Genomic DNA, 115,343 nt, shown 5'->3' on the forward strand with positions numbered 1-115,343 from the left:
GCGCGCCGCCCTGGACTGATCGGGAGCGGCCGGGCGCCGGGTCGCGGAACCCCCACGGAGAGCGGTCCGCGACCCGGCGCCGTGCCGTCGGACGGTCGCTCAGCAGCCGATCACCCAGTTGCCGGGGGCGGTCTGCCGGAGTTCGGTGGTGAGGAAGATGTTGTACAGGCCCATCAGCTGGCCGGAGCCCGCCGCGTAGGCGTAGCCGAGGGACTGGTACGCCCGGCCGGCCTGGACGTGTGCGTAGTTGCTCGCGGTGACACAGACCGGGTCCTCGCCCGGGTCACCCGGATCACCGGGGTCGCCGGGGTCACCCGGGTCACCTGGGGTGCCGCCGGAGTCGAGGCCGAAGAAGAGCGCGTCGCGGTACGCCGAGCAGATGGTGTCCAGGAAGTACGCCGCCGTACTGCCGCACTGGTCGGCGCCGGAGCCCGGGTCGACCGGCGTACCGTGGCCCATCCCGGCAACCCGGTACACCCGTACCTGGTCGGCGCCGTACGTCTGCAGGGTGGTGCCGCCGGGCAGGCTGGTGGTGCCGGTCGGGGTCGCTGAGACACCGAGCACATTGGTCCACTGGTCCCGGGACTCGTCCGCGTTCGCCGTCGCCACCGTGTAGTCGGCGGTGCCGTGCCAGATCGCGACCCTCGGCCGGGCCCCGGTGTAGCCCGGGTAGGCGTTGCGGACCAGGTCCCCCCACTGGGCGGGGGTACGGTTCACGCCCGGGTTCATGCAGCTGAACGCGTTGACCATGGTGGTGGCGCAGCGGTACGGGATGCCGGCCACGACGGAACCGCCGGCGAAGGTGTCCGGATAGGTGGCCAGCATCGCGGCGGCCATCGCACCGCCGCCGGAGAGTCCGCTGACGTAGACCCGGTCGGCGGCGACACCGAAGTTTCCTCGGGCGTGGTCGACCATCTGCCGGATCGACAGTGCCTCGCCCTGACCCCGGCTGGTGTCACCGGTCTCGAACCAGTTGAAGCAGGACGTGGAGTTGTTCGCCGTCTTCTGCTCCGGCACGATCAGCGCGAATCCCCACTGGTCGGCGTACTTGCGCCAGCCGGAGTTGCTGAAGTAGCCGTTGGCGTTCTGCGCGCAGCCGTGCAGCAGTACGACGGCCGGGGCGCCACTGCCCAGGCCGTCGGGGCGGTAGGCGTACATGGTGAGGTTTCCGGGGTTGGAGCCGAAGCCGGTGACCTGGGTGAGGGTGGCGGCGTGTGCGGGCGCGGCGACGGTGAGCACGGTCGCGGCGGCCAGGACGGGGACGAGGGCAGCCCGCGCGAGGCGGGCCAGGAGGGCGGGGTTGCGGCGCATGGTCGGTGCCTCCGGACGGGGTGTGGGCTTGGCTGGCCGGTCGGCCGGCAGCCCGGGCGGGCACTCCAAAGTTGCCGAGACGCTACGACCGAACGACGAACCGGCGACATGGCGCGGAGTCACACATTTGCCGGTATCGAGGTGATGTCGGGCACCATGGACCCGGCGGGCCGGCCGGCCCGCCCCCCAGGCCGCACGGGCCAGGGTGCACAGGCCGGGCCGGGACGAAGCGCACGGAGCGGGACGAGAGCGCACCAGGCCGGGTCGGGCCGAGGCGCACCAGGTCGGGGCGGGCCGCACCAGGCCGGGCCGAGGCGGGGGCGCACCGGCTGCCCCGAAAGGGCGGTATTCCGTTCGTTGGCCCACCGGCGACCGGCGGGTGTCACGAGGATGGGTTCATGTTTCGTCCCGGACGGAAGCCAGACCGGAACCGCGGCCGTGAGGACCGGATCCCCGGCCACCTTGCACGAGCAGGCGGTCGTGATGCTGCCCGCAACCGCAGTTGTGCTGTTCGGAGCCGCGGTGGTGGCCGCCGGGCGCTGGTCGCCGGCGTCGGTGGGCGTGTCCGGGGCCGTTGGGCCAGCCGCCGGACTGCCGGCGGTGTCCTGGTCGGAGTGTTGCTCGGTGCGCTGCTGACGGCGATCGTGGTCACCGATTCGGCGACCGCGTCGGGCGACCGGCCGTACGCGCGACCCGGTCCGCTGCCCATCGCCGCGCCCGCCTCGCAGGATCCCGGCACGGTGACCTTCGAGGTGCTGCCGCGTCCGACCGCACCGCCGACCGCGCCACCGACCCCCGGGCCCACTCCGACCGGCCACCTGCCGGTCACCGAGGGCGCTCCGCCGCCGGGGTGGCTGCCCCTGCTCGGTCTCGCGCTGCTGCTGACCGGCACGGTGGCCCTACTCGTCGCCCGGCGCCGGCCACGCCGGGACTGAGGCGCCGACCAGGCCGGGGTGGAGGGCCAGGGCGGGCCGGACGGGCCCCTTCCGGCGGCCGGAAGAGGCCCGTCGCCGCTCAGCAGTCGCGCAGTTCCGGCGACTGGTTGCGCAGCTGGGCCAGCGGGGAGACGAACCGCCGGTACGTCTCCCCGCCCACCGCGGCGGGCCTGAACGCGGCCACCCGGTGGCAGTTCTGGAACGCGAGCCGGACACCGAAGTGCCGTTCCAGGCCACCCCGGATGGCGTCGCTGGCCAGCGCCCTGAGCAGCTGTCCACGCTCGGCCTCGCTCGGCGGCGGCACCGCGTGGTCGGCGTAGTCGGCCGTGGTGGTGTGCACCCGGGCGGCCACGTCGGAGACCACCGTCCAGGCGTACGGGAGGGACTGCCGGACGCAGTCGACGAACTCGTCGTCGTCGACCTGACCGGCTTCGGCCCGCTCCAGCAGAGCGGTGGGTACGTCGAGGGACATGTTGACTCCTTCTGTGTGTGGGTGTGCGGGTCCGGTCCGGCCGTACCGGCGACGATCGGGACGGGCCGGTGCGGCCGTGCCCGGACCGACGCCGGTACGGGTCAGTGGACCGGGAGTTGCGGCCCGGGGACGTACTCCGGGTCGACCTGGCCGGCGAGGTCCTCGCCGACCCGTTCGTTGGCCCAGGCGACGGCGTTGCGCAGGTGGAACTCGACGGCGTGCCGGTGGTACGTCGTCCAGTCCCTGACCTGGGCGTCGACGGTCGCCCGGAGCAGTTCCAGTGCCGCCCGGTTGGCCGGCTCCAGGGTGTCCAGCGGCTCCGGGGCGCCCCGTTCCGCGCCCTTCACGTGACGCGACCGGGTCAGCCAGGTGAGCAGGTCGGCCCCGACGTGCTGGCGCAGGAAGTCGACGTCGTCGTCGTCCTCGACCTTGTTGCCGACGACGTGCACCCGGATGCCGAAGGAGCGGGCGTGGCCGACGTACTGCCGGTAGACGGCGACGCTGCGCACTGTCGGCTCGCAGACCAGGAAGGTGGCGTCGAACCGGGTGAAGAGCCCGGAGGCGAAGGAGTCGGCGCCGGCTGTCATGTCCACCACGACGTACTCGCCCGGGCCGTCGACGAGGTGGTTGAGCAGCAGTTCCACCGCGCCGACCTTGGCGTGGTAACAGGCGACACCGAGGTCCTCCGTGCCGAACGGGCCGGTCACCGCGAGTCGTACCCCGCCGACGTCACGGACCAGGCGGTCGTAGATCGGGTTGACGCCGTCGACGGTGAGCAGCCGCGAACCACGCCCGGGCGGGGTGGTCTTGACCATCGCCGCTGCCGAGGTGATCCGGGGGTTGTCGCCGCGCAGGTACTCCTTGATCTCGGCCAGATGGTCACCGAGCGCGGGCAGCCGGGCGGCCTCGGGTTCGGTCGCGCCGAGTGCGACCGCGAGGTGCTGGTTGATGTCCGCGTCGATGGCGAGCAGTGGCGGCCGCCCGGTCGCACCGACCGGACCGCCCGGATCTCGCGCGCCGGTCGCGGCGGGCGGGTCGGCCACCGCGAGGTGCCGGGTGAAGAGCGCCGCGAGGGTGGTCTTGCCGCTACCACCCTTGCCGACGAAGGAAACTTTCACGTTCGGCGTCCTTTCGTCCACCATGCGTCATTAATACAATTGGAAATCATTTCCATTGGTGCCGTCAAGCGGACCGGCTTCCTCGGCGTGTCGGCTCCAGGTTGGTAACCTCCGGCCCGTGCCGCTCTCCCCGCCCGCGCTCGCCGGGCCGACCCCGCAGCCCTCACCCGCCGCCGCTTCCGACCGACCGGGACGGCGCCGGGCGGACCTGATCGCCGTGGTGATCGCGGTCGCCGGAGCACTCTGGGTGACGAGTGGCCTCTGGCTCGACCCGAACGGACGGGCGATCACCGTCAACGCCAGCGACCAGGCACTCTTCGAGTGGCTGCTGGCGTACGGCGGCCACGCGCTCAGCCACGGCCAGAACCCGTTCTTCACCGACCTGATGAACGTGCCGGACGGGGTCAACCTCGCGGTCAACACCTCGATCACCGTGTACGCGGTGGTCTTCGCCCCGCTGACCTGGCTGGTCGGGCCGCCGGCGACCTTCCTGGTGATCCTCACCCTCAACCTCGCCGGCAGCGTCCTCGCCTGGTACTGGCTGCTCTCCCGACACCTGGTCCGGAGCACCCCGGCCGCCCTGCTCGGCGGGGTGTTCATCGGCTTCGCGCCCGGTATCGTCGCGCACGCCAACGCCCACCTGAACTGGAGTGCCGGCTGGATCGCCCCGGTGCTGGTCTGGGGAGTGCTCCGGCTGCGCCGCCCCGGCCACTGGCTGCCGGGCGGCATCCTGCTCGGGGTGCTGGTGGCGGTCGCCTTCTCCATCGCCGCCGAGGGACTCTTCTTCACCGCTCTCGCCTGCGGCGTCTTCCTCGGCACCTGGACGGCACACCGGTCCCGCCGGGCCGAGGCCCGCGCCGCGCTGCCGGACTTCCTGCGCGGCCTCGGGGTCACCGCCGTGGTGGCGTTCGCGCTGCTGGCGTACCCGTTGTGGCTGCACTTCATGGGGCCGCAGGGATTCCACGGCACCGGCTTCGACCCGGTCATCCACGCCGAGGACATCGCCGCTTACGGCGCATACCCGCAGCGGACGCTGGCCGGGGAGGCCGGCCTCGGCACGTCGCTGGCACCGAACCCGACCGAGGAGAACTCCTTCCTCGGGCTTCCGCTGCTGATCCTGACGGTGGTCTGCTTCACCGTGCTGTGGCGGCGCGCCGATCCGGCCCGCCGGGCCACCCTGCGGGCGCTCGGGGTGACCGCACTCGTCTTCACCGTGCTCTCCTGGGGCCCTCGGGTGAAGATCTTCGAGGTACGCACCGACGTGCCGCTGCCGTACGCGCTGCTCGGGCACCTGCCGGTGTTCAACGCCGCGCTGCCGTCCCGGCTCGCCCTGGTGGTGGCCCCGCTGGTCGGGCTGCTGCTGGCGCACACCGTCGACGCGCTACGGACCCGGCCACTGTCCCGGCGGGCCCGGTACGGCTGGTTCGCCGGCTTCGCGGTGGCGCTGCTGCCGCTCGTCCCGATCCCCCTGCTGACCGTGCAGCGGGAGCCGCTGCCCGAGTTCATCACCTCCGGCACCTGGCGGCAGTACGTCTCCCCCGGCGGCGTGCTCACCCCGGTACCGCTCACCATCGACCTGACCCCGGACGGACAGCGTTGGCAGGCGTACGCGTTGGCGCACCGGCAGGGCGAGTTCGCCATCCCGTCCGGGTTCTTCCTCGGGCCGGGCGGTCCGGACGGCCGCGGCCGGATCGGGCCGGTGCCGCGCCCCACCGACGCACTGCTCGCCGAGGTGGCCAAGACCGGGAACGTGCCGACCATCACCGACGCCGACCGGGCCGCCGCCCGGGCCGACCTGCGGTACTGGCGGGCCGAGGTGGTGGTGCTCGACCCGCAGATGCACGGCACGAAGTTCCGGCTGCACCCGGAGGCGGTCCTCGACGCCACCACCCAACTGCTCGGCCCACCCGAAAAGGTCTCCGACGTCTGGCTCTGGCGGGTGCCGACCACCTGACACTCCTGGCGCACGGCACGGCTGACGGGGCCACCGCGCAGGGCTGACGGAGGCACCGCGCACGGCTGACAGGCCACCGCGCACGGCTGACGGGGACGCGCACCCGACGGAGGCCACCGCGCACGGCTGACGGGGACACACCCCCTGCACCGGACGCGCGCCGCCGGTGACCCCGGCCACGTACCGGCCCGACCGGTCAGTAGCGAACTAAGCTGGGCTGGTGAGCAGCACAATTGCCGAGCTGACCAGCATCCGCCTCGGGACGGTCGACTATCTGGCCGCCTGGGACGAGCAGCGCCGGGTGCACGAGGCGGTCGTCAACGGTGAACGACCGGACACCGTCCTCCTGCTCGAACACCCGAACGTCTACACCGCGGGCAAGCGCACCGAGCCGTGGGACCGGCCGATGGACGGCACCCCGGTGATCGACGTCGACCGCGGCGGCAAGATCACCTGGCACGGTCCCGGGCAACTGGTCGGCTATCCGATCATCAAGCTCCCCGGCGCGGACACCGGGCTGCCCGTGGACGTCGTCGCGTTCGTCCGGCGTACCGAGCAGATGATGGTCGACGTCTGCCACGAGCTGGGACTGACCACCGCGCAGCGGATCGACATCAAGGGCCGCAGCGGTGTCTGGGTGCCGGCCGACGAGCGTGGCCCGGACCGCAAGGTCGCCGCCCTGGGCCTGCGGGTCTCCCGGGGCGTGACCCAGCACGGTTTCTCGATCAACTGCGACTGTGACCTCTCCGCCTACGACCGGATCGTGCCGTGCGGCATCCGGGACGCCGGCACCACCTCGCTCAGCGCCGAACTGGGCCGCCAGGTGACCGTCGCCGAGGTACTGCCCGTCGTCGAGCGACACCTACCGACCCTGCTCGCCTGACCTGTCAGGAAGGGCCCCCTCCTATCGTTTCTTGGATAGGAGGGGGCCCTTCCTTTCACGGGGTGAGGCGGTGCAGGTCGCGGGGGAAGGCGGCGACCTCGCGGACGTTGCCGGCGCCGACCAGCCGGGCCACCATCCGTTCCAGGCCTATCGCGAAACCGCCGTGCGGCGGCATGCCGTGCCGGAAGGTGTCCAGGTAGGAGGCGTACGGCGTCGGGTCCTCCCGGCGGGCGGCGAGCGCGGCCAGATAGTCGGCGTGCCGGTGCAGCCGCTGGCCGCCGGTGACCAGTTCGACACCCCGGAAGAGCAGGTCAAAACCGTTCGAGTACGCCTCGCGCGGCCCGCCGCCCGGCGCGTCCGTGGTCGCCGGGTGGGTGTAGAAGGGGCGCTTGGCCATCGGGTAGCCGGTGACGAAGAGGAAGTCGGAGCCGTGTTCGGCCTGCGCCCACTCCCCCAGCGCCCGCTCGTGCGCCGGCGCGAGGTCCGGTTCGTCGGCCGGTGCCCCGGCGATCGCCAGCGCCTCGGCGAAGTGCACCGCCGGGATCTCGGCCGGCACCTTCGGCACCGTGACCCCGAGGGTCGCGAGCGCGCCCGCGGCCCGGTCCGGCAGGCCGTCGAGCATGCCGGCCAGTACCTCGCGCAGCATCCGCATCACGTCCCGGTGGTCGGCCACGAAGCCGAACTCGACGTCGAGCGAGGTGTACTGGGCCAGGTGCCGGGTGGTGTCGTGCGGCTCGGCCCGGAACACCGGCCCGACCTCGTAGACCCGTTCCAGCACCCCGACCAGCATCTGCTTGTAGAACTGGGGTGACTGGGCCAGGTAGCCGGGCCGGCCGAAGTAGTCGATGGCGAAGACGTTCGCCCCGCTCTCCGTGGCCGAGGCCACGATCTTGGGGGTGTGCACCTCGACGAAGCCGTGCCCCTCCAGGGTGGACCGGAAGCCGGCCACCAGGGCGGCGGAGATTCGCAGCGCGGCGGAGCGGGTGGGATGGCGCAACGCCACCGCCGCGTGGTCGAGCTGGGTGGGCAGGGACGCGGTCAGCTCCGGGCGGTAGACGTCGAACGGCGGCGGTACGGCGGGCACGCCGAGCGGGCGTACCGTCGGCGCGACCAGCTCGACCCCGGCCGGCGCGGCGGGGTTGCCGACCACCTCGCCGGTGACCTCGACCACCGACTCCTCGGTCAGTTCGGCCAGCCGGGCCCGCAGGTCGGCGTCGGCGACCACCACCTGGGCCAGCCCGGCGGCGTCCCGCACGATCAGGAACGTCACGGATTTCAGTTGCCGGCGGCGGTGCACCCAGCCGGCGATGGTCACGGTCGCACCGACCCGCTCGGGCAGGGTCGTGGAGAGGACACGTGGCACGGGGACTCCTCGAATCTTCGCGACGTCCCACGAACGGCCCTCCGTGCGCGGTACGTCGACCGGACCCCGGGGGGTGTGGGCGAGCGGGAACTCGCGGTGCCACCACACCTTCGCCGTCGGACCGACGGCCTCGTTCACGGCCCGTGACGTGGGCCGTACGGCGGATTCTACTGGACGCCGTGGCGTCGTTCTTCCCGCAGCTCAGGAGGGTCTTCCCAGCCCCGGCCGGAGATCACCTCACAGCGACTGGTGACTCTCTCGACTCCGGTGTACGAGGTGGTACTCGGCTCCGTCATCGCTCTGTGCAGGAGGGTAGCCCAGCCTGTCGGAGCACCGGCAACCGATTTCCGGTGACCGCGTGAGTGGCATCACCCGGTTCGGTACGTGAGTCCGGTCGCCTCTGGTCGATCGGCCGACCCGGTACGCGTACGCTCGGATTCGTGACCATCGAGTACTCCGCGCCTCCCGCCGCCACCGCTGCCGGTCGGGGAAGCGTCGCCACCGCACCGGAGAACCGCGCCAGCTCGCCCGTCGCGCCCGAGGGGCGTCGACTGCTCCGGGTGGAGGCGCGCAACGCCGCCACGCCGATCGAGCGCAAGCCGTCGTGGATCAAGGTCAAGGCGAAGATGGGCCCGGAGTACACCGATCTGCGGGGCCTGGTCTCCCGGGAGGGGCTGCACACGGTCTGTCAGGAGGCCGGCTGCCCGAACATCTACGAGTGCTGGGAAGACCGCGAGGCGACCTTCCTGATCGGCGGCGACCAGTGCACCCGCCGGTGCGACTTCTGCCAGATCGACACCGGCAAGCCGGCCGACTTCGACGCGGACGAGCCGCGCCGGGTCGCCGAGTCGGTGGCCACGATGGGGCTGCGCTACGCCACGATCACCGGTGTCGCCCGCGACGACCTGCCTGACGGGGGCGCCTGGCTGTACGCCGAGACGGTCCGGCAGATCCACGCCCTGACCCGGCGTGACGGCGACGCCCCGACCGACGGCGGTGCGCTGGAGCAGTTGCCGAGCTGCGGGGTGGAGCTGCTGATCCCCGACTTCAACGGCAACCCGGCTCAGCTGGCCGAGGTCTTCGGGTCCCGCCCGGAGGTGCTCGCGCACAACGTCGAGACGGTGCCCCGGATCTTCAAGCGGATCCGGCCCGGCTTCCGCTACGAGCGTTCGCTGGACGTGCTGACCCAGGCCCGCAACGCCGGCCTGGTGACCAAGTCGAACCTGATCCTCGGGCTCGGCGAGGAACGTGCCGAGGTCTCGCAGGCCCTGCGCGACCTGCACGCCGCCGGCTGCGAACTCGTCACCATCACCCAGTACCTGCGCCCGACGCCCCGACACCACCCGGTCGAGCGCTGGGTCCGGCCGGAGGAGTTCGTCGAGCTGCGCGAGGAGGCCGAGCAGATCGGCTTCGCCGGGGTGATGAGCGGGCCGCTGGTCCGGTCGTCGTACCGGGCGGGGCGGCTCTACCAGCAGGCCGTCGAGGCCCGCGCGGTGCCGGCCCCGACCGCCGGGTAACCACCCGCCGACCCGGGCCCGCACACTCCACCCGGCGGGCCCGGCCTCACACACTTCATCCGGCGGATCGTTCCGCCGCGCCGACCGGTCACCACCTCGCCGCGCGACTCGTCGCCGGCCAGCCGCTCACCCAGCGCGACGCGTGATTCACCCGGCGTGTCGGATACGCCGGGCCAGCCAGCTCCGCACCCGGTGTGCCGGGCTCGGCGACGCGCCCGGTCCTACGCCTTCGACCGTGCTAGATTCCGGCCGTCTTCTGCCGGATACTTGTCGGCAACACGTCGAAGGTGATGAATAGAAGCATGACGGCGCCCCACACCATAATCATCGGAGCCGGCCCGGCGGGCCTGACCGCAGCGTACGAGCTGACCAAGCGCAACGCCACGGTCGAGGTGGTCGAGGCCGACGAGGTGGTAGGCGGGATCAGCCGCACGGTCGAGCGTGACGGTTGGCGCTTCGACATCGGCGGCCATCGCTTCTTCACGAAGGTGCCACAGGTCGAGGCGCTGTGGCACGAGATCCTGGCCGACGAGGACTTCCTGCTCCGGCCCCGGATGAGCCGGATCTACTACCGGGGCAAGCTCTACGACTATCCGCTGAAGGCGAGCAACGCGCTACGCAACCTGGGGCTGCTCGAGGCGGTCCGCTGCGTCGGTTCGTACCTCTGGGCCAAGGTCTCCCCGCCGAGGGACCAGTCCCACCTCGCCGGCTGGGTCACCGCCCGGTTCGGCCGACGGCTCTTCAACCACTTCTTCAAGACGTACAACGAGAAGCTCTGGGGGGTTCCCGCGACGGAACTCTCCGCCGACTGGGCCGCACAGCGGATCAAGAACCTCTCGCTCTCCAGCGCGGTGCTGAACGCCCTGCTGCCCAAGCGCAACCAGAAGGACATCACCAGCCTGATCGAGGAGTTCAACTACCCGAAGTACGGCCCCGGGATGATGTGGGAGCACTGCGCCGCACACGTGGAGAAGCGCGGCGGCACAGTCAGCCTGAACACCCGGGTCGGCACCGTGCACCGGACGGCGGGCCGGGCGGTCGCTGTCACCGTCGTCGGGCCGGACGGCGAACGGCGGGTCGAGGCCGACCACATCATCTCCTCGATGCCGATCTCACACCTGGTGCTGGCGATGGACCCGCCCGCCCCTGCACCGGTGGTCGCCGCCGCCGAGGGCCTCTACTACCGGGACTTCCTGACCGTCGCACTGGTGGTCCCCGAGGAGTTCAGCTTCCCGGACAACTGGATCTACATCCACGCGCCGGAGGTCAAGGTCGGCCGGATCCAGAACTTCGGCTCCTGGTCGCCGTACCTGGTGAAGAACGGTCGTACCTGTCTGGGGCTGGAGTACTTCCTCAGCATCGGCGACGAACTGTGGAACAGCCCGGACGACAAACTGGTCGCCCTCGGCACCGCCGAACTCGAACGACTCGGCCTGGTCCGGCCCGGCTCGGTCGAGACCGGGTACGTGGTCCGGATGCCCCGGGCCTACCCGTTCTACGACTTCGCCTACCGGGACAACGTCGCCACCATCCGGGACTGGCTGGCGGCCGAGGTGCCGAACGTGCACCCGGTCGGCCGCAACGGCATGCACCGCTACAACAACGCCGACCATTCCATGATGACCGCGCTGCTGTCGGTGTCGAACATCCTCGACGGCACCACGCACGACGTGTGGGAGGTCAACGTCGAGGAGGAGTACCACGAGGAGAAGACCCCCGGTGACCACGGCACCGGCCGGGCCGCTCCGGTACTGCCCCGCGCCTCCGGGCCGGCCGGCGCGACCTCCGTCTCACCCGCCGGTGAGCGACTGTCCTGACTGGTCCTCCAGCAGCCCGAGGCGGTGCGCGACCGCCGCCGCCTCGATCCGGTTCGCGACGTCCAGTTTGGCGATGATCCGCGAGACGTGCACACTCGCGGTCTTCGGGGAGATGTAGAGCAGCTGGGCGATCCGGCTGTTGCTGTGGCCCTCCGCGACCAGCCGCAGCACCTCCCGCTCGCGCGCGGTGAGCAGTTCCGGGCCGGGCACCGTCCCGGCTCCGGCCCGCAGCCCCAGCCGCCGGCCCAGCGTCGCCACCTGCTCCGCCAGCGGTACGGCGGCCAGCTCCGCCGCGATCCGGGCCGCCTCCTCCAGTGCGCCGGCGGCCTGGCCCCGGTCCCCCGCCCCGGCCGCCTCCTCGGCCAGCCCGACCAACGCCCGGGCCAACGGGTACGGCTGCCCGTCCGCCCGCCAGGCCGCCACCGCCTCCTGCCAACGGGTCAACGCGGTGCCCGCCCCGGCCGCCCCGCCCCGGGCGGCGGCCTCGGCGAAGCCGGCGACAGTGGCGGTCACCTCGGCGGCGCAGGCCAGCTCGGCGGGATAGCGGGCGGTGAGCCGGTGCGCCGCCGCGGGTATCCGCTCCCGGAGTTCCGGGTCGTCGGTGGCCCGGGCGACCCGGACGGCGGCAGCCAGGGCCGGCCAGCCGTACCGGGGATAGCTGTCGAGCGGACGGTCGAGCAGCACGTGCGCGGCGGCCACCGCCGACGGCAGGTCACCGGAGCGCAGTGCCGCCTCGACCCGCAGCTCGTACAGCGGCAACTCCAGGGCGAAGTACGGCCGACGCAGGAACGCCAGCGCCCGGTCGACCAGTTCCTCGGCGTCCGCCTGCCCCCGGGCCAGGTGCAGCCAGGCCCGCAGCTGCAGCCAGTGGTGACCGGTGATGCCGGGCAGGTCGAGTCGGGCGGCCTCGCCGCAGAGGTCGTCGGCCTCGTCCCAGCGGCCCAGCGCGATCAGCGCCTCGGCCTGGTTGGAGAGCAGGAACGCCCCGGTCGAGCGGCTGATCCCCACCCGCCGCGCCTCGACGAAACCGGTCGCCGCCGCCTCCGCCGCCTCGGCGTACCGGCCGATCTCGCAGAGCCCGTCGGAGAGGGCCACCAGGGCGGTGACCAGTGTCTGCGAGTCGCCCGTCGCCCGGGCGAGCTGTTCGGCCCGACGCAGGTCGGCCAGCGACTCCTCGGCGGAGACCCGCAGGCTGCAGGCCCAACCGGTGGCGAGGATGGCGGCGGTCACCGCGTCGTCCCGCCCCGAGGCCCTGGCCGCCGCCATCGCCTCCTCGGCGATCCGGGCCGCCTCGTTCCGGTCCACCTTGGCCACCTGGAAGGCGATGTCGGCGAGCAGCCGGGCCTGGCCCGGATCGTCGGACACCTCCGCCGCCAGGACGTACGCCTGCCGCAGGTCGTCGACGCCGTCCGCCTTGCCGAGGGTGCGCAACAGCCGACCCCGGAGCAGCAGTACCCGGGCGGCCCGCATCGGTTCCGCCGTCTGGTCCAGTTCGGCGAGGGTGGCCCGGGTCAGGGTCAGCGCCCGGCTGTAGTCACCGGCGGTCGAGGTCGCCGCCAGAGTCGCCTCCAGCACGGTGACGTGGTCCATACCCAACCGTCGGGCGGCGTCCGGGACCTGCTCCCAGAGTTCGAGCACCCGCTCGAGCAGCCGCCCCTGCTCCGCGTACGCGTACCGGGAGCCGGCTGCCTCGGCGGCGGCCCAGGTGGCGGTCAACGCCCGGGGGAAGTCGTGTGCCGCGTACCAGTGGTGGGCCAGCTCGGCCGGGGCCCGACCGTCGGCGACCAGCTGCGGCTGCGCCTCGATGGCGGCCGCGTACCGGGCGTGCAGCCGGGCGTGCTCACCGGGCAGCAGGTCCTCGTGCACGGCCTCCCGGACGAGTGCGTGCCGGAACTCGTAGCCGCCGTCCGGGTCGGCGACGACAAGCTGCGCGGCGACCGCGGCCCGCAGCGCCGCCTCCAGTTCCACCTCGGGCACTCCGGCGACCTCGGCGAGCAGCGTGTGGGCGATCCGGGTGCCGCCGGCACCGGCGATCCGCAGCACCCGCTGGGCCGGCTCGGGCAGCCGGTCCACCCGGGCGAGCAACAGGTCGCGCAGGGTGTCCGGCAGGTCGGCGCAGCCGTGCGGGTCGCCGGCGGCGGCGAGTTCCTCGATGAAGAATGGGTTGCCCTGGGTCCGGTCGTGGATGGTGTCGACGGCCCGGACGGTGGGTTCGGCACCGAGCAGGTCGGCCAGGATCTGGCCGGTACCCTCCCGGTCCAGCCGGTTCAGTTCGAACCGTTCGACGCCCCGGGCCCGGTCGAGTTCGGCGAGGAACGGCCGCAGCGGGTGCCCCCGGTGCAGCTCGTCGGAGCGGTAGGTGCAGATCAGCAGCACCTGGGCCGGTCGCACCACCCGGGACAGGAAGGCGATCAGGTCCCGCGTGGACCGGTCGGCCCAGTGCAGGTCCTCGATCACCAGGACCAGCGGCCGCTCGGCGGCGAGCCGGGTGAAGAGCCCGGCGACCAACTCGAACAGGTAGCCCCGGTGCGAGTCCAGCGCCAGGCCCGGGCCGGCCTGGCCCGGCCGGTCACCGTCGACCGGCCCGGTCGTGGCCAGTCGCCCCAGCTCCGGAAGGAGTCGGGCGAACTCCCGCTCGTAGCCGTCGAACGCGGCCGGCCCGTCGTCACGCAGCACCTGCCGCAGCGCGGCGGCGAACGGCGCGAAGGGCAGCCCCTCCTCGCCGAGTTCCAGGCACTGGCCGAGCAGGAGACTGCTCCCCTCGGCGACCGCGTGCCGGCCGAACTCCTCGATCAGCCGGGTCTTGCCGACCCCGGCCTCCCCGCCGACCAGCACGGCCGCCGGCTCGTCGGCCCGGACCCGCTTGAGGGCGTCCCGCAGCAGGGCGAGTTCGGGCTGACGGCCGACGAGGACGGTGCTGGCGGCGCGGAGGGTCACGAGGTCGAGCATGCCACGGCGTTGCGACGCCGCCCCGCCCGGAAGCCGACCCGGTCCGGCCATCGCGGACGACGCACGGACCGGGCCAACCGGTCGGCGGCGACATCGGCCCGCAGGTCCCTGGCGTGGTCGTGGTGCAGGGTGAGGAGGAAGTGGGGGTCGGTGCTGAACATCGTGGTCTCCGTTCCGGTGGTTGCCGCTTCCTGATGACTTCGACTCTCCGGTGGAAGGTGGGGTCGGCACATTGGCGTACCGCCCCATCTCGGAGCGCCGGGCCGCCTTAGTCCGGCGTCTGCGGCGGCGTCGTCGGCCGTAAGGTCCTTACGGCGCCCTGGTGGGGCCGGTCCGGCCGGCCGACCCGAGCGGACCCGGCGGCCGGGGGCCAGCCGCCGTGGACCGGGCCACTAGACTCCTTCGCATGGCAAAGGCGCAGGAGAAGGTGTCGTTCGGCCAGCGGCTGAAGCAGATCGGGATGGTGTTCTCGTTCACCGCCAAACGCGACAAGTGGTTCGTGCCGCTCGCCGCCGTCGCGGTGCTCGTCCCGATCGCGCTCACCGTGGTCGCGGTACTGCAGTGGGGTTGGCTGTGGTTGCCGATCGGCATCCTGCTCGCCCTGCTCGCCCTGCTGATCGTGCTGAACCTGCGCTCCAACTCGGCGATGATGAACGCCGCCGAGGGGCAGCCGGGCGCGGCGGCGTCGATCCTGGAGAACATGCGCGGCGGCTGGCGGGTGACGCCCGCCATCAGCTCGACCACCCAGATGGACATGGTGCACCTGGTCATCGGACGTCCCGGCGTGATCCTGCTGGCCGAGGGGAACCCGCAGCGCACCCGCACCATGCTGGGCCAGGAGAAGCGCCGGCTGGCCAAGGTGATCGGGAACGCCCCGCTCTTCGACTACGTCGTCGGCCAGGGCGAGAACGAGCTGTCGATCCGCAAGATGCGGATGACGCTGATGCGGTTGCCCCGCAACCTCAGCCCGAAGGACGTGAACGCACTCGATCGGCGCCTCAAGGCGCTCTCCGCCGCCCGGCCGCAGCTGCCGAAGGGTGCGATCCCCAAGAACATGCGTCCGCCGAAGGGTGCCTTCCGGCAGATGCGGGGCCGGTAGCCGGATCCGGGGCCGCCGGATCCGGGCCTACCGGGACCCGGCGGTCAGGTTCTGCCGCACCGGCGCGTCCGGAACAGGCGGCGAGCAGGTGCCGTTCGGTCGCCCCCACCGCGAGGTGGGGGCTCCGGTGACCGTGGTCTTTCCCGTACGACGTGGGCCGTCGCCCGGTGCAACCGGGTTCAGCGCGCCGGCCTCGCCGTGGGTACCGCCACCACGACCGAACCCACCAGCCGGTCGTGCAGGCCACGACGGCGCTCGTCCATCAGCAGCGGCGGCACCACCAGACAGAGCAGGATCCCCCGGAGCAGGGCACGGGGCACACCGATCCGCCCGCCGTCGTCGTACGCGACACACCGCAGCCGGGACACCCACATCCCCGGGGTCTGCGCGAAGAGGCCGAGGAATACGGCGTACTCGAGGATCAGGACCAGGACCGGTGGCCAGCCGTCGGTGACCGGGTCGGCGAAGAACGAGGCGATCATCGCGCAGAGCGCCCAGTCGACGAGCAGCGCGCCGAACCGACGGGCCAGGCTCGGCGGGAGGAAGTTCCGGTCGGCCGCCGGGGCGACCGGGGCAGTTGGATCGTCGGTCATCGCCACGGGAAACCAGGGTATCCGCACCCGGTGGGGCGGCCGAGGGCAGTGCCACCGACCGCCGAAAGCGCCACAAGACGCGGTGAAGCTGACCAATCGTCCCTTATCAGGTAGCATTTCCCACAGAACCGGGCAGACACCAGGTATGATCACGCTCCGCAGATGACGTAACACGGCGGAAACAACAGAGACATGCTCGGGCAACCGCATGGCCATAGCGTCGCCAGCAGCCTAGCCACCAGTGGACGTGCCAGGAGGACGTGTGTTCGCCAATCCCGAGGAACTCCTGCGATACCTCAAGAATGAGGACGTGAAGTTCGTCGACGTACGTTTTTGTGACCTGCCCGGCGTGATGCAGCACTTCAACCTGCCGGTCGAGTCCTTCGACGAGTCGGTCTTCACCGATGGTCTGGCCTTCGACGGATCGTCGATCCGCGGGTTCCAGGCGATCCACGAGTCGGACATGCTGCTGCTGCCCGACGTCGCGACGGCCTTCGTCGACCCGTTCCGCGCCGAGAAGACGGTCGCGCTGAACTTCTTCATCCACGACCCGTTCACCCGCGAGGCCTACTCCCGGGACCCGCGCAACGTGGCGAAGAAGGCCGAGGCCTACCTGGCGGCCAGCGGCATCGCCGACACGGCGTACTTCGGCGCGGAGGCGGAGTTCTACATCTTCGACTCCATCCGGCACGAGACCTCGGCGCACCAGGCCTTCTACTACATCGACTCGATCGAGGGCGCCTGGAACACCGGCCGCGAGGAAGAGGGCGGCAACCGGGGCTACAAGACGGCGTACAAGGGTGGCTACTTCCCGGTGCCGCCGGTCGACCACTACGCCGACCTGCGTGACCGGATCGTCCGCAAGCTGATCGACACCGGCTTCACCGTGGAACGTTCGCACCACGAGGTGGGCACCGCCGGCCAGGCTGAGATCAACTACAAGTTCTCCACCCTGCTGCACGCCGGCGACCAGCTGCAGCTCTTCAAGTACATCGTCAAGAACACCGCCTGGTCGGCCGGCAAGACCGCGACCTTCATGCCGAAGCCGCTCTTCGGCGACAACGGCTCCGGTATGCACACCCACCAGAGCCTCTGGCTGAACGGCGAGCCGCTGTTCTACGACGAGACCGGCTACGCCGGCCTGTCCGACACCGCCCGCTGGTACATCGGCGGCCTGCTGCACCACGCCCCGTCGCTGCTGGCCTTCACCAACCCGACGGTCAACTCGTACCGCCGGCTGGTGCCGGGCTTCGAGGCGCCGGTCAACCTGGTCTACTCGCAGCGGAACCGGTCGGCCTGCACCCGTATCCCGGTGACCGGCAGCAACGCCAAGGCGAAGCGGGTCGAGTTCCGGGTGCCGGACCCGTCGGCCAACGTCTACCTCGCCTTCTCGGCGATGATGATGGCCGGCCTCGACGGCATCAAGAGCAAGATCGAGCCGCCGGAGCCGATCGACAAGGACCTCTACGACCTCCCGCCGGAGGAGTGGGGCTCGGTCAAGCAGGTCCCCGGCTCGCTGCCGGCGGTGCTCGACTCGCTGGAGGCCGACCACGACTTCCTGCTCGAGGGTGGCGTCTTCACCCCCGACCTGATCTCCACCTGGGTCGACTGGAAGCGCACCAACGAGGTGGACCCGGTCCGGCTGCGGCCGACCCCACACGAGTTCGCGATGTACTTCGACTGCTGACCCCGGTCACGACCACCGGCGAGGGCCGGTCCGCCACGGCGGGCCGGCCCTCGCCGTCTGTGCTGTCCACCAGCCCCGCCGGGTACCGGGCCGGACGCGGCGACGAGATCGTCGGCACGTACCTCGAACTGGTCGACCCGGGACAGCGCGCCGTGCCTCCTCCGGCCCCTGCCCGACGTGCGGGCACCACCCGACGCCAGGCTCACCGACCTGAAGCGCCATCCGACGCCGGGCTCACCGACCTGAAGCGCCATCCGACGCCGGGCTCACCGACCTGAGGCGTCATCCGACGCCGGGCTCACCGGGCTGAGGCACCGGCCGACGGCGGGGCTGGCGCGAGCCGGGCGACGAGTTCGCGTACCACGTCGACCAGCAGATCGATGTCGGCCTCGGTGGTCCGCCAGTTCACGATCGCCGGGCGGAGCGCCACCCGGCCGTCGTAGACGGTGGTGCCGACGTACACCCGGCCGTCGTCGAGCAGGGCCGCGCCGAGCCGCCGGTTGAGTTCGTCGAGTTCGTCGGCGGGAACGTGCCGGGGAGCGGCCCGGAAACAGACGATGCAGAGCGGTACCTCGGCCAGCCGTTCCAGGTCGGGCGCCTCGTCCACCAGGCGGGCGAGCCGCTGGGCGAGGTCGAGTTGCCGCTCCACCATCAACCGGTGGCCGTCCCGCCCGTACGCGGCCAGGGTGGCCCAGATCGGCATCGCCCGGGCCCGGCGGGACGACTCCGGCCCGTACAGGGCGTAGTCCACCGGCCCGTCCGGCAGTGGCGGTTGGACGGAGCGGGCCGAGCCCGGGCGGGCGGCACCCGGACCCGAGCCGAGTGGACTGCCCGGCCCGGGCAGGTACGCCGTACCGGGCATGCCGAACGTCGCCGGCAGCCGGGTCGGTTCACGGAGGAAGGCGAAGCCGCTCTCGTACGGAACGTTGAGCCACTTGTGGGCGTCACCGGCGATTGAGTCGGCCCGGTCGATCCCCTCGACCAGCCCGGCGGTACGCGGCGACACGGCGGCGAAGAGCCCGAACGCCCCGTCCACGTGCAGCCAGGCGCCGTACCGCTCGGCGAGATCGGCGAGGACCGCGATCCGGTCGAAGTCACCGGCGTTGACCTCGCCGGCGTTGCCGATCAGGACGGCCGGGCCGGACAGCTCCGCCAGCCGGCGCTCGATCGCCGGCAGGTCCGCCCGGCCGACCCGGTCGGCGGCGTACACCTCGACGGTGTCCCGGCCGTGGCCGAGCATCTGGAGTGCCTTGCGGGCGCTGGCGTGGACGTACCCGCCGGACAGGACGGGCATCCGGGGCAGCGCGGCCAGGCCGTCGGCGGCGACGTCCACGTCGTGCTGCTCCGCCCACCAGTGGGTCGCCACGGCCAGGGAGGTGAAGTTCGCGAAGGTGGCGCTCGGGACCAGGGTGGCGCCGTACACCTCGGGCAGCCCGAACAGCTGCCGCAGCCAGCGCAGCGCGATCCGTTCCAGTTCGGCGGCGAGCGGGGAGGAGGCCCGGAAGGCGGCGTTCTGGTCCAGCAGCGCCGCGGTCCAGTCGGCGGCAAGGGCGGCCGGGGTGACCCCGCCGATCACGAAGTGGAAGAACCGGGGTCCGGCGGAGTGGGTGGCGGCGGCGGTGCCGATCCGCAGCAGGCGCTCCGTGACCGCGTCGGCCCCGTCGCCGTGTTCCGGCAACCCGCCGTCACTCGGCCGCGGCGACACGCCAGGGCCGCCGGACAGCTCGGCGAGCAGTGCCGCGGTGTCCGGGTCGTACACCGGTCGGTCGGCGAGCGAGTCGAGGTACGGCCGCGCCGCCTCGTACACCCGCCGCAGCGCGGCGTCTGCCATGTCCCGGTCCCACAGCGGATCCGTCACCGTACGCCTCCCCGGTCCGGTCGGAGATCGGTCCCGTCCGGGACCACGACCACCTAACCACCGACTTCCGGCGCTGGCAGTGACCAATCCGACGCCACTGGCTGCTGGACACGCCACAACGCGACAACCTCGACCAAGCCCCCGAACACGTCACAGGATCCCTCGTAGCCCTGGCGTGGAAAGGCCTGATGGCTCGTCCGCTGTCGGAGTTACTCACGACCGATCACCGCCTGCGGCAATCCGTACCCGGCACCGGGTCCGTCCGGATCGCGACCCGCCGGCGGGGGCGGACGGCGTACCGGGTCAGGCCGGGCAGCGCGGGCCGGCACCGGTCAGGTCACCGGTGATCCGGTAACGGCCCGGTTCGGCCACCCGGAGCAGGGTCCAGTCGTCGTACGGCAGCAGGCACGCCTGCGGGCCGGTCACCCGCAGCCAGCGGGACCAGCGGAGCCGCACCAGGATCTCCCCGGCCGCCGGTACGTCCACGACCAGCTCCGCCGAGGTGGCCCGGACGAGGTCGACCCGGCCCCCGGCGGCCGGCGCCGCACCGGGAGCGTCCACCGCGTCCGGCGGGTCACCACCGCCGTACGACGTCGTGACCGCGTCCACGATGGAGGGCGCGCCCGAGACGGCGTACAGGGTCCAGTCGGGGTGCTGCCAGACCGGTGTCAGGTACGGCAGGCCGGCCCGGATCAGCTCCGCCTCCCGGCGACCGACCCAGGACGGTTTCGCGTCCGACAGGGCGACGTACGCCACGCCGTTGTCCCGCAGCCAGCGCTCGTACGACGCTCCGTCGACACTGCCGTCGAGGAAGAGCCGGTTGTGCGCCTGGTCGACCTGTCGCAGCCAGCCCCGGGCCAGCGGCGCGCCCGCCGGGACGTACGCCGCCTCCCAGTAGTTGGCGGTGGCCACCACCTCGACCCGACCCGGCGGTCGGCGGGTCAACTCGGCCAGCAGGGGCTGGAAGTAGCTCCGCGACGCGGTCCGGTCGCCCGCCGCCCGCAGGTCGCCGACCAGCACCGGCGGCTCCACCACGGCAACCAGCGCCACCACGCCGGCCAACGCGACAGCGGCACGCCGAGATGCCCGCCGCGACCCGCTGTCCCCCGGCCACCGGTCCGCCCAACCCGACCCGCTGTCTCCCGGCGACCGGTCCGGGCGGCTCGCGCCCGTCCCACCCGCTGGCTCGGCTCCGCCGGCCGGGCCAGCTGAGCCGCCACGCACACCCGGCAGCCATCCTAGGATCCTGGTTGGCATGACGCCGTAGCCGACCAGCAGCGGTACGGCGAACATCGCCGCGAGCCGGGTGGCGTTCAGCCCGACCGGCGTACGGAGCGCGAACGCCGCCAGCACACCCAGGGTGGCCAGTACGGCGCCCACCCGGACCACCCGGTTCGGCACCAGCAGTGCGACGACCGTACCGGCCACCGCGGCGGTCACCGTGTCGGAGAGGCTGATGTTCATCCAGCCGCCGCTGCCGAAGACCAACCCGAGCCCGGCCACCGGCACGGCGGCGGCCAGGGCCAGCACGGCGCCGTCGACAAGGTGTGAACAGGGGGCCCTTCCTCTACCGAAAGCGATAACAGGTGGCCCTTCCTTGCACGCCAGGGCGACGCCGGCGAGGCCGACGAAGAGGCCGGCGACCGGGCTGGCGGCACCGGCGAGCAGCGCGGCGACCCCGGCGGCGACCCGCCGGACCGCGGGCCGGGTCGGTGCGGTCAGGGCCAGCAGGGCGAGCAGACCGAACGCGACGCCGACGGCGTAGGTGATCCGTCCGGAGACGAGGTTGCCGGCGACACAGGCCGCGCCGAGCAGCCCGCCGAGCAGTGGCCGGCGGGCACCGGTACGCACCAGCAGCAGCGCCAGTGCCGCCGCCGAGACGAGCAGCGCGAGAGCGCCCACCAGCCGGGGACCGAGCAGGTCACCGCCGAGCCAGCTCATCAGGGGTGGGGTGAGCAGGCTGTAGCCGTACGGCGAGATGCCGGCGTACCAGCCGAGGTCGAGCGGGACGAACCCGTGGCGGGTGAAGAAGTCGGCTCGGGCGACCTGCGCGGACAGGTCGGTGCCGAGCGGCGGGGCGAGCAGGAACCCCACGGCGAGCAGGACGGCCAGGCCGACCGTGCCGAGCAGGGTGCGCCGGTCACGCATCGAGCACACGTTCCGCCGCCGCCCGGCACCGCCGCGCCGTCCGCAGGTAGTGGTCGAGGAACTCGCCCGGATCGTCGCCGCCGATCAGGCGCACCACACCGGCCAGCTCCACGCCGTGCCGGGGCAGCTGGTCACCGGCCCGCCCCCGGACCAGCATCAGCGCGTTGCGGACCTGGGCGGCCAGCGTCCAGCCTGCGGCCAGCGCGGCGGCGTCGGCCGCCTCGACCAGCCCGGCCTCCCGGGCGGCGGCCAGCGCGTCGAGGGTACGGGTGCGGCGCAGTTCCGGGATCGCGCCGGCGTGCCGGAGCTGGAGCAGTTGCACGGCCCACTCCACGTCGGCCAGGCCACCCCGACCGAGCTTGGTGTTCGTGGCCGGGTCGGCACCCCGGGGCAGCCGTTCGGTCTCCACCCGGGCCTTGATTCGGCGGATCTCCACCACCTGTTCCCGGGTCAGTCCCCGCTCCGGGTAGCGGACCGGATCGGCGACGGCCTCGAACTCGGCGCCCAGGTCGGCGTCGCCACAGACGTACCGGGCCCGGAGCAGGGCCTGCGCCTCCCACACCTTCGACCAGCGGGCGTAGTACTGCGCGTACGCGCCCAGGCTGCGTACCAGCGGTCCCTGCCGCCCCTCGGGGCGCAGGTCGGCGTCGACCCCGAGCGGCGGGTCGGGAGCCGGCATGCCCAGCAGCCGGCGTACCTCCTCGGCGATCAACCGGGCGGCGCCGCTCGCCTCGTCCTCGGCCACCCCGGGTGGCGGGTCGTAGACGAAGAGCACGTCGGCGTCGGAGAGGTAGTTCATCTCGTAGCCGCCGAGCCGGCCCATGCCGATGATCGCGAACCGGAGCCCGGGCATCCCGGGCTGGGTCGCCCGGGCGGCCCGCAGCGCGGCGCCGAGGGTGGCGTCGGTGACCGCGGACAACCCCGCCCCGACAACCAGTGGCGGCGAAAGGAAGGGCCCCTTCTTGTCGCTTTCGGTTGTAGAAGGGCCCCTTCCCAACGTCGGGGGTGTCGGGGTCAGCGAGCCGGCCTGGTGCAGGACGTCGGCGCAGGCGATCCGGATCAGTTCCCGGCCGCGCAGCGCTCGCACGGCCCGGATCGCCTCCTTCGGGTCGGCCGGCCGTGGTCCCGGGCCGCCGAGGTGCCGGTCGGCGGCGGCGCCGAAGCCGTCCCGCAGCACCTCGGCGTCCCGGGGCGTCAGTTCGGTGTCCTCGGCGAGCAGCCGCAGCGCCTCCGGGTCCCGGGCCAGCAGATCGGCGACGTACCGGGAGACGGCCAGGGTACGGGCCAGTCGCCGGGCCACCGGTCCCTCGTCGCGCAGCAGCCGCAGGTACCAGGGGGTGCTGCCGAGCTTGTCCGAGACCTGCCGGTAGTTGAGCAGGCCCCGGTCCGGTTCCGGGGCGTCGGCGAACTCCTGCAGCAGCACGGGGAGCAGGGTGCGTTGGATCGCCGCCGTCCGGGTCACCCCGCCGGTGAGGGCCTGGATGTGCCGCAGCGCCCCGGCCGGGTCGGCGAAGCCGAGGATCTCCAGCCGCTTCCGGGCCGCCTCCGGGGTCAGCCGCAGGCCGTCCGCCGGTACCCGGGCGACCGACTCCAACAGCGGCCGGTAGAGCAGCTTGGCGTGCAGTCGACGTACCTCGGTGGCGTGCCCGACCCAGTCGGCGCGGAACGCCTCGACGGCGTCCCTGCCGGGCAGCGCGGTGTAGCCGAGCGCGTGCGCCAGCCAGCGCAGCGCCGGCCGCTCCGCCGGCACGGTGTGGGTACGACGCAGGTGCTGCAGTTGGAGCCGGTGCTCGACGGCGCGCAGGAAGCGGTAGCCGCGCAGCAGCGCCTCGCCGTCGGCCCGGCCCACGTAACCGCCGGCGACCAGCGCGCGCAGCGCCGGCAGGGTGCCCCGGCCCCGCAGCGACTCGTCGACCCTTCCGTGCACGAGTTGGAGCAGTTGGACGGCGAACTCGATGTCCCGCAGCCCGCCCGAACCGCGCTTGATCTCGCGCTCCAGCTCCTTGGCCGGAATGTTGTCGATGATCTTCCGGCGCATCGCCCGGACGTCCTCGACCGCCTCCGGCCGTTCCGCGGCCCGCCAGACCAGCGGGGCGAGCGCCTCGATCCACTCCCTGGCCAGCGCGGTGTCCCCGGCCGCCGGCCGGGCCTTGAGCAGCGCCTGGAACTCCCAGGTCCGGGCCCAGCGCCGGTAGTAGGCGAGGTGGCTGGCGAGGGTACGCACCAACGGCCCGCGGCTGCCCTCGGGGCGGAGCGCGGCGTCGACCGGCCAGGCGACCAGCCCGCAGATGTTGATCAGCCTGCTGGCGACCTGGGTCGCGGCGGGCAGGTCCTCGTCGCTCGCGGCCACGAAGATCACGTCGACGTCCGAGACGTAGTTCAGCTCTCCACCGCCGCACTTGCCCATCGCCACCACCGCGAGCCGGGGCGGCGGGGTGCCGGCAGGCAGTTCACCGACGGCGATGTCGTAGGCGGCGGTCAGGGTGGCGTCGGCCAGCGCGGAGAGCGACACCATGGTCTGTTCCAGGCCGCGCCCGCCGGTCAGGTCGGCCGCCGCGATCCGCAGCAGGGCCAGCCGGTACGCGTGCCGCAGCACCGCCACCGGCGGCAACCCGTCCGGTACGCCCGGCAGCCCCTCCGGTACGCCCGGCAGCCCCTCCGGTACGCCCGGCAGCAGCCCGGTCCCGTCGGTCGCCTGCTCCTCGGCAGGCACCTGCTCCTCGGCAGGCGCCCGCTCCTCGACGTCGACCCGGGCATTGCCGGCGGCAGCCGCCTTGCCCTCGGCGTCACGCGCCGCGACACCGGCGGACGGAGCTCCTCCAGACCTCGGGTGCAGGTCCCCTTCAGCCCGGGGCGGCAGCCCGTCCGCTCCGGTGCACAACACCCGCCACTGCTCCGGGTTGGCCGCCAGGTGATCACCCAGCGCCGAGGAGGCGCCGAGTACGGCGAACAGCCGACGGCGCAGCCCCGGGTCGTCGCAGAGCGTGGCGAGCAGCGCGGAGCCGTCGGTGCGGGCGGCGGGTGCGGGCGGTGCCGAGCGCTGTTCCGCCTCCACGATCCGGTGCAGTTGGCGCAGCGCCAGGTCGGGGTCGGCGGCCCGGGACAGCGCGGTGAGCAGTTCGGCGGCCCGGTCGTCGGCCGGCTCCTGCCCGCCGACGTCCCAGAGTCCGAGCCCGTCCGGCCCGAGCAGGTCGGCGGCCCGGGCCGGGCCGCCCTCGTCGGCCAACCCGAAGCCGTACCGGGCGAGTCGGCCGGAGGCACTACTCGGTCTGCTCACGCCGTCTCCTCGTCACGCCGGTCGTTGCCACGACCGTGGTCGGCACACCCGTCGTTGCCACCATCGTGGTCGGCACAGCCCTCGTCGGCACGACCGGCGCCGGCGCCCCGTCGTCGGCAGGACCGGCACCGGCATGCCCCTCGTCGGCACGATCACCGTCGGCACGACCCGGACCGCCGGGTCGACCGACGACCCCACCCGGCCCGGTCATGCCGCCGTCCTACTGTCCGAGCAGCGGCAGCGTGCGCCGGGGTTCCGCGCCGGCGAGCCGGCCCTGGGCCAACATCGCGAACCGGGCGGCGAAGGGCTGCCACACCTCCTCGATGTCGCTGAGCACCTCCGCACAGGCGGCCACCACCAGTTCGGGGTCGTAGTCCAGCTCGGCGAGAACCGCCGAGTCGGCCGCCCAGGCGGCGACCATGTCGACGTCGCACTCGATGTGGAACTGCAGGCCCCAGGCCCGCTCGCCGAGCCGGAACGCCTGGTGGGGGTAGCGGGTCGAGGTGGCCAGCAGGGTCGCCCCCTGCGGCAGTTCGGTGATCTCGTCGGCGTGCCACTGCAGGACGTCGGGAATCATCGGAACGTACCGGAAGATCGGGTCGGTGTCGGCGGCGTCCCGCTTGCCGACCACACTCGGACCGACCTCCGGGCCGGACGGACTCCGCTCGACGGTGCCGGCGTGCGCGGTGGCCAGCAACTGCGCGCCGAGACAGACCGCCAGGGTCGGCACCTGGTGGCGGACCGCCTTGCGCAGCAGCCCTTCGAGCTTCGGGAACCAGGGTGCCCCGGGGGTGCCGTCGGGGGCCGGAAAGGCCGACTGCGCGCCGCCGAGCACCACCAGTGCGGCGTACCCGGTCAGGTCGTCGGGGAGGTCGTCCCCGGCGTACGGCCGGAGCACCCGGAGTACGAGACCCGCCTCGGTGAGCCACTCCCCCAGCCGGCGGGCGTCGTCGGTCGGGTCGTTCTCGATCACCAGGGCGGTCGCGGTATCGGCGGTGGTTGTCACGACGTCGAGGCTAGTCGGTGGCTGTGGGAGCCACCGATAGGCTCAGGCCGGACGGCCGGCGGATCATGGCGGGTCGGTGACGGGACGAGGAGACGCGGTGTCCGACGATCAGGCGGTACGGCCGGCGGCACTGCGCCCCGGAGACACGGTCCTGCTGGTCTCGCCGTCGGGGCCGACCCGACCGGAGCGGGTGGCCCGGGGTGTGGAACTGCTCACCTCCTGGGGACTGCGCCCGGTGCTCGCGCCGAACGCGTACGCCCGGCGCGGCTACCTCGCCGGCGACGACGTGCTGCGGGCCGCCGACCTGAACACCGCCTTCGCCGACCCGACGGTCCGCGGCGTGCTCTGCACCCGGGGCGGGTACGGCGCGCAACGCGTGGTCGACCTGATCGACATGGCAGCGGTCCGACAGGATCCGAAGGTGGTGGCCGGCTTCTCCGACATCACCGCGCTGCAGTTCGCGCTCTGGCGCGGCGCCCGGCTCGCCACCGTGCACGGCCCGGGTGCCGCCTGGCTGGACGAACGCACGCCGGCGACGTCGGCCGAGTCCCTGCGGACCGCGTTGATGAGTCCGGAGCCGGTGGTGGTGCCCCGGATTCCCACCGAGGAGACGGCGAGCGTGGTCGTCCCCGGTACGGCGACCGGCCCGCTGCTCGGTGGGAACCTGTGCCTGCTCGCCTCCTCGCTCGGCACCCCGGACATGCCGGACCTGACCGGGGCGGTCCTGCTGATCGAGGACGTCGCGGAGCCGCCGTACAAGGTCGACCGGATGCTCACCCACCTGCGCCGGGCCGGGGTGCTGGCGAGGCTGGCCGGGGTGGCGGTGGGACAGTTCACCGACTGCGCGGACAGCTGGGCGGTCAGCGTCGCGGACGTGATCGCCGAACGACTCGGCGACCTCGGCGTACCGGTGCTGGGCGGGCTGCCGGTCGGACACGGGGTCGGGCAGCTCACCGTGCCGGTCGGCGTACCGGCGACACTCGACGCCACCGCCGGCACCCTGACCGTCTCCCCCGCCGTACGCTGAGCCGCGCCGCCCGCGTCTGCCCCTGAGACGCCAGCCGCCGCACCGGTCTCGACCTCGCTTCCTCGAAGCGCACGGCCACCACCCCGTCCGGCCGCCCGGACAGGAAGCGATCCGCCTCCCTGGGCGGTACGCCTAGTCGGCGGCAACCGCTGTGTCGTCCCGGGCGCCCCGTGGGCCGGGTCGGCGCCGGGGCAGCCAGCCCAGTTCGCCGAGCCGGCTGATCACCTCGGCCAACAGGTGCCGGTTCGCGGGCGCGAGGGCGCTGCCGTGCGCCAGGTTCGACAGCACGGGCGCGATGATCCGGTCGGCCTCCGGGTCACGGCCGAGGAACAGCAGCCCACACTGGAGCACCGCGATGATCAGCCGGGAGGGTACGACGCCGTCCAGCCAGGCGGCATTCACTGCCACGCCGTCGCGTACGGCGGCACCGGTGATCAGTTCCGCCGCCAGGATCGCCGGCATCTCCGGGTCGACGGCCAGCCGGTTGAGCAGGAGGGTCCGGAACTGGTGCTGCTCGGCCACGCTGTCCAGTCCGTCCAGCATCGAGTGGCAGCGCAGGTAGGCGGCCTGCCGTCGTCCTGACCCGTCCGGCGACGACGAGATCGTGACGAGTCGCGCCAGGGCGTGCGCGACCGACGTCCCGGAGTCGAGCGAGATGGTGTTGACCGCCGACGGCAGTACGTCGGCGAGCGGCTCCAGGGCGTGCAGCAGCAGGTCGTCGCCGAGACCGCACCGGAGGTACGCCTCACGGCGCAGGTGTGCGAAGGAGTGCGCCGGGTTCTGGACCGTCCGGACCGAACCCGGCCTGACGGCGTACGTCCACCGCGGGTCGACCGGCGACGCCTCGACGGGATCGGTGACGATGCGCAGCGTGATGTCCCGCTCGCCGTCCTCGGTCCGGAGGCGGTCGAGGGCGAGCGTCGCCACCAGGCTGGTCCAGTCCTCCGAGCTGAGCTGGGACTGCCAGAGCAGGGTCTCCCGGTGCCAGACCGGCACCACGTTGCGGTCCGGATAGAGCCGACCGCCGTGCAGGGTTCCGGCGGCGCAGACCGCGAGCAGCAGCAGGTTGACGCTGTACGCGGCGTGCCGGGTCGGCACCGGCAGCCCACGCGGCTGGTAGGCGTCGAACCGGCGGGCGGGACGGGTGTGGTGCGCGGCCCGGAACAGCCGGACCAGCAACTCGGTCAGGTCCGCCCGCAGTTCGTCGGCCGCGCCCGCCATCAGCGCCTGCAGGAACCCGAGGATCGGCGCCCGGCCGCTCAGTGCCGCGTACGACAGCAGGGCGTGCAGCAGGTCGTCGTCGACCGAACCGCCGCCGAGCGACATCGAGGCGGCCGCCTCCCGGGCCGCGATGTCGGTCAGCACCTGCCAGGTGAACCGGGCGACCAGGAACTCGCCGAAGGTGGCGTGCAGGAACTCGTACGTCTCCAGCCGCTCGTCGTCGCGCAACGCCCGGGAGCGGTGCACGAAGAAGAACCGGCCGAGCACGATCTCGGCGTGCCGCAGCGACGCCCGCAGCTCCGTGCCGGTCCCGGGCACCGGGGTCGAGCCGAAGAGGGCAGCCAGGTCGACGTCGAGTTCGGCTTCGGTGACCCACTGCGTGCTGCGGTTGAACATCGCGAAGGCGACCACCGAGAGCCGACGGAGCTCCTGCTCGACCGCGCGGTCCAGTTCCCGGTCGGGCAGCCCGGGCCGGTGCTTCTCCACCTCACGGCCGGCGAACCGGCGTAGCAGCCGCTCGTAGAGCTGGTCCTGGCGCAGCGCCCCGGCCGAACGCAGGGCGTTGTCGTCGGCGTCGTAGAGCGCCAACATCAGCAGCAGCAGTGGCTGCCCGGCCAGTTCCCGGTAGGCGAGCACGGTCGGCAGGTCGAGCGGGGTCACGCCCCGGGCGGTGAACTCGTCGGCGTTCACCGCGTTCCAGATGGCCAGCCAGACCGCGATCCGCGCCTCGTCGAACGGCTCCAGCCGGATCGCGACGGTGCCCTCCGGGGCCCGGGCCCGGTCGGCCACACTCGTCCGGCTGGTCACCACGACCACCACCGGGCGCCCCTGCGCCGCCTCACGACGCTGGAACCTCGCGACCTTCAGCAGGTAGTCGGTCTGGCTGACGCCGGTCGCCTGGAGCAGTTCGTCGAAGCCGTCGAGCAGTACCACCGGCAGCGCGTCGCCCGCCGAACGGACCAGCGCCGGCCAGTCCAGCCGCTCGCCGGTCGTCGCCCGGACCGCGTACTCGAGCTGGTCCTGCAGTTCGGCGGCGGCCGGTACGTCGCGGAGCACGACCCGGACCGGCAGGAAGTCGTCCTGCGGCAGCCGGGCGGCGAGAACCCGGGTGAGCACGGACTTTCCGGAGCCCGGCTGGCCGAGCACCAGCAGCGGCGCCTCGACCGCGGCCGGGTTGGTGAGATAACCGGTGAGGAACTCCGACAGGTCGTCCCGGACCTGCCGGCCGGCCCACCAGGACTCCTCGCTGGGTCGGGCCGCCGGGCCCAGCTCGGCCACCCGGCACAGCGGCGGTACGTAACCGGTGCCGAGGCTCGGCATCCGGATCCCGGCCGGCACGTCACCCGACTCGACGACGGACCCGTCCAGCTCCACCGCGTACGCCCGGGCCAGCCCGGACCGGTGCTGGTCCGAAATCCGCCCGGCGGACGCCTCCCGGAGAAACTGTTCGAGGTCCGCCAACGCGGTGGCCACCCGGCGTACCTCGGCCCGGGTGCCGGCGTGTTCCCGCAGCCCGGTCCAGAACGCCACTTCCGGGAACTCGTCGGCGAGCCGCCCGAACAGCTCCTGGTGTCGCCGCACGGCGCGGGCCGGTACCCCGTGCAGGGCCGCCGCGCCACTGGCCCGGCGGAAACCGTCGAGCCGCTCCCACACGCTGAGCCCGGTGACGAACGTCGTCAGTCCTTCCGTGACCGCGGTGTAGTACTCGTCGAGCGAGGCGCGGAACGACTCGTACGGCTGCTGCGGCCCGGGTGTCGGCACTCCCTCGGCGAACAGGCTGGCCAGCAGGGACTGGTCGGGGTGGCCGGCGCCGGTGAGCGTGACCTGTTCCCGCTCGGTCAGCTCCAGGTCGGTGAAGCGGAACGGCAGGTCGGCTTCGGCCAGCGCCTCGAAGTAGGCGGTGACCACCAGCACCCGGTGTGCCGCCGCCAGCCGTTCGGTACGCCCGTACCGGGACAGCCCGGCGCGACGTTCGGCGAGTTTGCCGACGAGTTCGTGGCTGAGCCGGATGAACTCGGCCTTGGCGTCGAAGAGTCCGAGTACGGCCGGCGCCGCCACCGCCGCCCCGAGCAGTACCCCGCCGGTGAGGTTGTCCAGCGCCGTCACCAGCGGACTGCGTCCCCCGTCGAGCAACCGGGCAGCGTCGGCATAGGTCAGCGTCCGGGACACCAGGTGTCTCCTCTCGGGTGTGACGGCGGTCCACCCGATCGGGACGGCCGGGCCCAAGCATGCCCGTACCGGACAGCCGGGGGGAAGCGGGCTCAGCAGCGTGTCAGGACATCAGCACAGGTACGAAAACTGTCGGTTCAACCCGGATTCCCAGCAATCTGCCAGCTCGTTCGCGGCCTCGGCCCAGGGTGCTGCCGCAAGGTGGCGGGGTTGGTTCCACAGCGCCTCGTCGGCGTACGTACCGAAGGAGGAACACCCAGGTGGGGAAGCTGCTCTCCCGAAAGAAGGTCATCGGCGGTCTGGTCGGCGCGGGTGTGCTCAGCGCGGCTCTCGCGGCCCCGGCCGTCGCGTTCGCCGACGACAGCGCCAACCCGGCACCGTCGCCGAGCGCCTCCGCCCCGGCCACCTCCACGTCGCCGGACAGCGGCAAGCCGGGCCAGGGCCACAACTGGCAGGGGCACGACCAGCGCTGGGCGGACCGGCGCGGTGACCTGGCCAAGGAGCTCGCGACCGAACTCGGCGTACCGCAGGACAAGGTCGAGGCGGCGCTGGCGAAGATCCGGCAGAAGGCCCAGGAGCACCGTCAGGACTGGCAGAAGGAGCACGGCAAGCCGGCCGGCACGTCCGCTGCCGACCGTGCGGCCCGGCTCAAGACCCGGCTCGACAAGGCCGTGTCGGACGGCAGGCTGACCCGGGAGCAGGCCGACGCCATTGTCGCGGCGGTCAAGGCCGGCGTGCTGCCGGGCGGCTTCGGGCACGGCCCTGCTGGCAAGGACGGCCAGACCGGCGACCAGTCGCCGGCCCCGACCACCAGGTGACCCGGTCCGGGCAGGGCCGACCCTTCGGCCCGCCCGGCGCGGTCACCGCTCGACGGCCCGACCGCGGCGTTTCCTCCAGCGCGCGGCCGGGGAGCGTGCCGCCGGCTTTCCGGACCGGCTCGGCGGCACGGGTACGAGGTGGGGCGGCAGTCCGGCACTCACTGTCGCCCCACCTCTGCCGGCCGTCCACGGGCGGCCCACCCCCGGAGGAACGACCACGCCGGAGAGGTCGGAAATTGCCGGGCGCGGTCAGGCGATACAGGCGCAGACGATCAGGGCCGCCCCGAAGTGGGTGGCGGCGCTGACCCGGGCGGCCGGGTGGGGCTCCTCGGAGCAGATCACCTCGCCGAGCTTGCCGGGGGTGAGCCAGTCCAGCACCAGGAAGGCGAGCGCCATGATGCCGAGCCCGATCAGTCCGAACAGGACGGTCGAGGCCAGGCCCTTGGCGAAGTCGGTGTAGCTGGTCAGGATCGCGGTGAAGACGATGCCCGCGATACCGAGCTGGTTGGCGAGCAGCAGCCACGACGCGTTCGCGTTGCGTCGTACCCAGATCAGCTCGCGCAGCTTGCCCGGAGTGAGGGCGTCGACCAGCACGAACCCGGCGGCCATCAACGCTATGCCGACCGCGCCGAACACGATGCTCTGCCAGGCTCCCTCAAGCAGATCCTCGACCACCGGTTGTCTCCCTAGGATGTGGCGGCCATCGGAGGGGGGCCGCGTCGTCAGGGACGATAACGTGAGCCGGCAACCCCGAACGGCCCGCGCACGGCTCCGGGGCGCTTCCCGGGACAGCCGACGACAACGAAGACCGCCGGCCCCGGTGACGTACCCGGGACCGACGGTTCAGCCGGTCGACGATTGGAGTCAGGCGATCAGAGCAGGCCGAGGTAACGCTGCCGCTCGTACGGGGTGACCTCGCGGCGGTACTGCTCCCACTCGGCGCGCTTGTTGCGCAGGAAGAAGTCGAAGACGTGCTCGCCGAGGACCTCGGCGACCAGTTCGGAACCGGACATCACGTCGATCGCCTCGGCGAGGTTCTCCGGCAGGGACTCGTACCCCATCGCCTTGCGCTCGGCGTTGGACAGCGACCAGACGTCGTCCTCGGCGCCCGGCGGCAGTTCGTAGCCCTCCTCGATGCCCTTCAGGCCGGCACCGAGCAGCACCGCGAAGGCGAGGTACGGGTTGGTCGCCGAGTCCGGCGAGCGGACCTCGACCCGGGCCGAGTTCGGCTTGCCGTACGCCGGAACCCGGACCAGGGCGGACCGGTTCAGGTGCCCCCAGCAGACGTACGCCGGGGACTCGGTGATCCGGTCCGGCAGCGCCAGCGGGAAGAGCCGCTTGTACGAGTTGACCCACTGGTTGGTGACCGCGGTGTACTCGCGGGCGTGCACCAGCAGCCCGGCGATGAACGCCTTGCCGACCTTGGAGAGTTTCATCGGGTCGCTGGCGTCGTGGAACGCGTTCCGCTCGCCCTCGAAGAGGGAGAGGTGGGTGTGCATGCCACTGCCGGGCTGGTCGGTGAAGGGCTTGGGCATGAAGCTGGCCCGTACGCCGGTGGAGAGCGCGACCTCCTTGACCATGTGCCGGAAGGTCATGATGTTGTCGGCGGTGGTCAGCGCGTCGGCGTAGCGCAGGTCGATCTCCTGCTGGCCGGGGGCGACCTCGTGGTGGCTGAACTCGACCGAGATGCCGATCCGCTCCAGCGCCAGCACCGCCTGCCGGCGGAAGTCCCGGGCGACCGCGTGGGTGGTGTGCTCGAAGTAGCCGCCGGAGTCGACCGGGATCGGCAGCGAGCCGTCGTTGGGGCCGTTCTCCAGCAGGAAGAACTCGATCTCGGGGTGGGTGTAGAAGGTGAAGCCCTTCTCCGCCGCCTTGGACAGCGCCCGGCGCAGCACGTGCCGGGGGTCGGCCCAGGACGGGCTGCCGTCCGGGAGCAGGATGTCGCAGAACATCCGGGCGCTCTCCCCGCTCACCCCGCCCTCGAAGGGGAAGACCTGGAACGTCGTCGGGTCGGGCATCGCCACCATGTCGGACTCGAAGACCCGGGCGAAGCCCTCGATCGCGGAGCCGTCGAACCCGATCCCCTCGTCGAACGCCGCTTCCAACTCCGCGGGCGCCACCGAGACACTCTTCAGCGTGCCGAGTACGTCGGTGAACCACAACCGGACGAAACGGATGTCACGCTCTTCCAGCGTACGGAGCACGAACTCCTGCTGACGGTCCACCTCAGTACCCCTCGCACACTCTGTTCGGACCGGCCCAGCCGGCGCACGGCCTAGCGGTCCAGTCTTCACCGGTTCCGTTACACCGACGTTACGTGAGCTAGATCGGGGCCGATGCGTCGGCTGCCCCGGCGTGCCGGTTTCCGGGTCGTCCGTAGCAACATATCCGAGTCCGGGCCGCCGCGTACCGGCGCTCCGCCCGGCCGGGCAGCCGCGACGGGCGGGCCCGGTGCCCGGCCGTCGACGGACACCGGTCGGGGCCCGACACCGGTGGTGGGCCGGGAGTGATCAGGACTACCCGGCCGGCCCCGGGTTGAGCCGGGCCGACCGGCGCCGGCTGCGGCAAGATGAGGACATGCCGACCTTGCGTATCGCTCTCGCCCAGGTCAATCCCACCGTCGGCGACGTCTCCGGCAACGCCGCGATCGTCCGGCAACGGTCCCGGGCCGCCGCCGACGCCGGCGCGCAGCTGGTGGCGTTCCCGGAGATGATGCTGACCGGCTATCCGGTGGAGGACCTGGTCTTCCGGAACAGCTTCGTCACCGCGTCGCGGGCCGCCCTGGACCAGCTCGCCGCCGACCTCGTCACCGACGGGCTCGGCGACCTGCCGGTACTGGTCGGCTACCTCGACTCGGACGGACCGGCCAGCGCCAACGCCGAGGCGAGTCCGACCCACGGGCCACGCAACGCGCTCGCCGTCCTGCACGGCGGCCGGGTGGCGGCCCGGTACTTCAAGCACCACCTGCCCAACTACGGCGTCTTCGACGAGGACCGCTACTTCGTACCCGGCGACGTCCTGCCGGTGGTCCGGATCGGCGGGGTCGACGTCGCGCTCACCATCTGCGAGGACCTGTGGCAGGCCGGGGGCCCGTTCGCGGTCGCCCGCCGCGCCGAGGTCGGGCTGGTCGTCAACATCAACGGCTCGCCGTACGAGTTGAACAAGGACGACGTACGGCTGCCGCTGGTCCGGCGCCGGGCCGCCGAGGCCGGCGCGACGATCGCGTACGTCAACATGGTCGGCGGCCAGGACGAGCTGGTCTTCGACGGTGACTCGATGATCGTCTCGCCGGACGGCACCCTGCTCAGCCGCGCCCCGCAGTTCGTCGAGCACCTGCTCCTGCACGACCTGGAGCTGCCCGCCGCGAGCACCCGGACGCCGGCCGGCACCGAACCCGCACACCCGGCCCCGGCCGACGGCCCCGACGGGATGTCCGTCACCCGGGTGCACCTCAGCGACCCGCTGCCGGCCCCGGTCGGGGCGCCGGTCACCGGCGGGATCACCGAACCGGTGGTCGACGAGGGTGAGGTCTGGCAGGCGCTGGTGCTGGGACTGCGCGACTACGTCGACAAGAACGGCTTCCGGTCGGTGGTGCTCGGGCTCTCCGGCGGCATCGACTCGGCCGTGGTCGCGGCGATCGCGGTGGACGCGCTCGGACCGCAGCGGGTGGTCGGCGTCTCGATGCCCAGCCAGCACTCCTCCGAGCACTCCCGGGAGGACGCCGCCGAGCTGGCCAAGCGGACCGGGTTGGACTTCCGGGTCGAACCGATCCAGCCGATGGTCGACAGCTACCTGGCCAACCTGTCGCTGTCCGGGATGTCCGTGGAGAACCTGCAGGCACGGGTACGCGGGGTGCTGCTGATGGCGTTGTCGAACCAGGAGGGGCACCTCGTCCTCACCACCGGCAACAAGAGCGAACTGGCGGTCGGCTACTCCACCCTCTACGGCGACTCGGTCGGCGGTTTCAACCCGCTCAAGGACGTCTGGAAGAGCCTGGTCTGGAAGCTGGCGAACTGGCGCAACGCGGAGGCGGTCCGCAGCGGCGGAACCCCGCCGATCCCGGAGAACTCGATCCGCAAGCCGCCGAGCGCCGAACTGAGCCCGGGACAGCTGGACAGCGACACCCTGCCCGACTACTCCGTACTCGACGCGATCCTGGTCGGCTACGTCGACGGCGACCAGGGCCGGGACGACCTGGTCGGCGCCGGACACGACCCGGAGGTGGTGGACCGGGTGCTGCGGATGGTGGACGTCGCCGAGTACAAACGCCGGCAGTCCGCGCCGGGCCCGAAAATCTCCATCAAGGCGTTCGGCCGGGACCGCCGGCTGCCGATCACCAACCGGTGGCGCGAGCGGAGGTGACCGGAGGGCCCGCCCGGGTATGCGCCGGGCGGGCCACCCGTGGTGTGACAACCTGCACTCCGCTCTGCCGACGGCACCCGGATCGATGCGACGATCGGCGGTGACCCGGGGACCGCGGACGCGGCCTCGAGGCGAGAGGAGACAAGGATGTCCGAGCAAGGGATGCAGTCCGCCCCGGCCGAGGTGACCGCGCTCTACGGCGGCCCGGCGACCCGGCGGGTACGTACCCGCGACCTGCTCGCCGCCAAGGAGCGTGGCGAGCGGTGGCCGATGCTCACCTCGTACGACCAGTACACCGCCGCCATCTTCGAACAGGCGGGCATTCCGGTGCTGCTGGTCGGCGACTCGGCCGCGAACAACGTCTTCGGTTACGAGACCACTGTTCCGGTCACCGCCGACGACCTGCTGCCACTGGTCCGGGCGGTGGTCCGGGCGACGAACTACGCGCTGGTCGTCGCCGACCTGCCGTTCGGCTCGTACGAGGAGGGGCCGACCCAGGCGCTGCGCACCGCCGTACGGTTCATGAAGGAGGGCGGCTGCCACGCGGTGAAGCTGGAGGGCGGCCGGCGCGTGGCCGAGCAGATCCGGGCGATAACCGGGGCCGGGATCCCGGTGATGGGGCACGTCGGGTTCACCCCGCAGTCGGAGCACACGATCGGCGGCTACCGGGTGCAGGGGCGGGGCGACGCCGCCGAGGACGTGGTGGCGGACGCGGTCGCGGTGGCCGAGGCCGGCGCGTTCTCGGTGGTGCTGGAGATGGTCCCGGGCGAGGTCGCCAAGCGGATCACCCACGAGGTGTCGATCCCCACCGTCGGGATCGGCGCCGGGCCGGACTGCGACGCCCAGGTGCTGGTCTGGCAGGACATGGCGGGGATGCGGTCGGGCCGGATGCCGCGCTTCGTCAAGCGCTACGCCGACCTGAACGGGGTACTGACCGAGGCGACCCGACGGTTCGCCACCGAGGTGCGCGGCGGGGATTTCCCCACCCTCGACCACACCTTCTGAGCCGTGACCGGCCCGGTCCGCGGGACACGCCCGGTGCGTCGCGCGGACCGGGCCGGTCCGCGCGGCCATCTTGCAAACCGTGCCCCCGGGGAACGTCACCGCCCGGTCAGACGTCGGTGACCCGGATCCCCGCGTGCGCCTTGTAACGCTTGTTGATCGCGATCAGGTTGGCGGTGAACGCCTCGATCTGGTGCGCGTTACGCAGCCGTCCCGCGTAGATGCCCCGCATGCCGGGGATCCGCGCGGCGAGCGCCGCCACGATCCCGACGAGTTCCCGCTCCTCCGTGCAGATCAGCACGTCGAGGTCGATCCGGTCGATCGCCGGATCGGCCAGCAGCGGCGCGCTGACGTGGTTGAACGCCGCGCAGACCCGGGACTCCGGCAGCAGCGCCGCCGCCTGCTGCACGGCGCTGCCCTCCTCGACCGGCAGCGGGTACGGCCCCTGCTTGTCGAAGCCCAGCGGATTGACGCAGTCGACAACCACCTTGCCGGCGAGCGGCTCCCGCAGCTCGGCGAGCGTGTCCCGGTGCCCGGCCCACGGCACCGCGACGACAACCACGTCGCTCCGGGTCGCCACCTCGACGTTGTCGGCGCCGGAGACCGAGACGTCGGTCGGTAGCCCGGGCATGCCACGAAGTTCCTCCGCGGCGTGCACCGCGCGTTCGGCCGACCGTGAACCGAGCAGTACGGTCTGCCCCGCCCGCGCCAGCCGGTAGGCCAGACCCCGCCCCTGGTCTCCGGTGCCGCCGATGATGCCGACGGTCAGTCCGGACACGTCGGGGAGGGTACTCGCGTCATATCCCATGCCGGCATCCTCGCAAATCCGACCGAACGTCGGAGCGATCCGCCGCCATGCGCATGGTCACACCATTCCGCCGGTCGGATCGCCGGACACCGGGCCCGCCCGCCGGTGTGCGCCCACCGGAACGCCCCCGCTCCGAGGCGTTCCGGTGGTGACCTGGCTCAACCCAACATCTTCCGGGCGGTCGGTCGGGCCGTCTTGCGACCCGGTGCCTTCGCCGCCGTCTTTCGGGCGGCGGCCTGCTTCGCCGGTGCCTTCCGGGCGGTGATCTTCTTGGCCGGTGCCGCGGTCGCCCCGGTGGTGCCGGTCGTCCGCTTCGCCGCCGTGGTGCGCTTGGTTCCCGCCGTCGTCCGCTTCGTCAGCGAGGTGGTCCGCTTCGCCGCCGCCTTCTTGGCCGGCGCCTTCTTCGCGGGTGCCTTCACCGCCGTCGTGCGCTTGGCGGGTGCCTTCTTCGCCGGGGCCTTCTTGGCCACCTTCTTGGCCGCCGCCGTGGTCCGCTTGGCCGCCGCGGTGGTCTTCCGCGCCGCCGTCGTGGTGCCGCGCTTGGCCGCCGCCGTGGTCCGCTTCGTCGCCGCCGTGGTCCGCTTCGTCGCTGCGGTGGTCTTCCGCGCCGCCGACGTACCCTTCGCCGCGGTGGTGCGCTTGGCGCCCGTACGGCTGGCGGTGCTGGTCTTCTTCGCCGTCGCCTTCTTCGCCGGCGCCCGCTTGGCCGTCGCCTTCTTCGCCGGCGCCGTGGTCGCCGCCGTCTTCTTGGCCGCTGTCGCGCGCTTGGCCGGGGCCTTCTTCGCCGGCGCCTTGGTCGCCGCCGACGTGCTCGCGGTCCCCCGGGCGGAGGTGCTCTTGGCGGCACCCACCGTCCGACTCCGCGCCATCGTCTTCTTCCCGGCAGCACTTCTCGCCACCGGGCGGGTGGCCCTGGTTGCTTCGGCCATCTGTGTTTCCTCCTTGCGGGACATGCTCTCGGGGGTCTCCTCACGGAGCACCACGGAGTTCCTCGACACGGGCTCTCGCCGTGCCGGTCTAGCGCTCCTCCCCGGCCCAGCGGGCATCCTCGGCCTCCCACGTTTCGTTGCGCTCTCGCACCCGCTCAAGCGCCTGCTCCGCGTCGGCGGCCGAGGTGTACGGCCCGAGCACGTACCTCGCCGGGCACACGTCCGCATCGGTCTCGACCCGATGGTGACGGATGCACCAGAAGTACTGCGCGCCACTCCCGCTGTCGCTCATGGCATCACTGTGCACGGCAAACCGACGAGGCGCTACCGTTTCACACAAAAAGGCGGGGCGACTTCCACAGTAGACCCGATCCGAAATGCCCGGGCGCCTAATCGGCAAAGAGTCGCCGTACGAGGGAAAGCCTTTTTACGACAAGGGATTCATCGCTGTGATCGTCGTCCGGAACGACTCGACAGGCGACCCACGGCCCCGGGAAGAAAGTTTGCGCGCCCGCCGCCCGCCGGGCCTCCCGGGGGGCGCAGGACAGGTCACCCCGGCCTGGTCCATCGCCCTGACCTGGGCACTTGCCGGCGAGAAATGGAGCACAATTCGCGGTGTGGGTGCGATACGACAGGCGGGTCACAGACGACGGCTCCCCCGGGTGCCGCCAATGGTCGTGTTCGCCATTCTGCTGCTGCTCGTCGGCGCCGCCGGGCACACCGTGCTCACCATGACCACCGCGCCGACCATCGAGGAAAGGGCCCACGCGGAAGCGGTACGCCGTGCCGCTCTGATCGGTCGCACGCTCGTGAACGGCAACGCCGTCGACGCCACCGCACTCGGGCAGGACGTCGCCCGGAACGACCGGGTCGACGTGATGCGGGTCGACGGGACCGACCGGCGCCACTCCCCCGGCGTCCGGCTGCTCTTCCGGGTGCACGTCGAGATGTCCCGGCCCGGCATGGCCGGCCTGACCCGTACCGAGCTGGCGGTCTGCTTCCGTCAGACCCTCGACGAGGAACGCGGCGACTTCTCCCAACTCGAGGTGCCCTGCCCACCCACCGCGAGCCCCACCCCGCCCTCCTCCCCCGTCCCCCGGTAAGGAAGGGCCCCCTGTTATCGCTTTCGGTAGAGAAAGGGCCCCTTCCTAACACCGTCGGCGCGGCCCGGGGCGTCCTCGTCAGCGTCGACGCCGGCCGACCCGCCGAGGACGTGGTGGCCGAGCTGATCCGTCGGTGGGAGAGCCCTGAGCAGGCGGGTCACCGGGTGGCGGCGTCGTCGAGGATCGCCCGGAGCCGTGCCTGACATTCGGCGACGAAGGCCGGATAGGTGGACCAGTAGTAGGCGAGGCCACTGATGCCGACCGCGATGGCCCAGGCGCGGGCCCGGGTCCAGGTCAGGTCGTCGAGGTCGAGGCTGTCCCAGTACGCCTGTCGGGCCTGCGCCGGCAGGTCCCAGACGGTGGCGTGCTCCGCGTCGGGAAAGCCGACCGAGAGGCCGCCGAAATCGATGACCGCGTGCAGCCGGCCGTCCTGCACCAGCAGGTTGGTGGGCTTGAGGTCGCTGTGCAGCCACACGTGGGGTCCGGACGGCCCGGGCAGGGTGAGCGCGTCCCGCCACAGCCGCTCCAGGGTCTGCACGTCGAGGGTCGCACCGACAGTGCCCCGGCAGTCCTCGAAGTATCCGCTGACCGACTGGTCACATGGCCGCAGGTCGCCGCCCCGGTAACCGCTGAGGTCGCCGGTACGGGTCGCGCCCAGCAGATCAGTGCTGTGCAGATCCCGCACGAACGCCGCCAGGTCCGTGCCGAAGGCGGCCCACTCGCGGACGGTGTCCGGGCCGGGTTCGACACCGTCGATCCAGCGGTAGACCGACCAGGTCAGCGGGAAGGCCGGAGTGGGCGTGCCGGCGTAGACGGGCTCGGGAACGGCGACGGTCAGGCGCGGCGCCAGGCGGGGAAGCCACTCCCGCTCCTTCCGCACCGACAGCTCCTTGTCGGGGGTGCGCGGCAGTCGCACGAGCAGGTCGTCGCCGAGCCGGAACATGGTGTTGTCGGTGCCCGAGCCCGCGACCGACAACGGCAGGTCTGCCCACTCCGGGCGCTGCGCCTTCAACAGGGTCCGGACAAGCGACTCGTCGACCGGGATCTCGTCATGGTGCAGCGTCACGCCGGGAGTCTTTCCCCGACGGGCCGGGAAAGCCAGCGACTTTCCGGCAATCTCCTGCGTACCGGCATCGGGACGGTCGGTACCGCCGCCGCTCGCCGTCGGGCGGACCGCCGGCTGGGTCAACCGGCTCCACCCATCCGCGCCGTCACCGCCACGGTCTCCGGGGACCGGCGGGACTCGGTCAGGTCGGTGGTCGCCGTGCCCGGAAGAGGGCGTGTCCGCTGCCGCCTTCCGGAACGAAGCCCTCGGCGGTGACCGTCAGTCCCGCCCGGTGCGGCCAGGGTCGGTAGGTGGCGGCGTCGGCGTGGGCCCACCACATCACGGCCGGGCCGCCGAGCCAGTTGTCCTCGGTGCCGCGCCGGTGCTGGTGTCGGCAGGAAACCGTTCGCCGAGCCGCTCGCCCGGAGGCCGACGGCGCAGCGGGTCCGGCTGCCGCCCGCCGTACCAGTCCCCACCCCGGGCCGGCCTGGGTCACAGGGGGCGGACGTCGACCGCCGTCGGCACGTACCATCCCCGCCGTGAAGTACGCGGTGGCCCCGTCGAGGTGGCTGATCAGGTTGAGGTCCGGTACGCAGCTGGAGGTGTGGGCGAACGGCTACAGCGTGGACGAGGACCACTACGTCTTCGGCGCCCTGATGGACGGGTCGCCGGAGGAACTGGAGGGGGCGCCGCTCGCCGTCTGGCCGCCACTGCAACCCGGCTGCTTCCAGATCCTCGTCGCGAGGATCCCCGAGGCCGAGGTCGCCGAGGTCAACGCCAGTACCGACGTGGAGAGCCCCGGAGACGTGCCGGACCCCAGCGATCCAGGCCAGTGACACCGGAGAGACGAGAGGCCGTGGGGCCGGTCGGGGTTCCGCGGCCGGTTGCACGATCCTGGTGACCGGTCGGACGATGATGTTCCGCAGCTCGTTGGTGCCGTTGAGCTGTGTCCAGGGGTTCGGGCAGGTGCGGTACGTCAATGACGCCGAGCTGCCGGGAGCGACCAAGAGCCCGGTGCACCTGGCGCTACCCTGACGTGCGGCCAGTGGCAGACCAACTGATTCGGCAGGACGACGCGGCACGAGCCCACCAGCGCCAACGCCACCGGCACGCCGCCCACAAGACAAGCCCACAGACCGCTCAGAGGTGACGGGCGTGCGGCGGGGTTGTCGATCACCGGGCCGGCGCGGTCGAGGCCGGCGAGGGGCAGCGGCGGCGGACTGGGGGTGTCTGGGTGAAGGGGCGGGCCGCTCTGCGCCGGGCCGCCAGCAGACGGGGTGGGCTCTCCAACAGCGGGGAGGCCCGGTGGGCAGGCCACGTGGAGAGCGGCGCTTGCGGCCGGGTCGCCGTTTACCGCATCCACCCAGGCCATCCTCGTCGTCCAGAGCAGCCCGGAACGGCCCCGTCCCACCTGCGATCTGCGCTCACATGGCCTTGTAGCTGTCCATCATGGCGTCGAGTACCTGCTGTTGGGTGGTGATGGTGTCGCCGAAGCGATCCGGACGGAGCTGATCGAACTCGTCGACGTCGTCTCGGCGTCCGGTGATGAGTTCGGCGAGGGCTTTGGCGTAGCCGGGTCCGTAGGTGATGCCCGACTCGTTGTCGCCAGCGAGGAGGTACCCGCCGCTGACCCCGGGGATCGGGCCGACCAGCGCGCGCATGTCGGGGGTGTAGCACGGTGTGCCGTGCCTGACCATGAGCCGTTCGCGGCCTGCCAGCGACGGGATCACCTCGGCGCCGCGGTCGGCGACTCGAAGGATCTCCAGAACGCCGTCGACCGGTAGCTCGTCCAGCCGGTCGGGCACCGGCGCGTCGACGAAGATGTGGCGTGGGTGGACTTCGTAGGTGCCGCCCCAGACCAGGCCGCCGTGATGCCCGCGCACCCACAACATCGTCCCGCCTCCCGGTTCGTCCGGAACCAGGCCGGAGAAGAAGAGCGTCGGCAGTGTCACCGGCACCTGCCTCGCCCCCGTCGTGATCCTCGATGTCACCTGGGGCACCACGGGAAGAAAGAAACCCAACTGGCGGCAGAGGTCGCTGCTCCACGCGCCGGCGGCCACCACGACGGCGTCGCATGCCACCGGACCGTGAGCCGTCTGCACCGCTTCGACCCGGCCGCCCCGAGTGGTGATCTCGGTGACGGGACGCCGGGTGTCGATGATGCCGCCGGCGGCGCGGACCCGAGCGGCCAGGGCTGCCACGACCTTCGGGGCATGCACCTGCGCGCCGTCGCGGTCGTGCAGACCACCACGGATCGCGGCCGCACGGACGATGCCGCCGGTCAGGTCTTCGATCTCCTGCGGGCTGACGACCCGGGTCGATTGGTCCCCGTTGCACGCGAGGTCTTCCCAAGCGGACTCGCTGGCCGCGACGTACAGCATGGAATTCTCGCGATAGTCAATATCGACACCGTCCGCGTGAAGGCCGGAATAGAACTTCCGGCCGTAGCGGTAGGCGACCGCTTCAGGACCATGCGGGGCCCAGTTTCCGAGAAAACCGCCACCCGCCGCGGTGGTTCCGCCGCCGACGTCGTCTCGCTCCAGCAGCCGAACACGGGGTACGCCAGCCGCCAGCAGCTGCAACGCCGTCGCGCAACCGAGGATTCCGCCACCGATCACCACGACATCGGACCGATCCACTTTGTTCACCCTCATTCTTCTCCGGCCTGCAGGGCACCACAACCACGCGTGATACCTGATGATTGAGGCGAGGAACTGCTGTTCCGAGATATCGGAATCCCGAATTCCTGAACCGACGCTAGCGGGTCGACGACCGTATGCGCATATTGGAAATCGGCCTATAGGACAGTGACCTGCGTCACGAGCTCGATGGCGGTGTGGCCGAGGTGAGCCAGGGAGCCAAGGGCCTGCCGTCCGGCGTCGAGACGCCACCATCGGCAACCTAGTACTCCAGCAGGAGATCCGTTCTGGCCTGCGGTGAGGGTGTGGTCTTGTCCGTGGGCGGCAAGCAGCCACCGTCGAGCCTGAGGTTGTGTGGACCAAACAGGATGCGGCGGTGGCTGCCGCCTACAGGGTAGACGCTCAGCGATGGGCCGGGGTGTTCGACGAGCTGATGGACACGATCGGAGCACGGTTCGCCCGGCCCGAGCCGCGGCCTCGGGTCCGGGAGTTCGTGAGCGGGCTGCTGGCACCGCTACCGACCAAGAACTGCTGGACGATCGCCGAACACGCGGGCGACGACGGTCCGGGCGGTATGCAGGACTGTCCTGACCGCCGCCTACCAGCGCCACCCCGAACGATTCGTCCGTAAACACCCCGAACCAGCAGTCCTGCCCGCAGCGGCATGGATCAACCCACCCCGCTCAGGAGCAGGACGACCAGCAGATTCACTCAAAGAATCCCTGATCAACCCGCCTCAAAAAGGGGTTCGAGGGGCCCGATCTACGCTTCGGCCGTCAGTCCGAGGTCCGGATCTGCTCCAGGTGCGTCAGAGGTTGCCGGAGGTACTCCATGAGCTCCCGCAGCGCGTCCTTCTCCGCCGTGGTGATCACGACGTCCTCCTCCGACAGGGCGCCGACGAGCGTCGTGATCGCCAGGTCCCAGGCCCCGGCGCCTCCGGATTCCAAGACGATCGGCCGGTACTTCGGGCTGATCTTGGGTGCGAGCTGGTCGGTGATTTGGCGGCTGTACCAGTAGTAATCGTTGATTTCCATGGGTCTCCCGTGGGTTCGGTGGCTAGGCCGGTGGGTTGGTGGTGACGCCCTCGCCGCTGACGGGGAAGCCGCCGGAGATGCTGTCGTCCTTGTCCAGGGTAACGACGCAGGTGATGCCGTCGCGGGTGCCGCTGACGACCCAGCCGTCGCCGTGGGGACGCGCCTGAGGGCGGCTGTCGGGGTTGGCGGCGATGCTCTTGAACCAGCCCTCGACCTGCGCACCGATCACATCGCCGCCGGCTGCCCCGCCACGCCTGGCAGCGGATCTCCGCCGGTGCGGGGGCGAAGGGCCACCGCTACTACGACTGGGCATTCATCACCCTGCCCCACGCCGCCGACCAGCACGGCGGGCACCACTGGCTGCTGATCCGCCGCAACCGCACCACCGGTGAGCTGGCGTTCTACCGCTGCTGGGCACCCGAAACCGTCCCGCTGCACCACCTGGCCGCCGTGGCCGGCCGCCGCTGGAGCATCGAGGAATCCTTCCAAGCCACCAAGACCGGGCTCGGCCTGGACCAGCACCAGCACCGCCGCTGGAAAGCCTGGTACCGCTGGACCACCCTGGTCATCGCCACTCACGCATTCCTCGCCGCAGCAACAGCGGCCAGCACCACCAGCCCAAACGATCTGACCACGATCACCGTCAACGAACTACGCCGACTATTCCACGCCCTGATCATCAACCCCGTCCGACGCGTCCCCGACGTCATCGCCTGGTCCATCTACCGACGCAGACACCAACACCAAGCCAAGACAAGCCACTACGCCCGACAAGCCCTCACCGAACCCTAAAACCGTGCTGGAGTACTAGCTTTTCGGCGGCGTTGACGTGGACGAGGTCGACCAGGTTGGTTCACGGTGCGGCCGGACAGGGTGATCGTGGACGGGCAGGAAGCGGGCCCCGGCGTCCTCGCCATCGATGAACCGGGGGTGTCTCGCCGTTGCTACCGTCAAACCGCGTCCTGCTCACGGATCCGGCAGCCGACAAGGGAGAGCACATGACGACCTACCGGGATCGAGACCCGGTCGCGGCCGGCTGCTCGCCGACGGAAACGTCGCGGTGACTCCCGACGAGGCGCTGGCGCTGCTTCGCGCGGACCGGGCGGCGCACGACCACTCCGCGCTGTTCACCGTGTACGTGGAGGCCGACGACGAGGGGCAGCGCCAACTCCGGGACGCCGCTGAGCAACTGGTCGTCAAGAAGGGCGACCGCTGTCCCGTCGGCGCCGTCTGCACCCTGTCCTGGTCCCAGTGGGGCAGCTACGAACGGGACCGCCTCAGCCGGCTCGTCAACCGCTACCTCCAGCGGGGTCCCCTGCAACAACTTGGCCGGGTGCTGCAGGCACAGGCCGGTTGTCTCAATCCGATCCAGGTAAAGGCCCTGGAGGCCGTCGCGGCAGGCGACCCGCTGCGGCACCTGCCGGTGTGCGCGGCAGTCCTTTGCAACGACGCTTCGACAGGGGCGGTGTGGGAGGCGCTGGTCGCCATCCTGCGGAACTCCACCGATCCGGACGCTCTGGCCGGCGCCTATGACGCCACCGAGCATGCCGGGGTGCACGCGGACTCCCTCGAGATCATCCGGTCTCGCAAGCTTTCGCGAGCCGAACTAAAAGCCATCGGCGACCGGACCCGGAACCGCGGTTCGTTCACCTAGGGCGTCACCTCCGGCGGGCAGGGCCTCCTGCCGCACAACCAGGCATGGCCTCCGGGCCGCCAAGGCAACCGCACTCCGCTGGGGGGGCCGGCCGGCGGCGAACGCCCGCGCCTTCGACGCCGGGTCGGGAAGCCACCGACGGCCGCCGGCCGCCGCCGGCGAACCTGCGAATCCAGGAGGCAGCACGATGACGGCCAGGCGGTACGGGAGCCGGACGGGTCGAGCGACACCGCCGGTCAACCGTCTCGGCCACGTCCGGAAAGGTGCACAGGTCGGCAACGCATTACAGGCGGCGTCGCGGTCGTCGGTCCGTCCGGAGTCTGTATTCCGCTCGTGGCCGGCCTGAGAGTGACTGAGAAGCTTCTCAGCCAGGGAATTGCCAGGATCATTTCGACCATCTACGGTCAGCGATGCCGGAGTGAGAGGCGCTGCGACGGACCAGGTCCGCCACGCTCATCCGGAAAACGGATCCAAGCGCGCCTACCCCGCTGAGGGAGCCGTGATGAATGCATCCGTGACCACGTGGGCCGCCGGCGACTATCCGGCCATGGCGCGACAGCTGATGCCGGTCGCCGAAGCGGTGGTGGCAGCCGCCGCGATACGGCCGGATGACCGGGTGGTCGATCTGGCCACCGGTACGGGCAACGCGGCCATACTGGCGGCACAGCGTGGCGCCCGTACCGTCGGGGTGGATCTGGAGCCCGCGCTGTTGGAGTTGGCCCGACGGCGCGCCGCGGATGACGGCCTGGCGGTCGATTGGCGGCTCGGCGACGTATGCCGGTTGCCCCTGGCCGACGACTCGGCCGAAGTGGTCCTCTCCGTGTTCGGCGTCATGTACGCGAACGACCACGATGCGGCGGCCCGGGAGCTGAGCCGGGTCTGTGTTTCCTCAGGCCGGGTTCTGCTGGCTGCCTGGACACCGGGCAGTCTGATGCCGGCCATGGGACAGGTCCTCGCCGGCTATCTACCGCCGCCTCCGGCCGCAAGCGCCCCGCCGAGCCGCTGGGGTGACCGCACGCTGGTCGACCGGATCCTGGCGGCCGCCGACCTCCGGACCACATCGGCGGACGTTCACCGGTTGGATCTGAGCTTCACCGACGCCGAGGCGGCGACCAACCTGCTCATCGACACCGCCGGGCACGTCGTCGCCGAACGGGATCGGCTCGTGGCCCAGTGCCGGTGGGAGGCGTTGCGCGCGGACCTGCGCTCGTTTGTTGGCGACCGTGGCGTGTCCGAGGGCGGTCGCTTCCGGTTGGGACTCGAGTACCTGCTCGTGACCGCCACGCCGTCGTCAACGAGGACAGCATGACGCGGGCAGGTCTGGACAAGCAGCCGCCGGCGGTCGCCGCGATGTTCGACGGCGTCGCCGAACGGTACGACCTTGCCAACAGGATCATCTCCTTCGGCCAGGACACCAGGTGGCGGCAAGCGACCAGAGCGGCGCTGAACCTGCGCCCAGGCGAACGCGTGCTCGACGTGGGCGCCGGCACCGGCGTTTCCACCGAGGAACTGGCCCGTTCCGGGGCGTTCGCAGTGGGAGTGGATCTTTCCACCGGCATGCTGGAGGTCGGCCGACGCGTCCGGCCCGCCGTGCCGCTGGTGGCAGGCGACGCGCTGTGCCTGCCGTTTCCGGATGGTGCTTTCGACGCGGTTACCATCTCTTTCGCCCTGCGCAACGTGGTCGATCTCGATGCCGCCTTCCGCGAGTTCGCCCGGGTCGTCAGACCGGGCGGGCGGCTTGTGGTCTGCGAGTGCAGCCATCCGACGAACCCGGCGTTCCGCACGTTCTACCTCGCGCACCTGCTTCGGGCCATACCCGTGGTGACCCGACGGGTGTCCAGCAACCCCGACGCCTACGTCTACCTGATCGAATCCATCCGTGCCTGGCCGAACCAGCCGGACCTGACGAAGCGGATCGCCGCATCGGGCTGGCAGCGGGTCAGTTGGCGCAACCTCAGCGGCGGTGTCGTCGCGCTGCACCGCGCCATCCGTACGCCGGATGAACCCGACGCCCCACTGACCAGGAGCTGAGTGCGGAGACAACCGCTCTGGGCCGTCGCCGGGCCGTCAGAGCCTTTCCCCCGGGGGCCGAACCGACCTTCGACCGCCCGTCCGGATGGGGCCCCACGGAGGACGCAAGATCAATCGTCGAACTCGAAACCGTCCGCCTCGGCCGACGCGATCAACTGCCGCACGTGCGCAGGGTCGTTCGCGACCACAGCCATCCGAAGGGCAAGACTCTCCAGCTCGCTCCGGTCAGCCCCGTAGGCGCAGAACATGCCGCCTTCGGGATCGAAGGAGAACCGGCCCTCCAACGCCGGAGCCTCGGTCTTGATAAGCCACTGCGCGACCCCTTCCCAGAAGTAGCCGTTGGGCACATGACCAAGTTCCTCGACCACGTCGTCAACCGAGGTAGTCCCCGCATCCAGCGACAAGCAGAACTCTCCCGGCGTCAACTCGATGAGTTCAAGCGGATTCATCGTGACAGCTTGGCATCCCGGCGACCTCCGAAGATCAGGCACCACCGCTACGCCGCCTCATCGGGATCGTCGTTCTCCTCATCGAACAGATGATCTATGGCACGCCGGGTACGTTCCTCGCTGGTCGGCATCAGGTGCGTGTACACCCGGACGTGCCGCGCGATCGCCATGGCGCCGGAAGCACCGGGCGTCCTGGCTGGACGTGTCGCCACCCTCCGCGCCAAGGGCTGGCAGGCCGACCTCATCTGCCCGGCGGCGCCGGTGCGGGTGGAGGGCCGGCTGCCGGACGGGCAGCCCTTCAACTTCCGGGCCCGGCACGGCGAGGTCTCGCTGGGCGTCGGCGGTGCCGACCCGGCCGACGTGCCGGCGTGGACGCGGAGCCGTGTCCTGGTTGGACCCTCGCCGATCGCATGACGTTGACGTTTGTCGATCATACGACGCACGCATGTTACCATTCGTGCGCCGAGCCACCGACACGGGGGGTCGGCTTGTTGCTGTCGGGAGCCGAGTCGGAACGGGCGGATCCGCGTCCCCGGCACCGGCCCATCCGGCGGCTGTATCCGGCTGAGCCCGATGTCGGTGGCGTCCGGCCTGGCCGTCCATCGATCAGAGGAGAAGCACATGCTGTCACTTGCGCGCCGGGCCGCCGACAAGGCGATCGGCCTGTTCCTTCCCGAGGCCGAGGCGAACGCGGACTACTGGGGCCGCTACTGCTACTGCTTCAACAACTACCGCTACTACGAGCTGTGGACGTGGGTGAACGGCGCTCCGGTCAACCAGGGCTGCCAGGCGCGGTACGCGGGCTGCTGATCCGTGGTGGACGGGCCGGCGCCAGTGCCGGGACCGGCCCGTTCACCACCGCGTCGCTTCGTCTGTCGACCCGGACCGGGCTCATGGTCCGTTGGAGGTGCTGTCCGCCGTGCTCGTCGCCGTCGTCGTCCTGCTGTCAATGGTCACCGGTCTGAACCTGCTGCTGACCTTCGGGATGATCCGCAGACTCCGTGTGCACAGCGAGATCCTCCGCGCCGGTCGGTCCGGGGCCGCCAGCAACGCGGACATCATGCTCCCCGCCGGTGCGTGGCCCGCACCGTTCGCTGGGGCCACCACCACCGCCGGTGAACCGCTGACCCGCGACGACCTGCGCGGCGTGCTCGTCGGATTCTTCGCGCACGACTGCGACGGGTGCCGGCGGCAACTGCCGGAGTTCGTGACGCTGGTCCGGTCGCTCGGACGCGAGCGGGTGGTGGCCGTGGTGGTCGACGGTGACGCCGACGCCAACCGGGCGACCCTCGCCGCGCTGGAGCCGGTCGCCCGGGTGGTCACCGAGCCGCACGACGGCCCGCTGCAACGGGCGTTCGCGGTCCGGGGCTTCCCCGCGATGGGCGTGCTCGACGCCGACGGTCGGGTGACGGGGGCGACCATGGCGGTCACGCATCTGCCCGCCTTCCTGCCCGACCGCCTTCCGAGCTGATGGCCGGTTCGACCGACGGTCCCGGTGTCGACCGGGCCACGGTCCGGCTGGGCGTCACCGGCACGGCGCGACACCTGGCCGCGGCCATGCGGCTGTGCTGGTCCGCCGCCCCGGGCGTGCTGCTGACCCAGCTGCTGCTCACCGTGCTGGCCGGCGTCTGGGGCTGGGTGGCGGCCCTGCTGACCAGGGCGATCGTCGACCGCCTGACGGCCGCACCGGCCGCCCCCGACGCGTCCCTGATGCTGCTCGCGGTCGGGCTCGGGGCCCTCGGGATCGCCGTCGGCGCCGAGGCGGCCGTCTCCCGCTACCTCGACGCGGCCCTGGAACGCGCGCTCCGCGTCGTCGTCACGACCCGGCTGTACGGAGCCGTGAACCGGATGTCCGGCCTGGCCCGGCTGGAGCAACCGCAGTTCCAGGACCGGATCCAGCTCGCCATGAACGCCGGCCGCGCCGGCCCCGGCCAGATCGTCACCGGGGCGTTCGGCATCGTCCAGGGTGTCCTGACGTTCGCCGGGTTCGTCGGCGCCCTCTTGGCTGTCGCGCCCGTGATGGTGGCGGTGGTGTGCGCCGCCGTCGTTCCGACCCTGTGGGTGGAGGTGGCGCTGGGCCGCCGCCGGGCGGCGATGACCTGGCGGATCAGCCACGCCGAGCGGCGCGAGGCCTTCTACAGCACCTTGCTGTCCAGCCTGGAGGCGGCCAAAGAGCTCCGGTTGTTCCGCCTCGGGGACTTCTTCGCCGGCCGGTTGCTGCGCGAACTGACCCACATCAACCGCGAACAGCGGGCCGTGGACCGGCGCGCGTTCGCCGGGCACATGACGCTCGCCGTCCTCGGCTCGGTGATCGCGGCGGCCGGGCTGGTGTGGGCCATCGGGCTGGCTGGCCGGGGCCGGCTGACGGCGGGCGACGTCACACTCTTCATCGCGGCCGTCGCCGGTACCCAGGCTGCGCTGACCGGGACGGTGACGCAGTACGGGCTGGTGCAGCAGGCGCTGCTGTTGTTCGACCACTACCGCGCGGTCGTGGCGGAACCGGCCGACCTCCCAGTGCGCGCCGCGCCGCTGCCATGCCCGTCCCTGCGGGTCGGCCTCGAACTGCGTGACGTCTGGTTCCGGTACGCCGACGACCAGCCGTGGATCCTGCGCGGGGTGACGCTCACCATCCCGGCGGGCAAGTCGGTCGCCCTGGTCGGGCTCAACGGCGCGGGCAAGAGCACGCTGGTGAAGCTGCTGTGCCGGTTCTACGACCCGGTGCGCGGCAGCATCCACTGGGACGGCGTGGACCTGCGCGACCTCGACCCGGGCGAGCTGCGCGACCGGCTCGGCGTCGTGTTCCAGGACTTCATGAGCTACGACCTGACGGCCGCGGAGAACATCGGCGTCGGCGACGTGGCGCGGATCGACGACCCGGCCGCGATCGAACACGCGGCCCGGCTGGCGGGCTGCCACGACCCGATCGCGCGCCTGCCGCGCGGGTACGACACGTTCCTGTCCCGGCTGTTCTTCGCCGACCCGGCCGAACCGGAGACCGGCACGGTGCTCTCCGGTGGGCAGTGGCAGCGGGTCGCGGTGGCCCGGGCGCTACTGCGTGCGGGCCGCGACGTGCTGATCCTGGACGAACCGAGTTCCGGGTTGGACGCGGAGGCCGAGTACACGCTGCACGCCCACCTGCGGGACCTCCGGCAGGGGCGGACCAGCATCCTGATTTCCCACCGCCTGTCCACGGTGCGCGAGGCCGACCGCATCGTGGTCCTGGAATCTGGAAACGTCGTGGAGTGCGGCCGGCACGCCGACCTGATGGCGGCCGGTGGCCGGTACGCCACCCTGTTCGGTCTGCAGGCCAGGGGGTACCGGGACGGCGACGGCGACGGGACCGCCCCGTCGCCGGTGGGCGGGCTCGCATGGTGACGGCGGTCGCGGTCGCGGCGGCGTTGGTGCTCGCCGGATGCGTCGCCACGGCCGTCCGGCGCCGGTTCGTCGTGGTGACCGTGCGTGGGGAGAGCATGCTGCCCACGTTCACCGACGGGCAGCGGGTGCTGGTCCGGCGGTGCGCCGTGGCCGCAGTGGCGCCGGGCGACGTGGTGGTGTTCGCCGATCCCCGCGACGCCGACCGGGACCGGCTGGAGGCCGAGCGGGAACGGCTGGTTGCGGCCGGGGTGCCGGCGCTTCCGCCGCCGCCCTGGCGCGGGTCGGAGTGGCTGGTGAAGCGGGCCGCGGCGGTGCCCGGCGATCCGGTTCCACGGGCGGCCGTACCGGCGTTGGCCGAGGTCGACCACGATGTCGTGCCGGCCGGTGCCCTCGTCGTGCTCGGCGACAACGCGGCCCGCAGCGACGACTCACGCCGCTACGGCTACGTGGCCGCGAACCGGCTGGTGGGTAGGGTTCTGCGCACGCTGTCCTGACTCGGACATGGTCCGGCGGGCCGGCGCAGGGCGCAGACGAACAGCCCCAGAGCCGACACCGTCCTCGGCCGGCCGGTGTCGCGCCGGCCCGCCAGGCGGCGAGGTAGCCGCCGGCGCGGGCGCCAACGACAGGCTGGTGCGGCGGGGGGGGGAGGGCGACGGACGAGTCGACCTGTACGCCGGATTCTGTCCCGGCACGCACCGTTGCCGGTGGTGCCGGCGGCGGTCATCCATCTCGGCCTGCCGTTGCCGACAGGCTCCAGCGGCCTACCCGCAGACATCGGGCGGGCAGCCCTCGAACGCCTGCGCGAGCCGTCACCCTGCGGCGATGGCCCTTTCTTGGCCTTGCTCCGGGTGGGGTTTACCGAGCCATCCCGGTCACCCGGGATGCTGGTGGGCTCTTACCCCACCGTTTCACCCTTACCGAACCGGTCGATCCACGCCCGAAGGCACGAACCGCCCGATCGGCGGTCTGTTTTCTGTGGCACTTTCCCGCGGGTCACCCCGGGTTGCCGTTAGCAACCACCCTGCCCTGTGGAGTCCGGACGTTCCTCGGCGGCGGGCTCAGAGGCTCGCCGACGCGACCGCCCGGTCGACTCGTCCGTCGCGTAGCCAATCGTAACGAAGATCCTGAAGAGCGATCCACACCGCCCCGTCCCGGCGTGGGATCCGGACAGGCACCCCGAACGGACACAGATAGAACCGGCAAGGCACCTGGTGAGCGGCGACACCACCTGTCCAGCGGATGGGAGGTTGGGCGAGCGCCGCCTGAGGGCCCGGCTAACCTCACGGGCGATGGAACTACCCGAGGTGCTGCTGGTACTCGCCGCCGGGCTCGCCGCGGGCACGGTCAACGCGGTGGCCGGCGGCGGGTCTTTGATCACGTTTCCGGCGCTGATCGCGGTCGGTCTGCCACCGGTGGCGGCCAACGTGAGCAACTCGATCGCCGTCTGTCCGGGCTACCTGGCGAGCGTGGCGGCCAGTCGCGCCGACCTGCCGGAACGACGCTGGCTGCTGCGGCTGATTCCGGGGGCCGTACTGGGCACCGCCGCGGGTGGTTTCCTGCTGCTCTCCACCCCGGCCCGGGCCTTCGAGCTGGTGGTGCCGTTCCTGGTGTTGGGCGCGACCGGCGTACTTGCCTTCCAGGACCGGCTGCGGCGCCTGGTCAGCCGGCCCGAGCCCGTCCAGGCGGACCCCGGCCCGAGGAACTGGCCGCCGACAACCCCGGCCAGCGCGCCGTCCCTCAGCAGGCTGGGCGGGACCGAAGGGGCACGGTCGACCACGGCCGCCGTACCCGGGGATGCCCGGCGGATGACGACGGTGCAGGTGATGGTCGCGATCGGCGCGGTGTACGGCGGCTACTTCGGTGCCGCGCTCGGGGTCATGCTGGTCGCGGGCTTGGCGCTGGTGTTGGACGAGACACTGGCCCGGATCAGCGCGATCAAGAACCTGCTCTCCGCGGTGGTCGGGTTGACCACCACGGTGGTCTTCGCCGTGTTCGGCCCGGTCGACTGGGCGGCTGTCGCGGTGGTCGCGCCGACGACCATCGTCGGCGGGTACGTCGGCGCGTGGCTGGTCCGTCGCCTGCCGGCGACCGTGCTGAAGAGTGTGATCGTGGTCTTCGGTACGGCGATCGGTCTGCTGCTGCTCTACCGGGCGATCGGTTGACCGGCGCTCAAACGGTCCAGCACACCTGGTTCAGGGCCGGCCGAGCACCTGGTTCGACTCTGGCCGAGGTCAGCCGATCGGGACGTACCGTCGATCGGACCTGTCGGCTGTCGCAAAGGTGGATCCCCGTGACCAGGGCGGCTCGGACGCGGGCGCGGCGAGCGGGGACGGGGTGCCTGGTCACGGGGATCCGGAGGGGTGGCGGGTGGTGGTCGGTCAGACCTTGGGGGCGGGTTCGGTGGCCGCCGCGGCGATCTCGGCCTCCTCGCGGGGTGCCGGGATGACGCGCGGGTCGCCCTCGTCGGCGAAGTAGTCGTCGGTCCTGGTGCCGTCGGCTCCCTCGGTGACCTTCGCGGCGCGCAGGATCAGCGTGACGATCGCCGCGACCAGCAGGTTGACCGCGACCGCGACCAACCCGACGTAGATGGTCCTGGGCGTGTCGAAGCCGAACTTCTCCAGCGGGAAGGCCGAGCCGCCGAAGTGCGCCCGCTTGGTGGCCGGGTTCGGGATCTGGTAGAGCATCCACGTTCCCAGCCCCATCCCGGCGGCCCAGCCGGCGATCAGCGCACCCCGGTGGAACCAGCGGGTGTAGAGGCCGAGGGCGACCGCCGGCAGGGTCTGCAGGATGATGACGCCGCCGATGAGCTGCAGGTCGATGGAGAACTGCGGGTCGAGGAAGACGATGCAGGCGACCGCGCCGACCTTCACCACCAGCGAGGTGATCTTGGAGACGTTCGCCTCCTGGGCTGGTGAGGCGTCCTTGCGCAGGTACTCCTTGTAGATGTTGCGGGTGAAGAGGTTGGCCGCGGCGATCGACATGATCGCGGCCGGCACCAGGGCACCGATGCCGATCGCGGCGAACGCCACGCCGGCGAACCAGCTCGGGAACTGCTGCTCGAACAGCAGCGGCACCACGGTGTTGTTGTCGACCGTGCCCTCCGAGGCACCGGGTAGCGGGGTCACCCCGGCCGCGATCGCCATGTAGCCGAGCAGGGCGATCAGCCCGAGCAGCAGGCTGTACGCCGGCAGCGCGGACATGTTGCGCTTGATCACGTCCCGGTTCTTGGCGGCCAGCACGCCGGTGAGGCTGTGCGGGTAGAGGAACAGCGCCAGTGCCGAACCGAGGGCCAGGGTGATGTACTGCAGCTGGTTGTTCGGGTTCAGCAGGACGCCGTCCCCGGGTGCCGGGCTGGCGTCGAACTTGGCGTCCGCCGCGTCGAAGATCTCCCCCCAGCCACCCAGCTTGTACGGCAGGTAGAGGACCGCCACCAGAATCACGATGTAGATCAGCGTGTCCTTGACGAAGGCGATCAGCGCCGGTGCCCGCAGCCCGGACTGGTAGGTGTAGGCGGCCAGGATGGCGAAGGCGATGATGATCGGCAGGTGCCGGGCCAGCGTGCTCTCCCCGGTCACGCCCATCGTCTTGAGCACCGCCTCGATGCCCACCAGCTGCAGCGCGATGTACGGCATCGTCGCCATGATGCCGGTGATCGCGATGATCAGCGCCAGGGTCGGTGAGTCGAACCGCTTGCGGACGAAGTCGGCCGGGGTGACGAAGCCGTGCCGGTGTGACACCGACCAGAGCCGGACCAGCACCAGGAAGACCAGCGGGTAGATGATGACCGTGTACGGCACCGCGAAGAACCCGGCCGCACCTGCCCCGAACATCAGGGCCGGTACGGCGACGAAGGTGTAGGCGGTGTAGAGGTCGCCGCCGACCAGGAACCAGGTGATCCAGCCCCCGAAGCTGCGGCCGCCCAGCCCCCACTCGTCCAGGTGCGCCATGTCCTTGGGGGCCCGCCACCGCGCGGCGACGAAGCCCATCGCGCTGACCAGTAGGAACAGCAGCGTGAAGACGATGATCTCAGTGAGATGGTCCCGCCACACGGTGCGTCACCCCCGCTTCTTCGTCATCTGGTAGACCAGCGTCGTGGTCGCCACACCGAGCAGGACGAAGGCCAGTTGCAGCCAGTAGAAGACCGGGAAGCCGAACAGCCGCGGCGAGTCGGTGTTGAACAGCGGGGTGACCAGCGGCACCACGATCGGGATGAAGAGGAGCCAGTTCCAGGGACTGTGGTCCTTGGCTCGGGACACCGCCGTGGTCGGCGCCGGCTCCGGATCAGCTTCGCTCATGCCGCCCCCTCGGGAGGACCGTCGGATCTGCGTGTGACGCCGGAGGTTAGGACAGCGTGTCGGCTGTCACGTTCGGGAAACGTTATCGATGCGCCCAGCGGTGATCCCGGTGCGCCGAACGGCCGTCGGGTCGGCCGACCGGGCGGCTGACAAGGTATCTGATATCGGATGTTCCGCACGTGAGAATATCGAAGTTCGGCGATTCATCTTGATCGGCGTACGACGGTTGCGCCATCCTGGCCGGGTGCCGCGATTCTCCTCGTACGACACCACCGAACTGACGTACCACGTCGTCGGATCCGGGCCGCCGCTGGTCTGTCTGCCCGGCGGGCCGGGGCGGGCGTCGAGCTACCTCGGGGACCTGGGCGGGCTGGCCCGGGAGCGCACCCTGCTCCTGCTCGACCTGCGCGGCAGCGGTGGGTCCGCCGTCCCGGAGGACCCGACGACGTACCGCTGCGACCGGTTGGTGGACGACGTCGAGGCGTTTCGACAGCACCTCGGACTGGACCGGATGGACCTGCTCGCCCACTCCGCCGCCGGCAACCTGGCCCAGTTGTACGCGGCCCGGTTCTCCGACCGGTTGGCCCGGCTCGTCCTGGTCACCCCCGGGCTGCGCGCCGTCGGCGTGAAGCCGGTCGGCTTCGCCGAGGCGGTCGACGCCCGCTCCGGCGAGTGGTGGTATTCGTCGGCCCGGACAGCGATGGACGCCTGGCAGGAGGCGGCGGCCCGGGGTGCCGGCCCGGAGGAGGTCGCCCCGCTGCGCGCCGCCGCCGCGCCGTTCGCCTACGGCCGGTGGGACGAGCGGACCCGGGCGCACGCCGAGGCCGAACAGTGGGAGCGGTCGCCGGCCGCCGCGGCCGGCTACTACGACGGGTTCAGCCCCGACGTCGACGCCGTCCGGGCCGCCCTGGCCGGACTCGACGCCCCGGTGCTGATCGTGGCCGGCGAGTTGGACCCCGCGCCGACCCCGGAGGCGGCCCAGCAGCTCGCCGCGCTCTTCCCCCGGGCCGAGGTCGCGGTCCAGGACGGCGCCAGCCACTCGCCGTGGGTCGACGACCCGGCCCGGTTCGTCAAGACCGTCCTCACCTTCCTCTGCACCGGCTGACCACCGCCGGCCGCCGGCCGGCGGTGGGACTCACCGGCCAGGCGCCGACGGCGGCGGTGACGACGTCGACCAGGTGACCGGCGGGCCGGCCACGGGGCGGGTCAGAGCCCGGCGAGGTGGGCGGTGTCGTTGACCGACCGGACCGCCATTCCGCCGTCCGGCCAGATGTCCAGCACGGAGAGCCCGGCCGGGTCGAGATAGAGCCGGTGCAGGAAGGCGTCGCTGGCGGCGAGGGCGTCCCGCAGCGCGATCTTCAACGGCGAGACGTGCGAGACCACCACCACGGTCTCCCCCGGGTACGCGGACAGCAGCCCGGCCATCGCCCGACGTACCCGGGCACCGACCTCGACAAAGGACTCCCCGCCCGGCGGCGCCACGTCCGTCGAGGCGAGCCAGGCGTCCATCTCGGCGGACCACCGCTCGCGTACCTCGCCGAAGGTCTTCCCCTCCCACTCGCCGAAGTCGCACTCGATCAGGTCCGGCTCGACCTTCAACGGCACCCCGCCGAGCCCTCCGGCGATGATGCCGCCGGTCGCCGTACACCGGGACAGCGGGGAACTGACCACGGCCGCGACCGACGGGGCCAGCCCGGCCACCCGGCGGGCCGCCGCACCGGCCTGGGCCAGGCCCCGACTGGACAGTGGCACGTCGCCCCGGCCGGAGTACCGGCGCTGCTCGGTGTACTCGGTCTCGCCGTGCCGCACCAGCAGCAGCCGGGTCGCGGTCTCCGCCGGGCGCGGCTCCCAGGAACTGCGTGCGGTGGAACCCTGCGCGGCGACCTCGGTGGCCCGGGCCCGGCCGGTCGGCGCGGAGTCCGTCGTGTCGGCGGCGGCCGACGCCGGCCCGCGCTCCGTCGCGGCCTTCGGCACCTTGCCGGCGGCGAGGTCCATCGCCGCGTTGGCCAACGCGTCCGCGTGCCGGTTCCGCTCGCGGGGGATCCAGGTGTACGTCACCGCGTCGAACCGGCGGACCAGGCCGGCCGCCTGCGCGGCGAGCGGCCGCAGCCCGGCGTTCTTGATCTGCCACCGTCCGGCCATCTGCTCGACGACGAGCTTGGAGTCCATCCGCACCTCGACCCCGGTCGCCCCCGCCTCGCGGGCGGCCTCCAGACCGGCGATCAGGCCCTGGTATTCCGCGACGTTGTTGGTGGCGACCCCGATCGACTCGGAGCGCTCCGCCAGCACCTCGCCGGTGTCGGCGTCCCGGACCACCGCGCCGTAACCGGCCGGGCCGGGGTTGCCCCGCGCTCCGCCGTCCGCCTCCACCACGACCCTACGACCGCCCACCGACACGCTCCCTGTCCGACTGACCATTGCGCTCCGTCACAGCCCCGACTCGGCGGTACGGACCATGATCCGCCGGCACTCCTCGCAGCGCACCACCTCGTCCGGTGCCGCGGCCCTGATCCGGGCCCGGTCCGCCCCGGAGAGTTCCAGCCGGCAGCCACCGCACCGGCCACCGGTGAGCAGTGCCGCGCCGAGCCCGCCGGACGCCTCCCGGATCCGGTCGTAGAGGGCCAGCAGGTCGCTCGGCAGGTCCGCGGCCAGCGGCTGCCGCGCCCCGGTCTTGAACTCCTCGTCCTTGGTGATCTCGGCCAGCGCCTCGTCCCGGCGTCCCTCGACGTCGGTACGCCGCTGCCGGGTCGCGGTGAGCCGCTCCTGGATCCCGTCGAGCACGCCCTGCGCGGTCTCCCGCTGCTCCATCAGTTCCAGCTGGGCGTCCTCCAGCTCGGTCTGCCGCCGGTTGAGCGAGACCAGCTCGTGCTGCAACGCCTCCAGCTCCCGGGCCGGGCCGCTGCCCATGGTCAACCGGGACTCGTCCCGGCTCTTGCGGGTCCGGACCTGGTCGACGTCGCGCTCCAACCGGTCGATGTCGCGGTCCAGGTCGTCGACCGCGACCTGGGCCCGGATCCGCTCGTCCTCCAGCGCCGAGAGCTCCCGGGCCAGGGTCTCCAGTTCGGCGTGCTCCGGCAGCGTACGGCGCCGGTGGGCGAGCTGGGCGAGACCGGTGTCGATGGACTGCAGGTCGAGCAGACGACGCTGCTCTTTCGGGTCGGCCTTCATGAGCGGGACTCCTTGTCCACGGCGGAGGCGGGGGGTGCGGCGTGCACCGTCCACGGGTCGGTGTCCAGCTCGGACACCACGGTCTCGACGGGCAGGTGGGTACGGAGGTAGCCGGCGACGTCGTCCAGCCAGGGACGTTCCGTCGCCCAGTGCGCGGCGTCCAGCAGGGCCGGGCCGCCCTCGGCGACGTACTCGCTGACCGGATGGTGCCGCAGGTCGGCGGTGAGGAAGGCGTCGGCTCTGGCCCGTCGGGCGTCCTCGAGGTAGGAGTCGCCGGCACCGCCGCTGACCGCGACGGTGCGGATCACCCGTGCGGGGTCGCCGGCCGCGCGGATCCCCCACGCGGTCGGCGGCAGCGTCTCGGCGGCGTACCCGGTCAGTTCGGCCAGCGTCATCGGGGACGGCAGCTGCCCGACCCGGCCGATGCCCCGCCCCTGGCCACCGGCCGGGCTGTCCGGCGCGGTCGGACGCAGCGGGCGCAGCCCGGTCAGTCCGAGCCGGGCCGCCAACGCGTCGGAGACGCCGGGGTTGGCGACGTCGGCGTTGGTGTGCGCGACGTAGAGGGCGACGTCGTTCTTGATCAGCTGGTGCACGATCCGCCCCTTGTACGTCGTCGCCGCCACCGACGACACGCCACGGAGCAGCAGTGGGTGGTGCGCGACGATCAGCTCGGCGCCGTGGTCGAGCGCCTCGGCGACGGTCTCCGGCACCACGTCGACCACACAGCAGATCCGGCGTACCGGTGCGGAGGGCTCGCCCACCACCAGACCGACCCGGTCCCACGCTTCGGCCCAGGACGGCGGATAACGCCCGTCCAGTACGGCCACGACATCGGCCAGTCTGGCCGTCGGAGATCCGGATACACCCACGGCGGCCCAGCTTACCGGCGACGAGCCGCGATCCGCGCCGCCGGCTCCGGCCGGCCGGCTCCGGGCGGTACGCTCCCGGTCCGGCCGGCCGCCCGGCCCTGGTGCGGACAGCCGGCACGGCCCTGGTGCGGACAGCCGGCACGGCCCCGGTCCGGCCGGGCCGACGGTGCCGGTTCCGCCACCGTCGGCCGGCCTGGCCGGTTGCCGCCGCTGGGCAGCGGTACGCGGATCAGCCCAGCTGACCGCTGACCGACAACCGGGTCCGCAACGCCGCCATCGCCATCTCCCAGGGAAAACGCTCAAGGTGCCGTTCCCCGGTACCCGGCGGGTGCAACGGGACGACGTGATCACCGAAGAGCACCGTGACGTCCCAGTCCCGCAGCCGGGCGATGCTCTCCACGAACGCCGGATGGGCCGCCATCGCCGAGTTCGTGAACGGCATCGCCACGATCGGCAGTCCCTTGCCCAGCCCCTCCACCAGGAGACCGAGGGCGAGCGTGTCCGCGATGCCGGCCGCCCACTTGTTCACGGTGTTCACCGTCGCGGGAGAGACGATCATCGCGTCAGCCTCGGGCAGCACGTCCGGATCAGCCGGGTGCTTGTACGTCGATCGCACCGGATGGCCGGTCTGTCGTGCCAGCGCCGGTACGTCGACGAACTTCGTCCCGTCCGGGGTCAGCACCACGCACACGTCCCAGCCGTCCCGCTGGGCGTGCGTCACCAGTCGTCCGACGTTGCGGGTCAGGGGCGAGCCGCAGGCGATGACGTACAGCACCCGTGTACCGGTCGATTCCACCATCACCAGGCGCACCTCCACCGTGCGGTCATATTCCTACTCCCATGTGTTCAGCCAACTCCGCAATCGGCGCCGGCGGCGCACCCCTTGTGCGACGTAGCACGTTCGACATCACCTCGTGGGCGATCGGCCGGCAGCGGATCTCGGACGCGGCGAGCCTGTCCCCCTCGACCAACGCCTCGCCGGCCCGGTCCAACTCGCCGACCTGTGCGAAGCCTCGGGCCAGATCCAGCATGTGGTGGGCGCGCCGCTCCGGCAGCAGTGCCTTGAAGCCCTCCCGCCGCATGATCTGCCGCTCGTGGGTCTCCACCGCCTGCCGGCCCTCGCCCAGTTCCACCGCCGCCGCCGCCCGGTGCAACTCCAGGTTGGTCGGGCCGAAGCTGGTCCAGTACCGGTTGTCGTCACCGCCGAGCCGGTCAGCCGCCTCGCTCGCCCCGTTGACCAGGTCCCGGACCGTGTTGTTGTCACCCATCCGGGCCGCCGCCATCGCACCCTGGAGCAGCAGCATGCCGTACACCGAGAGCCGGTCGGGGGTGGCGTCACGACCGCCGCTCGGGGCGATCCGGTTGGCGAAACTGACGTTGACCTCCAACGCCGCCCGGGCCCGACCCAGGGCGAGCAACGCGTTGCCGACCCGGTAGGTCGCCACGCCGGCCAGCAGCGGATCGTCGGCGCGTTGTGCCACCGCCATCGAACGGTCGGCGGCGAGCCAGGCCAGCTCGTACTCGCCGAGTTTGCGCAGCGCGGAGGAGGCGATCTGGTAGACCTGCCCGAGCAGGTGGGCGGCCCTACGGGCGTCGTCACCACCGGCCGTGCTGTCCAGCGCCTGCGCGTCACGCAGCAGCTTCGGCAGGGCGCGGGTCAGTACGCCGTACCGGGCGTACTGGTAGGTGAGCCAGGCGTGGCTGACCGACTTGGCCATCTCGGCCAGCGACGGTGGCTCGGGAGTGGCGGTGAAGAAGGACGTCATCGAGTCGTACCGCTCCAGGGCTGACCGGATCTCCTCCACCTCCACCTCGTCGATGCAGGTCAGGCCGTCGGTTCGCCGTTCCGGCGCCTTGCCGAGCAGCAACTGGGCGTCGAGTTGCAAGATGTCGGCGATCTCGTAGAGCACGGAGAACTTGTCGAGCCGCCGTACCCCTCGCTCGACCTTGTCGACCCAGCTCTTGGACTTCCCGAGCCGATCGGCGAAGACCTGCTGGGACATCTTGCGGCGACCGCGCCAGTAGGCGACGCGGCGGCCGATCGGCAGTTCGTCCACCTCGCCCCTCCTCTCCACCTCGTCGGACAGTTCCATCCGGCCCGCAGCCGCCGGTCAAACCGTGCTCTCACATCTGCGCAGGTCGCACAGCATGTACGTCGTACGGTGGGCGGCCGCTCGTAGTTTTCGATGCGACGATCGGCTGCTTGTCCGGAGAAACGACCACGTTCGTCGCCAGTGACGGGTTTCGACCCCCCAACACTGGCCGAGATCGATAAATTAGGGGGTTCACCGCGATGTGGAGGAAAGTCCGCCCGCCCTCCGTCCGCCTCGACCAGCTCGAACGCTTCCGACTGCGCCGGATCGCCGTCCGGTACGCCAGCCACGGCTGGACCGTCACACCCGGCGCCTGCCTGGCCCGCCACCGGTTCATCTGTGGCCGGGCGGGCTGCCCCACCACCGGCTGCCATCCCGCCCTCGAACACTGGGAACAGCAGGCGAGTGCCGACCCGGCACGGGTGGCCACCTGGTGGCAACTCCGGCCGCATTCGATCCTGCTGGCGACCGGACGGGCCTTCGACGTCCTGGAGGTGCCCGCCTACCTCGGTCGGTACGCGCTCGAACAGGTCCGGTCCCGGGTGGGTCGTGGCGTCGCCGAGCGGGTACGGGGCCCGGTCGCGGCCACTCCCGGTGGCCGGTGGATGCTCCTCGTCGGTCCCGGTGAGGCGCTGCGCCCGGAACTGGACCAGTCCCTGTACGTCATCCAGCACGGCGCCGGCTCGTGGATCCCGGCGCCGCCGACCCGGTTGCCGGAGGGCACGGTCCGCTGGGTGCGGTCGCCGGAGGAGACCCGTTGGCGGCTGCCCGACCCGTACAGCGTCCAGGAGCTGCTGCTGGAGGCATTGCACGCGGTCACCCCGACGCTTCCCGAGCCGCTGTTCCCGGCTCACCTGCCGTCCCCCCGGCGCAGCTACTGACCGCTGGCGGTCGCTGGTCGCCGCCGATCCGCCGCTGACGTGCGGTCGCCGGTCACCCCGGTACGCGTCCCGGCCGGGCTCCCCCCACCCGGTCGCGGACGGGTGTCGTTCCCGTCCCGGTGCCCGGTCTGCCGGGAATCCGACCCGTCGGCGGGTCCGATCGATGTCGGTGGCCCTGGGCGGACGGGACCGTACCGTCCGGGCTGGCACGATCGTCCGGTGGCCTGGGTGGTAGCGGGAGCGGCAGGAGCGTGAGAGCCGCCCGGGACCGGGTACTCCGGCGTCGGACTGGTTGACGCCTGAGGAAAGGGCCCGTGCCATGCTCAGCAAAGAGGATCAGCGCCGCTTTGACGAGATCACGCACCACCTTCGCGTAACCGATCCCGAGTTCGTCGCCCGGTTGGGCGACCGGGCCAGAGTCCGCCGTGCCCGACTGATACTCGTCCTGACCTTCGTCCTGTGGGCGACGGTGCCGGCTCTGGTCGTCCTCGGTGGCTGGTTGGCCGTCGCGATCGCCCCGGCTGTCCTGGTCGCGGCGACACTGCTCATGTGGCAGGCCCGACGCCACCGGTTCTGAAACGCCTCGGCCGCCGCACCACCGACGGGACCGCACCCGCCGACGGTTCAGTCCTCGGTCGCGTCGAACCGGGTGTAGGCCCGGGCCAGCCGTTCGGCGAGACCAGGTCCGCCGATGGCCGCGCCGGGCGGGCCGAGCTGCCGCAGCACCAGCCCCGGACCGGTCGCCAGCACGGGCGCCCGGGACGGCAGCGGGACCGGGCTGACCCAGAACCGGTCCGCCACCTCGGCCAGCGACGTGGCGGGCAGGTCCGCCAGCGCCATTCCGGTGCCGACCGGCGACGCCGTCGCGGTGTCGGCGGAGGACGGGTCGGTGGTCGCGGCCACCTCGACGCCCGGGTCCGAGACCTCGGCACCGGTACGCCGGGACCGCCGGTTCGTCCGGCGTCCCTCCCGCCCCGTCGAGGGGTCGGCCGCCCCGGTCGGGTCGGCGCCGTCCCCGGTCGGGTCCGCTGTGGACTCGCCGGTACGGAGCGTGCGGAGCCGGGCGAGCAGTCGCCGCCGGTCCCGACCCCGCCAGTGCAGCAACTGGAACGGGTCCGCGTCGAACGCCTCGGCCAGCAGATAGAAGGTCGCGGCCAGGTGTTTGCAGGGCACCGCGAAGTCGGGACAGTTGCACCGCTGTTCGAGTTCGTCGACGGCGCCCGGGAACAGCGGCGCGCCCGCGTCGGCGAAGACCTGCTCCAGTTCCGGCGGCACGTCACCGGCGAGCAGCCGGGCACTGAACAACGCCTGCGCGGCGAGCAGCGTCTCGACCCGGGTCCAGAGCGGTTCCGGGAACGGCCGGAGCCGGATCGACACCGCGTACGGCTGCGGACGGGAGCCCTGGACCACGGCGGTCACCTCGCCCGGCGCCACTTCGAGCGAGAGCACCTGCCCGGAGCGGGCGTACGACCGTCCCCGGGTGAGCCGGGTGCCGAGCGCGAACGACTCGAGTACGTCGACGAACCGCCGGGACCACCAGGACTGTCCGATCGTGCCCCGGGTGCTGCGGGCGCGCAGCCCACCGGAGACCCGCCGCCGTGGACCGTAGTCGGCGAAGTCGGCCCGGCCGGTGGGCCCGCTCACTCCACCACCGCCCCGGACTCGAGGGCGAAGAGCTGACGCAGCTGCGAGGTGGACAGCTCGGTGAGCCACTGTTCACCACTGCCGACGATCTTCGCGGCGAGCCCCCGCTTCTCGTTGATCATCGCGGCCACCTTCTCCTCCACCGTCCCGGCGCAGACGAACTTGCGTACCTGCACCGCCCGGCGCTGGCCGATCCGGAACGCCCGGTCGGTCGCCTGGTCCTCGACCGCCGGATTCCACCACCGGTCGACGTGCACCACGTGGTTGGCGGCGGTCAGGGTGAGCCCGGTGCCGCCGGCCTTGAGGGAGAGCACGAACAGGCTCGGGCCGGTCTCGTCCTGGAAGCGGGCCACCATGGCGTCCCGGTCCGCCTTGCCGACCCCGCCGTGCAGGAAGAGCATCTCACGGCCGAACCGGGCCGCCAGGTGGGCCCGGAGCATCCCGCCGAACTCGGCGTACTGGGTGAACAGCAGGGCCCGCTCGCCGGCGGCGAGGATCTCCTCGGCGATCTCCTCCAGCCGGGCGAGTTTGCCGGACCGGCCGGGCAGCGCCGAACCGTCCCGGAGCAGCTGCGCCGGATGGTTGCAGACCTGCTTGAGCTTGGTCATCGTGGCCAGGACCAGCCCACGCCGCTCGATCCCCTCACTGCTCTCGATCTTCGCCAGCATGTCGTCCACCACCGCCCGGTAGATGGAGGCCTGTTCCCGGGTGAGGTTGCAGAGCACCTCCATCTCCAACTTCTCCGGCAGGTCGGAGATGATCGAGGAGTCGGTCTTCACCCGACGGAGCACAAACGGACCGGTGATCCGGCGCAGCCGGGCCGCGGCCTCGTCGTCGCCGTGCCGTTCGACCGGTTCGGCGTACCGCTTCTTGAAGGTCGCCGCGCCGCCCAGCAGTCCCGGGTTCGCGAACTCCATGATCGACCAGAGGTCGGCCAGCCGGTTCTCCACCGGCGTACCGGTGACCGCCACCCGGTGCCGGGCGGGCAGCGAGCGGACCGCGACCGCCTGCCGGGTCGCCGCGTTCTTGATCGACTGCGCCTCGTCCACCACGATACGGTGCCAGTCGACCTCGGCCAGCGCGGCGGCGTCCCGGGCCGCCAGCGAGTACGTGGTGACCACCAGGTTTGCGCGCCGCACCGCCGCGACGAACTCCGGCCCGCGCACCCGCTCGGCACCGTGGTGTACGTGCACCCGCAGCTCCGGGACGAACCGGGCCGCCTCCCGCTGCCAGTTGCCGACCAGCGACATCGGACAGACCAGCAGGGTCGGCCCGCTGGCCGGTGGATCCCCGGCGAGCAGGGCGAGCAGTTGCACGGTCTTGCCCAGCCCCATGTCGTCGGCGAGGATGCCGCCCAGACCGAGCGACTGGAGGAAGGCCAGCCAGGCCAGCCCACGACGCTGGTACGGCCGCAGCGTGCCCCGGAAACCCTCCGGCGCGTCCCGTTCGGCGAGGTGTCGCTCGACCTGCCCGGCGAGCAGGTCGCCGAGCGGGCCGTCGGCCTCGACGGCGAGCACCGGCAACGCCGCCGGATCGTCCTGGTCGGCCAGGCCGAGCCGGAGCAGGTCACCGACGGTCAGCTCACCTCTGGTCCGGAGCAGCCGGAGCCCGGCGGCGAGGCGTTTCGGATCCAGCTCGACCCACTGCCCGCGCAGCCGTACCAGGGGTGTCTTGAGGGTGGCCAGCTCGGTGAGTTCGGCAGCGGACAGCGGCTGGTCGCCGAGGGCCAACTCCCAGCGGTAGTCGACCAACGCTTCCATGCCGAGCGCGCTGCGGCTGGCCACGGTGCCGGGCGCGGTACGGGTACGGGCCCGCAGCCGGGCACCGAGCCGCGCGCCGGGCCGCTGCCACCAGGAGGGCAGCAGTACGCCGAAGCCGGCCGCGTGCAGCACCGGCGCCCCGTGCCGCAGGAACCGGTGCGCACCCTCGGTGTCCAGTTCCATCATCTCCGGGGCGGCGGTACGCAGCGCGTCCTCCAGCTCCGGCCAGAGCCGGCTGGCCCGGCCGAGTTCGGTCAGCAGCGTCTCCTGCGGCGCGGCCAACTGTCGGGCGAGCGCCGGCAGTTCCGCCGGGGACGCCCAGATCCGGTCCGCCCCGACGACCAGGCTCGGCTCGTCGGCCGCCTGCAGGGCGAACTCGACCCGCCAGCGCGCATCCGGCTCGGCGGACACCACAGGCGCCGGGCCGCCCGGGTCGACGGCATCCGGGTCGGCGGACACGACGGACCCCGGGTCACCCGGGTCGACGGCATCCGGGGCGGCGGAGACGGGTATCCGCGCGTCGCCCGGGTCGACGTCCGGCAGTGGCACGGCGGGTTCCACGAGCCGGAAGCAGGCCCGGACCGGTCCGCCGGCCGCGTCACGCTGCCAGGCCCGCAGTTCCGCGTCGAGCACCCCGAGCGCGTCGGGCCGGGCGGTGAAATCGCGCTGCCGACCGGTCAGGGCCCGCAGCCAGGCCCGCACGGCGGTGTCCGTGCCGGTGGTGCGGCCAGCCCCGATCAGGCGTACGCCGTCCAGGGCGCTCCGGGCGGCGGCGTCGGTGAGGGTGTCGAGTGCGTCGGCGACCGTCGCCGCCGCCGAGTCGACTACCAGCGGCGCCGGGCCGACCGCCAGCGGTGTGGCCGCCCCTGCTGACCGGGCAGGCGTCGCGGTCTGCTCGGCTGACCGGGCCGCCGGAGGTAACGCCATGGTCAGGGCCCGGGCCCAGCCGGCGTCCGCCCCGGTCAGCAGGGGCCACCAGACCGCCTCGGCCGTCTCACCGGCCGCCGCACCGCCACCGGTCGCCGTGCTGGTCCCGCCACCACCGGTCGCTCCGCTCGTCCCGCCGGTGCCGGTCGCCGTGCTGGTCCCGCCACCACCGGTCGCTCCGCTCGTCCCGCCGGTGCCGGTCGCCGTGCTGGTCCTGCCGGTGCCGAGAGTGGCGGCCACGGACGGGCGGCGGAGACCGGGCAGGGTCCGGCCGCGTCGTACCAGCTCGACGGCGAACTCCGCGAGCCGCGCGAGATGGCGCAGGGACGCTCCGGGGACCGGCCGGTCGACCTCGACCGACTCCCGCTCGCCGAACATCAGCAGGACGGGGAGCGCGTGGTCGGCGTCGTACTCCAGGGTCGGCACCCGCCAACCGGCGAGGGTGACCGGACCACGGCCGCCGGCCGCCTCGACCGGCTCGGTACGCACCAGTTCCGGTGAATCGGCCGGCCCGCCGCCCCGGGTCGGCAGGGTGAGCAGGACGGTGCCGGTCGCCGCCTTGGCGGCGAGTTCACCGAGCGCCTCGGCCAACCCGGGGTGCCCGACCGCGAACGGGTGCGGCCTCTCCCGAGGTGCCCGGCCGGGTCGGCGGGGTGGCCGGGCCGGCCGGGAGGAGTCCTCGGCCCACAGCGCGAGCCGGCCACCACCCCGCCACACCCCGTGCACGACCAGCACGAACAGGTCCTCTCTCCGCAGCCCCAGCCAACCGGCGGTCCCCTTTCTAGCACCTCGGTGGGACGGGCCGCCCGGCCGCCGACGACAACGGACACCCCGTCCGGCGCAGTCTTCTTTCGTCCGATCCAGTCGCGAATCGAACAGTTTCGCCCCGCGAGCCGTACTACCGGACAAGATGACGATAGTTATGGATGCGTCGCATCCCGACGCGAGGCGGTGACCATGGACTTCCCCATCGTGCAGCGGGCCACGCCAGGGCGCTATCTACTCCGCGGGCTACTCTGCTGCGGTCCCTGCGACGAGTTGCTGATCCCGTCGTTCTCGTCGAGCGGACGCCGCTACTACGGCTGTCCGAAACGGCGCTGCCCACGCCCCTGGATACCGGCCGAGCAGACCGAACAACTGGTCTGGGCACACGTCACGGCACGGTACGGGGAGGCGGCCCGGGACGTGCCGAACGATCAGCGGCCGGCGATCCTGGTCGCCGTCCTCACCCGGGTGAGCATCGGACTGCGCGTCGCCGACCTGGAATACCACTGGCGCTGAACAACCCGGCACCGCCGGCGCGCGGTGTTCCGACACCAGCGGCACGGAACGACCTGACGCCAGCACCCGAAGTGGTCCGTGCCGGTCGCGACCGGCGGGTGGGACGGGACGATCGGCTGCGCCGGGGCGCCGGCGACGGCAGGATGACCCCATGGAGGCCAGCACGGAGATCCCACTGGTCGGCGGGGTGGCCGACGGCGGCACGGTGATAGTTGATCTCGACGTACACGGCCGGCCGCCGCTCACCCACCACCACCTGGTCGACGGCGGGCTGGCCCGGGCGGAGATCTACGAGTTGGAGGCGGCCCCGGACGAGGGGCCGCCCTGGGTCTACCGGTGGCGCGGACCGGCCTCCTGACCGGAGGCGGTGCCACCTGGCACGGCCCAGGGGCGGGACCACCTGCCCACCCCTGGGACCACTGGCCCACCTACCTGCGCCGGACCACCCGGACCGTGGCGACGCTGCCGAGGGTCAACGCGCCGAGCAGCACCGCCCAGATGACGGTGGAGCTCAGCCCGGTGCCGAACTCCGCGTTGGCCTTGGCCGCCGCGATGAGTCCCTCGTCCTGCGGCGCCGGCAGGGCGACCGGCGGCAGCTCCGCGTAACGCACCAGGCCGGTGCTCTCCAGCAGGGTCATGTGGGTCATGACAAATCCGTTGGCCTGCTCGGCGAGCTTGCGGACCACGTCGTTGCGGGTACTGGAGCGGACCGCGCCGATCACCGGGAAGATCGCACCGTGCGCGGCCCGCAACCGGTCCACGAAGATCCGGTCGAACCGGGCGCCGGTGGCGCTCTTCATCTCGTCGAGCCAGCCCTTCTGCTGGGCGCTCGGCTCGCCCGGCAGTTGGACCCCGAGTTTGTTGGCCGCCTCGACCACCAGCTGGTCGAGTTGGTCGTGCTGGGCGGCGATCTCCGCGCCGACCTTCCGGACCTCTTCCTTGCTGCCCTTCTCCGCCGCCATGGTGCCGGCCGGCATCTCCCAGAGTCCGGCCAGCCGTACGCCGTTGAGCAGTGTCATGTCGGCCGCGCCGAGCTGGGTCGGCCCGGCCGGGGCGGCCAGCCCCACCGCCGGCAGTGTGAGCAGACCAGCAACCAGGCCAACCAGTACGGCGGCCGTCCAACGCGTTGCCTTCACTGCAGATCGGGCCGTGGCCACGTCCTCATCCTCCCCGGGTGACGCGCGTGTGACAGGTGACGATTTCGGCCCGAACCGTATTGCCGAATGCCTTTCTGAGTCAATCTGGGATGGCGGGAAATAGCGAAGCTTAGGCCACATTTAAAGGAAACCTATGCCGACGGCCGGCCCGCCTCCACGGCGGGCCGGCCGCGCCACCGGGCCGGGGCGCCACGTCAGGGCCAGACCCGCTCCTCGCCGAAGTGCACCGACCCGAACTCCGGTCTCGCTGGCATCGACGTCACCAGCCGGTCCGAGGCGTCGTACACCCTGATCGTCCTGACCTTCTCTTCGCCGGGTTCCAGGCGGCCGACACCGTCCTTGAGCGGCCCCTCGGCGACCACCCGGTTCCCGTCGCCGACCAGTTCGACCCGGGTCGCCGAGTCCGGGCCGACGACCAGCACACCGTCCGGGTCGGTCGGGATCGGGGCGACCACCAGGTCGGGCCGACCCACTGCGGTCAACCAGCGCGAATAGCGGACGGTCTGCGCCTCGTCGGCTGGCGACGGGGGCTCGAACCGTCCCATACCCACCTGCAGCAGCGCCGCGCAACCGCCGCCGGAACCGCACGACGTGACGAGCAGGACCGGCGGGGTGTCGGCGGGTGCACCGGGGATCCGGCCGTGCCACCTCAGCCGTACAGATCCGACCGCCAACCCGTTCCTGTCGAGTGCGTCGGTCAACCAGCGGGCGGCGTTCGCGGCGGCGGTCGGATCGACGCTGTCCGGCGTACCCGGCGGCACGGCCGTGGCATCCGGACGGCCGGACGCGCTGCCGAACGAAACGTCGTACCGGGGGACGCCGTCGCAGCTGAACCGCCATCGCTCGGCGGCCTGCTCGGGACCCGTCACCGCGTACCCGTCGCCGCCGATCGGCCGCCAATCGCGGCGCACCGTCCCGTCCGCGGTCAGCTGGCCGTTCGAGGACGCTTCCACGACGCAGCCGCTCGGCCCGAGCGCCAGCCTGACGTCGTCCGGCGAGGTTCCCGCTGCGGGCATCCGGGAGATCGAAAAGATCGGACCGAACCCAAGCGCGTCGACCGGCGTGCCGGTCTTGTCGAGCAGACCCCGTACCGACGCGCCGGGATCGGCGATCGCCTCGCGGAGCACCGCCTGGCTGTCGTCGTCGGTGAAGGCCACCACCACCAGCCGCGCGTTCGGCAGGTCGTGCGCGAAAAGCACCCGGACGGCGTCCAGCGCCGGGTCGACCAGTAGCTCCGCCCGGGCGGCGCGGTAGCCGCGCGCGATGTTGTCGATCAGTTCATGGTCGCCGGCCAGGTTGCCGCGGGGCGGCGAGTCGAGCAGTTGCCGCTCGAGCGGGGTGTCGATCTGGCCCGGCGGCTGGAGTTCCACCGGGCCGGCCGGCTCGGCGTCGAACCCCCGGACCGTTCCGCCGAGCAGCGGGACCGCCGCGACGACCACCGCCACGGCCGCCGCACCGGCGGTCAGCGCCCGTCGTCGGCGCTGGCGCCGGAGCCGCTCGAGCAACCGGCGGTACGGCTCGGGCCGCGACACGACGGGTTCGGCCAGCCGGGCCAGTCCGTCCCTGAGATCGTGGGCCATCATCCATTCCTTCCGAAGATCGTGTCGGCCGGCAAACAGTTGTCCCCGACTCCCTGGACCGCCGACGGCGGGCGAGTTGTCCTCGGGGTGACCTCCAACGTGGCGAGGTCCGTCGAGGGCGTCGGCAGTACGGTCCGCAGCCGGGCCAGTCCCCGGGACGCCTGACTCTTGACCGTGCCGACCGAGCATCCGAGCAGGTCCGCGATCTGGGCTTCGGACAGGTCCTCCCAGTAGCGCAGCACCAGGACGGCGCGCATCCGGGCCGGCAGGCCGTTCAGTGCGCCGAGCAGTTCGTCGCGGACCACCACGCCGTCGGCGACGTCCCGGGCGTGCGGCTCACGACCGCGTCCCCAGTCGCCGATCACCCCGGCGAGCAGTTCCCGTGAACCGATCCGGCGCCACCGGCTCAACCGATCGTTGACCATGATCCGGCGGACGTACGCCATCGGCTCCTCTACGTCGCGCCATCGGCGCATCGCCCGGATCAGGGCATTCTGCACCAGGTCCTCGGCGGCGTGCTCCGACCCGGTGAGCAGGTATGCGGTCCGTAACAGGTCGGTATATCGGACCTCCACGAACTCGCGGAATCCGTCTTCCGCCACATGCTCCTCCAGGACCGGTAGGCGTTGTTCGACAGAAAACAGATCCCGTGGCGGGTCAAAAGGTTGAGAGGTCGGGCCGGGGAATCGCGGCACCCGCGTCGGCCGCGCGACGCGCCGTCGGCGAGGGCGGCACCGGCCGGGCGGATGAGTCCGCTGTCGGGTGGTTGGGGGCCGCCAGTACCCGGTCGGCGTCCGGCGGCCGTCCGCGAGCCGGGCCTAGACGAGCTCGTAGCCGGCTTCCTCGACGGCGGCGCGCACCTCGGCGATGTCGAGAGGTCGGTCGCTGGTCACCGTGACGCTGTCATGTTCGAGGTCCACGGCGACGGCGGTGACGCCAGGGATCCGTTTGATCTCCTCGGTGACGAAGCCTTCGCAGTGTCCGCAGGCCATTCCGATCACGCGGTAGGTGTGTACGGTCATGCCGGCATCTGCCTGTGGTCGGGCACCTCCGGCGCCGGCTGTGCCGAGCCGACCTGGCCGCCGGCTTCGGCGTCGGCGGTACGCGGGGCCTTGCTCGGAACACTTCGGGTGAGCATGTGTGCCCGGCGCATCCGCCCGTCGGCGGCGAACTGCCCGAAGAAGTACACCTCGACGCTGCCCTCCCGCTTGCTGTTCTGGAAGTGCAGGGTGTAGCGGGCGGCGATCCGGTCGCTGTCGGCTACCGCCTCGTGCACCTCCCATCGGGCGCTGGGTTGGTGCCGCTGTGCCGGACGGACGTGCGCGATGAGCTTGGCGCGGTCCATCCGGCTGCCGTCGGCGATCTGCACGATGTCCGGCGTGTGGTAGCGGTCGACGACCACCGTCGGATCCTCCTCGCCGCGCACCAGGTCGCTCATGAAAGAGGTGAAGAAGTCGGTTATGAACTGCTTCGGGTCGGTGCCGTCGAGCGCGCGCATACTGCCTCCGCCAACTGATGGTCCTCCGGATAAACTTTACAGGCTGTAATATATGAGCTTCCGAGAAAACTTGGCAAGGTGTAAAAGATGACTTCGTCAGCGCGTACCCCCCGTGCCGACGCCCGCCGCAACCGGACCGGCATCCTCGACGCGGCGGTCCGGTTGCTCGACGCGCAGCCAGAGGCCAGCGTCGACGCCATCGCCGTCGCGGCCGGGGTGACCCGACAGACCGTCTACGCCCATTTCCCGTCACGCGAGCACCTGATGACGGCCGTCGTCGACCGGATCACCGACGAGGCCGTCGCCGCGATGGACGCCGCCGATCCGGACAGCGGACCGGCCGCCGACGCGCTGATCCGCGTCCTCCAAGCCGGCGCGCAGACTGCAGGGCGCTATCCCGGACTCGTTCAACAGATCAGTTCGCTTCCGGTGAGCCCACAGCTCGACCAGGACCGCCACGCGCCCGTCGCCGACCGCATCAACCGGGTTGTCCGGCGCGGCCAGCAGAGCGGGGAGTTCGACAGCAACCTTCCGTCCGACTGGCTCGCCTCGGTCATCATCAGGATCGGCCACGCCGCGGGCGAAGAGGTCGACGCCGGCCGCATGACCAGTGCCCAGGCCACCGACGCGCTGCGTACCGTCCTGCTCCGGGTGCTCGCCCCCGACCGAGCGGAACGGTGACGGCCGGAGACCGTGCCTCCGGCACGCGGGTTCAGGCGAGGGGTTTCCACTTTCGCGCCCGTCACGGCCGCGTCAGCCACCGCGGGTGTTACGCGGTCGGAGCGGCGTCAGCGGAGCGACGGCGCAGGGGGCCAGGCGCGGCGCGCGGCCGTTTCGGGGCGTGCCGACGGACGACTGTCATGCCGTCCGTCGCTGTCACCGCAGCCGCCGACCAGGGTGATCCTGATCTTTGGGTCGGTGCTGGTCGACCATGGTGGGCGCGGCAGGTTTCGAACCTGCGACCCCTCGCTTGTAAGGCGAGTGCTCTCCCACTGAGCTACGCGCCCGGAACGCCCGTACGGGCTACCGGCGGCGGCAAGCTTACCCTGCCGGGCCGACCCGTGGTCGAACCAGTTCTCGGATCGCGGTGCCGGCCGGGGTGTCCCACCCCCGGTGGACCGTCCGGGGCGACCCCGGCACCGTCATGTCACCGCGTGGCGGGACCGCCCGGTCAGGCCACCGCGGCGGCCAGCGCCTTGCGCCAGCCCGTCTGGTCGCGGCGACCACCGGGCTCGTTCAGCTCGGCGAAGCGGACCGTGCCGGCCTTGTCGATCACGAAGGTGCCCCGCTTGGCGACGCCGGTGGTCTCGTCGAAGACCCCGTACGCCTGGGCCACCGCCCCGTGCGGCCAGAAGTCGGCCAGCAGCGGGAACCCGAAACCCTCCCGGTCGGCCCACACCTTGTGCGAGAAGACCGAGTCGACGCTGACGGTCAGCACCTGCACCTCGTCGTTCTGGTACTCGTCGAGGTTGTCGCGCACCTCGGTCAGCTCGCCCTGACAGGTGCCGGTGAAGGCCAGCGGATAGAAGACGAGCAGCACGGTGCGGCGGTCCCGGAAGTCGGCGAGCCGGACCTCCTGGTTGTTCTGGTCCTTCAGCACGAAGTCCGGCGCCTGGGCCCCCACCTCGATCGGCATCTCCGCTCCTCCTGGTCGTGACCCCGGCCCGCCGGGTCGTGGGCGCCGGCCGGTCGTGGCCGTACCGGCGCGATGGTCAGCCGGCCGCTCGCTCCGCCGGCTCGATGATATGTCCGCCCTGGTCCGGTCGGACCGCGGCGTACCGCCTCCCCAGGAGCCGCTACCGGCACCACCGGCGGGGAGGGCGGCACCCGTTGCCGTGGCCCGCGCTACTTCTTGGCCTTGGCGCCACGGCGGAGGACCAGCCGAGCGGCGCTCCAGTCCTTGCCGGCGTTGACCGTGGACGTCTGCTGCAGGCCGGCGGTGGGCGCCGACTCACTGATCTCGCTCGGCTCGACGTGTCCGTCCCGCCCGGCCTTCGGCGTCAGCAGCCACACCACCCCGTTGTCCGCCAGCGGCCCCAGGGCGTCGGTGAGCAGCTCGAACAGATCACCGTCGCCGTCCCGGTACCAGAGCAGCACCGCGTCGACGACCTCGTCGGTGTCCTCGTCCACCAGCTCTCCGCAGCGATCGGTCAGGGCGTCGCGGAGGTCGTGGTCGACGTCGTCGTCGTATCCCATCTCCATGACGACCATCCCCGGCTCGATGCCGAACCGGTCCGCCAGACTCCGTACTCCGTCGGCGGCCTGACCAGCGGTCGCGCTCACTGTCACGTGCCTCCTCATCTCCCTGCCAGCGGCATCCCTGCGACGCCGATGACGCAAAGTCCACACAGTTGTCCGGCCGCGCGCAAGTGGCGCACCGGGTCGAAGGGAATTTACCGTGCCAGCAGCGTGCGGGCACCCTGGGTAATGGCCTCCTCGGAGACGAGAACCCGACGGGCCGCCGGCCCTAACGGGACGAACGTGTCAATAGCGGCGATTCTACGAGCCGACCCGACAAAACCGGCATCAACCAGTGCCGCCACCACGCCCTCGCCGACCCCGCCGGACCGGCGCGTCTCATCCACGACCAGCACCCGGCCGGTCGCCTGGGCCTCCCGGATGATGTCCGCCACCGGCAGCGGGGCGAGCCAGCGCAGATCCAGGACCCGGGTGCCGATCTCCTCCTCGGCCAGCTTCGCCGCCGCCCGGAGCGACATCCGAACACCATTACCGAAAGTGATGATGGTGATGTCCTCGGCCGAGCCGACCCCGTAGACCCGGCCCCGGCCGATCGGGACGTGGCCGGCCGACCAGCCGCCCGGTCCGGCGTACGGGGCGAGCCACTCGCCGTCGCCCTCGGCGTACAGGTCACGGGTGTGGTAGAGCGCGATCGGCTCCAGGAAGACGCAGACACTGCCGTCAACCGCCGCGCTGGCCAGGCAGGAACGCAGCATCGGCGCGGCGTCGTCGGCCCGGGCCGGCACCGCCAGCACCAGCCCGGGAACATCCCGGAGTACGGCCAGCGAGTTGTCGTTGTGAAAGTGCCCGCCGAACCCCTCCTGGTACGCCAGACCGGCGATCCGTACCACCATCGGGTTGCGGTAGGCGCCCCGGGAGAAGTACTGCATCGTCGCCGCCTCGCCGCGCAACTGGTCCTCGGCGTTGTGCAGGTACGCCAGGTACTGGATCTCCGGCACCGGCAGCATGCCGCCCAGCCCGGCACCGAGCCCGAGGCCGAGGATCGAGGTCTCGTCCAGCAGCGTGTCGAAGACCCGGGGGGCGCCGAACCGTTCCCGCAGCCCCTTGGTCACCCCGTACACCCCGCCCTTGACCGCCACGTCCTCGCCGAAGACGGTCATCTGCGGATAGTCGAGCAGCCCGTCGGCCAGCGCCGCGTTGATGGTCTGCGCGAGGGTGAGCGGACCCTCGTCCTCCGGGAGCTTGTTGTTGAAGGCGGCGCCCCGGGCGGCGGCGGCCGGCCCGGCGGCCCGGCCGGCGGCCTCGGTGACCGCCCGGGCGACCCGGACCGGGCGGCGCGGGGCGAGCGGCGCCACGATGTCGGCGGCGTTGTCCAGCTTCGGTTCGCCGATCACCTCCTCGGCGACCTTGCGCACCTGCCAGCCGATCTCGTCGTACCGGGCGATCAGCTCCTCCGGGGTGGCGAGGCCGGACTCGACGAGCAGTCGGGCGGTGGTCACCACCGGGTCCCGCGCCAGGTCCCGGTTGATCTCGGCACTGGTCCGGTACGCGACCTCCGCGTCCGCCCCCGCGTGCCCCATCAACCGCACGGTCGACAGGTGCAGTACGGCGGGCCGCCGGTGCCGACGCACCCAGGCCGCCGCCTCGACCGCCACCTCGTACGCCTCGGCCAGGTCACACCCGTCGGCGGCGAAGTACCGGATCCCCGGCTTGGCCCGCAGCGTGTTCGCCACCCAGCCGTCCGGCGACTTCACGCTGATGCCGAGCCCGTTGTCCTCACAGACGAAGAGCACCGGGATCCGCAGTCCGGTGTGGTCGCACCAGCCGGCGGTGTTGAACGCGGCGGCCGCCGTCGCGTGGTTGACCGACGCGTCGCCGAACGAGCAGACCACGATCGCGTCGGCCGGCCAGGGGACCTCGAGGTCGCCCCGGCCCGGGCCGCCGGCCGGTCGGCGCGCGGCGAGCTGCCCCCTGCCGTCGCCCCGGCGACGCTGCCGTTCGATGGCGAACCCGAGCCCGACCGCCCGGGGCAGGTGGGAGGCGATGGTGGAGGTGGTCGGCACGATCGCGAGCGCGGAGTTCCCGAAGACCTTGTGTCGGCCACCGGCCACCGGTTCGTCGGCGGAGGCGACCACGCCGCGTAGCACGTCCCGGGCGGCGCCCAGCAGGGCGTCCGGCGGGCCGTCCGGGTCGCCGGCACCGTCGTCGGCCCGGCGCGGGCCGGTGCCGCCGGCGCTGTCCTGCCCCCGCATCGCCTCGGCGACCCGTTCGGCGATGCCGACCCGGTGGGCGAGACCCCCGCCGTCCGTTCCGGCTCCGGCGGGGTCGCGCAGCGCGTCGGCCTGACCGGCCCGGGCGCAGTAGAACGCGCCGGAGCGGTAGTGCAGCAGTGCCGGGTCGGTCGACCGGACGGCGAGCGCCACCGCCGCGTTCCCCTCGTGGCCGGAGGAGCCGATCGTGTAGTAGCCCTCGCCGAAGCTGCGTAGCCACCGCGCGGCGAGATCCAGGTGCCGGCTGACCAGCTGGGCGTCGAACAGTCCCAGGGCCCGGGCACCGTCGAGGGTGCCACCGTCGCGGACCGGCTCCTCCGGCGCCCGTCGGGTCGCCGACGCCACGAGGGCGCCGACCGCCTCCCGGAACCGTTCGTCGAGATCTTGGGGGGTGGTCACGTCGCACAGCATTACCGACCACGGCCACCCCTGACCACTCGACACGGCGCCAGGGTCGGCACGTCGACCCCGTACAGTCCATGATCGACTGCGGAGCGTCGCCACGGCCCGGCACCGGAGCGCCACCGCCCGGAGCGGTCACCTTTCCGACGACCCGGACCCACCGGGTACGGCACGATCGCGAGCCCGGCGACCCTGCCGGCCCCGCCGAGCCGCGCCGGCTGCTGCACGGGTCGGCGGCCGGCACCGGACCGTCCTGACCGACCGTCGCCACTGGACCGGCCGACCGTCGCCATGCTCCGGATCGGTCAGCGCCTGCTCCTGGTCGGTCAGCGTCGTGGTTCCGGCCGACTGTCGCCACTGTCCTGACCGACCGGACGACCGTCCCTTCACCGGTTGTTCGGCAGCCGGCTATCGCCCTGCCCCATTCCCGGCACCGGTGCCGACGAACCTGCTTGCCAGTCTGTCCACCGGATCTTGGGAGATCTCGATGGCCCTGTCCCGCCGTACCCTCCTGGTCACCAGCGCCGCGGTCGGCACCGCCGGCGCGCTGACCACGCTGCCCGCCGCGGCCTCCGCCGCCCGACCGCTGCGCACCGACCCCTTCACGCTCGGCGTCGCCTCCGGCGACCCGGACGCCGACGGTTTTGTGCTCTGGACCCGTCTCGCCGTCGAACCGCTGGCCGAGGACGGCATGGGCGGCATGCCGGACCGCGCCGTGCCGGTGCGCTGGGAGGTCGCCACCGACGAGCGGTTCCGGCACGTGGTCCGACGGGGCACCGTGCTGGCCCGCCCGCAGACGGGGCACAGCGTGCACGTCGAGCTTGACGGGCTGGCACCGGGGCGCGAGTACTTCTACCGGTTCCACGCCGAGCGGCACAGCTCGCCGGTCGGCCGGACCCGCACCACCCCGGCGCCGTGGATGCTCGGCGGCACCCTCACCATGGCCTTCGCCTCCTGCTCCCAGTACGAGCACGGCTACTTCACCGCCTACCGGCGGCTCGCCGAGGAGGAGCCGGACCTCGTCCTGCACCTCGGCGACTACCAGTACGAGTACACGAAGGACAGCTACACGATCCCCGGCGGGAACATCCGTGACCACGAGGGTCCGGAGACCGTGACGCTGGCCAACTACCGGCAGCGGCACGCGCAGTACAAGTCCGACGCCGACCTGCAGGCCGCGCACGCCGCCGCGCCCTGGCTGGTGGTCTGGGACGACCACGAGGTGGACAACAACTGGGCCGACGAGGTGTACGAGCGCCCCGACATCCCGCAGCCGGACTTCCTGGCCCGGCGGAAGGCGGCGTTCCAGGCGTACTACGAGAACATGCCGCTGCGTCGTACCTCGGTGCCGCGCGGCATCGACATGCAGCTCTACCGGCGGATCCGGTGGGGCCGGCTGGCGAACTTCCACATGCTCGACACCCGGCAGTACCGCGACGACCAGGCCTGCGGCGACGGCTACCAGGACTGCCCGGCCGCGCTGGACCCGGCCCGCTCGATCACCGGCCCGGAGCAGGAGCGCTGGCTGCTGGACGGTTTCCACCGCTCGGACGCCCGCTGGGACATCCTCGGCCAGCAGGTGTTCTTCGCCCAGCGGGACAACAACGCCGGCCCGGCGACGGTCACCAGCATGGACTCCTGGGACGGCTACGTCGCCTCCCGGGACCGGATCACCCGGGGCTGGCTGAACGCCGGCGTCCGCAACCCGGTGGTCCTCACCGGCGACGTGCACGCGCACTGGGCCAGTGAACTGAAGCTCGACTACGCCGACCCGACCTCGCGGACGGTCGGTACCGAGCTGGTCTGCTCCTCGATCTCCACCACCGGCAACGGTGCCGACTCGAACCCGGCCGACCACTCGTTCCTGAAGATCAACCCGCACCTGAAGTTCTACAACAACCAGCGCGGCTACGTCCTGACGAAGATCAGGGCCGACGAGCTCGCGGTCGACTTCAAGGTGCTGCCGTACGTCACCACGCCGGACGCGCCGGTGCACACCCGGGCCTCGTTCGTGGTCGAGGACCGGGCTCCGGGGCTGCACCAGACGTACGACCGCCCGCTCGACCCGCCCGCGCCCGCCGCCAACCGGTCCCGGCTGGACTCGGCGACCGAGACGAGCACCCAGGAGACCGTCCGGCCCTGACGCCGGCCTGCCCGGTTCCGGCGGTGTGCCCGCCGGAACCGATCCCTCGGTGCCGGGGGCCCCCGGGGGGGGGGGGGGGGGGGGGCCGCCCCCCCCCCCCGGGCGGGGGGGGGGGGGGGCCCCCCCCGAGCCCGGGGGGGGGGCCCCCGGGGTGGGGGGGGGGGCCGCCCGGCACCGGTCAGTCAGTCGCGGGCCGGCGGGGGCGCCCGGCCACTCCGGTCACTCCCGCCAGCCGGTCAGCTCGACCCCCTTGGCCAGTTCCACCCGCAGGCCGAGCAGGATCTCCCGGGACGCGCCCGGTGGCAGCTCCAGCCGCCAACGCAGCTCGCCCAGGTCACCCCGCTCGGTCGGGGCCGGGTCGAGCCGCAGCTCGCGGACGGTGATCCCCTCGCCGCGCGAGACCGGCACCTGGTCGAGCACGGTGATCCGGGCCGGCCGGGGCGTGTGGTTGGCCAGGGTGGTCCGGTACTCCGCCTCCCGACGCCGGGTCGAGCCCAGCGTGGCCTTCGTGTCGCTCCGTCGGACCAGCTCACGCTTGACCCGGATCCGGTCGTCGAGGCCGAGCGCCAGCTCGACCTCCTCCCCCGGCGCCCAGGTGGGCAGCTTCGTGGCGCCGACGAAGTCGCCGCCGTGGAACACCGAGGCCGCGCCGGGCAGCAGGGTGTGCGCGGAACTGTTGGTCACCGTGGCCCGCAGGTGCACGTCCGGGGTACGCACCGGCGCGGTGACGTAGTCGAGGGTGGATCCGAGTTCGAGCACCGCGACGACCGCCCGGTGCGTACCGCCGTCGGCCGGCACCGCCACCGGCCGGGCCGGCTGGTAGGTGGCCGCCGCGACGCCCTGTTCCAGGGTGGCGGCCGGCTGGGCGACCGGTGCCGGCGGTCGGGGCGGGCCTCCGGCCCGCATCGGCGCCCCGGGGGCGCCGGCCGGCGCGGCCGCGGCGCGCGCGCGTACCGGCCCGCCGCCCCAGACGGCCTCCTGGGGCACCCGGTCCGCCTGGTCCAGGTACCACGGGGTCAGCTCCGGCAGGGCCGCGCCGGTGGTCGGACGGGCGGTGGAAAGCAGCAGCTCACATTCCGGCCAGTCCTCACCGGTACGCTGACTGACCAGCCCGAACCAGGTGAGGTTCAGGGTCTCGTCGACCAGGCGCAGGTCGTACGAGGAGGTCCAACCCGCCCCTTCCACCACGTACGACAGTTCGAGCCGGACCTCGACGGCGGCTCCCGGGTCGGATTCGTCGGTCTCGGCGGGCTCGACCCGGACGACCACCTCGGCGACGAGCCGGTCCGGCTGGCGCTTGCCGGGCAGCGCGGCGAGTTCCCGCTCGACGGCGGCCAGCCGCTCCTGGACCTCGTCCCGCCGCCGGGACAGCTCCCGCCGCCGGGCCTGGCTCGCGGCGGTCTGTTCGGCCACCGCGTCGGTGAAGCCGAGTACGTCACCCGGCGTCGCGTCGCCGCCGGCCAGTGCCCGGGCGTAGGTGCCGCCGGCCCGCTGGGCGAGCTGGGCCAGGAACTCCCCTCGTCGGGTCTCCACGGTCTCCGCGTCGGCCAGTTCGGCGAGTTCGGCGGTCAGCTCGCGACGCCGCTGCTCCAACTCGACCGCGCCCGGTTCGGAGGTGCGGGGGTGTACCTCGGTCGCCACGTCCACGCCGAGCACGCTGGCCGGCCCTCGGCCGCCGACCCGCAGCGAGTCCCGCCGCAGGCCGAGGGGGAGCGGCCCGATCCGCACCCGGTGCTCGCCGGTGGACAGTTGGAGATCGGCCCGGCGGGTGACCCGGGCCCGGTCCGGAAAGACCGTGACCGCGACGATCGGCGCGTCAATGCGGGATGGTGTCATCGCGCGAGGCTAGCGAACCCTCGCCAGCGTCGACCGGCCCCGGTCGGGACAGCCCCCCGCGTGCGGCCCACGGCCGATCCCCCGGTGCGGACAGCCCCCGCGTTTGGACTGCCGATCCCGGTGCGGACAGCCCCCGGGTCGGGCCGGGTGCGGTACCCGGAAAACCGCCGGCGGCACGCCGGTCAGCCGGCGAGGAAGGAGAAGCGGACCTGGCGGGTGGAGTTGTCGCCGTTCGGGTCGACGAGGCAGATCGACTGCCAGGTGCCGAGGGCCAGCCGTCCGCCGAGCACCGGCAGTGTCGCGTACGGCGCCACGAAGGCGGGCAGCACGTGGTCGCGGCCGTGTCCGGGTGAGCCGTGCCGGTGCCGCCAGCGGTCGTCGGCGGGCAGCACGTCGTCGAGGGCGGTCAGCAGGTCGTCGTCGGAACCGGCGCCGGTCTCGATGATCGCCAGACCGGCGGTCGCGTGCGGCACGAAGACGTGCAGCAGCCCGTCGCCCCTGCCGGCGAGGAACCGCTCGGCCTCCTGGGTGATGTCCCGGACCACCGGACGGGAACCGGTCCGGATGGTGATCACCTCACTGTCCATCCGCCCAGTCTGCCCCAACCGTCGCAACTGCCGCAGCCGCCCACCGCAGCCCGCCGGCCAGGACCGGACAGGGGTCCGGCGCGACCCTCGCCGACGCGGCGCCGGTGGCCGTCGCCGGCCGTCCCGCCCACCCGTCCGATAGATCATCGCTTGCGCGGTTCCTGTCCGGGAACGGCGTGTTGCCGGAAAGTTACCCCCTGGTACCTGTGTCGAGCATCGCCTCTGCCGGGTCTAGACGTGACGGGCATAGGCAGAAGGAGGCAGGATGGCGCTAGAGACCTATCCCACACACAACCTAGGGAACGCCTGTGGCCACGGAACGCAAGCGCCCGGTGATCAGCGACGGCCTGCCGAGCCAGCTTCCGGACATCGACCCCGAAGAAACCAGCGAATGGGTCGAGTCACTCGACGGTGTCATCGACGAACGCGGCGCCAAACGCGCACGGTACGTCATGCTGCGCCTGCTGGAGCGGGCCAGGGAACGCCAGGTCGGGGTGCCGCCCCTGACCACCACCGACTACATCAACACCATCCCCCCGGAGCGGGAACCCTGGTTCCCCGGGGACGAGCACATCGAGCGGCGGATCCGGGCGTACATCCGGTGGAACGCGGCGATGCTCGTGCACCGGGCCCAGCGCCCGGAGATCGGCGTCGGCGGCCACATCTCCACCTACGCCAGCTCGGCCTCGCTCTACGAGGTGGGGTTCAACCACTTCTTCCGGGGCAAGAACCACCCCGGCGGCGGCGACCAGATCTTCTACCAGGGCCACGGCTCCCCCGGCATGTACGCCCGGGCCTTCATGGAGGGGCGCCTGACCGAGGACCAGCTCGACGGTTTCCGGCAGGAGCTCTCGCATCCCGGCGGCGGGCTGCCGTCGTACCCGCACCCGCGGCTGATGCCGGACTTCTGGGAGTTCCCGACGGTCTCGATGGGCCTCGGCGGGATCAACGCGATCTACCAGGCCCGGTTCAACCGCTACCTGCACCACCGGGGCATCAAGGACACCTCGCAGCAGCACGTGTGGGCGTTCCTCGGCGACGGTGAGATGGACGAGCCGGAGTCGCTCGGCGCGATCGGCGCGGCGGCCCGCGAGGAGCTGGACAACCTCACCTTCGTGATCAACTGCAACCTGCAGCGGCTGGACGGCCCGGTCCGGGGCAACGGCAAGGTGATGCAGGAGCTGGAGGCGTTCTTCCGGGGCGCCGGCTGGAACGTGATCAAGGTCGTCTGGGGCCGGGAGTGGGACCCGCTGCTCGCCGCGGACACCGACGGCGCGCTGGTCAACCTGATGAACACCACGCCGGACGGCGACTACCAGACCTACAAGGCGGAGTCCGGGGCGTACGTCCGGGAGCACTTCTTCGGTCGCGACCCGCGCACCCGCAAGCTCGTCGAGGGCATGAGCGACGACGAGATCTGGAACCTCAAGCGGGGTGGCCACGACTACCGCAAGCTGTACGCGGCGTACAAGGCCGCGATGGAGCACACCGGCCAGCCGACCGTCATCCTGGCGAAGACGATCAAGGGCTGGACGCTCGGGTCGAGCTTCGAGGGCCGCAACGCCACACACCAGATGAAGAAGCTCACGCTCAGCGACCTGAAGAGCTTCCGTGACCGGCTCTACCTCGACATCCCGGACTCGGCGCTGGAGGACAACCCCTACCTGCCGCCGTACTACCACCCGGGCGAGAAGTCCGAGGAGGCGGAGTACCTGCGCGAGCGGCGCCAGCAGCTCGGCGGCTACCTGCCGTCGCGGCGCACCGAGTGGGCGCCGCTGCCGGTGCCGGGCAAGGAGCGCTTCGCCGACGTCAAGAAGGGCTCCGGCAAGCAGAAGATCGCCACCACGATGGCCTTCGTCCGGCTGCTCAAGGACGTGATGAAGGACCGGGAGTTCGGCAAGCGGTTCGTGCCGATCATCCCGGACGAGGCGCGCACCTTCGGCATGGACTCGCTCTTCCCGACCCAGAAGATCTACTCGCCGCACGGCCAGCGGTACACCTCGGTCGACCGGGAGCTGTTCCTGTCGTACAAGGAGTCCACCACCGGGCAGATCCTGCACGAGGGGATCAACGAGGCCGGTTCGGTGGCCTCGTTCACCGCCGCCGGTACGTCGTACGCGACGCACGGCGAGCCGATGATCCCGCTGTACATCTTCTACTCGATGTTCGGCTTCCAGCGCACCGGTGACGCGTTCTGGGCGGCCGCCGACCAGATGGCCCGGGGCTTCGTGCTCGGCGCCACCGCCGGCCGTACCACCCTGAACGGCGAGGGCCTGCAGCACGAGGACGGCCACTCGCACCTGATCGCCGCGACCAACCCGGCCGTGGTGGCGTACGACCCGGCGTTCGCCTTCGAGATCGCGCACATCTTCGAGAACGGCCTGCACCGGATGTACGGCGAGCAGCCGGAGAACATCTTCTACTACCTCACCGTCTACAACGAGCCGATCCTGCAACCGGCCGAGCCGACGGACGTGGACGTGGAGGGGCTGCTGAAGGGGATCTACCGGTACTCGCCGGCCCCCTCGGTCTCCGGCGGCAAGGGCGGCTCCGCGCCGCGTGCCAACATCCTCGCCTCCGGCACTGGCATGCAGTGGGCGCTGAAGGCGCAGCAGCTGCTGGCCGAGGAGTGGGGCGTGGCGGCGGACGTCTGGTCGGTCACCTCCTGGACCGAACTGCGGCGGGACGCGGTGGAGTGCGAGGAGTACAACCTCCTGCACCCCGGCGACGAGCCCCGGGTGCCGTACGTCCAGCGCAAGCTGGCCGGGTCGGACGGCCCGGTGATCGCGGTCAGCGACTGGATGCGGGCGGTGCCCGACCTGATCGCACGCTGGATCCCCGGCGGCTACACCTCGCTGGGTACCGACGGCTTCGGCCTGTCGGACACCCGGCACGCCCTGCGCCGGCACTTCCACGTCGACGCGGAGTCGGTGACCGTGGCGACGCTGCGTCAGCTCGCGCTGGGCGGGGTCGTACCCCCGTCGGTGCCGGCCGAGGCGGCGAAGAAGTACGCGATCGACGACGTGTCGGCGGCGCCGGTGGGCGAGACCGGCGGGGACTCCTGACCGGGTAGCCAGCGACAGCACGAGGGGGCGGGGGCCACCGGCGCCGCCGGCAGGCGGGACGGTGTCCGCACGCGGGCTGCTGCCGGCACGCGGGACGGCGGTGGCGCGGCGTCCGCTGGCCGGGCGGCTCAGCCGACCGTGGCGAGGCCGGTGAGCCGGGCGAGGGAGCCTTCAAGGTCGGCACCCACCCGACGCATCCCCCACCGCAGCAGCGCGCCGCTGACCGGACCGGCGGGCCAACGCACCATGATCAGCCGTACCGTCGTGCCGTCCTCCTCCGGGGACAGCTCGACGTAGATCTCGGTCCGCGCCTCGGCTCGGGCACCCGACCCCTCGGCCCGCTCACGCCAGGCGATCAGCGTCGGTTGCTGGAACGCGATCACTTCCGCGTCCAGCGCCCGTCCGTCGGCGTGCACCTTCTGCCGCCGACCGATGCCCTCACCGGAGAGCACCTCCGCCTGACGCACCCCGGCCAGCCATTCCGGCAGGTGCTCCGCCCGCTGGACCAGGTCCCACACCGCCTCGATCGGCGCCGCCACCCGCGTGCTGCGTTCGATGAGCATCATCCTTAAGTCGCCTCCATTGCGGACAACCTGGTAACCATCGGCAGCTTATTGAGGATTACGCCTCAAAACGGACGTCTTGCCCACGACACGCCGAAATGAACTACCCCGGTGTGGTTTCGACTGCTTCGCGCCGATTCAGGGGGTCGGCACCGCGTCCGCCCGACGGGCGCCGGGCCCCACGGGACACCGTCCCGGGACCCGGTACGGAAACCTGGTGGCGGGCGGCCCCGGGTGGCTGCGTAGGCTTGGGCCGTGACGGTACGCGTACGCTTTGCCCCTTCCCCGACTGGAATGTTCCACGTCGGCGGTGCCCGCTCGGCCCTGCAGAATTGGATCTTCGCCAAGCAGCAGGGGGGTGTCTTCGTACTGCGGATCGAGGACACCGACGCGGCCCGCAACCGACCCGAGTGGACCGAGGGGATCCTCTCCGCGCTGGACTGGATCGGGATCGCACGCGGCACGTACGAGGGGCCGTACTTCCAGTCGGCGAACGCCGACGAGCACCGGAACGCGGCCAGCCGCCTGCACGCCGAGGGGCGGGCGTACTACTGCGACTGCACCCGGGAGTCCGTCCAGGCCCGGACCGGCTCGCAGTACCAGGGCTACGACGGCTTCTGCCGGGACCGTGGGCTGGGCCCGGGCGAGGGTCGCGCGCTGCGGTTCCGTACCCCGGACGAGGGCGAGACCGTGGTGGTCGACCTGATCCGCGGCGAGCCGACCTTCGAGAACAAGCTGATCGAGGACTTCGTGATCGCCCGTGGCGACGGCTCGGCGGTCTTCCTTCTGGCGAACGTGGTCGACGATCTGACCATGGGCATCACCCACGTGATCCGGGCCGAGGAGCACCTGCCGAACACGCCCAAGCAGCAACTGCTCTGGGACGCGCTCGGGGTCAAGCCGCCGGTCTGGGCGCACGTGCCGGTGGTGGTCAACGAGAAGCGCCAGAAGCTCTCCAAGCGCCGCGACAAGGTCGCCCTGGAGGCGTACCGCGACGAGGGCTACCTGGCCGACGCGATGCGCAACTACCTGATGCTGCTCGGCTGGGCGCCCTCCGGCGACCGGGAGATCGTGCCCTGGTCCGTGATCGAGTCGGAGTTCCGGCTGACCGAGGTGAACCCGTCACCGGCGTTCTTCGACGAGAAGAAGCTGCGGGCCTTCAACGGCGAGTACATCCGGGCCCTGTCGGTCGAGGAGTTCGCCGCCGCCTGTCAGCCGTGGCTCACCGGCACGGACACCATCGCCCCGCCGCCCTGGCAGCCGGCGGAGTTCGACCCGGCGGCGTTCGCCGCGGTGGCGCCGCTGGCCCAGACCCGGATCGCGGTGCTCAGCGAGATCGTGCCGAACGTCGACTTCCTCTTCCTGGAGTCGCCTCTGGTCGACGAGGCCGCGTGGGCGAAGGCCATGAAGGAGGGCGCGGCCGACCTGTTGGACGACGCGATCACCGCGTTCGAGGCGCTCGCCGACTGGTCGGCCGAGCCGATCAAGGCAGCGCTGGAGGAGGTCGGCACCCGGCGGGGGCTCAAGCTCGGCAAGGCACAGGCGCCGGTCCGGGTGGCGATCACCGGACGCGGCGTCGGACTGCCGTTGTTCGAGTCGATGGCCGTACTCGGCCGGGACCGGTCACTGACCCGACTGCGGGCCGCCCGTACCCGGCTCATCTGACCTCCCCCGGCGCGCCTCCGCCCGTCGGGGCACGCGGGCGTCCCGTCGCCTCCGACACGCCGGTCGGCAGCGCACGCGGTGGCGAGGCGACCGCCCGCCGGTCAGGTCCGTAGACCCGTGGGCACGTCAGAGCCGGCCGGCCCCGGGATGCCCTCGGGCGCCGCGGCCAGCTCCCCGCCACCCAGCCGGCGGAGTACGACACCCAGCAGGCGATCCACCGGCACCGGACCAAACTGACGGGAGTCCCGACTGAGCCGGGCGTTGTCTCCCAGCAGCACCAACCGGTCGGGCGGCACGATCCCGTCCGCCGGTCGGGCCCAGTCTGGCAGGAAGGCGGGACCGGGATCACCCGGGACCGCCGCCACCCGCTTGACGAGCCACCGGGCGTGCGGCGGGGTGCCTTCACGCCCGGGCCGACATGGGCCCGGCTCACCCACCACCACCACGTCACCCACGGCCGGCAACCCCCGCCGGACCCGCCGCACCACGACCCGGTCGCCATCGGCCAGGGTCGGCACCATGCTGTGGCCGGTCACCGACACCACGACGGTCGACCGGCGGATCAGCAGCACGGCCCCGGCCACCGCGACCACGACCAGGGCCGAGGCGGCGCCCAACACGAACGTCATACCGACTCCTCGATCCGCCGCTGGTAACCCGAAGCCTGGAGCGCGAACAGTCGCGCGTACTCGCCGCCGACCAGCACCAGCTCGTCATGTCGTCCCTGTTCGGTAACCCGGCCGTCGGCGAGTACGACGATCTGGTCGGCCTCACGCAACACTCCGAGACGGTGGGACACGAGCAGGCTGGTCCGGCCGGCACGGAGCTCACGCAGCCGCGAGTGGACCTCGTACTCGGCCTGTGCGTCCAACGCGGAACTCGGCTCGTCCAGGATGAGCAGGTCCGGGTGCACCGCCACCAGACCACGGGCGAGCGCCAGGCGCTGCCACTGGCCACCGGACAGGACCGTACCGGTGCTCGGGTCATTCCGGTCGGCCTCGGAGAAGAACACTCTGGTCAGCGGAGTCTCGTACCCGTTCGGCAGTCCGTCCAGCAGGTCGTGCATCCCGGCGGCCCGGGCCGCGGCCACCACCCGCGCGGAATCGTCGAGCGCGGTGAGATCGCCCAGCGCGATGTTCTCCCGTGCGGTGAGGTCGTACCGCACCGCGTCCTGGAACACCGCGCGAATGCGCCGGCGCAGCTCGCCGGGGTCCAGGTCACGCAGGTCCACACCATCCCACAGAATCCGCCCACGGCTCGGGTCGTAGAGGCGGCACAAGAGCTTGACCAGCGTCGTCTTGCCGGCCCCGTTGAGCCCGACGACGGCGGTGGCCGCGCCGACCGGGAGGAACAGGTCGACTCCCCGCAACACCCAGGGCTGATCGTCGGCGTACCGGAACCAGACGTCGTCGAAGGTGATCCCGTCCAGCAGTGGCGGCGTCGGGGCCGGATCGGGCCGGACCGGCAGGTCCGGCCCGGCGTCCACCACTGCCAGGTAGTGGTCGAACAGCAGGACGGCCTGGTGGACGGAGACGGCTTCGGACACCAGACCGGCCAACGCGTTCTGCACCGCCGCGACCGCGGCCACCACCAGTGCCACGTCACCGACGGTGAGGGTGCCGAGGGTCGCCGCGCGGACCGCCCACAGCAGTAGTGCACCCGTCGTGAGCGCCGCGAAAGCGGCCAGCCCCGTCTGGGTCACCATCTCCCGTCGGTCGATGTCGCGGTGCCCCCTGTTGATCGCACGCAGCTCGACCGCCATCCGGCCCCAGAGAAAGGGACCCGCCCCGAACAGCCGGAGTTCCTTGGCCGCCTGAGGGTCGGTGAGCAGGCCCGCGTAGAACATCTCCTTCCGCTCCGACTGCCCGATCGCGGCGACCATCGCGACCCGGCGACGACTCAGGGCGAGTTCGGCGAAGAACGCCGGCACCGCACTGAGCAGAACCGCGAACGCGATCCACGGTCCGAGCGAGAAGAGGGTCCCGGCGAAGCCACCGACGACGATCAGGGCCTGCCCGCACCCCAGCGTGCCGTCGACCAACATGCCCGGGCCGTTGACACCGCTGGAGCGCGCGACCTGGAGTCGGTCCAGGAACGCCGGATCCTCGAAACGACGTAGCCCGACGAACCGGTCGACCGCCGCGTACAGGTCCTCGTTGGCGCCCAACATGACCTTCCGGTCAAGCTCGGCCCGTAGGTAGCGGGTGATGTGCGGCAACAGGGCGACGACGAGACCCACACCGGCGAGCGCCACGGCCAGGTTGACGAGATCGGTCCACCGGGCCCCGTCGCTGGCGACCGCGTCGATCACCAGCTTCGTCAGCCAGGCCACCGCCAACGGGCCGAGGCCGGCCAGCGCCGTGAGGAGGACGTACCACAGGACGTGTGCTGGCGCGGCACGCCGGGCGAGCGCCAGCGCCCGCCCGGCGGCACGGATCCGCACGGTCAGCCCACGACCGCGAGGACGGCCGCGTCCCGGTCCGCGACCGCGGTCAGGTCGAAGTTGGCGGCGGCCACCGCCCCGTTCTCGACCAGGATGAACGCGGGGTAGCCGGTGACGCCGAACGCCTTCTGGACCGGGCCCTGATCCGGCTCCCTGACCACCGTCGCGACCTCGGCCAGTTGGGCGACGAGATCGGCGGTCTCGTCCGGCTGGCCGACCGCTACCGCCAGGATCTCGCCGCGGCCGCCCGGCCGGGCGGCCGCGAACTCCAGGAAACCTGGCAGGCGTTCCTTGCAGGGGCCGCAGTTGGGCGAGAGGAAGGCGACGAAGGGGCGGGCGCCGAGGGTGGTCAGATCCACCGCACGACCGTCCACGTCGGTGGCGGCGAAGGGGGCGACGGCCGCGCCGACGGGCAGGGCGATGTCGGTGCCGTCCTCCGGTGCGGGGCCGCGGCCACGCAGGCGCGCCATCTCCGCGGTCTGCTCACGCAACCGTCGGACAACGCCGAAGGTGAAGAGCAGGTTGGCGGCGGCGAGCAGGCCGACCAGTACGACGGCGGCAGTCAGGTAGGTCATGAGGTCTCCTTCCTCTGTGGGGCGATCGGAGCGAACAGCTGTACGATTTCGTCGAGTTCGGCGACGAGCAGCCCGACCAGCGCGCCGGCGGCGCCCGCCACGAGCGACCCGGCGAGCGCCGGTTGCCCGGTCTGCGCCAGCAGGCCGACCAGGACAACGCCGACCAGCAGGACGTTCCGGATGAGATGCCGGCGGCCGAGGGGTACCGGCGAGGAGCCGAAGCACCGACACGGGGCCGCCTCGCCGCGGCGGAGCACGAGCGCGACGCCGCCGGTCAGGAGAGAGAGCAGGGCACCGGCGGCCAGGAAACCGACGGCTCGCAGGGGCGGGACCGCGAGCAGGGCGACCACGACCGCCTCCGCACCGGCCACCGAGACCGCGACCAGGCCGGCGTGGCGGACGCCGACGAGGCGCATGGTGGACAGGGACGAGGCGAACTCCCGCAACGACCGTCCGCTACGGAGTTTGCTTGTCGCCGACCAGAGGAAGACGACCAGCAGGAGCCCTCGACAGGCCGGATCCAGATATCGCATTCAGCACCCACAAACGACCGACCGGGCGGTGACCCGGTGTGCGGCAACCTGCGTCAGGTACAGGCGCCACGGAATGTCAGGAAGCGCCGCGCCCGCGGGTGGGTGGACGTCGTTGCCGGCAGACGGAGCAGTCGCCCGACGTGACGCGACCCGCCGACACCGGCGGCATCCCGGTCGTCGTTCGACCGGGATGCCGAGGGTCCGGCCGCCCACCACCCGGGCCGACGCCGCTGTGGCAGGGACACACGGCCGGGTGACGGGCGGGTCCGGACCCGCGGTCTAGCGGCTCAGGCGCACTCGTTGCCGACGAACTTGCACGCGCCGCACCAGGTCGGGTTGCAGTTGCCGTTGGCGTAGGTGCACTGCTTGGAGTACAGCCGGATGCCGGAGCAGTAGCAGGCCACCCAGTCCGTGCCGGAGCAGCCGGCCTGGGCGGTCGCCTTGGGGGCAAAGGCACCGACCATCCGGTCGGCGACGGCGCCGAGCAAGCGGGTCATCACAACCTCCTCTTCCTCGACCTCGGGGGGAGGTCGATGCCATGATCGAAGCGGCGATGGAGGTAATGGACCAGGATGTCCGACCGGACACTTTATCGGACGTCCAGTCGGAATCCGGTTATACTTCCGCCTCATTTGTCAACGGGGAGACAAAGATTGTCATGTTCAACTTCGGTAGTTTGCTCAGGCAACATCGCACCCAACAACGGATGACGCAGGAAACTCTCGCGGAACGATCCGGGCTCAGCAGCCGCTCGATCGGAGAAACGGAACGCGGCCGCCGCATTCCACGACAGCAGACCGTGGAGCAACTCGCCGACGCGCTCGGCCTGACCGGCGACACTCGGGCAACGTTCCTCGAGTCGGTGCAGATCCAACGCTGGTCCACCCAACTCGCGCCGACACGTCACGCGCCAGCGCCGGTAGCCCGGACCTCCGGCCCGGTGCCGGAACCACCGGACCTGTCGTCCGGGCCGAGCGTCCCACGCCAGCTGCCCGGGGACCTGCCCGACTTCGTCGGTCGCACGGAGGAGCTGCAAAGACTCGTCTCGGCACTGGATCCGGCGAACGGCGGCAACCACATGGTGTCGATCTCCGGTGCGACCGGGATGGGTAAGACCGCGCTGGCCGTCCACCTCGCCCACCGGATCGCCGCCTGGTACCCCGACGGCCAGCTCTACGTGCCACTCGGCGGCTCCGGGCCCGGCCCCCTGGCCCCCGCCGACGTCCTCGCCCACCTGCTCCGCAGCGTGACCGCCGCGGACTATCCGGGGTACGCCGACCCCGCCCTGCGGGGAACGGCGTTCCGGGCCGCCCTCGCCGACAAGCAGGTCCTGCTGGTGCTCGACGACGCCGCCGGGTACACGCACCTCGCGCCGCTGTTGGCCACCGGCCGGTCCGCCGTCGTCATCACCAGCCGACTGCCGCTGACCGGACTGCCCGTCGCGGCGACGGTCAACCTCCGATCACTGCCGGTGACCGATTCGCTCCGGCTACTGAGCCGGATCGCGGACGAGCGCCGAATTCTCGAGGAGGGTGCGGCAGCCACCGAGTTGGTCCACATGTGCGGCGGACATCCGCTGGCCATCCGCATTCTCGGGGCACGCCTGGCGGCACGCCCCGACTGGACGGTCGGGGGCCTGCGAGGTCAACTGGCGGACGAGCAGCACCGCCTGGACGAGTTGCGTCACGGCGACCTCGCCGTACGACCCGCACTGGAGCAGGTCTACCGGAGGCTGACACCGGCAGCCGCTCGGGCGTTCGCCCTGCTGGGCGGGCTACCCGTCCACCCGTTCCCGGAGTGGGTGTCGACCGTGCTGCTCGGCCTGGACCGACCGGCCGGGTCCGCCGTCCTGCAGGAACTACTCGACACACGCCTGCTGGAACCAGCAGGATTGGATGGCGTGGCCCTGCCCCGCTACCGGTTCCACGAGGTCGTGCGGCTCCTGGCCCGGGAGCGCCACGCCGGTCTCACGCCGCACGAGCGGCGGGCCGCGTTCAGCCGCCTGGTGGAGGCCGGCACCCTCCTCGCACGCGTGGCTCACGAGCACCTCCGTCAGGCGGGCACCGGTGGTCGGGACAGCTCCGACGAGCCCCGCTGTGCGGAGCGGATGTCCGAGCTGGTCGCGCGCCGACCACGTGCCTGGTTCGCCGCCGACCGGGAGGTCCTCAGCGGCCTCGTGGAGATCTGCGACGCCACCGAACTGCGAGAGTCTGCCGGGGTTCTGCACGCCAAGGTGGTCGAGCTACAGCACCTGCTCGACGGGTGACACACCATCGGTGGGGCGGGTCGGCCGGTCCTCTCCGTCGGCCTGCCCCACCGAACCGGTCCGGCACCGTCACACCAGCCTAGCGGCGGGCACGGCGCCCCGCAGGGGTACGCACAGCGTCGCCACCGCGACGCTCAGCACCAGTGTCCCGATACGGGTGACCCGGCACCTCGTGGTCGCCTCCGTCCGCTACGATTCGCCCTACCGATCAATGGCTCGCCTCCTTAGTCGACCCTAGATCGCAGATAGTTCCAATTACTGCTCGTTCAGGTGCAACCGAGCGGCGTTCTGCGGAGTCTTTGTAGGAAGACGGCAGGTCCAACCCGGACACCGTCATCCCACCGACCAACCAGCGCGTGACCTGCATCATGGCCACCATCGAGACGGGGCGAGGAGGTCAGCGATGGCCGGACGGGTGAATCGTCGGCTCATCGGGGTTGTCACGCTGCTGCTGGCGACAGGCGGCTGGTTGGGTGCCGGCGGTGCCGCACAGGCCAAGCCGGCGGCGAAGCCCACCTCGATCGTCATCACCAGCAAGGACCTGCCGAATCCGCTGACCGTACGGGCGGACGCCAGTCCCGACCTGTTCGCGGCGGTGCTCGACCAGGTCAGCTGGCTCAAGGGCGACGGGCAGACCACCGCGCCGAAGGCTGCCGACCTGGGTCCGAAATACACCCTCGTGGTGCACGTCAACGACGCCGCCAAGCAGACCTACGATCTCTACCCGCTGGCCAAGGGCGGCCCGCGTGCCTTCCGGCCGGACAAGCAGCCGGACAAGAGCCGGCCCGGCCCGGCCTGGTTCTTCGGCCGGCTGACCATGACCGAGACGCTGCTGGCGGCCGGCGCACCGCTCCCCGAGCCGGAGGTCAGCGTCGCCGGTGGCGGCGTCGGGGGCGGCGAGCGGGTGATCCCGGACGAGGCGATCGGCACCGACAAGGACGTCACCCAGCTACTCGGCGATCTCCGTCATCTGATGCTGCTCAACGGCGCCGTACTGCTGTCGATCACGGTCGGACTGGCTGGCATCGCGCTGCTGGTGCGCCGCCGTACCCGCTGACCCCGCCCCACCGCCGACGGTCCGCACGGCCGCCGAGGTCGTACCGGCCGGGGTGCGGGCGACCGGCCCGGGGCTGTCACATCCGCCGGCTCCGCTGACGCTGGTCCGATGACGGCAGCTCAGCACCACCGGTGCGGGGGCCGGTCGCGGCGTACCCGCCGTCGAGAGGGACGCACCGCGCCGTGCCGGTGGGCCCCCGCCCACCCCGGCCGGTCCGTCTGACAGCCGGACCGGCGGTGCTCGTCCGACTCCGGTACGTCGTCCGCAGGGTCAGCCGTGGCGCCCTGGACCCCACCGGCCCCGTCGCCCGTGCCCGAGACCTCGGCGGCGTCACCGCAGTCCCGCTCCCCGGAACGGGGGCGGGGAATCAGCCTCGACCTCTCCGGCACCTGTTCGGCCGCGCCGACCGGCGCCGGTGACCCGGCCGCCTCGGCCTGGTCGACGTCGGTCCCGGCCGGCTCCGTCGCGGGCCGGACCGGTGTGCCGTCCAGTGGAGCCGCCGGCAGCCCGGCACTGGCACCGCACACCCAGCGGAGCCGGCCGACCGGACCCACCGGCGACTCGTCCCCACCCAGCAGCGAGTTCGGCTCCTCCTCGGCACAGCCGTGTCCGGCGTCCTGCGCCATCCAAGCCTCCTCACGCTCGCCGCTGCTCGGGCGGTTCGCCCGGCTCGGCGATGGACGCCGATGCCCCGACCGGGGACCGGGCGGCGCGTCCACGTCACCGGGACCATGTCACCGTACTGGTCGGAGACGACGGACTCGACGCCACCGTCAACAGAACCTGAGCAATCCAACCCGAATGGGCGCAGGTGAGGGTCCGCACGCCGGATCCGTACATCCTTCGGCGGATCCGGTCCCGGCACCGGTTCGTCGTCTGGGCCGAGGGGCCGGCCCGGATGATGTGGTGGGATCGGAACGTGACGGCCTGGCGAATCTTGGCACGCGGGACGCTGTCCCGGGACATCGTACTGGCGTCCATCTCCTACCTGGGCGCGCTGCTCCTGCTGGCCGCGTACCTGCCGCTCAACCCCGGGCTGTTCGACCCGCCGTCCGGGGTCTCCCTCGGCCTGCTCACGGTCACCTGTGTGGCGGTCGCGCTGCGCCGGGTGGCGACCCGGGCCGGCCTGGCCCTCGGCACCGTCGCCTTCGTCACCGACCTGGCCTGCGGCTCGTCCCTCGCCACCACCCTGGTCTACACCCAGGTGCTCTTCGACTCCTGCGTGTACGGGCCACCGCGGATGTGGCGTTGGCTGCTCTGGCTCAACGTCGCCCTCACCGGCGTGGCCGCGGTGTACGGCATGATCTTCCTGGATCCGTGGTCCTGGCACGGCCTCGCCCTGGCCGTACCGGTGGCGCTGATCGGCGTACTGCCGGTGGTCAGCGGCATCAGTGTGCGGCAGTACCGCGACCAGGCCGCCGCCGAACGGGCCCGGGCCGAGCAGACCGCCCGGCTGGCCGAACTCGACCGCCGACAGGCGGTGGCGGCGGAACGCAGCCGGATGGCCCGGGAACTGCACGACGTCGTCGCGAACCACCTGAGCGCGGTCGCCATCCACGCCACCGCCGTGCTCTCCGTCTCGGGCCTGGACCGCGCCCAGGTGGAACAGGCACTGCGGGTGATCCGGGAGAACAGCGTGCAGGGGCTCGGCGAGATGCGGCAGATGATCGGGCTGCTCCGCGAGCCGGCGGAAACCGGGGGAACGCGGGCCGACGAGGATGCCGGCCCGGCCACCCTGGGCGGGGTCGACGGGCCGGTCCGGGCCCGGCTCGCCGAGGTGGACCGGCTGGTCGCCCAGGCCCGGGGTGCGGGCCTGGCGGTGCGGTTCGAGACGGTCGGCGAGCCGGAGCCACTGCCGGTCGGGGTGGACCTGGCCGCGTACCGGATCGTCCAGGAGGCGCTGACCAACGCGCTGAAGCACGGCACGGGTCCGGCCACCCTGACCGTCGACCACCGGCCCGGCTCGGTGCGGCTCACCGTCGAGAACCCCCTGGCGGCCCGTACCGTCGGTGGGGCCGGCGGCCCGGCGGGTACCCGTACGCCCGCCGGTGCGGGTCTGCCGGGCGCGGGTGCCGGCCTGATCGGGATGCGGGAACGGGTCGCCCTGCTCGACGGCCGATTCAGCGCCGGGCCGTACGACAGCGGCTGGCGGGTCCGGGCCGAACTGCCGGTCGCCGAAGCGCCCCGCCGACCCAGGGAAACCGACGGTACGCCGGAGACGCCGGGTACACCGGAAGCCGGCACGACGCCGCGGCCACGAACCGATCATCGTCCCGACCTGCGTCCCTCGGCGGCACGGACGTGACCCGACCCCGCGCAGCCCGACGACGGCACCGCCGTGACCAGCCCTGACGACACAGACGTGACCGACCCGGCGGGCCCGCGCGGGCACGGAACCAGCGGGCACGGGACCAGCGGGCACGGAACCAGCGGGGAGGACCCCATCAGCACCGGTGACATCCGTTCCGACGCACCCGTCCGGGTGGTGGTCGCCGACGACCAGGAGGCGGTACGGGCGGGCCTTGTCCTGATCCTCGCCGGTTCGCCCGGGCTGACGGTGGTCGGGGAGGCCGCCGACGGCGAGGAGGCGGTGGCGCTCTGCCGGCGGCTGCGCCCTGACGTCGCCGTGCTCGACGTCCGGATGCCCCGGCTGGACGGCGTCTCCGCGACCCGGGAGATCGTCGCCGAGGGACTGGCCGACGTCCTGGTGCTGACCACCTTCGACCTCGACGAGTACGTCTTCGGTGCGCTGCGGGCCGGCGCGTCCGGGTTCCTGCTGAAGGACACCGACGCCGAGGGGCTGGTCGGCGCGGTGCGTACCGTGGCCCGGGGCGAGGGTTTCATCGCCCCCGCGGTCACCCGCCGCCTGATCACGGCCTTCGCCGCCACCGCACCCGCCGCCTCGGCGGCCAGCCGGGCGGCGGCCGCCGAACTCACCCCCCGGGAACGGGACGTGCTGGCCTGCCTGGGGCTCGGCCTCTCCAACCAGCAGATCGCCGACCGGCTGCTGATGGCGGAGAGCACCACGAAGACCCACGTGAGCCGGATCCTCGGCAAACTCGGGCTACGCAGCCGGGTGCAGGCGGCCATCCTCGCCCAGGAGTTGAACCTGCCGGCGCCGTGACCCGTCCCTGCCGATGCCGGCCTGGTCAGTCTCCGGGTCGCGGGCGGGTACGCAGAAACAGGTCGACGCCGTCGAGCACCCGTTGCAGTCCGAAGTCGAAGCCGCGCTCGCTGCGGTGGTCGTACTGCTCGGCGAGGGTGTCCGTGGCGAGCAGGGCGGTCATCGTCGGGAAGCGGTCGCGCCATTCGGAGCGCAGCACGGCGGGCAGGTCGAGCACCGGTCCGTGGGCCGGGTCGACCGAGAGCTGGGCCGCGCCGCGTACGTAGCCGTTGACCATGAAGAGGACGTCCATCATCGCGTCGGGGACGAGGCCGGTGTCGGAGATCGCGTACAGGGCCGCCTCGGTCCAGGCCAACTCGTGTGGACCCATGACCCGGCTGGTGCCCACGACAGCGAGGGTCCAGGGGTGGCGGTGGAAGATCTCCCGCAGGCCCAGTGCCCAGTCCCGTAGCGAGCCGCGCCAGTCGCCCGGATCGGTGGCCGGCGGCTCCCCGATCACCTCGTCGAACATCAGCACGACCAGTTCGTCCTTGCTCGGGACGTAGCGGTACAACGACATGGTGCCGACCCCGAGGCGGGCGGCCAGCCGTTGCATCGACAGCGCGGCCAGGCCCTCGGTGTCCGCCGCCTCGACGCCCTCGCGCACGATCCGCTCCAGGCTCAGCGCCGGTCTCGGGCCGCGGCCGGGGCGCTGACGGTCGCCCCAGAGCAGTTTTCCGCCGGGCACCGGAGCCTCGCCGTCTTCGCGCGTCATCAGAACCTCTCGCTCAGGGGGCTGTCCCGGTTACTGCGTATGTCGTACCCTGAGTCGCGTATGACATACGCAGAAACCGTCGGACGTGGTCCGCGAATCACGGGGAGCAGAGCCATGACGCAGCGTACCGAGCAGGCGACCACGCCCCGGAGCGTCCGGAGGGTCCGCTGGTGGCGCCGACCCTGGGTGCTCCCACTGGCGGTACTCACCATCGTCTTTCTCGCCTTCTCGCTCCCGCCGTACCTGACCCTGGATCCGGACCGGTCCCGGCTGCCGCTGCGGGACGAGTTCGCGGCGCACTACCCGTTCCTGCTGGCCCACATCGGATTCGGCACCGTCGCCCTGGTCACCTCTTGCCTGCAGGTCTGGCCCTGGTTCCGTCAGCGCCACCCCGCCGCACACCGCTGGCTCGGGCGGGCCTACTTCTTCGGCGGGGTGCTCCCCGGCGGGCTGGCCGGACTGGTGGTCTCGGTGGTCGCGGTGCAGGGCGTCGTCGGCCGGATCGGCAACGCGCTGCTCGCGACGGTCTGGCTGCTCTTCTCGTTCGCCGGCTACCGGATGGCCCGCCAGCGCCGGTACGCCGAGCACCGCCGGTGGATGGTCCGCAGCTTCGCGCTGACCACCTCGATCGTGGTCAACCGACTCTGGCTGGTGCTGGGGATCATCGCGTTGGCGCCGCTCACCGACACGTACTACGGCGGCGACGAGGAGGCGATGATCCAGGCCGCCGCCGAGGCGAGCATCTGGCTCAGCTGGGTGGTCAACCTGCTGGTCGCCGAGTGGTGGCTGGAGCGCGGCCGCGGCCGGCGGCGACGGCCCGCCGGCGAGAGCGGGGGCACCGCCGGCACGGACCCGGTCAGCGCCCCGGCGCCGGCCTCCTCCCCCGCCTGATCCGGCCGGCGCCACACCAGTTCCTCCGACAACTCCGCCCCACCCGAGCAACGACCCGGCGGCCAGCCGGACGACCCGACGGCGCGACGCGGCCGCTGGTCGGGCGACGACGGTCAGGCCGCCGGGCGGGCCACCGTCGGGCGGTCCCGGTCGCCCACCGGGCGGCCCGCGACCAGCCGGGCGACCAGCGGCACGACCGTGAGCGCCAGCAGCCAGCCGCCGAGCACGTCGCTCGGCCAGTGCACCACCAACGCCACCCGGGTCAGCCCGACAAAAACCCCGAACACCACGGCCAGCCCGACGGCCACGGCCCGGCCCGCCGGGGTCAACCTCGGCCAGAGCAGGAGTACGGCGGCCAGGGCCGCCGCCGCCGCGTTGCTGGTGTGCCCGCTCGGGAAGCCGTTGCTGGTCACCACCACGAAGCCGTCCTCGGGGCGGGGGTGGTACACCAGCCAGTGCATCAGGCCCCAGAGCACCGGCACCAGCACGGTCACCGTGACACAGAACGCGGCCGACCGCCGGTCGCCACGAAACGCCAGGACCACCCCGACCACCAGGCCGGCGACCACGAACGGCACGGTGGCGGCGACATCGGTCGCCACCCGGAGCAGGTCGACCAGACCGGGACTGCGGTCGCCGTACCCCCGGAAGGTGTCGCTGACCGCGAGGTCGGCGCGGTCCAGCGGCGCCCAGCCACCGATGGTGAGGGCCAGCAGGGTCAGGAACCCGGCGGCGGCGAGCAGCGGCACGACCAGGGACGGACGGGCGACCATCGAAGCATGATGCCACGGCCGCGTGGTGGCGGCCGGTTCCCGACGTGGCAGGCTGGGTCGGTGGTCAACGAGGCGGGGGACGGCGAACTGGCGGCGACGCTGCGCCAGATCGAACGGGCGGCGGGCGCGCTCGCCACGGCGAGCGTGGCCCGGATGGACGAGACCCTGCCCTGGTTCCGCGAACTTCCGGCCGAACAGCGGTCCTGGGTGATGCTGGTCGCCCAGGCCGGGGTCCGGTCGCTGGTCGAGTGGCTGCGGTCCCGGCCGGCCAGCACCGGCCCGCCGGACAGCCCGCAGGAGGTCTCCGACGAGGTCTTCGCCGCCGCACCCCGGGCACTGGCCCGGTCGATCAGCCTGCAGCAGACGGTGGCTCTGATCAAGGTCACCATCGACGTGGTGGAGCAGCAGGTCCCGCACCTGGCGGCGCCGGGCGAGGAGCGGCTGCTGCACGAAGCGGTCCTGAAGTTCTCCCGGGAGATCGCCTTCGCCGCCGCCCGGGTGTACGCCCGGGCCGCCGAGTCACGCGGCTCCTGGGACGCCCGACTGCAGGCGTTGCTGGTGGACGCGCTGCTGCGCGGCGACTCGCCGGACGTGCTGGCCAGCCGGGCGGCGGCGCTGGGCTGGTCGGACGCGCCGCCGGTCGCGGTGGCGGTGGGGCGCTCCCCGGGCGGGGAGGTGACCGCGGTGCTGCACACCATCTACCGCGTCACCCGACGGCTCGGGCTGGAGATGATCGGCGGCGTGCACGGAGACCGCCTCGTCGTGGTGCTCGGCGGCGTCGGTGATCCGCTGTCCGCCACCGAGAAGCTGCTCGCCGGCTTCGGCCCCGGCCCGGTGGTGGTGGGGCCGGCGGTGCCGAGTCTGGACGCGGCGACCGACTCGGCGCGCGCGGCGCTGGCCGGTTTCCGGGCCGCGCCCGCCTGGCTGACGGCGCCCCGCCCGGTGGCCGCCGCGGACCTGCTGCCGGAACGGACGCTGGCCGGGGATCCGGAGGCCCGGCGGATGCTGCGGCAGGACGTCTACGCCGCCCTGGTCCGGGCCGGCGGGGAACTCCTGGAGACGCTGGACGCGTTCTTCGCCGCCGGCGGGGTGCTGGAGAGCGCGGCCCGTACGCTGTTCGTGCACCCGAACACCGTGCGGTACCGGCTGCGTCGGGTGGCCGATGTGACGGGGTTCTCACCGCTGACCGCCCGCGACTCGTTCGCGTTGCGGATGGCACTGACGATCGGGCGTCTCGACCCGTCCACGCCGGTCGGACCCACACACGGACATTAACCACCGTTCAGGACAGACGTCCCGGGAAGTCCGTGATCACCATGGATTTTTGTAGGGATCCTACAAAGCTGGTAGTAAGGATTGGTACATCACGGCAAGCACGTCGGAGCCGATGATCCAGCAGAGTCGTAACCGTGCTCGCCGTACTCTCCCCCGGCCAGGGTTCCCAGAAGCCCGGCTTCCTGACCCCGTGGCTCGACCTGCCCGGCGCCGAGGCGCGTCTGCGCTGGTTCTCCGCGCTCGCCGGCGTCGACCTCGTCCGGCTCGGCACCGAAGGCGACGCCGACGAGATCCGGGACACCGCCCGGACCCAGCCGCTGCTGGTCGCCGCCGCGCTCCTCGCCGCCGAACACCTCCCGATGTACGACGTGACGGTCACCGCCGGCCACAGTGTCGGTGAACTCGCCGCAGCCGCCCTGGCCGGCGTACTCACCCAGGAGAGCGCGGTCACGCTGGCCGGCGTACGCGGCCGGGAGATGGCCGCCGCCTGCGCGCTCGAACCGACCAGCATGTCCGCCGTACTCGGCGGCGACCAGGCCGACGTGCTGGCCGCCATCGAGGCACACGGACTGCACCCGGCCAACTTCAACGGCGCCGGCCAGATCGTCGTCGCCGGGGCGGTCGACCAGCTGGCGAAGTTCGCCGCCGAGCCGCCGGCCGGCAGCCGGGTGATCACCCTGCAGGTCGCCGGCGCCTTCCACACCCCGTACATGGCCCCGGCCGAGCAGGCACTGGCCACCGTCGCCGCCGGCATCACCCCGACCGACCCGGCCCGGATCCTGCTCTCCAACGCCGACGGCGCGGCGGTCAACCACGGACGGGAGATGGTGCAGCGCCTGGTCCACCAGGTCACCGCCCCGGTCCGCTGGGACCTGTGCGTGCGTACCCTGGCCGACCTCGGCGTCACCGCCGTGATCGAGCTTCCCCCGGCGGGCACGCTCGCCGGGCTGGTCAAGCGCGAACTCAAGGGCAGCGGCGCCGTACCGGAGATCGTCACCCTGAACACCCCGGACGACCTCGCCGCCGCCCGCGACCTGATCGCCCGGCACGGCGCCCCGTCCGGCCACGAGCCGACCATGCAGTTCCGGGTCGTGGTCGCCGGCACCGCCGGCACCTTCAACCCCGCCGACGAACTGGCCGAGGGCGACACGGTCAGGTCCGGACAGGTCATCGGTCACATCGCCACCCGACAGGGCGCCGTCGACGTCACCGCGCACGCCGCCGGTGTGCTCACCGAATGGCTCGCCAACCACGACGACCCGGTCGCCCCGGGCCAGCCCCTCGCCCGCATCGGAGGACAGCTCTCATGACCGGTCAGCGCGACACCACGGACCGCCGCCGGGCGGTGAACCGGTGAGCCGGATCCTCGCCCTCGGGCACTACCAGCCGTCCCGGGTGCTCACCAACGACGACCTCGCCCAGATGGTGGACACCAACGACACCTGGATCAGGGACCGGGTCGGCATCGTCACCCGGCGGATCGCCGACACCGAGACGGTCTCCGACATGGCCGCCGCCGCGGCCGACAAGGCGCTGGCCAACTCCGGCCTGAGCCCCGCCGACATCGACCTCGTGGTCGTCGCCACCTGCAGTTCGGTGGACCGCAGCCCGAACGTGGCCTGCCGGGTCGCCGCCAAGCTCGGCATCAACGCCCCGGGCGCGTACGACATCAACACCGCCTGCTCCGGCTTCTCGTACGCCCTCGGCACCGTCGACCACGCGTTGCAGGCCGGCGCGGCCCGCAACGCGATCGTGATCGGCGCCGAGAAGCTCTCCGACTTCACCGACTGGACCGACCGGTCGACCTGCATCCTCTTCGGCGACGCGGCCGGGGCCGCGGTGGTCACCGCCACCGGCCCGGGCGAGCCGAGCGGAGTCGGCCCGGTGCTCTGGGGCTCCGTCCCCGAGCGCAGCGAGGCGGTCCGGATCGAGGGCTGGCGCCCGTACATCCAGCAGGAGGGGCAGTCGGTCTTCCGCTGGGCCACCACCGCACTGGCGCCGCTCGCCCTGCATGCCTGCGAACGGGCCGGCGTGGCGCCGGAGGAGATCGCCGCCTTCGTACCGCACCAGGCCAACCTCCGGATCATCGAGGGGATCGCCAAGCGGCTCGGCATGCCGAACGCGGTGATCGCCAAGGACATCGTCGAATCCGGCAACACCTCGGCGGCGAGCGTGCCGCTGGCCCTGTCCAAGCTGGTCGAGCGGCGGGAGGTGCCGTCCGGCGCCCCGGTGCTGCTCTTCGGCTTCGGCGGCGGCCTCACCTACGCCGGACAGGTCGTCCGCTGCCCCTGACCCCCCGGCCGTGGCGGCATCCCGCCCGGCCGACACCGGCGGACCAGTCCGCCGTCGCACCATCCATCCAGGAGAGGAAAGAACCACAATGACCCGTGACGAGATCACCGCAGGCCTCGCCGAGATCCTCGAAGAGGTCGCCGGGGTGAGCCCGGACGACGTCGCCGAGGAGAAGTCGTTCACCGACGACCTCGACGTCGACTCGCTCTCCATGGTGGAGGTCGTCGTCGCCGCCGAGGAGAAGTTCGGCGTGAAGATCCCGGACAACGACGTGCAGAACCTGAAGACCGTCGGTGACGCGGTCTCCTACATCGAGGCCCAGTCCTGATCATGAGTCGTCCCGACGTTGTCGTTACCGGGCTCGGCGCGACGACCCCGCTCGGCGGGGACGTCGCGTCGACCTGGGAAGCCATGTTGGCCGGTCGCTCCGGGGTGGGTCCGCTCACCCAGGAGTGGGCGGCGCAACTTCCCGTACGGATCGCCGCCGAACTCGCGGTCGAACCGACCGAGAAGCTGGACCGGGTCAAACTGCGACGGCTCGACCGGTCGGAGGCGATCGCGCTGATCGCCGCACACGAGGCCTGGGCGGACGCCGGGCTGGCCGATTCGCCGCCGGACCCGGAACGGATCGCGGTGAGCGTCGGCTCCGGGATCGGCGGGGCGCAGACCCTGCTCGCCCAGGACGACATCCTGGAGGCGTCCGGCCCCCGGCGGGTGTCGCCGCACACGGTGCCGATGCTGATGCCGAACGGGCCGGCCGCCTGGGTCGGACTGGAGCTGGGTGCGCAGGCCGGGGTCCACTCGGTGGCCAGCGCCTGTGCCACCGGGGCCGAGGCGATCGCGCTCGGCCTGGACATGATCCGCTCCGGCCGGGCCGACGTGGTGCTGGCCGGCGGCACCGAGGCGGTCATCCACCCCCTGCCGATCGCCGGGTTCGCCTCGATGCGGGCGATGTCGACCCGCAACGACGACCCGGAGCGGGCGTCCCGCCCGTGGGACAAGGCGCGGGACGGATTTGTGCTCGGCGAGGGAGCCGGTGCGATCGTGCTGGAGCGGGCCGACCACGCCGCCGCGCGCGGCGCCCGGGTGTACGCCCGACTGGCCGGCGCCGCCCTCACCTCCGACGGCTACGACATCGTGCAGCCGCACCCGGAGGGCCGGGGCGTGATCCGGGCGATCAACATGGCGATCGCCGACGCGGACATCGACCGCTCCGACATCGTGCACGTCAACGCCCACGCCACCTCGACCCCGGTCGGCGACATGGCGGAGATCGTCGCGCTGCGGACCGCGCTGGGGACCCACCCGGTGGTGACCGCGACCAAGTCGATGACCGGACACCTGCTCGGCGCCGCCGGCGCCTTGGAGTCCATCGCTACCATCCTGGCCATCCGGGACGGTGTGGTCCCGCCGACCATCAACCTCGACGATCCCGACGACGCCCTCGACCTCGACGTGGCCGCCCACAAGGCGCGTCAGATGGACATACCGGCGGCGTTGAACAACGGCTTCGGATTCGGTGGCCACAACGCGGTGCTCGTCTTCGCCCGGGCCTGAGATCCCGCCGGACATGCTCAGCGGTCCGCCTGCCGCGCCAACCGGCCGGCAACTGATTTGGAGGCTTTCGTGACCACCACGTCTGTAAATCCGGCGCTGCCCACCGTGGACCAGCGCGACCCGGAGCTGCGGCTACGGTCACTGTTCGACGCCGGCTCCCTGCGGCTGGCGGTCAAACGCGACGACTCCGGGGTGCTCTGGGCCCGGGGCGAGATCGACGGCACCCCGGCGGTCGCGTACGTCACCGACGCCACGATCATGGGCGGGGCGATGGGCGCCCAGGGCTGCCAGCACATCGTCGACGCGATCGACACCGCGGTCCGGGAGCGGGTGCCGGTGCTCGGGCTCTGGCACTGCGGCGGCGCCCGCCTCGCCGAGGGTGTCGTCTCGCTGGACGGGGTCGGCCAGGTCTTCGCGGCGATGGTCCGCGCCTCCGGGCGGGTGCCGCAGATCTCCGTCGTCCTCGGGCCGGCGGCCGGCGGCGCCGCGTACGGGCCGGCGCTGACCGACATCGTGATCATGAGCGATGCGGGCCGGATCTTCGTCACCGGTCCCGAGGTGGTCCGCAGCGTCACCGGCGAGCAGGTCGACATGGAGCGGCTCGGCGGGCCCGAGCCGCACGGCCGGCGCTCCGGCGTGGTGCACGTGACCACCAAGGACGAGGCGTCGGCGATCAACGAGGCCCGGAAGCTGGCCGAACTGCTCGGCAGGCAGGGGCGGCTCAGCCCGGACGACGTACCGACCGAGGGCGACGCCGGGCACGACCTCGCGGCGAAGATGCCGACCGAGGCCAACCGGGCGTACGACGTCAAGCCGGTGGTCAAGGCGCTGCTGGACGAGCCCGGCGTGGAACTGCACGCCAAGTGGGCACCGAACATCGTCACCACGCTGGGCCGGTTCGCCGGCCGTACCGTCGGTGTGATCGCCAACAACCCGCTGCGGCTCGGCGGCTGCCTCGACGCGTCCAGCGCCGAGAAGGCGGCCCGGTTCGTCCGGATGTGCGACTCGCTCGGCGTACCGCTGGTGGTGCTCGTCGACGTGCCCGGCTACCTCCCCGGCCTCGGGCAGGAGTGGGACGGCGTCGTCCGGCGCGGGGCCAAGCTGCTGCACGCCTTCGCCGAGGCGGTCGTCCCCCGGGTCACCCTGGTGACCCGGAAGGCGTTCGGCGGGGCGTACATCGCGATGAACTCCCGTTCGCTCGGCGCGACCGCGGTCTTCGCCTGGCCGAACGCCGAGATCGCGGTGATGGGCGCCTCCGCGGCGGTGCAGGTCCTGCACCGCAAGAAGCTCGCCGCCGCCCCGCCGGAGGAGCGGGACGCCCTGCGGGAGCGGCTGATCGAGGAGCAGACCCGGGTCGCCGGTGGCGTCAACCGGGCGCTGGAGATCGGCGTGGTCGACGCGGTCATCGAGCCGGCGGAGACCCGCCGCCGGATCGCCGAGGCACTCGCCGCCGCCCCGGCCGCCCGCGGTTCGCACGGCAACATCCCCCTGTAAGGATGTAAGGAAGGGCCCCTTCTTATCGTTTCTCGTATAGGAAGGGGCCCTTTCTAACAGCCCCGACCCGGCGGACCGCGAGGAGCAACACGTGGAAGCGACCGAGATCCGCAAGCTCGCGGCGCTCGAGGACACCCACTGGTGGTACCGCGAACGCCGGGCGCTGCTGGCCCGGGCGCTGCGTCGACTCGCCGCCGACGGCCGGCCGCCCGGGGCGGCGCTGGACATCGGCGCGGCCGGCGGTGGCAACACCCGGGTGCTCCGGGCCCACGGCTGGCGGCCGGTCGCCCTGGAGTACAGCGCCGACGGGGCCGCGATCGCGATCGAGCGGGGACTGCCCGTCATCCGGGCCGACGCCCGGCAGCTGCCGCTGCCCTCGGCCAGCCTCGACCTGGTGGTGGCGTTCGACATCCTCGAACACTTCGACGAGGACCACCTGGCGGCGGCGGAGATCCGGCGTACGCTCCGGCCGGGCGGGACCGCGCTGATCGCCGTACCCTGCGACATGCGGCTCTGGTCGGCGCACGACGTCGCGGTCGGGCACGTCCGCCGGTACGACCGCGCCGGCCTGGCGGCGCTGATGGAGAAGGCCGGCCTGGTGGTCGACGAGTTGTGGAGTTGGAACGTCCTGCTGCGTCCGGTCGCCGCCTGGCGCCGACGCCGTTCCACCGGCAGTGACCTGGACGACCTGCCCGGCCTGGTGAACCTCGGGCTCCGGGCGGTGATCACCGCCGAGCGCTACCTGCCGGTCAGGGCGATGCCCGGGGTGTCGCTGATGCTGCGGGCGCACCGCCCGGCGACGGACGGGGCCGGACCGGTACGGTCTTAGCTCCGGATCACACCGGTTCGAACGGAGGGTCAGATGCTGGCAGCGGCCAAGAACCTGCTCGGCCACGTTTCGCTCTACGTCGCGTTGCAGCGCGGTCTGGGCGCCGACCGGCTGCGCTACCGCTGCCTCGACGAACTGGGGCTCGCCGACGGTGACACGGTGATCGACGTGGGCTGTGGTCCGGCGTACTACTTCGAGCGGCTGCCGCAGGTCCGTTACTACGGATTCGACACCTCCGCGCGCTACATCGAGTACGCCCGGCAGCGCTGGGGCAGCGACCGGGCGGAGTTCCGCTGCGAGGTCTTCGGCGAGCAGCATCTGGCGCAGATCCCGCCCGCGAACGCGGTGCTGCTGCTGGGCCTGCTGCACCATCTGTCCGATGAGGACTCCCGTCACCTGCTCCGGGTGGCCGGCCAGGCGCTCGCGCCCGGCGGGCGGGTGATCGCCGTCGACACCTGTTTCGAGCCCCGACAGGGCCGGGTCTCGCGGTGGATGTCGGAGAACGACCGGGGTGAGCACGTCCGGGAGCCGGAGGGCTTCGTCGCACTCGCCCGGGAGTCGTTCGCGGACGTGGACGGCGAGATCATCGACGACGCCACCCGGATCCCGTCGAGTTTCTGGCTGATGCGGATGCGCGACCCGGTCCTGACCAACCAGCCGGGCTGACACCCGCCGGCGGCCCGCCGACCAGCCTGACCCGCCGCCGACCGGGCCGACCCGCCAGCGCCCGCCGCCGGCTGACCGGCTCGGAAACACCATCCCCTCCGTAGCAAGGGTGTACGCATGACCGGACGACCGACCAACTGGGCCGGCAACATCACCTTCGAGGCGGCCCGGCTGCACCGTCCGGGTTCCGTACCCGAGCTCCAGGAACTGGTCGCCGCCAGCGACCGGGTACGCCCGCTCGGCACCGGACACTCCTTCAACCGGATCGCCGACACCACCGGTGACCTGGTCTCGGTGGCCGACCTGCCGCCGGTGGTCGAGATCGACACCGACCGGGCGCAGGTCACCGTCTCGGCCGGGCTGCGGTACGGCGAGTTCGCCGCCCAGCTGCACGAGGCCGGTTTCGCGCTGCACAACCTCGGCTCACTGCCGCACATCTCGGTCGCCGGAGCGGTCGCCACCGCCACCCACGGCTCCGGGCTGACCAACGGCAACCTCGCCACCGCCGTCTCCGCGCTGGAACTGGTCACCGCCGACGGTGAACTACGGACGCTGACCCGTCAGGACGACGGCTTTCCCGGTGCGGTGGTCGGGCTCGGCGCCCTCGGGGTGGTCACCCGGCTCACCCTGGACCTGGTACCGACCTTCGAGATCTCCCAGTACGTCCACGACAATCTGCCCTGGCACCGGATCGCCTCCGACCAGGAGGAACTGCTCGGCGCCGGATACAGCGTCAGTCTCTTCACCGACTGGACCGGCCCCCGGATCAACCAGGTCTGGGTGAAGCGCCGGACCGACGCCGGCGACGGCTGGCGGCCGGAGCCCGGCTGGCTGGACGCGACGCTGGCCGAGACGCCCCGGCACCCCGTACCGGGGATGTCGGCGGTGCACTGCACGGAGCAGCTCGGCGTACCCGGCCCGTGGCACGCCCGGCTGCCGCACTTCCGGCTGGAGTTCACCCCGAGCAGCGGCGAGGAGTTGCAGTCGGAGTACTTCGTCGCCCGGCACCACCTGGTCGAGGCCCTGGCCGCGTTGGCGGACATCGCGGACCGGATCGCCGCCGTGCTGCAGATCTCGGAGATCCGTACGGTCGCCGCCGACGAACTGTGGCTGAGTCCGGCGTACCGGCGGGACAGCGCGGCACTGCACTTCACCTGGATCGCCGACACCGAGGCGGTGCTGCCGGTGCTGGCCGCGATCGAGGAGCGACTGGCGCCGTACGACGCCCGCCCGCACTGGGGCAAGCTCTTCGGCGTACCGCCCGAGGTGGTGCGTGGACGGTACGACCGGTACGCCGACTTCGTCGCCCTGGCCGGCCGGTACGACCCGTCGGGCCGGTTCCGCAACGACCTGCTGGACACCTACTTCCGGGCCGGGAGGTAGATGTCCAGCGGCTCCGTCCGGGTCCGCACCGGCCGGAGCCGGTCAGCAGCTCAGGCCCGGCGGCACGTCGGCTCGTACGCCGGAGGTCGGAGGTCGGAGGTCGGAGGTCGGAGGTCGGAAAGGGTGTCGGTCCGGCGGCTCCGCCCGGTTCGCCCAGTGTCGCGTACCACCGTTCGTCGCTCCTTGTCATGGTGAGACGCGGTCGGCCCTCGGTGGCCGGACCTCAACGGAGGCGGTAGACCGCCATCCGTCCGTCGTCGTAACGGAGCGCGGCGAGTCGGCGCAGCTCCAGCGACTCCCGGCCGACCTGCCGATCCACCACCAGCCAGCGGACGCCGTGCCGGTCGCGGAGGTCACGCAGGCCGTCCTCGGTCGGGGCGGTGAACACGGCGTCGTTGCGGCGCAGCAGGTCCTGGTCCCAGAACGGGGTGTACGCACCGAGCGCCGCCACCCGGGGCGCGAAACTCCAACCCTCGACCAGCACCCGGCGTTCGGCGTAGGCGCTGAGCCAGAACGAACGCGCGTCGCACCAGCCGTTGGTGACGGCCAGACAGTGCACGTTCGTCGCCAGTACGTCGCCCGGGGCGCTGTGCTCCCGGGTCCACCGGGCCGCGTCGACCCGGGACTTCGGCAGCGGCGCGTTCGTGTACGCGCCGCCGTTCGGGGAACGTGCCGACTTCGCCATGTCCATCACCAGACCGGGCGCGCCGACGACCAGGACCGCGGTGAGCAGCAGCAGTCCTCCCCTGCCGCGCAGGGCGGCGAGCCCCTGGGTCGCCGGTCGCCAGAGCCCGACGGCGAGCACCACCAGCAGCGCCAGCCCGCCGGACCACCAGAGCAGCGGGCGTAGCGAGGCGAACAGCGACGTGTTCGGCGGCGGAGCCGCGTACCGGAGCTGGATCAGCACCAGTACGGCCGCGAACGTGACGGCGGCGAGTCCGACCGCCCACCGGGCCCGACGGCTCAACCCGGCGCGTTCGGCGACCAGGACGTAGCCCCACGCGGAGAGGACCACGGCGAAGCTGAAGCCGGCCCGGGTGAAGTACTGCTGGGCTCCCCCGGGCTGGTCGAGGACCAGGAAGAGCGCCGGTCCGGCGAGGGTACCGCCGAGCAGGAACCACTGCACCGGTTCGAGGGGTTCCCGTCGCCGCCACAGCAGCGGCACGACGCCGGCCACCCGCAGCTGCATGTTGACCACGAACGCGCCGACCACGGCGACGACGGCGAGCAGGCCGACCCACGCCGGACGCTCCCCCGGCAGCGTCCAGTACGGCTCCAGTCCGCCGAACGGCGCGGCCTCGATGCCGTACGCCTGGAAGCGGTAGAGCACGGCGGTGGCGAAGAGCTGTGCGGTGGCGGTGAGCAGTCCCGCCACCACCACCGCCCACGGGATGCGCCGGGTCCTGACGAGCTGGACGACCGCGGTGAAGGCGAGGGCGAGCCCGACCACCGGCAGGGAACTCGCCTTCGCCCCGCTGGAGGCGAGCATCAGCAGCGTGGCGAGGACCACCGCGCCGGTGCGGGGCAACGGCGGGACCGGTCGGTCGGCACGCCGGTCGACCACGTCGGCCAGCACGGCGATCAGCGCGATCAGCAGCACCCAGCTGTAGATCATCGACATGCCGTGCCAGATCACGAAGGAGGCCTGGGTGCCGAACGGCATGTTCACCGGGTCGGTGAAGTTGGTCTCGCCGACGACAAAAAAGAGCACGGCGGCGATCGCCCCGACGTACGGCCGGCCGCTGACCCGCCAGCCCAGTACGGCGGTGAGCACGATTGCCGCCGCGCAGAGTGCCGGGATGGCCAGCCGCAGCGCCACCACCGGCAGGTCGATCTGCCCGATCAGGCTGGTCGCGGCCATGTGCGCGTAGCCGAACCAGTGGTAGTCCAACGGTTCGGCGGCGACCTGCGGCACGTGCAGCGGGAACTGGTGTTTCGCCTCGCCGGCCAGCGAGAGCTGGTAGGCCAGGTCGAGGTACTGGCGGGTCCCCTCGGAGGTGGGCAGGACCGGGTTGCGCTGCAGGAAGGTGACCGAGAGGTAGGTGGTGAAGAACATCACCGCGCCGGCGACGGACCAGGACCAGCCGATCGGGGCCCGGGTCGGGTAGTCCCGGACCACCCAGTGCCGCCGCAGGCCCGGCACGCCGAGGAAGAGCCCGACCAGCACCGCCGGCCAGAGCCACAACCATCCGCCGACGCCGAACGCCGCGAACACGGCCCAGGCCGGCAGTTCGAGCACCAGCCCGACGGCGGCGCCCATCGCGACGTCCTCGACCAGGGTGTGCGGGCGGCGCCGCAGTGCCCGGTAGACCAGGGTGCCGGGCAGGATCAGCGCCCAGAGCAGGTAGGCCGCGTACCGCAGGAGGTCGAGCGGGCTGGTGTCGGCGGCGAGCAGCGCCACGGCGACGTAGCCGACCGCCGCGCCGAGCGGCGCCCAGCGACGTAGTCCGGGCGGGACGAGCGGCGGCGTCGGGCGGGCCGAACCGACGACCTCCCGGACGGTGGCGGTCACCCGGCCGTCCTCGTGCCGCTGCGGCCCCGGCGGGCTGACGCGGCGCCGCTCCGGGCGACCGACGCGGCGCCCCCACCGGTACGGGCCACCGGCGCGCCCGAGCCGGCGCCGACCGGCTCCTCCACCGGCGCACCGTCGACTGACCCGTCGGTCGGCCCGCCCTCGACTGACCCGTCGAGCGGCGCGCCGCCTGCTGACCTGTCGGTCAGCCCGTCGACGGATTCTGGCGCCGGGGCCGCCACTGCGACCAGGTCTGCGGCGTCGGAACTGACGAACAGGTCGTCGGTGTCGGAGCTGACGAAGTAGCTCGGGCGTCCCTGCACGGCGGCGTAGATCCGGCCGACGTACTCGCCCAGCAGCCCGAGACAGAGCAGTTGCACCGCGCCGAGGAAGAGGATCGCCACGTAGAGCGAGGCCCAGCCGGCCACGGTCGAGTCACGCAGGTAGGCGACGAACGCGAAGACCACCATCAGCGCGCAGAGCAGCATGCCGCCGACGCCGAGCCCGGTCGCCACCCGCAGCGGTGCCGCCGAGAAGCTGGTGATGCTGTCGGTGGCCAGCCGGACCATCCGGGACAGCGAGTACTTGGTGCTGCCGGCCGCCCGCTGCTCGCGGACGTACGGCACCTCGGCGCTGGGGAAACCCAGCCAGGGCACGACCAGCCGGAGCACCGGACGCCGCTCGGGCAACTCGCGCAGTGCCTCCACGGTCGCCCGGCTGAGCAGCCGGAAGTCCCCGGCCTGGGCGGGTACGGTGTTGCCGACCAGCCGGCGCACCAGCCGGTAGTAGAGACCGGCGGTGGACCGTTTGAAGGTCGAGTCGGTGGACCGGTCGCTGCGCACCCCGTAGACGATGTCCAACGCCCGCTCCCGGGCCAGGGTCAGCATCTCGACCAGGACCTCCGGCGGGTCCTGCAGGTCGGCGTCGATGCTGGCGACGTAACCGCCGCGGGCCCGGAACAGGCCGGCGGTCAGGGCCGCCTGGTGCCCGCTGTTGCGACGCAGCCGGACGACCCGCAACTGCGGCCAACCACGGCGCAGGCCGGCGAGCACAACCGGGGAGGCGTCGGTGCTGCCGTCGTCGACGGCCACCACCTCGTACGGCTCGCCGAGACCGTCGAGGACCGGCCGGAGCCGCCGGGCCAACAGCGGCAGCACACTCTCCTCGTTGAAGATCGGCACGACCACGGAGAGGCTCGGATTCCGGCTAGTCACCGCCCGTGACACCCCCCGTTTCGTTGACCTTGCCGGACAGCCGAACGCTACCAGCCGTGCCGGTGACCGAGGTCACCAGCGCTGCCCCCGGAATCGCCCGCCGACGTTCCGACATACCGGCACCGACCGGCGTCGATGCCGGTCCGCTCCCGGTCCGCCACGGAGTCCGGTCAGCGCGCCGTACAGGTGGACCGGGGCAGCCCGGACACCGGCACCGGTGAGCGCCCGGTCGGCTTCGCCCGGCCGGCGAGCACCTCCGCCAGGGCCGTCATCGACGCGGCCGTCGACGAGTACGTCGCCAGCAGCACCTTGGAGCGGGCCCGGCCGAGCAGGTACGGGGTGTCCATCCCGACGGTAACCGTGGCGTCACCGCGCAGGTCGCCGACGCCGTCGCCGTACCCGACCAGGTGGACCACCGTGCCACCGGACGGGACCACCTTGACCCCGGCCCGGGTCAGCGCCTCGGTCAGCAGTTCCCGGGTGCGGTCCCGCCCGCCCGAGGAGGTCACCGTCACCGGCCCGGCCACCGGGGCCGCCGTACAGTCGCCGCGCAGCACGGTCACCGCGGCCGCCGCCACCTGGCGGGCCGCCTCCTGGTGTTCCTGGCTGTTCAGCGTGTCCAGCTCCGGCGCGGTACGACCGGCGAGCCGGAACTTCAGCGTCAGTACCCGGGTCACCGCCTCCACCAGCCGGTCCCGGCTCAGGGAGCCGTCCCGCAGGGCGGCCAGCAGCCCGTCGTACGCCTCGGTCACGTTCGGCGGCATCAGCACGAGGTCGTTGCCGGCGTTGATCGCCCGGACCACCGCCTTGCCGGTCGGCTGGTCGGTGACGGCGGCCATGTTCATCGCGTCCGTCACCAGTACCCCGGTGAAGCCGAGTTCGCCACGGAGCAGGTCGATGAGGAGTTTGCGGGAGAACGTCGCCGGCACCCCCGGATCCACCGCCTGTACGTCGAGGTGGCCGCTCATCACCAGCCAGGCCCCGGCGTCGATGCCGGCCGAGAACGGCGGCAACGCGTTCGCCCGCAGTTTCTTCTGGTCCTGGCGGACCACCGGCAGTCCCTTGTGCGAGTCGGCGGCGGTCTGGCCGTGGCCGGGGAAGTGCTTCAGGGTGGCCGCCACGCCGGCGCCCTGCAGACCGCGGACCGCCGCGCCGACCTGCGCCCCCGCCGCCTTCGGATCCGACCCGTACGACCGGGAGCCGATCACCGTGCTCCGGTCCTCGGAGAGCACGTCGGCGCTGGGCGCGAAGTCGACGTTGACGCCGAGCGCGGCGAGTTCACCGCCGGCCGCCCGCCAGGCCTTCTCGGTGAGCGGCGGCTCGCCGGCCGCGCCGAGCGCCATCGCGCTGGGCAGGTTGGTCACGCCGTCGGAGATCCGGGTGACCACGCCGAACTCCTGGTCGATCCCGACCAGCATCGGTACGGCACCGGCGGTCAACTTGCCGGCGGCCTCCTGCAGTCCACCGGTCAGCTTCCGTACCTGCTCCGGGCTGTCGACGTTGGTGGTCGGCTGGTTGCTGCCGGTCGGGTCGTCGGCGGAGAAGCCGACCAGGATCAGCCCGCCGAGCCGGTATCTGGCGATCATCTCGGCGGGGGTGTCCACCCCGGCCAGCTTCCGGTTGCCGGCCGCCGACCCGCTGGAGACCCGGGTCGCCGAGTCGCCGTACGCGTACGGCATCAGCACCTGGCCGACCAGGTCCTCGTCGCCGAGCCGGGCGACGAGTTCGGCCGCCTGGGCCGCCGGGTCCGGCGACCCACCCGGGGTCGGCGAGGCGGTCGGGAGCCCTGACGCCGAGGGCCCCGGGGCGGGACCGGCGGTGCGGTCAGACGTACCGGCGCAGGCGGCGGAGACGATCAGGGTGGCGACGGTGGTGAGCACGAGCGGGAACTGTCGGAGGGGATTCGACACGTCGGCTATCCCATCAGGCCGCCATCAGCCGGGCAACTCGGGCCGCTGCCCGGCCGACGCCCCCGACCCGGGGTCGGCAGGCGTCCGACGCCCGCCGGGGCGACCTGCCGGATCAGCCGACCCGGGTCAGCAGGGTGACCGGCGCGCCGTCCCCGGCGTAGCGGTAGGGCTCGAGTTCGGCGTCCCAGGCGGTACCCATCGCCTTGTCCAGCGCGTGCGCCAACGCCTCGGGAGCCCGCGCCGCGGCCATGATCGCCCG

General features: G+C 72.2%; 101 protein-coding genes, 1 tRNA gene, 1 other RNA gene and 2 pseudogenes (1 of these 105 running past the window's edge). 49 read left to right on the forward strand and 56 right to left on the reverse strand.

Annotated elements, in window-relative coordinates:
- Positions 1-99: 99 nt before the first annotated feature.
- Positions 100-1,311: an extracellular catalytic domain type 1 short-chain-length polyhydroxyalkanoate depolymerase gene (locus V1633_RS27115; RefSeq protein WP_331215606.1), complete on the reverse strand. Its 1,212-nt coding sequence runs from the start codon at positions 1,309-1,311 to the stop codon at positions 100-102.
- 614 nt (positions 1,312-1,925) lie between these two features.
- Here V1633_RS27115 and V1633_RS27120 point away from each other — a divergent pair.
- Positions 1,926-2,246 (forward strand): hypothetical protein, encoded by a 321-nt coding sequence (locus V1633_RS27120; protein WP_331215605.1) that lies wholly within the window; start codon positions 1,926-1,928, stop codon positions 2,244-2,246.
- Positions 2,247-2,325: 79 nt separating this feature from the next.
- Here the strand turns inward: V1633_RS27120 and V1633_RS27125 are convergent, their stop codons facing one another.
- Together V1633_RS27125 and V1633_RS27130 are read right to left on the reverse strand one after the other, a co-directional pair.
- Complete coding sequence (locus V1633_RS27125; RefSeq protein WP_331215604.1) at positions 2,326-2,718, reverse strand: SCO5389 family protein; 393 nt, start codon at positions 2,716-2,718, stop codon at positions 2,326-2,328.
- Between the two features lie 101 nt (positions 2,719-2,819).
- A complete protein-coding gene (locus tag V1633_RS27130; RefSeq protein ID WP_331215603.1) occupies positions 2,820-3,836 on the reverse strand; it encodes an ATP-binding protein in 1,017 nt (338 codons plus the stop codon).
- Positions 3,837-3,954: 118 nt separating this feature from the next.
- On the opposite strand from V1633_RS27130, the gene V1633_RS27135 reads away from it, so the two are divergent.
- Both V1633_RS27135 and lipB read left to right on the forward strand, forming a co-directional pair.
- On the forward strand, positions 3,955-5,790 hold the full coding sequence (locus V1633_RS27135; RefSeq protein ID WP_331215602.1) for a DUF2079 domain-containing protein: 1,836 nt from the start codon (positions 3,955-3,957) through the stop codon (positions 5,788-5,790).
- A 220-nt stretch (positions 5,791-6,010) separates the two neighbouring features.
- Positions 6,011-6,673 (forward strand): lipoyl(octanoyl) transferase LipB, encoded by a 663-nt coding sequence (lipB, locus tag V1633_RS27140; RefSeq protein ID WP_331215601.1) that lies wholly within the window; start codon positions 6,011-6,013, stop codon positions 6,671-6,673.
- Between the two features lie 55 nt (positions 6,674-6,728).
- On the opposite strand, the gene aspS is transcribed toward lipB, so the two are convergent.
- A complete protein-coding gene (gene aspS / locus V1633_RS27145) occupies positions 6,729-8,036 on the reverse strand; it encodes an aspartate--tRNA(Asn) ligase (RefSeq protein WP_331215600.1) in 1,308 nt (435 codons plus the stop codon).
- Between the two features lie 440 nt (positions 8,037-8,476).
- On the opposite strand from aspS, the gene lipA reads away from it, so the two are divergent.
- Together lipA and V1633_RS27155 are read left to right on the forward strand one after the other, a co-directional pair.
- On the forward strand, positions 8,477-9,553 hold the full coding sequence (gene lipA, locus V1633_RS27150; protein WP_331215599.1) for a lipoyl synthase: 1,077 nt from the start codon (positions 8,477-8,479) through the stop codon (positions 9,551-9,553).
- Positions 9,554-9,855: 302 nt separating this feature from the next.
- Positions 9,856-11,370: an NAD(P)/FAD-dependent oxidoreductase gene (locus V1633_RS27155; protein WP_331215598.1), complete on the forward strand. Its 1,515-nt coding sequence runs from the start codon at positions 9,856-9,858 to the stop codon at positions 11,368-11,370.
- Here V1633_RS27155 and V1633_RS27160 read toward each other — a convergent pair.
- Both V1633_RS27160 and V1633_RS27165 read right to left on the reverse strand, forming a co-directional pair.
- Positions 11,344-14,307, reverse strand: coding sequence for a helix-turn-helix transcriptional regulator (locus tag V1633_RS27160; RefSeq protein ID WP_331215597.1), 2,964 nt, complete (start codon positions 14,305-14,307; stop codon positions 11,344-11,346). The genes V1633_RS27155 and V1633_RS27160 overlap by 27 nt on opposite strands.
- Positions 14,304-14,480, reverse strand: coding sequence for a hypothetical protein (locus V1633_RS27165; RefSeq protein WP_331215596.1), 177 nt, complete (start codon positions 14,478-14,480; stop codon positions 14,304-14,306). The genes V1633_RS27160 and V1633_RS27165 overlap by 4 nt, the downstream gene beginning before the upstream one ends.
- 245 nt (positions 14,481-14,725) lie before the next feature.
- Here V1633_RS27165 and V1633_RS27170 point away from each other — a divergent pair, with 245 nt between their 5' ends.
- On the forward strand, positions 14,726-15,418 hold the full coding sequence (locus V1633_RS27170) for a DUF4191 domain-containing protein (RefSeq protein ID WP_331215595.1): 693 nt from the start codon (positions 14,726-14,728) through the stop codon (positions 15,416-15,418).
- 179 nt (positions 15,419-15,597) lie between these two features.
- Here the strand turns inward: V1633_RS27170 and V1633_RS27175 are convergent, their stop codons facing one another.
- Positions 15,598-16,011 carry an RDD family protein gene (locus V1633_RS27175; protein ID WP_331215902.1) on the reverse strand — a complete coding sequence of 138 codons (414 nt, stop codon included), beginning with the start codon at positions 16,009-16,011 and terminating at the stop codon, positions 15,598-15,600.
- A gap of 262 nt (positions 16,012-16,273) precedes the next feature.
- Here V1633_RS27175 and glnA (V1633_RS27180) point away from each other — a divergent pair, with 262 nt between their 5' ends.
- Positions 16,274-17,698, forward strand: coding sequence for a type I glutamate--ammonia ligase (gene glnA, locus V1633_RS27180; protein WP_331215594.1), 1,425 nt, complete (start codon positions 16,274-16,276; stop codon positions 17,696-17,698).
- Between the two features lie 298 nt (positions 17,699-17,996).
- Here the strand turns inward: glnA (V1633_RS27180) and V1633_RS27185 are convergent, their stop codons facing one another.
- The 4 genes from V1633_RS27185 to V1633_RS27200 form a co-directional block, all read right to left on the reverse strand.
- Complete coding sequence (locus tag V1633_RS27185) at positions 17,997-19,556, reverse strand: pyridoxal phosphate-dependent decarboxylase family protein (protein WP_331217111.1); 1,560 nt, start codon at positions 19,554-19,556, stop codon at positions 17,997-17,999.
- A 303-nt stretch (positions 19,557-19,859) separates the two neighbouring features.
- Positions 19,860-21,704, reverse strand: a complete 1,845-nt coding sequence (locus V1633_RS27190) for a hypothetical protein (protein WP_331217112.1) — start codon at positions 21,702-21,704, stop codon at positions 19,860-19,862.
- Complete coding sequence (locus V1633_RS27195) at positions 21,697-24,981, reverse strand: bifunctional [glutamine synthetase] adenylyltransferase/[glutamine synthetase]-adenylyl-L-tyrosine phosphorylase (protein WP_331217113.1); 3,285 nt, start codon at positions 24,979-24,981, stop codon at positions 21,697-21,699. Before V1633_RS27195 ends, V1633_RS27190 begins: the two co-directional genes overlap by 8 nt.
- A gap of 220 nt (positions 24,982-25,201) precedes the next feature.
- Positions 25,202-25,987 carry a type 1 glutamine amidotransferase gene (locus V1633_RS27200; protein WP_331217114.1) on the reverse strand — a complete coding sequence of 262 codons (786 nt, stop codon included), beginning with the start codon at positions 25,985-25,987 and terminating at the stop codon, positions 25,202-25,204.
- Positions 25,988-26,084: 97 nt separating this feature from the next.
- Here V1633_RS27200 and V1633_RS27205 point away from each other — a divergent pair, with 97 nt between their 5' ends.
- A complete protein-coding gene (locus tag V1633_RS27205; protein ID WP_331217115.1) occupies positions 26,085-27,014 on the forward strand; it encodes a S66 peptidase family protein in 930 nt (309 codons plus the stop codon).
- 132 nt (positions 27,015-27,146) lie between these two features.
- Here the strand turns inward: V1633_RS27205 and V1633_RS27210 are convergent, their stop codons facing one another.
- Positions 27,147-30,404, reverse strand: a complete 3,258-nt coding sequence (locus V1633_RS27210) for an NACHT domain-containing protein (protein ID WP_331217116.1) — start codon at positions 30,402-30,404, stop codon at positions 27,147-27,149.
- Positions 30,405-30,664: 260 nt separating this feature from the next.
- Between V1633_RS27210 and V1633_RS27215 the strand changes: the two genes are divergently transcribed.
- The gene (locus V1633_RS27215; RefSeq protein WP_331217117.1) at positions 30,665-31,222 is read left to right on the forward strand and encodes a hypothetical protein; all 558 of its coding nucleotides are present in this window, start codon (positions 30,665-30,667) and stop codon (positions 31,220-31,222) included.
- Positions 31,223-31,471: 249 nt separating this feature from the next.
- Here the strand turns inward: V1633_RS27215 and V1633_RS27220 are convergent, their stop codons facing one another.
- The gene (locus tag V1633_RS27220) at positions 31,472-31,897 is read right to left on the reverse strand and encodes a DUF350 domain-containing protein (protein WP_331217118.1); all 426 of its coding nucleotides are present in this window, start codon (positions 31,895-31,897) and stop codon (positions 31,472-31,474) included.
- 197 nt (positions 31,898-32,094) lie between these two features.
- Complete coding sequence (gene glnA, locus V1633_RS27225) at positions 32,095-33,447, reverse strand: type I glutamate--ammonia ligase (protein WP_331217119.1); 1,353 nt, start codon at positions 33,445-33,447, stop codon at positions 32,095-32,097.
- A 352-nt stretch (positions 33,448-33,799) separates the two neighbouring features.
- Between glnA (V1633_RS27225) and V1633_RS27230 the strand changes: the two genes are divergently transcribed.
- Positions 33,800-35,584, forward strand: a complete 1,785-nt coding sequence (locus tag V1633_RS27230; protein ID WP_331217120.1) for an NAD+ synthase — start codon at positions 33,800-33,802, stop codon at positions 35,582-35,584.
- 147 nt (positions 35,585-35,731) lie between these two features.
- A complete protein-coding gene (panB, locus tag V1633_RS27235; RefSeq protein ID WP_331217121.1) occupies positions 35,732-36,589 on the forward strand; it encodes a 3-methyl-2-oxobutanoate hydroxymethyltransferase in 858 nt (285 codons plus the stop codon).
- Positions 36,590-36,695: 106 nt separating this feature from the next.
- Here panB and npdG read toward each other — a convergent pair whose 3' ends face one another.
- The 3 genes from npdG to V1633_RS27250 form a co-directional block, all read right to left on the reverse strand.
- On the reverse strand, positions 36,696-37,394 hold the full coding sequence (gene npdG, locus V1633_RS27240; RefSeq protein ID WP_331217122.1) for an NADPH-dependent F420 reductase: 699 nt from the start codon (positions 37,392-37,394) through the stop codon (positions 36,696-36,698).
- Positions 37,395-37,552: 158 nt separating this feature from the next.
- Complete coding sequence (locus V1633_RS27245) at positions 37,553-38,392, reverse strand: histone (protein WP_331217123.1); 840 nt, start codon at positions 38,390-38,392, stop codon at positions 37,553-37,555.
- 19 nt (positions 38,393-38,411) lie between these two features.
- Positions 38,412-38,615, reverse strand: a complete 204-nt coding sequence (locus V1633_RS27250) for a hypothetical protein (RefSeq protein ID WP_331217124.1) — start codon at positions 38,613-38,615, stop codon at positions 38,412-38,414.
- A 379-nt stretch (positions 38,616-38,994) separates the two neighbouring features.
- On the opposite strand from V1633_RS27250, the gene V1633_RS27255 reads away from it, so the two are divergent.
- Positions 38,995-39,426, forward strand: coding sequence for a hypothetical protein (locus tag V1633_RS27255; RefSeq protein ID WP_331217125.1), 432 nt, complete (start codon positions 38,995-38,997; stop codon positions 39,424-39,426).
- Positions 39,427-39,583: 157 nt separating this feature from the next.
- Here the strand turns inward: V1633_RS27255 and V1633_RS27260 are convergent, their stop codons facing one another.
- Positions 39,584-40,492 carry an aminoglycoside phosphotransferase family protein gene (locus V1633_RS27260; protein WP_331217126.1) on the reverse strand — a complete coding sequence of 303 codons (909 nt, stop codon included), beginning with the start codon at positions 40,490-40,492 and terminating at the stop codon, positions 39,584-39,586.
- 518 nt (positions 40,493-41,010) lie between these two features.
- Here V1633_RS27260 and V1633_RS27265 point away from each other — a divergent pair.
- Both V1633_RS27265 and V1633_RS27270 read left to right on the forward strand, forming a co-directional pair.
- Positions 41,011-41,307: a hypothetical protein gene (locus V1633_RS27265; protein ID WP_331217127.1), complete on the forward strand. Its 297-nt coding sequence runs from the start codon at positions 41,011-41,013 to the stop codon at positions 41,305-41,307.
- A gap of 61 nt (positions 41,308-41,368) precedes the next feature.
- A complete protein-coding gene (locus tag V1633_RS27270; protein ID WP_331217128.1) occupies positions 41,369-41,506 on the forward strand; it encodes a hypothetical protein in 138 nt (45 codons plus the stop codon).
- A gap of 389 nt (positions 41,507-41,895) precedes the next feature.
- Here the strand turns inward: V1633_RS27270 and V1633_RS27275 are convergent, their stop codons facing one another.
- On the reverse strand, positions 41,896-43,119 hold the full coding sequence (locus V1633_RS27275) for an NAD(P)/FAD-dependent oxidoreductase (protein ID WP_331217129.1): 1,224 nt from the start codon (positions 43,117-43,119) through the stop codon (positions 41,896-41,898).
- A 424-nt stretch (positions 43,120-43,543) separates the two neighbouring features.
- Between V1633_RS27275 and V1633_RS27280 the strand changes: the two are divergent.
- Both V1633_RS27280 and V1633_RS37075 read left to right on the forward strand, forming a co-directional pair.
- Positions 43,544-43,693: pseudogene (locus tag V1633_RS27280) on the forward strand (IS701 family transposase); the annotation flags it as partial.
- A pseudogene (locus V1633_RS37075) lies at positions 43,662-43,793 on the forward strand (IS3-like element IS1141 family transposase); the annotation flags it as partial. The pseudogenes V1633_RS27280 and V1633_RS37075, both read left to right, overlap by 32 nt.
- A gap of 93 nt (positions 43,794-43,886) precedes the next feature.
- On the opposite strand, the gene V1633_RS27285 reads toward V1633_RS37075, so the two are convergent.
- Positions 43,887-44,144: a hypothetical protein gene (locus tag V1633_RS27285; protein WP_331217130.1), complete on the reverse strand. Its 258-nt coding sequence runs from the start codon at positions 44,142-44,144 to the stop codon at positions 43,887-43,889.
- A 22-nt stretch (positions 44,145-44,166) separates the two neighbouring features.
- A complete protein-coding gene (locus V1633_RS27290) occupies positions 44,167-44,373 on the reverse strand; it encodes a hypothetical protein (RefSeq protein ID WP_331217244.1) in 207 nt (68 codons plus the stop codon).
- Positions 44,374-44,594: 221 nt separating this feature from the next.
- On the opposite strand from V1633_RS27290, the gene V1633_RS37170 reads away from it, so the two are divergent.
- The 4 genes from V1633_RS37170 (at position 44,595) to V1633_RS27310 (ending at position 47,829) form a co-directional block, all read left to right on the forward strand.
- Positions 44,595-44,936: a hypothetical protein gene (locus tag V1633_RS37170; protein WP_456238645.1), complete on the forward strand. Its 342-nt coding sequence runs from the start codon at positions 44,595-44,597 to the stop codon at positions 44,934-44,936.
- A 268-nt stretch (positions 44,937-45,204) separates the two neighbouring features.
- Positions 45,205-45,798, forward strand: a complete 594-nt coding sequence (locus V1633_RS27300) for a hypothetical protein (protein ID WP_331217131.1) — start codon at positions 45,205-45,207, stop codon at positions 45,796-45,798.
- 502 nt (positions 45,799-46,300) lie between these two features.
- A complete protein-coding gene (locus tag V1633_RS27305) occupies positions 46,301-47,107 on the forward strand; it encodes a class I SAM-dependent methyltransferase (protein ID WP_331217132.1) in 807 nt (268 codons plus the stop codon).
- The gene (locus tag V1633_RS27310) at positions 47,104-47,829 is read left to right on the forward strand and encodes a demethylmenaquinone methyltransferase (RefSeq protein ID WP_331217133.1); all 726 of its coding nucleotides are present in this window, start codon (positions 47,104-47,106) and stop codon (positions 47,827-47,829) included. The genes V1633_RS27305 and V1633_RS27310 overlap by 4 nt, the downstream gene beginning before the upstream one ends.
- Positions 47,830-47,939: 110 nt before the next feature.
- Here the strand turns inward: V1633_RS27310 and V1633_RS27315 are convergent, their stop codons facing one another.
- A complete protein-coding gene (locus V1633_RS27315; protein ID WP_331217134.1) occupies positions 47,940-48,278 on the reverse strand; it encodes an Imm51 family immunity protein in 339 nt (112 codons plus the stop codon).
- Between the two features lie 96 nt (positions 48,279-48,374).
- Here V1633_RS27315 and V1633_RS27320 point away from each other — a divergent pair, with 96 nt between their 5' ends.
- The 5 genes from V1633_RS27320 to V1633_RS27340 all read left to right on the forward strand — a co-directional run bounded on the left by V1633_RS27320 (position 48,375) and on the right by V1633_RS27340 (position 52,147).
- Positions 48,375-48,692, forward strand: coding sequence for a hypothetical protein (locus V1633_RS27320; protein WP_331217135.1), 318 nt, complete (start codon positions 48,375-48,377; stop codon positions 48,690-48,692).
- Positions 48,693-48,899: 207 nt separating this feature from the next.
- Complete coding sequence (locus V1633_RS27325; RefSeq protein ID WP_331217136.1) at positions 48,900-49,088, forward strand: hypothetical protein; 189 nt, start codon at positions 48,900-48,902, stop codon at positions 49,086-49,088.
- A gap of 97 nt (positions 49,089-49,185) precedes the next feature.
- Positions 49,186-49,749, forward strand: coding sequence for a TlpA family protein disulfide reductase (locus V1633_RS27330; RefSeq protein ID WP_331217237.1), 564 nt, complete (start codon positions 49,186-49,188; stop codon positions 49,747-49,749).
- Positions 49,749-51,653, forward strand: coding sequence for an ABC transporter ATP-binding protein (locus tag V1633_RS27335; RefSeq protein WP_331217137.1), 1,905 nt, complete (start codon positions 49,749-49,751; stop codon positions 51,651-51,653). The genes V1633_RS27330 and V1633_RS27335 overlap by 1 nt, the downstream gene beginning before the upstream one ends.
- Positions 51,647-52,147 carry a S26 family signal peptidase gene (locus V1633_RS27340; RefSeq protein ID WP_331217138.1) on the forward strand — a complete coding sequence of 167 codons (501 nt, stop codon included), beginning with the start codon at positions 51,647-51,649 and terminating at the stop codon, positions 52,145-52,147. Before V1633_RS27335 ends, V1633_RS27340 begins: the two co-directional genes overlap by 7 nt.
- A gap of 159 nt (positions 52,148-52,306) precedes the next feature.
- On the opposite strand, the gene rnpB is transcribed toward V1633_RS27340, so the two are convergent.
- Positions 52,307-52,747: RNase P RNA component class A (gene rnpB / locus V1633_RS27345), an RNA gene on the reverse strand.
- 195 nt (positions 52,748-52,942) lie between these two features.
- Between rnpB and V1633_RS27350 the strand changes: the two genes are divergently transcribed.
- Entirely contained in the window at positions 52,943-53,815 is an 873-nt protein-coding gene (locus V1633_RS27350; RefSeq protein ID WP_331217139.1) for a sulfite exporter TauE/SafE family protein, read from the forward strand.
- Positions 53,816-54,031: 216 nt separating this feature from the next.
- On the opposite strand, the gene mctP is transcribed toward V1633_RS27350, so the two are convergent.
- Together mctP and V1633_RS27360 are read right to left on the reverse strand one after the other, a co-directional pair.
- Entirely contained in the window at positions 54,032-55,702 is a 1,671-nt protein-coding gene (mctP, locus tag V1633_RS27355) for a monocarboxylate uptake permease MctP (protein WP_331217140.1), read from the reverse strand.
- A gap of 6 nt (positions 55,703-55,708) precedes the next feature.
- A complete protein-coding gene (locus V1633_RS27360) occupies positions 55,709-55,948 on the reverse strand; it encodes a DUF3311 domain-containing protein (RefSeq protein WP_331217141.1) in 240 nt (79 codons plus the stop codon).
- Positions 55,949-56,192: 244 nt separating this feature from the next.
- Between V1633_RS27360 and V1633_RS27365 the strand changes: the two genes are divergently transcribed.
- Complete coding sequence (locus V1633_RS27365) at positions 56,193-57,053, forward strand: alpha/beta fold hydrolase (RefSeq protein ID WP_331217142.1); 861 nt, start codon at positions 56,193-56,195, stop codon at positions 57,051-57,053.
- 101 nt (positions 57,054-57,154) lie between these two features.
- Here the strand turns inward: V1633_RS27365 and V1633_RS27370 are convergent, their stop codons facing one another.
- The 5 genes from V1633_RS27370 to V1633_RS27390 all read right to left on the reverse strand — a co-directional run bounded on the left by V1633_RS27370 (position 57,155) and on the right by V1633_RS27390 (position 62,042).
- Entirely contained in the window at positions 57,155-58,339 is a 1,185-nt protein-coding gene (locus tag V1633_RS27370) for a bifunctional RNase H/acid phosphatase (RefSeq protein ID WP_331217143.1), read from the reverse strand.
- Between the two features lie 36 nt (positions 58,340-58,375).
- Positions 58,376-59,116: a zinc ribbon domain-containing protein gene (locus V1633_RS27375; protein WP_331217144.1), complete on the reverse strand. Its 741-nt coding sequence runs from the start codon at positions 59,114-59,116 to the stop codon at positions 58,376-58,378.
- Positions 59,113-59,985, reverse strand: coding sequence for a Nif3-like dinuclear metal center hexameric protein (locus V1633_RS27380; protein WP_331217145.1), 873 nt, complete (start codon positions 59,983-59,985; stop codon positions 59,113-59,115). Before V1633_RS27380 ends, V1633_RS27375 begins: the two co-directional genes overlap by 4 nt.
- 229 nt (positions 59,986-60,214) lie before the next feature.
- Positions 60,215-60,784, reverse strand: coding sequence for a flavoprotein (locus tag V1633_RS27385; RefSeq protein WP_331217238.1), 570 nt, complete (start codon positions 60,782-60,784; stop codon positions 60,215-60,217).
- 25 nt (positions 60,785-60,809) lie between these two features.
- The gene (locus tag V1633_RS27390; protein ID WP_331217239.1) at positions 60,810-62,042 is read right to left on the reverse strand and encodes a helix-turn-helix domain-containing protein; all 1,233 of its coding nucleotides are present in this window, start codon (positions 62,040-62,042) and stop codon (positions 60,810-60,812) included.
- 236 nt (positions 62,043-62,278) lie between these two features.
- Between V1633_RS27390 and V1633_RS27395 the strand changes: the two genes are divergently transcribed.
- The gene (locus V1633_RS27395; RefSeq protein ID WP_331217146.1) at positions 62,279-62,959 is read left to right on the forward strand and encodes a bifunctional DNA primase/polymerase; all 681 of its coding nucleotides are present in this window, start codon (positions 62,279-62,281) and stop codon (positions 62,957-62,959) included.
- 319 nt (positions 62,960-63,278) lie between these two features.
- The gene (locus V1633_RS27400) at positions 63,279-63,536 is read left to right on the forward strand and encodes a DUF3040 domain-containing protein (protein WP_331217147.1); all 258 of its coding nucleotides are present in this window, start codon (positions 63,279-63,281) and stop codon (positions 63,534-63,536) included.
- Positions 63,537-63,583: 47 nt separating this feature from the next.
- Here V1633_RS27400 and V1633_RS27405 read toward each other — a convergent pair whose 3' ends face one another.
- Together V1633_RS27405 and V1633_RS27410 are read right to left on the reverse strand one after the other, a co-directional pair.
- On the reverse strand, positions 63,584-64,603 hold the full coding sequence (locus tag V1633_RS27405; RefSeq protein WP_331217148.1) for an SWIM zinc finger family protein: 1,020 nt from the start codon (positions 64,601-64,603) through the stop codon (positions 63,584-63,586).
- Positions 64,600-68,025 carry an SNF2-related protein gene (locus V1633_RS27410; RefSeq protein ID WP_331217149.1) on the reverse strand — a complete coding sequence of 1,142 codons (3,426 nt, stop codon included), beginning with the start codon at positions 68,023-68,025 and terminating at the stop codon, positions 64,600-64,602. The genes V1633_RS27405 and V1633_RS27410 overlap by 4 nt, the downstream gene beginning before the upstream one ends.
- A gap of 222 nt (positions 68,026-68,247) precedes the next feature.
- Here V1633_RS27410 and V1633_RS27415 point away from each other — a divergent pair, with 222 nt between their 5' ends.
- Positions 68,248-68,571, forward strand: a complete 324-nt coding sequence (locus V1633_RS27415) for a zinc ribbon domain-containing protein (protein ID WP_331217150.1) — start codon at positions 68,248-68,250, stop codon at positions 68,569-68,571.
- A gap of 151 nt (positions 68,572-68,722) precedes the next feature.
- Positions 68,723-68,929, forward strand: a complete 207-nt coding sequence (locus V1633_RS27420) for a hypothetical protein (protein ID WP_331217151.1) — start codon at positions 68,723-68,725, stop codon at positions 68,927-68,929.
- Positions 68,930-68,999: 70 nt separating this feature from the next.
- Here V1633_RS27420 and V1633_RS27425 read toward each other — a convergent pair whose 3' ends face one another.
- The 5 genes from V1633_RS27425 to V1633_RS27445 all read right to left on the reverse strand — a co-directional run bounded on the left by V1633_RS27425 (position 69,000) and on the right by V1633_RS27445 (position 72,806).
- Entirely contained in the window at positions 69,000-69,707 is a 708-nt protein-coding gene (locus V1633_RS27425; protein WP_331217152.1) for a DUF4142 domain-containing protein, read from the reverse strand.
- 215 nt (positions 69,708-69,922) lie between these two features.
- Positions 69,923-71,308, reverse strand: a complete 1,386-nt coding sequence (locus V1633_RS27430) for a hypothetical protein (RefSeq protein WP_331217153.1) — start codon at positions 71,306-71,308, stop codon at positions 69,923-69,925.
- Positions 71,308-71,910, reverse strand: coding sequence for a SigE family RNA polymerase sigma factor (locus V1633_RS27435; protein ID WP_331217154.1), 603 nt, complete (start codon positions 71,908-71,910; stop codon positions 71,308-71,310). The genes V1633_RS27430 and V1633_RS27435 overlap by 1 nt, the downstream gene beginning before the upstream one ends.
- A gap of 216 nt (positions 71,911-72,126) precedes the next feature.
- Positions 72,127-72,330, reverse strand: coding sequence for a heavy-metal-associated domain-containing protein (locus tag V1633_RS27440; protein ID WP_331217155.1), 204 nt, complete (start codon positions 72,328-72,330; stop codon positions 72,127-72,129).
- Entirely contained in the window at positions 72,327-72,806 is a 480-nt protein-coding gene (locus V1633_RS27445) for a nuclear transport factor 2 family protein (RefSeq protein WP_331217156.1), read from the reverse strand. The genes V1633_RS27440 and V1633_RS27445 overlap by 4 nt, the downstream gene beginning before the upstream one ends.
- Positions 72,807-72,893: 87 nt before the next feature.
- On the opposite strand from V1633_RS27445, the gene V1633_RS27450 reads away from it, so the two are divergent.
- Complete coding sequence (locus V1633_RS27450; RefSeq protein WP_331217157.1) at positions 72,894-73,487, forward strand: TetR/AcrR family transcriptional regulator; 594 nt, start codon at positions 72,894-72,896, stop codon at positions 73,485-73,487.
- A 251-nt stretch (positions 73,488-73,738) separates the two neighbouring features.
- Here the strand turns inward: V1633_RS27450 and V1633_RS27455 are convergent.
- From V1633_RS27455 to V1633_RS27470, 4 genes are all read right to left on the reverse strand, one after another.
- Positions 73,739-73,813 (reverse strand) — tRNA-Val (locus tag V1633_RS27455).
- Positions 73,814-73,977: 164 nt separating this feature from the next.
- The gene (locus tag V1633_RS27460; protein ID WP_331217158.1) at positions 73,978-74,442 is read right to left on the reverse strand and encodes a peroxiredoxin; all 465 of its coding nucleotides are present in this window, start codon (positions 74,440-74,442) and stop codon (positions 73,978-73,980) included.
- Between the two features lie 209 nt (positions 74,443-74,651).
- Positions 74,652-75,089 (reverse strand): DUF3052 domain-containing protein, encoded by a 438-nt coding sequence (locus V1633_RS27465; protein ID WP_331217159.1) that lies wholly within the window; start codon positions 75,087-75,089, stop codon positions 74,652-74,654.
- Positions 75,090-75,199: 110 nt separating this feature from the next.
- Entirely contained in the window at positions 75,200-77,686 is a 2,487-nt protein-coding gene (locus V1633_RS27470) for a thiamine pyrophosphate-dependent enzyme (protein WP_331217240.1), read from the reverse strand.
- A 478-nt stretch (positions 77,687-78,164) separates the two neighbouring features.
- Between V1633_RS27470 and V1633_RS27475 the strand changes: the two genes are divergently transcribed.
- A complete protein-coding gene (locus V1633_RS27475; RefSeq protein ID WP_331217160.1) occupies positions 78,165-79,820 on the forward strand; it encodes an alkaline phosphatase D family protein in 1,656 nt (551 codons plus the stop codon).
- A 219-nt stretch (positions 79,821-80,039) separates the two neighbouring features.
- Here the strand turns inward: V1633_RS27475 and V1633_RS27480 are convergent, their stop codons facing one another.
- Together V1633_RS27480 and V1633_RS27485 are read right to left on the reverse strand one after the other, a co-directional pair.
- On the reverse strand, positions 80,040-81,656 hold the full coding sequence (locus tag V1633_RS27480; RefSeq protein WP_331217161.1) for a DUF4139 domain-containing protein: 1,617 nt from the start codon (positions 81,654-81,656) through the stop codon (positions 80,040-80,042).
- Between the two features lie 182 nt (positions 81,657-81,838).
- Positions 81,839-82,243, reverse strand: a complete 405-nt coding sequence (locus V1633_RS27485; protein WP_331217162.1) for a YjbQ family protein — start codon at positions 82,241-82,243, stop codon at positions 81,839-81,841.
- Between the two features lie 308 nt (positions 82,244-82,551).
- Here V1633_RS27485 and aceE point away from each other — a divergent pair, with 308 nt between their 5' ends.
- Positions 82,552-85,308 carry a pyruvate dehydrogenase (acetyl-transferring), homodimeric type gene (gene aceE / locus V1633_RS27490; RefSeq protein WP_331217163.1) on the forward strand — a complete coding sequence of 919 codons (2,757 nt, stop codon included), beginning with the start codon at positions 82,552-82,554 and terminating at the stop codon, positions 85,306-85,308.
- Positions 85,309-85,436: 128 nt separating this feature from the next.
- Here aceE and V1633_RS27495 read toward each other — a convergent pair whose 3' ends face one another.
- Entirely contained in the window at positions 85,437-85,874 is a 438-nt protein-coding gene (locus V1633_RS27495; protein WP_331217164.1) for an SRPBCC family protein, read from the reverse strand.
- A gap of 252 nt (positions 85,875-86,126) precedes the next feature.
- Between V1633_RS27495 and gltX the strand changes: the two genes are divergently transcribed.
- Entirely contained in the window at positions 86,127-87,536 is a 1,410-nt protein-coding gene (gene gltX / locus V1633_RS27500; protein WP_331217165.1) for a glutamate--tRNA ligase, read from the forward strand.
- A gap of 101 nt (positions 87,537-87,637) precedes the next feature.
- Here the strand turns inward: gltX and V1633_RS27505 are convergent, their stop codons facing one another.
- The 5 genes from V1633_RS27505 to V1633_RS27525 all read right to left on the reverse strand — a co-directional run bounded on the left by V1633_RS27505 (position 87,638) and on the right by V1633_RS27525 (position 91,584).
- A complete protein-coding gene (locus V1633_RS27505; protein ID WP_331217166.1) occupies positions 87,638-88,165 on the reverse strand; it encodes a S26 family signal peptidase in 528 nt (175 codons plus the stop codon).
- Positions 88,162-89,979, reverse strand: a complete 1,818-nt coding sequence (locus V1633_RS27510; protein ID WP_331217167.1) for an ABC transporter ATP-binding protein — start codon at positions 89,977-89,979, stop codon at positions 88,162-88,164. Before V1633_RS27510 ends, V1633_RS27505 begins: the two co-directional genes overlap by 4 nt.
- A 2-nt stretch (positions 89,980-89,981) precedes the next feature.
- Positions 89,982-90,554: a TlpA family protein disulfide reductase gene (locus V1633_RS27515; protein WP_331217168.1), complete on the reverse strand. Its 573-nt coding sequence runs from the start codon at positions 90,552-90,554 to the stop codon at positions 89,982-89,984.
- Positions 90,551-91,087, reverse strand: a complete 537-nt coding sequence (locus V1633_RS27520; protein ID WP_331217169.1) for a MauE/DoxX family redox-associated membrane protein — start codon at positions 91,085-91,087, stop codon at positions 90,551-90,553. The genes V1633_RS27515 and V1633_RS27520 overlap by 4 nt, the downstream gene beginning before the upstream one ends.
- Positions 91,088-91,374: 287 nt before the next feature.
- The gene (locus V1633_RS27525) at positions 91,375-91,584 is read right to left on the reverse strand and encodes a hypothetical protein (protein WP_331217170.1); all 210 of its coding nucleotides are present in this window, start codon (positions 91,582-91,584) and stop codon (positions 91,375-91,377) included.
- A gap of 161 nt (positions 91,585-91,745) precedes the next feature.
- Between V1633_RS27525 and V1633_RS27530 the strand changes: the two genes are divergently transcribed.
- Both V1633_RS27530 and V1633_RS27535 read left to right on the forward strand, forming a co-directional pair.
- A complete protein-coding gene (locus V1633_RS27530) occupies positions 91,746-93,353 on the forward strand; it encodes a helix-turn-helix domain-containing protein (RefSeq protein ID WP_331217171.1) in 1,608 nt (535 codons plus the stop codon).
- Positions 93,354-93,756: 403 nt separating this feature from the next.
- The gene (locus V1633_RS27535) at positions 93,757-94,410 is read left to right on the forward strand and encodes a hypothetical protein (protein ID WP_331217172.1); all 654 of its coding nucleotides are present in this window, start codon (positions 93,757-93,759) and stop codon (positions 94,408-94,410) included.
- Positions 94,411-94,529: 119 nt separating this feature from the next.
- Here the strand turns inward: V1633_RS27535 and V1633_RS27540 are convergent, their stop codons facing one another.
- A complete protein-coding gene (locus V1633_RS27540) occupies positions 94,530-95,036 on the reverse strand; it encodes a hypothetical protein (protein WP_331217245.1) in 507 nt (168 codons plus the stop codon).
- A gap of 293 nt (positions 95,037-95,329) precedes the next feature.
- On the opposite strand from V1633_RS27540, the gene V1633_RS27545 reads away from it, so the two are divergent.
- Complete coding sequence (locus V1633_RS27545; RefSeq protein WP_331217173.1) at positions 95,330-96,715, forward strand: sensor histidine kinase; 1,386 nt, start codon at positions 95,330-95,332, stop codon at positions 96,713-96,715.
- A 153-nt stretch (positions 96,716-96,868) separates the two neighbouring features.
- The gene (locus V1633_RS27550; RefSeq protein WP_331217241.1) at positions 96,869-97,534 is read left to right on the forward strand and encodes a response regulator transcription factor; all 666 of its coding nucleotides are present in this window, start codon (positions 96,869-96,871) and stop codon (positions 97,532-97,534) included.
- Between the two features lie 25 nt (positions 97,535-97,559).
- Here V1633_RS27550 and V1633_RS27555 read toward each other — a convergent pair whose 3' ends face one another.
- Positions 97,560-98,288 carry a TetR/AcrR family transcriptional regulator gene (locus tag V1633_RS27555; protein WP_331217174.1) on the reverse strand — a complete coding sequence of 243 codons (729 nt, stop codon included), beginning with the start codon at positions 98,286-98,288 and terminating at the stop codon, positions 97,560-97,562.
- A 114-nt stretch (positions 98,289-98,402) separates the two neighbouring features.
- On the opposite strand from V1633_RS27555, the gene V1633_RS27560 reads away from it, so the two are divergent.
- Positions 98,403-99,179 carry a DUF2306 domain-containing protein gene (locus V1633_RS27560; RefSeq protein WP_331217175.1) on the forward strand — a complete coding sequence of 259 codons (777 nt, stop codon included), beginning with the start codon at positions 98,403-98,405 and terminating at the stop codon, positions 99,177-99,179.
- Positions 99,180-99,292: 113 nt separating this feature from the next.
- Here V1633_RS27560 and V1633_RS27565 read toward each other — a convergent pair whose 3' ends face one another.
- Positions 99,293-99,952 carry a phosphatase PAP2 family protein gene (locus V1633_RS27565; RefSeq protein ID WP_331217176.1) on the reverse strand — a complete coding sequence of 220 codons (660 nt, stop codon included), beginning with the start codon at positions 99,950-99,952 and terminating at the stop codon, positions 99,293-99,295.
- 6 nt (positions 99,953-99,958) lie between these two features.
- Between V1633_RS27565 and V1633_RS27570 the strand changes: the two genes are divergently transcribed.
- From V1633_RS27570 to V1633_RS27610, 9 genes are all read left to right on the forward strand, one after another.
- Positions 99,959-101,227 carry a PucR family transcriptional regulator gene (locus V1633_RS27570; protein WP_331217177.1) on the forward strand — a complete coding sequence of 423 codons (1,269 nt, stop codon included), beginning with the start codon at positions 99,959-99,961 and terminating at the stop codon, positions 101,225-101,227.
- A gap of 134 nt (positions 101,228-101,361) precedes the next feature.
- The gene (locus V1633_RS27575; protein WP_331217178.1) at positions 101,362-102,537 is read left to right on the forward strand and encodes an acyltransferase domain-containing protein; all 1,176 of its coding nucleotides are present in this window, start codon (positions 101,362-101,364) and stop codon (positions 102,535-102,537) included.
- A 43-nt stretch (positions 102,538-102,580) separates the two neighbouring features.
- Positions 102,581-103,519 carry a beta-ketoacyl-ACP synthase III gene (locus tag V1633_RS27580; protein ID WP_331217179.1) on the forward strand — a complete coding sequence of 313 codons (939 nt, stop codon included), beginning with the start codon at positions 102,581-102,583 and terminating at the stop codon, positions 103,517-103,519.
- A gap of 88 nt (positions 103,520-103,607) precedes the next feature.
- Positions 103,608-103,847 (forward strand): acyl carrier protein, encoded by a 240-nt coding sequence (locus V1633_RS27585; protein ID WP_331217180.1) that lies wholly within the window; start codon positions 103,608-103,610, stop codon positions 103,845-103,847.
- A 2-nt stretch (positions 103,848-103,849) separates the two neighbouring features.
- Positions 103,850-105,076: a beta-ketoacyl-ACP synthase II gene (gene fabF, locus V1633_RS27590; protein WP_331217181.1), complete on the forward strand. Its 1,227-nt coding sequence runs from the start codon at positions 103,850-103,852 to the stop codon at positions 105,074-105,076.
- Between the two features lie 105 nt (positions 105,077-105,181).
- On the forward strand, positions 105,182-106,570 hold the full coding sequence (locus V1633_RS27595) for an acyl-CoA carboxylase subunit beta (RefSeq protein WP_456238647.1): 1,389 nt from the start codon (positions 105,182-105,184) through the stop codon (positions 106,568-106,570).
- 91 nt (positions 106,571-106,661) lie between these two features.
- Entirely contained in the window at positions 106,662-107,399 is a 738-nt protein-coding gene (locus V1633_RS27600) for a class I SAM-dependent methyltransferase (RefSeq protein ID WP_331217183.1), read from the forward strand.
- A 33-nt stretch (positions 107,400-107,432) separates the two neighbouring features.
- Complete coding sequence (locus tag V1633_RS27605; protein ID WP_331217184.1) at positions 107,433-108,065, forward strand: class I SAM-dependent methyltransferase; 633 nt, start codon at positions 107,433-107,435, stop codon at positions 108,063-108,065.
- A 117-nt stretch (positions 108,066-108,182) separates the two neighbouring features.
- Entirely contained in the window at positions 108,183-109,448 is a 1,266-nt protein-coding gene (locus V1633_RS27610) for an FAD-binding protein (RefSeq protein ID WP_331217185.1), read from the forward strand.
- Positions 109,449-109,671: 223 nt separating this feature from the next.
- Here the strand turns inward: V1633_RS27610 and V1633_RS27615 are convergent, their stop codons facing one another.
- The 4 genes from V1633_RS27615 to V1633_RS27630 all read right to left on the reverse strand — a co-directional run.
- A complete protein-coding gene (locus tag V1633_RS27615) occupies positions 109,672-111,960 on the reverse strand; it encodes a hypothetical protein (protein WP_331217186.1) in 2,289 nt (762 codons plus the stop codon).
- Positions 111,957-113,174, reverse strand: a complete 1,218-nt coding sequence (locus V1633_RS27620; protein ID WP_331217187.1) for a glycosyltransferase family 2 protein — start codon at positions 113,172-113,174, stop codon at positions 111,957-111,959. The genes V1633_RS27615 and V1633_RS27620 overlap by 4 nt, the downstream gene beginning before the upstream one ends.
- 170 nt (positions 113,175-113,344) lie before the next feature.
- Positions 113,345-115,084, reverse strand: a complete 1,740-nt coding sequence (locus tag V1633_RS27625; RefSeq protein ID WP_331217188.1) for a glycoside hydrolase family 3 protein — start codon at positions 115,082-115,084, stop codon at positions 113,345-113,347.
- A 112-nt stretch (positions 115,085-115,196) separates the two neighbouring features.
- A protein-coding gene (locus V1633_RS27630) for a DUF3145 domain-containing protein (RefSeq protein ID WP_331217189.1) crosses the window boundary here: on the reverse strand, positions 115,197-115,343 show its final stretch. It continues 345 nt past the right edge of the window; 147 of the gene's 492 nt are visible here — the last part of the coding sequence; its start codon lies beyond the right edge, outside the window; its stop codon occupies positions 115,197-115,199.

The sequence above is a fragment of the Plantactinospora sonchi genome (assembly GCF_036422035.1).
Classification (GTDB): domain Bacteria; phylum Actinomycetota; class Actinomycetes; order Mycobacteriales; family Micromonosporaceae; genus Plantactinospora; species Plantactinospora sonchi.

Bases quoted from the DNA above. Each gene is read 5' to 3' on its own strand.
- V1633_RS27230 (WP_331217120.1), top strand. From the start codon at position 33,800: ATGCCGACCTTGCGTATCGCTCTCGCCCAGGTCAATCCCACCGTCGGC.
- V1633_RS27470 (WP_331217240.1), bottom strand. From the start codon at position 77,686: ATGCTGTGCGACGTGACCACCCCCCAAGATCTCGACGAACGGTTCCGG.
- V1633_RS27255 (WP_331217125.1), top strand. From the start codon at position 38,995: ATGGTCGTGTTCGCCATTCTGCTGCTGCTCGTCGGCGCCGCCGGGCAC.
- V1633_RS27415 (WP_331217150.1), top strand. From the start codon at position 68,248: ATGGACTTCCCCATCGTGCAGCGGGCCACGCCAGGGCGCTATCTACTC.
- V1633_RS27480 (WP_331217161.1), bottom strand. From the start codon at position 81,656: ATGACACCATCCCGCATTGACGCGCCGATCGTCGCGGTCACGGTCTTT.
- V1633_RS27190 (WP_331217112.1), bottom strand. From the start codon at position 21,704: ATGCGTGACCGGCGCACCCTGCTCGGCACGGTCGGCCTGGCCGTCCTG.
- fabF (WP_331217181.1), top strand. From the start codon at position 103,850: ATGAGTCGTCCCGACGTTGTCGTTACCGGGCTCGGCGCGACGACCCCG.
- V1633_RS27305 (WP_331217132.1), top strand. From the start codon at position 46,301: ATGAATGCATCCGTGACCACGTGGGCCGCCGGCGACTATCCGGCCATG.
- V1633_RS27310 (WP_331217133.1), top strand. From the start codon at position 47,104: ATGACGCGGGCAGGTCTGGACAAGCAGCCGCCGGCGGTCGCCGCGATG.
- V1633_RS27495 (WP_331217164.1), bottom strand. From the start codon at position 85,874: ATGATGCTCATCGAACGCAGCACGCGGGTGGCGGCGCCGATCGAGGCG.
- V1633_RS27360 (WP_331217141.1), bottom strand. From the start codon at position 55,948: ATGAGCGAAGCTGATCCGGAGCCGGCGCCGACCACGGCGGTGTCCCGA.
- V1633_RS27450 (WP_331217157.1), top strand. From the start codon at position 72,894: ATGACTTCGTCAGCGCGTACCCCCCGTGCCGACGCCCGCCGCAACCGG.
- V1633_RS27375 (WP_331217144.1), bottom strand. From the start codon at position 59,116: ATGAAGGCCGACCCGAAAGAGCAGCGTCGTCTGCTCGACCTGCAGTCC.
- V1633_RS27395 (WP_331217146.1), top strand. From the start codon at position 62,279: ATGTGGAGGAAAGTCCGCCCGCCCTCCGTCCGCCTCGACCAGCTCGAA.
- V1633_RS27125 (WP_331215604.1), bottom strand. From the start codon at position 2,718: ATGTCCCTCGACGTACCCACCGCTCTGCTGGAGCGGGCCGAAGCCGGT.
- V1633_RS27315 (WP_331217134.1), bottom strand. From the start codon at position 48,278: ATGAATCCGCTTGAACTCATCGAGTTGACGCCGGGAGAGTTCTGCTTG.
- V1633_RS27385 (WP_331217238.1), bottom strand. From the start codon at position 60,784: ATGGTGGAATCGACCGGTACACGGGTGCTGTACGTCATCGCCTGCGGC.
- V1633_RS27560 (WP_331217175.1), top strand. From the start codon at position 98,403: ATGACGCAGCGTACCGAGCAGGCGACCACGCCCCGGAGCGTCCGGAGG.
- V1633_RS27520 (WP_331217169.1), bottom strand. From the start codon at position 91,087: ATGCGATATCTGGATCCGGCCTGTCGAGGGCTCCTGCTGGTCGTCTTC.
- panB (WP_331217121.1), top strand. From the start codon at position 35,732: ATGTCCGAGCAAGGGATGCAGTCCGCCCCGGCCGAGGTGACCGCGCTC.
- V1633_RS27475 (WP_331217160.1), top strand. From the start codon at position 78,165: ATGGCCCTGTCCCGCCGTACCCTCCTGGTCACCAGCGCCGCGGTCGGC.
- V1633_RS27335 (WP_331217137.1), top strand. From the start codon at position 49,749: ATGGCCGGTTCGACCGACGGTCCCGGTGTCGACCGGGCCACGGTCCGG.
- V1633_RS27530 (WP_331217171.1), top strand. From the start codon at position 91,746: ATGTTCAACTTCGGTAGTTTGCTCAGGCAACATCGCACCCAACAACGG.
- V1633_RS27505 (WP_331217166.1), bottom strand. From the start codon at position 88,165: ATGACGTTCGTGTTGGGCGCCGCCTCGGCCCTGGTCGTGGTCGCGGTG.
- V1633_RS27400 (WP_331217147.1), top strand. From the start codon at position 63,279: ATGCTCAGCAAAGAGGATCAGCGCCGCTTTGACGAGATCACGCACCAC.
- V1633_RS27340 (WP_331217138.1), top strand. From the start codon at position 51,647: ATGGTGACGGCGGTCGCGGTCGCGGCGGCGTTGGTGCTCGCCGGATGC.
- V1633_RS27325 (WP_331217136.1), top strand. From the start codon at position 48,900: ATGCTGTCACTTGCGCGCCGGGCCGCCGACAAGGCGATCGGCCTGTTC.
- V1633_RS27460 (WP_331217158.1), bottom strand. From the start codon at position 74,442: ATGCCGATCGAGGTGGGGGCCCAGGCGCCGGACTTCGTGCTGAAGGAC.
- V1633_RS27525 (WP_331217170.1), bottom strand. From the start codon at position 91,584: ATGACCCGCTTGCTCGGCGCCGTCGCCGACCGGATGGTCGGTGCCTTT.
- V1633_RS27555 (WP_331217174.1), bottom strand. From the start codon at position 98,288: ATGACGCGCGAAGACGGCGAGGCTCCGGTGCCCGGCGGAAAACTGCTC.
- V1633_RS27515 (WP_331217168.1), bottom strand. From the start codon at position 90,554: ATGACCTACCTGACTGCCGCCGTCGTACTGGTCGGCCTGCTCGCCGCC.
- V1633_RS27565 (WP_331217176.1), bottom strand. From the start codon at position 99,952: ATGGTCGCCCGTCCGTCCCTGGTCGTGCCGCTGCTCGCCGCCGCCGGG.
- V1633_RS27540 (WP_331217245.1), bottom strand. From the start codon at position 95,036: ATGGCGCAGGACGCCGGACACGGCTGTGCCGAGGAGGAGCCGAACTCG.
- V1633_RS27115 (WP_331215606.1), bottom strand. From the start codon at position 1,311: ATGCGCCGCAACCCCGCCCTCCTGGCCCGCCTCGCGCGGGCTGCCCTC.
- V1633_RS27175 (WP_331215902.1), bottom strand. From the start codon at position 16,011: ATGACCGACGATCCAACTGCCCCGGTCGCCCCGGCGGCCGACCGGAAC.
- V1633_RS27430 (WP_331217153.1), bottom strand. From the start codon at position 71,308: ATGGCCCACGATCTCAGGGACGGACTGGCCCGGCTGGCCGAACCCGTC.
- npdG (WP_331217122.1), bottom strand. From the start codon at position 37,394: ATGGGATATGACGCGAGTACCCTCCCCGACGTGTCCGGACTGACCGTC.
- V1633_RS27155 (WP_331215598.1), top strand. From the start codon at position 9,856: ATGACGGCGCCCCACACCATAATCATCGGAGCCGGCCCGGCGGGCCTG.
- V1633_RS27170 (WP_331215595.1), top strand. From the start codon at position 14,726: ATGGCAAAGGCGCAGGAGAAGGTGTCGTTCGGCCAGCGGCTGAAGCAG.
- V1633_RS27485 (WP_331217162.1), bottom strand. From the start codon at position 82,243: ATGGACAGTGAGGTGATCACCATCCGGACCGGTTCCCGTCCGGTGGTC.
- V1633_RS27420 (WP_331217151.1), top strand. From the start codon at position 68,723: ATGGAGGCCAGCACGGAGATCCCACTGGTCGGCGGGGTGGCCGACGGC.
- V1633_RS27250 (WP_331217124.1), bottom strand. From the start codon at position 38,615: ATGAGCGACAGCGGGAGTGGCGCGCAGTACTTCTGGTGCATCCGTCAC.
- V1633_RS27165 (WP_331215596.1), bottom strand. From the start codon at position 14,480: ATGTTCAGCACCGACCCCCACTTCCTCCTCACCCTGCACCACGACCAC.
- V1633_RS27440 (WP_331217155.1), bottom strand. From the start codon at position 72,330: ATGACCGTACACACCTACCGCGTGATCGGAATGGCCTGCGGACACTGC.
- V1633_RS27445 (WP_331217156.1), bottom strand. From the start codon at position 72,806: ATGCGCGCGCTCGACGGCACCGACCCGAAGCAGTTCATAACCGACTTC.
- V1633_RS27610 (WP_331217185.1), top strand. From the start codon at position 108,183: ATGACCGGACGACCGACCAACTGGGCCGGCAACATCACCTTCGAGGCG.
- V1633_RS27605 (WP_331217184.1), top strand. From the start codon at position 107,433: ATGCTGGCAGCGGCCAAGAACCTGCTCGGCCACGTTTCGCTCTACGTC.
- V1633_RS27320 (WP_331217135.1), top strand. From the start codon at position 48,375: ATGGCACGCCGGGTACGTTCCTCGCTGGTCGGCATCAGGTGCGTGTAC.
- V1633_RS27585 (WP_331217180.1), top strand. From the start codon at position 103,608: ATGACCCGTGACGAGATCACCGCAGGCCTCGCCGAGATCCTCGAAGAG.
- V1633_RS27570 (WP_331217177.1), top strand. From the start codon at position 99,959: ATGATGCCACGGCCGCGTGGTGGCGGCCGGTTCCCGACGTGGCAGGCT.
- V1633_RS27350 (WP_331217139.1), top strand. From the start codon at position 52,943: ATGGAACTACCCGAGGTGCTGCTGGTACTCGCCGCCGGGCTCGCCGCG.
- V1633_RS27285 (WP_331217130.1), bottom strand. From the start codon at position 44,144: ATGGAAATCAACGATTACTACTGGTACAGCCGCCAAATCACCGACCAG.
- V1633_RS27535 (WP_331217172.1), top strand. From the start codon at position 93,757: ATGGCCGGACGGGTGAATCGTCGGCTCATCGGGGTTGTCACGCTGCTG.